Source organism: Singulisphaera sp. GP187 (assembly GCF_900129635.1).
Classification (GTDB): domain Bacteria; phylum Planctomycetota; class Planctomycetia; order Isosphaerales; family Isosphaeraceae; genus Singulisphaera.
The window spans coordinates 712,843-828,185 of record NZ_FSRB01000001.1 but is presented as its reverse complement, the minus strand read 5'-3'; the positions used below and the strand labels follow the sequence as shown (position 1 = coordinate 828,185).

Annotated in this window: 95 protein-coding genes, 1 tRNA gene and 1 pseudogene (2 of these 97 only partly in view); 53 read left to right on the top strand and 44 right to left on the bottom strand. The window is 63.6% G+C overall.

The annotated features are described in order from the left end of the window. Window positions 1-55, top strand: the 3' end of a protein-coding gene (locus tag BUS42_RS03320; protein ID WP_074305240.1) for a ribonuclease H family protein. 899 nt of this gene lie to the left of the window's left edge; the window shows 55 of its 954 coding nt (coding positions 900-954); its start codon lies off the left edge, out of view; the stop codon is at window positions 53-55. 117 nt (window positions 56-172) lie between these two features. On the opposite strand, the gene BUS42_RS44700 is transcribed toward BUS42_RS03320, so the two are convergent. Continuing rightward, window positions 173-1,057 (bottom strand): polymorphic toxin-type HINT domain-containing protein, encoded by an 885-nt coding sequence (locus tag BUS42_RS44700; RefSeq protein ID WP_254053276.1) that lies wholly within the window; start codon window positions 1,055-1,057, stop codon window positions 173-175. A gap of 1 nt (window position 1,058) precedes the next feature. Between BUS42_RS44700 and BUS42_RS44695 the strand changes: the two genes are divergently transcribed. Further along, window positions 1,059-1,214, top strand: coding sequence for a hypothetical protein (locus BUS42_RS44695; RefSeq protein WP_254053275.1), 156 nt, complete (start codon window positions 1,059-1,061; stop codon window positions 1,212-1,214). A gap of 60 nt (window positions 1,215-1,274) precedes the next feature. On the opposite strand, the gene BUS42_RS44690 is transcribed toward BUS42_RS44695, so the two are convergent. Then, window positions 1,275-2,333 (bottom strand): HEAT repeat domain-containing protein, encoded by a 1,059-nt coding sequence (locus BUS42_RS44690; RefSeq protein ID WP_254053274.1) that lies wholly within the window; start codon window positions 2,331-2,333, stop codon window positions 1,275-1,277. Between the two features lie 764 nt (window positions 2,334-3,097). Here BUS42_RS44690 and BUS42_RS42480 point away from each other — a divergent pair. The 3 genes from BUS42_RS42480 to BUS42_RS03300 all read left to right on the top strand — a co-directional run bounded on the left by BUS42_RS42480 (window position 3,098) and on the right by BUS42_RS03300 (window position 7,460). After that, the gene (locus tag BUS42_RS42480; RefSeq protein ID WP_074310630.1) at window positions 3,098-3,901 is read left to right on the top strand and encodes a hypothetical protein; all 804 of its coding nucleotides are present in this window, start codon (window positions 3,098-3,100) and stop codon (window positions 3,899-3,901) included. 457 nt (window positions 3,902-4,358) lie between these two features. After that, window positions 4,359-6,557, top strand: coding sequence for a sigma-70 family RNA polymerase sigma factor (locus BUS42_RS03305; protein WP_074305238.1), 2,199 nt, complete (start codon window positions 4,359-4,361; stop codon window positions 6,555-6,557). A 204-nt stretch (window positions 6,558-6,761) separates the two neighbouring features. Then, window positions 6,762-7,460: a hypothetical protein gene (locus BUS42_RS03300; protein ID WP_143206227.1), complete on the top strand. Its 699-nt coding sequence runs from the start codon at window positions 6,762-6,764 to the stop codon at window positions 7,458-7,460. Between the two features lie 151 nt (window positions 7,461-7,611). Here the strand turns inward: BUS42_RS03300 and BUS42_RS03295 are convergent, their stop codons facing one another. Both BUS42_RS03295 and BUS42_RS03285 read right to left on the bottom strand, forming a co-directional pair. Next, on the bottom strand, window positions 7,612-8,124 hold the full coding sequence (locus tag BUS42_RS03295) for a GNAT family N-acetyltransferase (RefSeq protein ID WP_074305233.1): 513 nt from the start codon (window positions 8,122-8,124) through the stop codon (window positions 7,612-7,614). A 653-nt stretch (window positions 8,125-8,777) separates the two neighbouring features. Further along, window positions 8,778-10,538, bottom strand: a complete 1,761-nt coding sequence (locus BUS42_RS03285) for a DUF4091 domain-containing protein (RefSeq protein WP_074305231.1) — start codon at window positions 10,536-10,538, stop codon at window positions 8,778-8,780. Window positions 10,539-11,284: 746 nt separating this feature from the next. Between BUS42_RS03285 and BUS42_RS03280 the strand changes: the two genes are divergently transcribed. After that, entirely contained in the window at window positions 11,285-12,478 is a 1,194-nt protein-coding gene (locus BUS42_RS03280) for an Ig-like domain-containing protein (RefSeq protein WP_074305230.1), read from the top strand. A gap of 188 nt (window positions 12,479-12,666) precedes the next feature. On the opposite strand, the gene BUS42_RS03275 is transcribed toward BUS42_RS03280, so the two are convergent. The 3 genes from BUS42_RS03275 to BUS42_RS42475 form a co-directional block, all read right to left on the bottom strand. After that, complete coding sequence (locus tag BUS42_RS03275; protein ID WP_074310628.1) at window positions 12,667-13,893, bottom strand: ISAzo13 family transposase; 1,227 nt, start codon at window positions 13,891-13,893, stop codon at window positions 12,667-12,669. 507 nt (window positions 13,894-14,400) lie between these two features. Then, complete coding sequence (locus tag BUS42_RS03270; RefSeq protein ID WP_143206226.1) at window positions 14,401-14,772, bottom strand: hypothetical protein; 372 nt, start codon at window positions 14,770-14,772, stop codon at window positions 14,401-14,403. A 144-nt stretch (window positions 14,773-14,916) separates the two neighbouring features. After that, entirely contained in the window at window positions 14,917-15,855 is a 939-nt protein-coding gene (locus tag BUS42_RS42475; protein WP_159452156.1) for an IS630 family transposase, read from the bottom strand. Between BUS42_RS42475 and BUS42_RS46275 the strand changes: the two genes are divergently transcribed. Beyond that, window positions 15,809-16,231 (top strand): transposase, encoded by a 423-nt coding sequence (locus BUS42_RS46275; RefSeq protein ID WP_143206224.1) that lies wholly within the window; start codon window positions 15,809-15,811, stop codon window positions 16,229-16,231. The two genes, BUS42_RS42475 and BUS42_RS46275, sit on opposite strands and share 47 nt — an antisense overlap. 383 nt (window positions 16,232-16,614) lie before the next feature. Here BUS42_RS46275 and BUS42_RS03250 read toward each other — a convergent pair whose 3' ends face one another. Further along, window positions 16,615-17,151: a hypothetical protein gene (locus BUS42_RS03250; protein WP_074305225.1), complete on the bottom strand. Its 537-nt coding sequence runs from the start codon at window positions 17,149-17,151 to the stop codon at window positions 16,615-16,617. A gap of 343 nt (window positions 17,152-17,494) precedes the next feature. Here BUS42_RS03250 and BUS42_RS03245 point away from each other — a divergent pair, with 343 nt between their 5' ends. The 4 genes from BUS42_RS03245 (at window position 17,495) to BUS42_RS03230 (ending at window position 20,998) form a co-directional block, all read left to right on the top strand. Then, window positions 17,495-17,734 carry a type II toxin-antitoxin system Phd/YefM family antitoxin gene (locus BUS42_RS03245; protein ID WP_074305223.1) on the top strand — a complete coding sequence of 80 codons (240 nt, stop codon included), beginning with the start codon at window positions 17,495-17,497 and terminating at the stop codon, window positions 17,732-17,734. Then, window positions 17,731-18,108 carry a type II toxin-antitoxin system VapC family toxin gene (locus BUS42_RS03240; RefSeq protein ID WP_074305221.1) on the top strand — a complete coding sequence of 126 codons (378 nt, stop codon included), beginning with the start codon at window positions 17,731-17,733 and terminating at the stop codon, window positions 18,106-18,108. The genes BUS42_RS03245 and BUS42_RS03240 overlap by 4 nt, the downstream gene beginning before the upstream one ends. 151 nt (window positions 18,109-18,259) lie before the next feature. Then, window positions 18,260-19,291, top strand: a complete 1,032-nt coding sequence (locus BUS42_RS03235) for an AbiJ-related protein (protein ID WP_083670043.1) — start codon at window positions 18,260-18,262, stop codon at window positions 19,289-19,291. A 516-nt stretch (window positions 19,292-19,807) separates the two neighbouring features. Next, window positions 19,808-20,998: an SGNH/GDSL hydrolase family protein gene (locus BUS42_RS03230; RefSeq protein WP_159452155.1), complete on the top strand. Its 1,191-nt coding sequence runs from the start codon at window positions 19,808-19,810 to the stop codon at window positions 20,996-20,998. 266 nt (window positions 20,999-21,264) lie between these two features. Here BUS42_RS03230 and BUS42_RS03225 read toward each other — a convergent pair whose 3' ends face one another. From BUS42_RS03225 to BUS42_RS03195, 7 genes are all read right to left on the bottom strand, one after another. Further along, the gene (locus tag BUS42_RS03225; RefSeq protein WP_074305216.1) at window positions 21,265-22,197 is read right to left on the bottom strand and encodes a UDP-glucuronic acid decarboxylase family protein; all 933 of its coding nucleotides are present in this window, start codon (window positions 22,195-22,197) and stop codon (window positions 21,265-21,267) included. Between the two features lie 121 nt (window positions 22,198-22,318). Further along, a complete protein-coding gene (locus BUS42_RS03220; RefSeq protein WP_254053273.1) occupies window positions 22,319-22,846 on the bottom strand; it encodes a cyclic-phosphate processing receiver domain-containing protein in 528 nt (175 codons plus the stop codon). 5 nt (window positions 22,847-22,851) lie between these two features. Beyond that, window positions 22,852-23,331: a hypothetical protein gene (locus BUS42_RS03215; RefSeq protein WP_074305212.1), complete on the bottom strand. Its 480-nt coding sequence runs from the start codon at window positions 23,329-23,331 to the stop codon at window positions 22,852-22,854. 38 nt (window positions 23,332-23,369) lie between these two features. Continuing rightward, entirely contained in the window at window positions 23,370-24,161 is a 792-nt protein-coding gene (gene dapB / locus BUS42_RS03210; protein WP_074305210.1) for a 4-hydroxy-tetrahydrodipicolinate reductase, read from the bottom strand. 225 nt (window positions 24,162-24,386) lie between these two features. Next, entirely contained in the window at window positions 24,387-24,920 is a 534-nt protein-coding gene (locus BUS42_RS03205; protein ID WP_074305208.1) for a VOC family protein, read from the bottom strand. After that, entirely contained in the window at window positions 24,917-25,339 is a 423-nt protein-coding gene (locus tag BUS42_RS03200) for an alpha/beta hydrolase (protein WP_074305206.1), read from the bottom strand. The genes BUS42_RS03205 and BUS42_RS03200 overlap by 4 nt, the downstream gene beginning before the upstream one ends. Window position 25,340: 1 nt before the next feature. Then, window positions 25,341-25,769 (bottom strand): alpha/beta fold hydrolase, encoded by a 429-nt coding sequence (locus BUS42_RS03195; RefSeq protein WP_074305204.1) that lies wholly within the window; start codon window positions 25,767-25,769, stop codon window positions 25,341-25,343. A 256-nt stretch (window positions 25,770-26,025) separates the two neighbouring features. Between BUS42_RS03195 and BUS42_RS03190 the strand changes: the two genes are divergently transcribed. From BUS42_RS03190 to BUS42_RS03120, 15 genes are all read left to right on the top strand, one after another. Next, on the top strand, window positions 26,026-26,481 hold the full coding sequence (locus BUS42_RS03190; RefSeq protein WP_074305202.1) for a hypothetical protein: 456 nt from the start codon (window positions 26,026-26,028) through the stop codon (window positions 26,479-26,481). 314 nt (window positions 26,482-26,795) lie between these two features. After that, window positions 26,796-27,398, top strand: a complete 603-nt coding sequence (locus tag BUS42_RS03185; RefSeq protein ID WP_216820999.1) for a response regulator — start codon at window positions 26,796-26,798, stop codon at window positions 27,396-27,398. Between the two features lie 242 nt (window positions 27,399-27,640). Beyond that, window positions 27,641-28,345: a hydrolase gene (locus BUS42_RS03180; RefSeq protein ID WP_074305198.1), complete on the top strand. Its 705-nt coding sequence runs from the start codon at window positions 27,641-27,643 to the stop codon at window positions 28,343-28,345. A gap of 507 nt (window positions 28,346-28,852) precedes the next feature. Then, entirely contained in the window at window positions 28,853-30,682 is a 1,830-nt protein-coding gene (locus tag BUS42_RS03175) for an amidohydrolase (RefSeq protein ID WP_074305196.1), read from the top strand. 118 nt (window positions 30,683-30,800) lie between these two features. After that, window positions 30,801-32,363 carry an alginate export family protein gene (locus tag BUS42_RS03170; RefSeq protein ID WP_083670040.1) on the top strand — a complete coding sequence of 521 codons (1,563 nt, stop codon included), beginning with the start codon at window positions 30,801-30,803 and terminating at the stop codon, window positions 32,361-32,363. A gap of 46 nt (window positions 32,364-32,409) precedes the next feature. Beyond that, complete coding sequence (locus BUS42_RS03165) at window positions 32,410-33,150, top strand: M17 family peptidase N-terminal domain-containing protein (RefSeq protein WP_074305193.1); 741 nt, start codon at window positions 32,410-32,412, stop codon at window positions 33,148-33,150. 73 nt (window positions 33,151-33,223) lie between these two features. Further along, the gene (locus BUS42_RS03160) at window positions 33,224-34,894 is read left to right on the top strand and encodes an MFS transporter (protein WP_083670039.1); all 1,671 of its coding nucleotides are present in this window, start codon (window positions 33,224-33,226) and stop codon (window positions 34,892-34,894) included. A 971-nt stretch (window positions 34,895-35,865) separates the two neighbouring features. After that, window positions 35,866-37,149, top strand: coding sequence for an urea ABC transporter substrate-binding protein (locus tag BUS42_RS03155; protein ID WP_074305191.1), 1,284 nt, complete (start codon window positions 35,866-35,868; stop codon window positions 37,147-37,149). Between the two features lie 127 nt (window positions 37,150-37,276). After that, a complete protein-coding gene (locus BUS42_RS03150; RefSeq protein ID WP_074305188.1) occupies window positions 37,277-39,328 on the top strand; it encodes a methyl-accepting chemotaxis protein in 2,052 nt (683 codons plus the stop codon). Window positions 39,329-39,389: 61 nt separating this feature from the next. Next, on the top strand, window positions 39,390-39,851 hold the full coding sequence (locus tag BUS42_RS03145; RefSeq protein WP_074305185.1) for a chemotaxis protein CheW: 462 nt from the start codon (window positions 39,390-39,392) through the stop codon (window positions 39,849-39,851). Further along, entirely contained in the window at window positions 39,848-41,134 is a 1,287-nt protein-coding gene (locus BUS42_RS03140; RefSeq protein WP_074305183.1) for a CheR family methyltransferase, read from the top strand. The genes BUS42_RS03145 and BUS42_RS03140 overlap by 4 nt, the downstream gene beginning before the upstream one ends. Next, complete coding sequence (locus tag BUS42_RS03135) at window positions 41,131-41,826, top strand: chemotaxis protein CheW (RefSeq protein WP_074305181.1); 696 nt, start codon at window positions 41,131-41,133, stop codon at window positions 41,824-41,826. Before BUS42_RS03140 ends, BUS42_RS03135 begins: the two co-directional genes overlap by 4 nt. After that, window positions 41,823-44,657, top strand: a complete 2,835-nt coding sequence (locus tag BUS42_RS03130) for a hybrid sensor histidine kinase/response regulator (RefSeq protein WP_083670038.1) — start codon at window positions 41,823-41,825, stop codon at window positions 44,655-44,657. Before BUS42_RS03135 ends, BUS42_RS03130 begins: the two co-directional genes overlap by 4 nt. Then, window positions 44,654-45,676, top strand: coding sequence for a chemotaxis-specific protein-glutamate methyltransferase CheB (cheB, locus tag BUS42_RS03125; protein WP_074305179.1), 1,023 nt, complete (start codon window positions 44,654-44,656; stop codon window positions 45,674-45,676). The genes BUS42_RS03130 and cheB overlap by 4 nt, the downstream gene beginning before the upstream one ends. Window positions 45,677-45,737: 61 nt before the next feature. Beyond that, window positions 45,738-46,937: a SpoIIE family protein phosphatase gene (locus tag BUS42_RS03120; protein ID WP_074305177.1), complete on the top strand. Its 1,200-nt coding sequence runs from the start codon at window positions 45,738-45,740 to the stop codon at window positions 46,935-46,937. Window positions 46,938-47,558: 621 nt separating this feature from the next. Here BUS42_RS03120 and BUS42_RS03115 read toward each other — a convergent pair. From BUS42_RS03115 to BUS42_RS03060, 12 genes and pseudogenes are all read right to left on the bottom strand, one after another. Further along, a complete protein-coding gene (locus BUS42_RS03115) occupies window positions 47,559-49,001 on the bottom strand; it encodes a HEAT repeat domain-containing protein (RefSeq protein WP_159452154.1) in 1,443 nt (480 codons plus the stop codon). A gap of 242 nt (window positions 49,002-49,243) precedes the next feature. Next, window positions 49,244-49,825 carry an SMI1/KNR4 family protein gene (locus tag BUS42_RS03110; RefSeq protein WP_074305172.1) on the bottom strand — a complete coding sequence of 194 codons (582 nt, stop codon included), beginning with the start codon at window positions 49,823-49,825 and terminating at the stop codon, window positions 49,244-49,246. 113 nt (window positions 49,826-49,938) lie between these two features. Next, window positions 49,939-51,534 carry a hypothetical protein gene (locus BUS42_RS03105; protein ID WP_074305170.1) on the bottom strand — a complete coding sequence of 532 codons (1,596 nt, stop codon included), beginning with the start codon at window positions 51,532-51,534 and terminating at the stop codon, window positions 49,939-49,941. Between the two features lie 1,186 nt (window positions 51,535-52,720). Then, the gene (locus tag BUS42_RS03100; protein ID WP_074305168.1) at window positions 52,721-53,248 is read right to left on the bottom strand and encodes a hypothetical protein; all 528 of its coding nucleotides are present in this window, start codon (window positions 53,246-53,248) and stop codon (window positions 52,721-52,723) included. Continuing rightward, window positions 53,245-53,748 (bottom strand): RNA polymerase sigma factor, encoded by a 504-nt coding sequence (locus BUS42_RS03095; protein WP_074305166.1) that lies wholly within the window; start codon window positions 53,746-53,748, stop codon window positions 53,245-53,247. The genes BUS42_RS03100 and BUS42_RS03095 overlap by 4 nt, the downstream gene beginning before the upstream one ends. A gap of 411 nt (window positions 53,749-54,159) precedes the next feature. After that, window positions 54,160-54,521 (bottom strand): annotated as a pseudogene (locus BUS42_RS46270) (threonine synthase); the annotation flags it as partial. Window positions 54,522-54,689: 168 nt separating this feature from the next. After that, window positions 54,690-55,364 carry an SDR family oxidoreductase gene (locus BUS42_RS03085; protein ID WP_083670036.1) on the bottom strand — a complete coding sequence of 225 codons (675 nt, stop codon included), beginning with the start codon at window positions 55,362-55,364 and terminating at the stop codon, window positions 54,690-54,692. Window positions 55,365-55,579: 215 nt separating this feature from the next. After that, a complete protein-coding gene (locus BUS42_RS03080) occupies window positions 55,580-56,320 on the bottom strand; it encodes a M17 family peptidase N-terminal domain-containing protein (protein ID WP_074305162.1) in 741 nt (246 codons plus the stop codon). 23 nt (window positions 56,321-56,343) lie between these two features. Then, window positions 56,344-57,924, bottom strand: a complete 1,581-nt coding sequence (locus BUS42_RS03075) for an alginate export family protein (RefSeq protein WP_254053270.1) — start codon at window positions 57,922-57,924, stop codon at window positions 56,344-56,346. 26 nt (window positions 57,925-57,950) lie between these two features. After that, window positions 57,951-59,807, bottom strand: coding sequence for an amidohydrolase (locus BUS42_RS03070; RefSeq protein WP_074305160.1), 1,857 nt, complete (start codon window positions 59,805-59,807; stop codon window positions 57,951-57,953). Continuing rightward, on the bottom strand, window positions 59,807-60,400 hold the full coding sequence (locus BUS42_RS03065) for an antibiotic biosynthesis monooxygenase (protein ID WP_074305158.1): 594 nt from the start codon (window positions 60,398-60,400) through the stop codon (window positions 59,807-59,809). The genes BUS42_RS03070 and BUS42_RS03065 overlap by 1 nt, the downstream gene beginning before the upstream one ends. Beyond that, a complete protein-coding gene (locus tag BUS42_RS03060; protein ID WP_074305156.1) occupies window positions 60,397-61,062 on the bottom strand; it encodes a hydrolase in 666 nt (221 codons plus the stop codon). Before BUS42_RS03060 ends, BUS42_RS03065 begins: the two co-directional genes overlap by 4 nt. Before the next feature lie 121 nt (window positions 61,063-61,183). On the opposite strand from BUS42_RS03060, the gene BUS42_RS03055 reads away from it, so the two are divergent. Further along, window positions 61,184-61,840, top strand: coding sequence for a sigma-70 family RNA polymerase sigma factor (locus tag BUS42_RS03055; protein WP_074305154.1), 657 nt, complete (start codon window positions 61,184-61,186; stop codon window positions 61,838-61,840). Between the two features lie 37 nt (window positions 61,841-61,877). Continuing rightward, window positions 61,878-64,772, top strand: coding sequence for a serine/threonine-protein kinase (locus tag BUS42_RS03050; protein ID WP_074305152.1), 2,895 nt, complete (start codon window positions 61,878-61,880; stop codon window positions 64,770-64,772). A 254-nt stretch (window positions 64,773-65,026) separates the two neighbouring features. On the opposite strand, the gene thrC is transcribed toward BUS42_RS03050, so the two are convergent. Then, complete coding sequence (gene thrC / locus BUS42_RS03045) at window positions 65,027-66,478, bottom strand: threonine synthase (protein WP_074305150.1); 1,452 nt, start codon at window positions 66,476-66,478, stop codon at window positions 65,027-65,029. 398 nt (window positions 66,479-66,876) lie between these two features. Between thrC and BUS42_RS03040 the strand changes: the two genes are divergently transcribed. Continuing rightward, on the top strand, window positions 66,877-67,230 hold the full coding sequence (locus BUS42_RS03040) for an ArsR/SmtB family transcription factor (RefSeq protein ID WP_074305148.1): 354 nt from the start codon (window positions 66,877-66,879) through the stop codon (window positions 67,228-67,230). Window positions 67,231-67,364: 134 nt separating this feature from the next. On the opposite strand, the gene BUS42_RS03035 is transcribed toward BUS42_RS03040, so the two are convergent. Then, the gene (locus BUS42_RS03035) at window positions 67,365-67,847 is read right to left on the bottom strand and encodes a BON domain-containing protein (RefSeq protein ID WP_074305146.1); all 483 of its coding nucleotides are present in this window, start codon (window positions 67,845-67,847) and stop codon (window positions 67,365-67,367) included. A gap of 127 nt (window positions 67,848-67,974) precedes the next feature. Further along, on the bottom strand, window positions 67,975-68,832 hold the full coding sequence (locus BUS42_RS03030; protein ID WP_254053268.1) for a sugar phosphate isomerase/epimerase family protein: 858 nt from the start codon (window positions 68,830-68,832) through the stop codon (window positions 67,975-67,977). 187 nt (window positions 68,833-69,019) lie between these two features. On the opposite strand from BUS42_RS03030, the gene BUS42_RS03025 reads away from it, so the two are divergent. After that, on the top strand, window positions 69,020-69,388 hold the full coding sequence (locus tag BUS42_RS03025; RefSeq protein WP_074305141.1) for an HNH endonuclease: 369 nt from the start codon (window positions 69,020-69,022) through the stop codon (window positions 69,386-69,388). Between the two features lie 94 nt (window positions 69,389-69,482). After that, window positions 69,483-70,187 carry a hypothetical protein gene (locus BUS42_RS03020; protein ID WP_074305139.1) on the top strand — a complete coding sequence of 235 codons (705 nt, stop codon included), beginning with the start codon at window positions 69,483-69,485 and terminating at the stop codon, window positions 70,185-70,187. A gap of 108 nt (window positions 70,188-70,295) precedes the next feature. Here the strand turns inward: BUS42_RS03020 and BUS42_RS03015 are convergent, their stop codons facing one another. After that, window positions 70,296-71,366, bottom strand: coding sequence for a YHS domain-containing protein (locus tag BUS42_RS03015; RefSeq protein ID WP_254053267.1), 1,071 nt, complete (start codon window positions 71,364-71,366; stop codon window positions 70,296-70,298). 251 nt (window positions 71,367-71,617) lie between these two features. Beyond that, entirely contained in the window at window positions 71,618-73,579 is a 1,962-nt protein-coding gene (locus tag BUS42_RS03010) for a redoxin domain-containing protein (protein WP_074305137.1), read from the bottom strand. Between the two features lie 360 nt (window positions 73,580-73,939). Here BUS42_RS03010 and BUS42_RS03005 point away from each other — a divergent pair, with 360 nt between their 5' ends. The 8 genes from BUS42_RS03005 (at window position 73,940) to holB (ending at window position 79,204) form a co-directional block, all read left to right on the top strand. Continuing rightward, a complete protein-coding gene (locus tag BUS42_RS03005) occupies window positions 73,940-74,254 on the top strand; it encodes a biotin/lipoyl-containing protein (protein ID WP_074305135.1) in 315 nt (104 codons plus the stop codon). Beyond that, complete coding sequence (locus BUS42_RS03000) at window positions 74,251-74,754, top strand: NUDIX domain-containing protein (RefSeq protein WP_074305133.1); 504 nt, start codon at window positions 74,251-74,253, stop codon at window positions 74,752-74,754. The genes BUS42_RS03005 and BUS42_RS03000 overlap by 4 nt, the downstream gene beginning before the upstream one ends. Window positions 74,755-75,261: 507 nt before the next feature. After that, window positions 75,262-75,693 (top strand): SRPBCC family protein, encoded by a 432-nt coding sequence (locus tag BUS42_RS02995; RefSeq protein WP_074305132.1) that lies wholly within the window; start codon window positions 75,262-75,264, stop codon window positions 75,691-75,693. Window positions 75,694-75,749: 56 nt separating this feature from the next. Further along, entirely contained in the window at window positions 75,750-76,115 is a 366-nt protein-coding gene (locus BUS42_RS02990) for an ArsR/SmtB family transcription factor (RefSeq protein WP_074305131.1), read from the top strand. 94 nt (window positions 76,116-76,209) lie between these two features. Beyond that, window positions 76,210-76,989 carry a DUF899 domain-containing protein gene (locus BUS42_RS02985; protein ID WP_074305129.1) on the top strand — a complete coding sequence of 260 codons (780 nt, stop codon included), beginning with the start codon at window positions 76,210-76,212 and terminating at the stop codon, window positions 76,987-76,989. Continuing rightward, complete coding sequence (locus BUS42_RS02980) at window positions 76,986-77,282, top strand: hypothetical protein (RefSeq protein ID WP_074305127.1); 297 nt, start codon at window positions 76,986-76,988, stop codon at window positions 77,280-77,282. The genes BUS42_RS02985 and BUS42_RS02980 overlap by 4 nt, the downstream gene beginning before the upstream one ends. A gap of 229 nt (window positions 77,283-77,511) precedes the next feature. Continuing rightward, complete coding sequence (gene tmk / locus BUS42_RS02975; protein ID WP_074305125.1) at window positions 77,512-78,204, top strand: dTMP kinase; 693 nt, start codon at window positions 77,512-77,514, stop codon at window positions 78,202-78,204. After that, the gene (holB, locus tag BUS42_RS02970; RefSeq protein ID WP_074305122.1) at window positions 78,176-79,204 is read left to right on the top strand and encodes a DNA polymerase III subunit delta'; all 1,029 of its coding nucleotides are present in this window, start codon (window positions 78,176-78,178) and stop codon (window positions 79,202-79,204) included. The genes tmk and holB overlap by 29 nt, the downstream gene beginning before the upstream one ends. Window positions 79,205-79,314: 110 nt before the next feature. Here the strand turns inward: holB and BUS42_RS02965 are convergent, their stop codons facing one another. Next, entirely contained in the window at window positions 79,315-80,688 is a 1,374-nt protein-coding gene (locus BUS42_RS02965) for an Ig-like domain-containing protein (RefSeq protein ID WP_074305120.1), read from the bottom strand. Window positions 80,689-81,359: 671 nt separating this feature from the next. Between BUS42_RS02965 and BUS42_RS02955 the strand changes: the two genes are divergently transcribed. Further along, window positions 81,360-81,746 (top strand): gamma-glutamylcyclotransferase family protein, encoded by a 387-nt coding sequence (locus BUS42_RS02955; RefSeq protein ID WP_074305117.1) that lies wholly within the window; start codon window positions 81,360-81,362, stop codon window positions 81,744-81,746. A 24-nt stretch (window positions 81,747-81,770) separates the two neighbouring features. Next, window positions 81,771-83,453, top strand: coding sequence for an alpha-keto acid decarboxylase family protein (locus BUS42_RS02950; protein ID WP_074305114.1), 1,683 nt, complete (start codon window positions 81,771-81,773; stop codon window positions 83,451-83,453). A 502-nt stretch (window positions 83,454-83,955) separates the two neighbouring features. On the opposite strand, the gene BUS42_RS02945 is transcribed toward BUS42_RS02950, so the two are convergent. Then, window positions 83,956-85,227, bottom strand: a complete 1,272-nt coding sequence (locus BUS42_RS02945) for an efflux RND transporter periplasmic adaptor subunit (protein WP_083670035.1) — start codon at window positions 85,225-85,227, stop codon at window positions 83,956-83,958. Next, window positions 85,227-88,568, bottom strand: coding sequence for an efflux RND transporter permease subunit (locus BUS42_RS02940; protein WP_083670034.1), 3,342 nt, complete (start codon window positions 88,566-88,568; stop codon window positions 85,227-85,229). Before BUS42_RS02940 ends, BUS42_RS02945 begins: the two co-directional genes overlap by 1 nt. Window positions 88,569-88,934: 366 nt before the next feature. On the opposite strand from BUS42_RS02940, the gene BUS42_RS45955 reads away from it, so the two are divergent. Continuing rightward, on the top strand, window positions 88,935-89,066 hold the full coding sequence (locus BUS42_RS45955) for a hypothetical protein (RefSeq protein WP_256386119.1): 132 nt from the start codon (window positions 88,935-88,937) through the stop codon (window positions 89,064-89,066). 45 nt (window positions 89,067-89,111) lie between these two features. Here the strand turns inward: BUS42_RS45955 and BUS42_RS02935 are convergent, their stop codons facing one another. The 3 genes from BUS42_RS02935 to BUS42_RS02925 form a co-directional block, all read right to left on the bottom strand. Then, complete coding sequence (locus BUS42_RS02935) at window positions 89,112-89,876, bottom strand: hypothetical protein (protein WP_083670033.1); 765 nt, start codon at window positions 89,874-89,876, stop codon at window positions 89,112-89,114. A 113-nt stretch (window positions 89,877-89,989) separates the two neighbouring features. After that, window positions 89,990-91,591: a TolC family protein gene (locus BUS42_RS02930; RefSeq protein ID WP_083670032.1), complete on the bottom strand. Its 1,602-nt coding sequence runs from the start codon at window positions 91,589-91,591 to the stop codon at window positions 89,990-89,992. A gap of 479 nt (window positions 91,592-92,070) precedes the next feature. Continuing rightward, window positions 92,071-94,659 (bottom strand): beta strand repeat-containing protein, encoded by a 2,589-nt coding sequence (locus tag BUS42_RS02925; protein ID WP_159452153.1) that lies wholly within the window; start codon window positions 94,657-94,659, stop codon window positions 92,071-92,073. A 524-nt stretch (window positions 94,660-95,183) separates the two neighbouring features. On the opposite strand from BUS42_RS02925, the gene BUS42_RS02920 reads away from it, so the two are divergent. The 5 genes from BUS42_RS02920 (at window position 95,184) to greA (ending at window position 103,033) form a co-directional block, all read left to right on the top strand. Further along, complete coding sequence (locus BUS42_RS02920) at window positions 95,184-97,946, top strand: TolC family protein (protein WP_074305110.1); 2,763 nt, start codon at window positions 95,184-95,186, stop codon at window positions 97,944-97,946. After that, window positions 97,843-99,735: an efflux RND transporter periplasmic adaptor subunit gene (locus BUS42_RS02915; protein WP_074305108.1), complete on the top strand. Its 1,893-nt coding sequence runs from the start codon at window positions 97,843-97,845 to the stop codon at window positions 99,733-99,735. The genes BUS42_RS02920 and BUS42_RS02915 overlap by 104 nt, the downstream gene beginning before the upstream one ends. 414 nt (window positions 99,736-100,149) lie before the next feature. Then, on the top strand, window positions 100,150-100,887 hold the full coding sequence (locus tag BUS42_RS02910) for an ABC transporter ATP-binding protein (RefSeq protein ID WP_410001692.1): 738 nt from the start codon (window positions 100,150-100,152) through the stop codon (window positions 100,885-100,887). A 93-nt stretch (window positions 100,888-100,980) separates the two neighbouring features. Then, on the top strand, window positions 100,981-102,258 hold the full coding sequence (locus tag BUS42_RS02905; protein ID WP_074305104.1) for an ABC transporter permease: 1,278 nt from the start codon (window positions 100,981-100,983) through the stop codon (window positions 102,256-102,258). 295 nt (window positions 102,259-102,553) lie between these two features. Beyond that, window positions 102,554-103,033 (top strand): transcription elongation factor GreA, encoded by a 480-nt coding sequence (greA, locus tag BUS42_RS02900; protein WP_074305102.1) that lies wholly within the window; start codon window positions 102,554-102,556, stop codon window positions 103,031-103,033. A 61-nt stretch (window positions 103,034-103,094) separates the two neighbouring features. On the opposite strand, the gene BUS42_RS02895 is transcribed toward greA, so the two are convergent. After that, window positions 103,095-103,817, bottom strand: coding sequence for an RluA family pseudouridine synthase (locus BUS42_RS02895; RefSeq protein WP_074305101.1), 723 nt, complete (start codon window positions 103,815-103,817; stop codon window positions 103,095-103,097). A 29-nt stretch (window positions 103,818-103,846) separates the two neighbouring features. Between BUS42_RS02895 and BUS42_RS44680 the strand changes: the two genes are divergently transcribed. Beyond that, window positions 103,847-104,026, top strand: a complete 180-nt coding sequence (locus BUS42_RS44680; RefSeq protein WP_074305099.1) for a hypothetical protein — start codon at window positions 103,847-103,849, stop codon at window positions 104,024-104,026. Here the strand turns inward: BUS42_RS44680 and BUS42_RS02885 are convergent. The 3 genes from BUS42_RS02885 to BUS42_RS02875 all read right to left on the bottom strand — a co-directional run bounded on the left by BUS42_RS02885 (window position 104,020) and on the right by BUS42_RS02875 (window position 107,142). After that, on the bottom strand, window positions 104,020-104,481 hold the full coding sequence (locus BUS42_RS02885; RefSeq protein WP_074305097.1) for a hypothetical protein: 462 nt from the start codon (window positions 104,479-104,481) through the stop codon (window positions 104,020-104,022). The genes BUS42_RS44680 and BUS42_RS02885 overlap by 7 nt on opposite strands. A gap of 290 nt (window positions 104,482-104,771) precedes the next feature. Continuing rightward, on the bottom strand, window positions 104,772-105,392 hold the full coding sequence (locus BUS42_RS02880) for a superoxide dismutase (RefSeq protein ID WP_074305095.1): 621 nt from the start codon (window positions 105,390-105,392) through the stop codon (window positions 104,772-104,774). A 145-nt stretch (window positions 105,393-105,537) separates the two neighbouring features. Next, window positions 105,538-107,142: a matrixin family metalloprotease gene (locus tag BUS42_RS02875; protein ID WP_074305093.1), complete on the bottom strand. Its 1,605-nt coding sequence runs from the start codon at window positions 107,140-107,142 to the stop codon at window positions 105,538-105,540. 483 nt (window positions 107,143-107,625) lie between these two features. On the opposite strand from BUS42_RS02875, the gene BUS42_RS02870 reads away from it, so the two are divergent. After that, window positions 107,626-109,560 (top strand): efflux RND transporter periplasmic adaptor subunit, encoded by a 1,935-nt coding sequence (locus BUS42_RS02870; RefSeq protein ID WP_254053266.1) that lies wholly within the window; start codon window positions 107,626-107,628, stop codon window positions 109,558-109,560. Window positions 109,561-109,861: 301 nt separating this feature from the next. Here the strand turns inward: BUS42_RS02870 and BUS42_RS02865 are convergent, their stop codons facing one another. Further along, window positions 109,862-110,449 (bottom strand): glutathione peroxidase, encoded by a 588-nt coding sequence (locus BUS42_RS02865; protein WP_074305091.1) that lies wholly within the window; start codon window positions 110,447-110,449, stop codon window positions 109,862-109,864. 116 nt (window positions 110,450-110,565) lie between these two features. Here BUS42_RS02865 and BUS42_RS02860 point away from each other — a divergent pair, with 116 nt between their 5' ends. The 3 genes from BUS42_RS02860 to BUS42_RS02850 all read left to right on the top strand — a co-directional run bounded on the left by BUS42_RS02860 (window position 110,566) and on the right by BUS42_RS02850 (window position 113,404). Continuing rightward, window positions 110,566-112,341: a thiamine phosphate synthase gene (locus BUS42_RS02860; protein ID WP_254053265.1), complete on the top strand. Its 1,776-nt coding sequence runs from the start codon at window positions 110,566-110,568 to the stop codon at window positions 112,339-112,341. A gap of 267 nt (window positions 112,342-112,608) precedes the next feature. Beyond that, window positions 112,609-112,944, top strand: coding sequence for a hypothetical protein (locus tag BUS42_RS43460; protein WP_159452152.1), 336 nt, complete (start codon window positions 112,609-112,611; stop codon window positions 112,942-112,944). Window positions 112,945-113,333: 389 nt separating this feature from the next. Continuing rightward, window positions 113,334-113,404: transfer RNA gene (locus BUS42_RS02850), tRNA-Gln, on the top strand. 499 nt (window positions 113,405-113,903) lie between these two features. Here BUS42_RS02850 and BUS42_RS02845 read toward each other — a convergent pair. Continuing rightward, window positions 113,904-115,055, bottom strand: a complete 1,152-nt coding sequence (locus BUS42_RS02845; protein ID WP_074310608.1) for an FAD-dependent oxidoreductase — start codon at window positions 115,053-115,055, stop codon at window positions 113,904-113,906. 101 nt (window positions 115,056-115,156) lie between these two features. Here BUS42_RS02845 and BUS42_RS02840 point away from each other — a divergent pair, with 101 nt between their 5' ends. Further along, window positions 115,157-115,343 carry the beginning of a MarR family winged helix-turn-helix transcriptional regulator gene (locus BUS42_RS02840; protein WP_074310606.1) on the top strand. Its footprint extends 290 nt past the window's final position, so 187 of the gene's 477 nt are visible here — the first part of the coding sequence; it begins with the start codon at window positions 115,157-115,159; its stop codon lies beyond the right edge, outside the window.

Genomic DNA, 115,343 nt, shown 5'->3' with positions numbered 1-115,343 from the left:
GCCCGCTTGCCAGGCACGCGGCCTGCCTCCCGCGCTTTGGTGGCGGGCCAAATAGACCGGGCGCTTACCGCGTCTCACAACACCCTGCGAGGGGGGGGCGTCCGTAGTTTCAAGGAGCAAAAATTCTCGGCTTTGCACGGGAGACGCTCTCAACCCAGCGGCCCCGACGGGCTCAATTCCTGACAGTGGCGTCCGGCTCGTCGGCAGGCTCGTTCCGCCCTCGGAGGCTCGCGTCAAACGGCTCGGCGACGGGCCGAACCAGGCTGTTGTCGTGAACGAGGGCCCCGAGCATCCCGACGAAGAAGCTCTGGCCCCCCGCAACCTCCAAGTTGTAGACGGGCTCGACCGTCCCTTCCTCCACCGATCCGACCGTCGCCGTGTTCCCGAGCGTGCGGAGCACGTCGCCGGGCTTGAGGTCGCGGACCATCGTCCAGCCCAGTCCCGCTTTCCAGAACCGGTGGATGCCCGTGGCCCAGATCGTCTCGTCCCCGAGCTCGATCCGGTAGAGCCGAGCCGGCCGGTTGTGAAAGACCGCCAACGTCGCCTGGTAACTCAGGGCCCCCGTCGCCGTGTCCTCGACCAGCACCCGGTCGCCCACCGCGATCGACTCGATCGGCCGCGCCCCGGTAAGCGTCCGGACCACGGTCCCGGCGCGGAAGCAACTGTGATTCGACGCTGTCACCGAGTTCGTGGTGGTGGTCGGCCCACTCTGCACAACCTGGGGGTTGATCGGGGCAAGTTGAGGAATGTAGACGAGCGGCACGTCCTGGACGATCGTCGGCTTCGGATCCGACGTGGGAGACTTGTAAGCGTATCCCTGTTGATCGGTCCACCACGCGGCCCATGCCTGTGAGTCGGCCCTTTCTTCGTGCCCGGTAATGTCGGTGAGCACCCCGAGGACCCGCTCGTTCGACCGGCCGACTTCGGCATTGAATCGCTCGATCGCCTGAACATCCATGTCTTCCTGCCGCTGTGCGACCAAGGCCGCCGTCCGGTACTGGAGCAAGATCTGGCCGATCGGGATCTGGAACACGGTATCCTGAGGCGTGGAGCTCACTTTGCTCTCCACAACGGTCACGGTCCTCCTACCATTCGGACGGAAGGAACTCTGGGGATTCTGCCGTGCCTTCGCGATCAGCCCGGCGGTCTCCGAATCGGTCGGCGCCCAGCCTAAGTACTGGTCGATCGTGACCCGAGCCTCCTGGATCAGTTGAGGACCATCCTCCCTCACCGAGGATCCCAGGAACCGCGAGACGACCGGCAGTCCCGCCGCGTCATAAAGTCACCGGCTCGCCGGGAAAAAGTGGGATGTTGGGCAAGGGAGGCGGAGCGTACACCCGCTGAACATTGAATCGCTCCCCTTCGACGAACAGGACGCCTGGGGAACCCGGGCCGGCGACCAGTCGGACCTCGAACTTCATCGGCTTGCGGATCAGGGCGATCAGCCAGCCGACCACGTCGCGCAGGTCGCGATGGCGGAGCGTCTCGGTCGCGACCCGACGCACCTCGGCGGAGGGAGAGAACACGCTCAGGACCGCCAGAGCCCGCGACGCATTCGGCCCGTCGATCTGGCCAAGGATTCGCACCGCCCGTGCCTGGGCGCTCGCGTCACCGGAAGCGAAAACCGACCAGACCGCCGACACGGCGCGGGGGTCGTTAACCTGTTCGAGGGCCGCCTCGGCATGCTGCCGCTTCGCCTTGTCCTGGCCCCCGAGCCAGCCGCGATACTTCGCGAGCACGTTCTTCCACCGTGCGCCCGCCTCCTTCTGGGTCGCGGCCTCGGCCTTCTCGGCCGCGAGTTGCTCGGCGCTGACCCACCGGCCGCCGACCTTTTTGCACCCGAGTCGTTTCCAGGCCGCCGCGTGCCCGGGGTCGAGCCGCACCACAGTCGTCAAGTGAGCCTCCGCCTCGGCGTCGAGGCCATGCTCCTGGCACCAGAGAGCCAGCCGCCACTGGGCGTCGGCCGTCATCGCCACGCGGGCGCGTCGGGCGTTGTACTCGGCCAGCGCGGCCGACAGGTCGGCATCGGCGAGCACGCGATCAGGAACCGCCTCGGGCCGCTGCCATTGCCCTTGGTAGGCGACCTGGCCCATGAGACCTCGAGCCGTGAGGTTCTTCGGATCGGTGAGCACGGCGATTGCAAGGTGCGTCATCCGTTCGGCGTTCAGACCGTGGGCCTCGCACCAGAGCGCAAGCTTGACGTGGGCGTGAGTGTCGCGCCCGGCGCGAGCCCGAGCGGCCTCGTACTCCGCGAGCACCGCGGGCGTGGGCGATCTCGACTCATCCGAGGACAGCGACAGGAATCCGGCAACGACCACGATGACAGCAAACATGGCTCTCGGCTCCCAAGCATCAGGCACCCCACAGGCCGCCAAGACTGCGACCGATCCGCAAACGGGATTCGGCTCGACACGTGCCAACCACCGCCCGAGCTCGTCAGGCCCGGTCGCACAAGGCTACTTCTAGGAGAGTCAGCCCGAAACCGTCAAACCTAACGCCGAAAATCCAGATTCGCGCCAGTTCGTCCCGCGCCGGGCCACGGTCCTCGATCCCTCGGCTCCGCGCGGCCCGTCACCGTGAACGACGAGCCTTGATCGCGAACAGACACATGGATTGCCGCACCAATGTCCTGATCCTCCCGATTCTGAGTATCGTCGCCAGGAAAAACGCACACTCAAATCGCATCATTTACATCCATACATAATCATGCCACACTTGCTGACCTGGCGGGCCAATTCAGCCTTTCGGTTGACACGCTTTTTCTGCTACCCACGCCTCGGCCATCCACTCCGGCAAGATTTCTCACGCAGACAAAAGGGGGCAAAGCTTCGAGAAACTTTGCCTTGTCCATGCGTTTTTCACACTTGAAAAACCGGGCCACAGTCCCAAAAAACACATTTATCCAAACTCACTCATTCTTCAAAGACAGAGCAACGTGGGCCGAGAGAATTCGATGGCACGAAGGATCTGGGGATGCGAGGATATTGCGTCCGAACCAGTCCAGGCGACTCGACGGATCGACCGCCCTCTTCCCGGGTGGGCCGCGGACCACCGACTCGCCGTTTCCGATCCCGCGGTTTGCAGAAAGCTGAGCCCCATGCGACGCCCCAGGTTGACGACCAAGAGCTTGCTGATCGCGGCATGGCTATGCTCCAGCACACTGCCGGCGTTCGTCGTCGCGCAAACGCCATGGGAGAAGGCAAGCGAATGGCCAGCCCCGGAAGCGAGGCAAGCCGCGGCGGCCGACGAGCGGTTCCTCTACGCCATCACGAACACGCTCGTCGCCAAATATGATCGGGGGACCGGACAGCGAGTGGCCGTCAGCACCGGCAAGGCCGAGCATCTCAATAGCGGCTTCCTCTGGGAGGGTCGCGTCTACTGCGCCCATTCCAATTTCCCGAAGCTTCCCGAGCAGAGCAAAATCATGGTCCTCGACCCCGAGACCATGCAACTCTCGACCTACAAGGACTTCGGCAGCGCCGGCGGCAGCCTGACCTGGTCCGTGCGCCACGAGGGGAACTGGTGGTGCAACTTCGCACGCTACGGCGCCGAGAACGCCAAAACCTTCCTCGTCAAATACGACGACTCATGGCACGAGCAGGGCCGCTGGACTTATCCCCCCGAAATCTTTCATGAGCTCCATGAATACAGCTTCTCCGGGGGAGTGTGGCGTGACGGCTCCCTGCTGGTCACCGGCCACGACGACCCGGTGCTCTTCCGATTCCAGTTGCGCAACGGTCAGTTTCAACTCGTCGAAAAGCAGGCGGTCCCGTTCACCGGCCAGGGAATCGCCGATGATCCCAGCACGGGCGGCCTGGTGGGAATCGATCGGGCGCGGAGGAAATTAGTGCTGGCACAACCGGGCAAACGAACGGAGTCGCCCGCCGGACAACGCCCATGACAAGGCAAACAGTGACCGCACGAACGCCGGACGGGTCACAATCTGGCACGAGGCGGCGAAGCCACGGCATAACACTCGCAATTACACAAAAAAATAACAATAATTTTAATTCATAATTCCATTTGACTCCGCCGGCCGCGCGCAACGGCTGGGGTGCTGAGAGTCTGTCCCGCAAGGTCAATCCCACCTGAGTCACTGATGATCTGCCGGGTGCCATGGGTTCCGTACTCGGAACCCATGCGCGAATGCCTTGGCCTGGCGCGCACGGGGTCCGAGTACGGACCCCGTGGCACCCAAACGTCCTTCATCTCCCGGTTTACCCTGACCTTCCGAGACAGACTCTGAGTCCATTCTAGCCGAATCGATCCGGTCTTCCAGAAAGTGGGAACCACCGGCCCCCGCCGTTACATTACTCGTAGCGACTGGAGACCGGGATCGAGTTGGAGAATCAAGACCTGTGGCGATCGGCCGAGATAAGAGTTACCTCAGAGAGCTTCGCGCGCTCTTTGACGTCGGGGCGCTCGGAGAGCTGACCGACGGTCAACTTCTCGAACGGTTCGTGACCGTGCGAGGGGAGGCCGCGGAGCTTGCCTTCGAGCTCTTGGTCGAACGCCATGGCCCGATGGTGCTGCGGGTTTGCCGGGGCGTACTCGCCGACTCGCATGAGGCGCAGGATGCGTTCCAGGCCACGTTCTTGGTCCTGGTCGGGAAAGCCCGAACGCTCTGGGTGCGCGACTCGATTGGCCCCTGGCTCCATCAAGTGGCGTACCGCACGGCCGCATGTGCCCGGTCGGCCGCACTGCGTCGGCGTCGGCACGAACGGGCCGCAGCGGAACGAAAGAAGGAGGAGCAAGTCGAGACACGGGACGAACTCGGGCAGGTACTCCACGAGGAGATCAACCGACTTCCCGAACGATTCCGGGCTCCCTTGGTGCTTTGTGACCTCGAAGGGGGCACCCACGAGCAGGCCGCGCGACACCTGGGCTGGCCGGTCGGGACGGTCAAGAGCCGGCTGTCCCGGGGGCGAGACCGGCTTCGCGATCAACTCTTCCGCCGTGGTCTCGCTCCCAGCGTTTGGCCGCTGGCTCCCGCCTTGAAGCTCGAGGGCGTCGAGGCCCTGGTTTTCCCCGCACTGGTGCAGTCGACCATCCGTGTGGCTTCTCAGTTCGTGATCGCTCGGACCGTGCTCCGAGAATCGGCGGCGATCCTTGCCCAGGAGGTTCTTAGAACAATGACGCTCATCCGAACATTGAAGGCGGCGTCGGTCCTCCTCGTTGTGGCCGCGACGGCGTCCGGGGTGGACTTACTTGCCCAAAAAGAGGAGCCGGTGGTTCCGGCTCGCCCCGCGGGGGTTGCCGACGCGTTGTCGACGATCGAGGTCAAGCGGGGCCCACTCAAAAGGACATTGAACGAGCGAGGGGTGATCGAGGCGACCCACACTCCCACTCTGATCAACAAGGTTGCGGAGCCGACCTCCATCGTCTCGATCGTTCCCGACGGCAGCTTGGTCAAGAAGGGGGACCTCGTCTGCGAACTCGATTCGGCGGTCCTGAGGGACCAGTTGACCAACCAACGGCTCGTGGTGTCAGGGGCCGAGCGGGCGTATCAGAAGGGCAAGCTTGGGCGTGAGCTCGCCGAGTCCGCGCTCGACGAGTATGCCCAGGGGATCTACGTCCAAGAGCGCGAGGCCTTGTTGGGGGTGATCGAAATCGGCCAGTCGGCGATTCAGAAAGCCAAGGGTCGACTCGAACGAACCCGCCAAGCCCGGGAACGGCTCAACAACGCGAAGCCCGAGACCAAGACGTCCGCCGATCTCGTGACCGAGGTCGAGCTTGACAACCGCATTGATGAGAGCGAACAGACCCTCTTGCGAGAGAGGAAGGGAGTTGAACTGGCCAAAGCCAAGCTCGAGGTACTCGAAAGGTTCACCCGGGATAAGACGATCCGCTTACTCAAGATCGACATCGAGACAGCGCAAGACACCGAACTTACCAAGCACCAGTTTCTGGACAAGGAGAAGAAAAAGCAGGAGTACCTCGAGGCCCAAATCGATTTCTGCAAGCTCTACGCCCCAACCGACGGACTCCTCGTCCACGCCAACTTGCCCGGGGGAATCGAGCAGGGAACCTCAATCATGGGGCGGCAAAACTTCGTGCGGGTGGACGATCTCGACCAGCCGTTTCGGCTGCACGCCAAGGCAAAAGAAGCCTACGTCCACCAACTCCGGCCGGGGTTGCGGGTCCGCATCAAGGTCGACGCATTTCCAGATCAGGTCATGACCGGCCTGATCGAATCGGTTGCTCCACGTCCCGCTCCCAGAACCGCCGGACAACAATCCGACACCAAGGTCTATGACACAATCGTCATCATCGAGAATCGACCGCGTGGCCTCCGGCCCGGTATGACAGCCCTGGCCGAAATCTTCGTCCTCGACCTCGACGACGTGCTCAGCGTCCCCCTTCAGGCGGTGCGCCGTGACGAAGAGAACGACTACGTCGCGGTCAAGAAACCCGACGGCGACGTTGACTGGCGTGAGGTGACCCTGGGGGAATCCGACGGCTGGGTCGTCGAAATCAAGCGTGGACTCAAGAGCGGCGAGCGCGTGGCCGATCGCGCGATCGACGTGAACTGGAAAAAGCCGAACCCACTTCCTTAGCGGCCGATGATGACGATGAGTGGCAATAGAGTGACTGAGCGATAAGAATTATGTCAAGATCTCGCCCCACCATTGCCATAAGAGACTTGGAATGCCTTGCTGGTCGCCGATCCCGCCGAAATCGGCATCGTCCCGGTTGCCGGCCAATTCGTGTGATAAACTCACATTCGGAGATTTCGAAGGGACTCGATGGCGGAGGAATGGATGTCCAGGCTTCAATACCGAGGCTCGATCGCGTTGGCGGCCGTGGTGGTCGCCCTACTCTCGTCGAGGCCCGCCGACGCGCAAGTCATCGTCGACCAGGGCCCGCCCCGCCAACCCGTCGGCTTGTTGAATTCCTTGGTCACCGGGTCTTGGTTCGAGATTAAGGACGAGGCGAAGGCCGAACATCGCCTCCAACATCTCCAGGCGAAGCTCAGCCGCGATGGCTCGAGGGGCGATTTAGCCGCCGTGAACCGCGACGTCCGACGGATCGACAACGTCAAGTTTCGCCTCGCGGTCGACGATTGGTTGATCCGCAAGAACTCGCTCCAATGCTTCGGCTACTACCCGATCCGGGTCGAACCCTTGCCGTGCGCCGCATCGTGCCCCCGCCCGCCGCAAGCTCCCGTCTATTCATTGCCAGTCCCAACACCGGGGCCGATGGCCGCCGCACCGACGATCCCGATTACGATCCTTAATGCCGACCCAGCAGGAGCCGGTGTCGCCTTCGCCATCAATGGCGTCACCCATCAGGCCGCTGGCGGCTCGCGCCAGGACTTGGCCGTAGCCCCCGGCTCGAACATCACCTACGACGGTGGCGGATCGCTCGGCCAGCGTCAGTATCTGATCTCGCCGGGTCTCTACGAGTTCCGATCGACCGCCGAGGGCCGGGCGCTCTATAAGCTTCCGGGCACGCGCTGAATCGGTGGTGAGGTCCACCATCTTGACCTCCATCTTGGCCAGGAGATCGAGATGGTGGGCCGTGCCCACCCTACGGAAAAAATCCCATCCTGACCGCTGACCAATCGTCAATCGTCCATAAATTCATAACGGGTTCACCGAAGCTTTACGATCATTGAGCACCCGTCGTTGGCGGGATGCGTAAGGCCGAAATGACCAAGCCCCGCTTGTGCCCCTGGACCACTGCGATCTCGGTCAAATGACCCAGTTGCTGGAACCCCAAACTTTCGTTGATCCGGCGGGTGGCCTCGTTGTGATCGAAATGCATGCTCAACAGGGTTGTCACGCCCAGCCGTGGACACTGCTCGATCACCCACTGCTTGAGCTGCCGCCCGATGCCCCGGCGCTGATAGGCCGTGGCGATATAGAGGCTGACCTCGGCCGTGGCGTCGTAAGCCGGGCGGCCGCCGTAGAACGAAGAGAGATAGGTGATCGCGGCGACTTGCCCGTCCACTTCGGCAACCCAAATCGGCCGCTTTGACGGTTCGAATTTCCGGAACCACTCGAGACGATCGTCCACCGTGATGGGTTTGGTATCCGCTGTCGACCAACCGGCGGGGATGGACTGGTTGTAAATCTCGACGATCGTTGGTAGGTCGGCTTGGGTCGCATCTCGGATGAACATGTCCACGGATTTTCCTCTCGCTTTATCCAGGCTATCCCCTGCTCTCTCATGCGGACAGGGAAAATCCATAATAATCAGTCCCGAAGCTCCTCAGCGACTGGCTCACGCATTGTTTTCGCCCCCCTTGGATTACCAAGGCGATCACACGATCGGGACCGATTCGATCCAAGAGACAACGCTCGCCCACTCCGCCACCAGTTCGTTCGCCTTGGTCAGCGCCGCTTGGAGACTGAACTCCTCGGAGCAGCTCGAGCACACACATAGGCTCGGAGGTCGTTCAAGTCGAGCGTCATCGACTCGCGGACCAGGCACTACGGGCAGGCGACTTTCAAACTTCGGAGCGTTTTGGTTGCGACGGCCAGCGCCCCCAATCTCACCAAAATCGCATACCATCAATACATCCAAGTTCGTAAAATTTCCACGCAGGCGTCACGAAGCGAGGTTGGGCCTTCCTCTCTCTTGATGCAATCCCCAAAAACTGAACCAGGTTACTCCTCGAACGCTCCATTTTCTTTATTGATTACGCCTTCAGAATCAAGACACCAGCGTATTCCCAATCATATTTATCTCCGATGCGTTACATCCCTGGATCGAGTGATCACCCAGGAATGCACCGCATCGAGAACGCCCGGTCAAGCCCCGTCGGTCTCACTTCACGGCGAGGCGGCCGAGAGGACTTTGAGGCGGGCCGCCGCGAGCCAGTCGATCGACTTGGGGAAGGTGGCGTAATCCTTGATCGGATCGAGGAGGGGGTCGTCGGGCGGAATGCCGGCCGATTGCAGGAGTGCGTAGTCTTGCAGGCTTTCGGCAAAGACCTCCCAGCGAATCGAATCGATCGGGCCGTCGGTCCCCGGGTAGACGACGAAGGCGTCGCCGTAGGGCATACCGGGCCAGGCCCCGACGGAGGCGTCCTGGAACGGGTTGCCGATCTGGCTCGTGCAGAAGACGAACCAGTAATTGTGCCCCCAATGCAGGAATCCCTTGGCACCGAGCTTGTAGAAGAGCCAGCCGGACATCCGGATCTTCGCCAGCGGCGTATCGAGCAGGCGCTGAACGAAGCGATCGCGGGGCCCGCAGCAGAAGTAGGCCCAGGCCGGACAGCCGGCCGCGGTGAACGCAGGCGCGGTGGCGATGCTCGGGATCGGCATGTCCGAGAGCTTCTCGGTCGCGAACCGTGGGTCGCTCATCGCATCCATCAGCTTCATCCACGGGGCCAGCTCCAAGAGCAGGCCGCGGGCCTTTCGGTAGTCCGCCATCTGGACGTCGCCGTCGGGCTCGTCCGCGCAATGGAAGAACGAGCGATCGAGGACCTTCTCCTCCTCAAGGAACGCCTTGAACGCGGGGAGGAACTGCTCGAGGAACTTGCGGTAGGTGTCCGACGTCGCGCTGATCTCGGGCGGCCAGAGCAACGCGCCGATCTTTTCGGAATCGCGTTCGAAGATGCGTTGCGGATATTTCGCGCTGGTCGGCGCCGGCGTAAAGAAATGGGACCACTCGAGATGCTCAGCACCCGCGGCCACCGCGATCTTCACCCAACGCCGCACGTCCGTAAAATCAAACGTATAGACATCAGGATGCGTACGATGGACCCGCAGCAACTGCGCGGGGCGGTTGAGGATCTCATGGCGGATGTTGAAGAGGGGCGAATAGACGACGTTGACGCCGTGCTCCACCAGGTTCCGCACGTACGCCTCGGCGAGTTGCCAGAACCGTTCGCCGCAAGGCTCGATCTTGTACCATTCCCAGATCGAGTCGGCGGAGAGCCAGTTGGTCGCCGGGAAGTTCTTGCGAGGGCGGACGACCAGGGGGCGGACGTCAATGCGCACCGGAAGCTCGACCGACCAGGGCTTGGGACGAACGAAGTCGGTGTAGCCGTACTCATTCTCCAGGGTAAGCTTGATGCGAAGCTCATGGACTCCGGGTCGCTCGGCCTCCGGGATCGTCAGCGAGATCCAGAAGACGCCGTTGGATTCCGGCCCGACGTGAGCGGTCGGCTCCGGATAGAGCGGGTCCGGGCAAAGGCCGGGGATGAATCCGATGCCTTCGATCTCGTCCTTCGGGACGTAGGTGTCAAGCTGCGCCATGGGCACGAAGCCAACCCGACGGACGCGTGCCTGCCAGTTGTCGGCGCCGACGACCTCGCAACGTACGACGGCCGAATTCGTCTTCAGGTTCCGGAAACAGGCCTGGAGCGAGATCTTCTCGTTGCGAGCGGCCGGGAATGCGAGCGCAACCGCATCGCCCGGCGGCGAGGTCGGATAGACGCGTCGGAGCGAGGTCTCGAGCCAGAAGCGGAGGCCTTCGCGCTCGAGGCGGGCCGGTTCTTCCGCCTTGATCGTTGACGGCAACTCGAGTTCCAAGGCCCCGATCGCCCCTGCGCTGGCGAGGCTTTTGATGACGTCTCTTCGATTCATGATGGTGGGGTGGGCTTTCGAGGTGGGAGGATCGCTGGTGAGGGGGGGGATAATCTGAGCGAATCCTTCGCTTCGCACCGATCTTACAAGCGTGAAACAGTCCCGCCAAGCCGACGACGGACGGGACCACCCACAAGGCGCTCACACTCCGGGCGACTCCCGCCCGAGCTACCAGGCAACGACGGGACCGAAACCAAATTCCAGGCTGAGCCCTGACTGAATTGGGCGACGCAGCCATCGTGTCCTCGAAAGGTGGAAGTCAACCAGTTCGTCAGAGGCCACGGGCCAATCGGGTTGCTCCCGTGCCCAGGTTGGCGCCACCCGTTCCGGATCTTGACGAACAGCCCCAGGGCTCCCAAATCTCCAAGCCTACGCCAACAACCGATCGCGCCCTGATTCCCACGGGATTCTGTCACCGTGAAGGCGAGCATGAAACGGTCCTGCTGGGAGCTGCCGGCTTCCTCACTGGTATGCCACCATGCACTAACCTAATTGATTCGTCGTTCTTCGCTCCCATTCGCTTGATGATTTTAAGCACTCCTCTCAATTCACGTGTCAATTCCCCAACGTTTCGATTCGTATTTTAAGAGGAGACTTACCCACCGGATGTGTGAGCTCTGGAAGTCCGTCGAACCGGGGGTGGGGGTCGCGGCCACCCCTTGGGTGTCGGGCGGTACGTCGTAGGTTTCCTTGAGGAAGCCGCGGCAACGGATATCGCAACAAGAACCACAGCTACAGGTAACATCATGAACAACCACAAAAGCGAGAGACGGCGGGCGCGGGGGCGAGTCTTTCACGCGGAGGTTCTCGAGGGGCGGGCGCTCCTGACGGCGGCAACCGAGTCGTTCACCGGGCCGGCGCTGAGTGGTTTGATCGCGGAGGCCTGGAGGGGGAAAAACACATCCGCGGCGGCGATCAACCTGATGGTCGGATCGCTCCAGACCCAGCTCACCAAGGGGCCGCTCGCCGACCTGACGTCGGGAGCCGTGGACGGCAACGGCTTCATCCAGGAGGTTCAGAACCTGGAGGCGAGCTTCGAGCAGGACGTCGACCGGCAACTCCTCCCCCACTTCGCCAACGTCGACACGATGATCAAACTCCAGGGGCAACGGGTCGTCGCCGACCTGATCGCCTTGAACCAGCAGGACAGCGTCGGACTGCTCCTCAACACCGACCTCGCGGCGTCGGCCAAGACGACGATCGCGAGCCTGACGGACGGCCCGATCCACGCGCTCGGCACGCCGGCCGGTGTATACAGCTCGACCACCCAGCGCTTCGAGTCCAACCTAAAAAGTCTAGTCCAGGCCCTGGGCACTTCAGCGACCACCCCCTTGACGGTCGCACAGGTGGCCGCCACGCTCACGGCCGAGGCGGAAGCCTATCGCGCCGAGATCCACGCCGCGGCCCAGGTGACACACCCTCAAATCTCCGCCGCGGTCGACAAGGCGGTCACGAACCTGGAGAACACCGCCGCCTCAATCGCTGCGAGTGGAACGACTGACGCACAGGCGAAATTCACGACCGCCATCACCACGTTCGACACGGCAATCCTCGACAACAACGGCCTCTTCGGGCCGCGAGGGGCCGTCAGCCGAGTTGTGGCGCAGCGTGGTTTTCTCCCGGCGAACCCGACGGCCCACCGGCCTTCGACAACGCTCAGCAAGGTGTCGGGGACGGCGGAGAGCGGAGGCAATGCCACCCTGACCGCGACCCTGACCTCGGCTGCCAGTGGCACTGGAGTCGCAGGTTCGACCGTTGAATTCACGCTCGACGGCGCTTACGCCGGCATCGCCGTGACCGACGCCAACGGGGTCGCGACCCTCACCAACGTCGCGACCACGGCCTCAGCGGGCACCGACGTCGGGAGCGTCTACGCCCGCTTCGCAGGCAACATCGGTTTCAAGCCCAGCATCGGCAGTGGCGATTTGACCGTCAGCTAACCGGAACTGGCAACCGCGCTGAGCACGGTCTCGGGCACGGCGACAACAGGGACGCAGCTCGTTTTGCCAACCCCCATTCCGACTTCAAAACGAGTTGCATCCCTGTGTCATACCCCTCTGTCTCAATCATCGAAATACACTTCCGCTAAGTGGGTCTTCCGCAGAATCAGGAGCTGCACGACAATAAACTACCGAATTGACGGTTTAGGTCGGGGGTGGACTTCATAGTTCCATTCGCCATGAAATTTGTTTCGCTTGATGTGCACTTCCGAAAGTTCCTGGTCGCTGACTTTGCGACCTTTTTCATAGGCTTCGGAATCCAGCCACGCATGGACTTCCAGCCCCTCTTGCGTTGTCGTGGAGCCGATCAGACTCACCACGATCTCCAGTGTCTCCAGCGGAATGCCCTGCCAATTGCGGGTGATGTGGCAGAACAGTCGGTGCTCGATCTTGTTCCATTTGCTGGTGCCTGGGGGGAAATGACAGACCTCGATAATCATCTGCAACTCATCAGCCAGGCGTTGAAGTTCCGTCAGCCACAGGCGGGTGCGCGGACTGTTGCTGCCACCGCTGTCGGCTGTGATCAGCAGTCGCCGCGGCGATCGATACCGCCGGCTGCCCAAACGCCGCCACCAGCGACGGATGGCCGCCGTCGCGAACTCAGCCGTGTCGTGACTGATTCCGATGGAAACACCAGCCTCGTTGTGTTTCAAATCATACACGCCGTACGGCACCGCCTTGCCCAAACTCTTGTCGGGAAAATCGTGCGTCTTCACTTGGACCGGCTGACCTTTGCGCCGATACGTTTTTCCGGAATTCTTGAGGTTTCCCAGCGTTTCCTTCTTCTTCGTGTCGATGGAAATCGCCGGCTCGCCACGGCGCTGCTGGGCCTTGACGCGGCGTGCGATCTGCTCAAACTGGGCGTTGCGATCGGGATGCTGCGTCCCTTCCAGCGTCTTGCGGTTGGACTGCAGACTGTAGCCCCGCGACTTCAGCAGTTCGCCGACCTTCGTGCTGCCGATTTGGAAACCCTGAGCCGTCAATTCCCGTTCCAGAACCCGCGTGCTTTTGCACGTCCATCTCAGCGGCGACATGGGGTCGCCGCGCGTCACGGGTTCGACCAGAGCTTCCAACGCTCGTGTCAGTTCCGGCTGCGAGTCCTCACGCGAGCGGCGTCCGCCTCCCGGCTTTCGCTGACGGCCAAAGGAAAGTGCCTCTGGATCGTCCAACTCTCGAATCCCATTGCGCACAGTCCGATCCGAGATGCCAGTGGCCACCGCCACCGCCGTCACGCCTCCGCGACCAAGCGACCGCGCTTCGGCCGCGGCCCATCTCCGTCGCCCGCGTTCGTCAAGGTCGGTGACGATGGCGAGATACTTGTGACGAATCCATTCGATCAGGTTGGTGTCCGGCATCCCCGCACCATTGCCGTGCATCACATTTTCTACAAGACTACTTTCGGTAGTTTATTGTCGTGCAACTCCTCAGTGGGTGCTTGAGAGGAAGAGGAAGCGGTAGGGGTCACGGGCAGGATGGGGCGTCGGGTTCAGCGCCTCCCGATCAAGAACGAGATGTGTATTGGAGAATCTGGAGCGGAGCGGTTTCGACTGAGGTGGAAAAGAAATGGACGCCTTGATCGACACGTTCGAGCGATAGCCGTACGGGACCGATGCGTTGGAGGATGGTCTCGATTCGACCCCCGGAAGGGGGGGACACGGGTACTGGCACCAGGCGAGCCGGATGCAACATCGATGTGTTCATCAAGGACGGTGCAATGTCCGAAGAGCAAGCCCTACGTCCCGGGATCTCCCCGACCGGCCGCGGCAGCTGCGTGGTCATGCAAGCAGATCGTGGCCAGGAGCTCTTGCAGCGCTCGCCGGACTGCCCTGTCGGCTTGTTCGCTCGGCGCCATTCGCCACGGCTCACCTTTTCCCACCGCGCGGGATGGCGGCAACCTGATGCTCGTCTTTATACACAATGAGCCCAGCGAAATTTGTCTTGATAAGTTCGATTGAAAAATTATATTCTTTGAGGATGTTTGCGAGCGCCCACATTGGCCTGACAAGTGGAGAGTCTTGGTAATACCAGAAGATTGCCTGACTCGGAATCTCATCGGCCGGAGGGGCATAAAGATATTCAGAGAACCATGAAAGCGTCCTATCGAGCCGCGCTCGATCACGTGGGTCGAGTTCGCCTTGGTCCCGCAGATAGCCCGCCGCGGAGAACAGGCCCACCTGCCGGGAAAACCCCGGGAGCTTCTGATGAACGACAAACCGAATAAGACATGCTTGCATGTTGATCAATCGCAGGGATTTCCGAACTAGGGGTTTTCCGCAGAGGCTGTGGATGCATGAGCGGAAGAGAAATCCGCCTTGAGAGAAAGGACCACATCCTGGGGCACCGCTCGGTCAAGATGGAGTAACCACGCTTCATCATGACTAAGCGGCCGGACGGAATCTTTTTGGAGTTTTTGATGGAAGGTGCTCGCCGTAGTTGGAGAACCCAGTCTCCACGGCGTTCCGCAATTCACAGCGTGTCGGAAAGCTCCGTTGAGGGATCTCCTGATGCTTCACCTGTCGGAACACCGACTCGATCAGGTTCAACTCCGGACTATACGGCGGCAGGTAGTAGAGATAGATTCCCGATGCCGCCAACTCCTGACGGGCCTGTCGGATCACCGCGCTCGTGTGGAAGCTGGCATTGTCCAGTACCACGACACGCGGGCGACTCGACCATGGCAACGCCTTCAAGAATCCAAGCAGGTCATACGAATCCCAGGTCCGCTCGGCCGTGAACACCTCCAGCCGTGGCGTGCGGCCATAGGGCCGATAGGCGGCCATCGCGTTGACCCGGCGCCGTTGCGAAGCCTCGTAGCGGATGAACTTGCGCTGCTTGGGTAACGACCAGCTATAGCCGACCGGCAGGGTGGGAGCGAAGCCGCACTCGTCGAGGAAGTAGAGCGTCAAATCCCCGTTGTCCGCCTTCGCCTTGAGGTTGTCCAGGATGTGGCCGGCTCGCTCCACTTTGACCGGATCCTGCTTATGCTTCAGGGTCCAGGCCGTGCGGTGGTAACTGGCCTGGATTCGCTTGAGGTGGCGGCGGACCTGCTTGGAACCCAGGACGATCCCCTGCTCGGCGAGAGCTTGACTGAGTTGCCGACTGGTCCAGGTTCGCTCCTCGGCAAGCAACCGCCTCAACTCGTCGGCCACCCGGTCGCGATTGGCGAGGTTGGGGGCGGGTCCCGAGCGGAAGGGATACAGCGCCTCGAGGCCGCGGGCGAGGAACGCCCGGAGGACGTCGCGAACGGTCTGGCCACAGACCCCCAGGTGGATGGCAATGCGAGGGGCCGACCAGCCCGCGTCGGAGAGGAGGATCATTTCGACACGATCACGGACCCGCGGCGGAATCGGGTTCCGGCGCAAGGCTTGGAGTTCATCACGGGTTGCGTCGTCAATTGGTGTGCGAATCATACTGAATTATAGGGGGACCGAGTCCACCCGCTTAGGAAGGACCCAGGATGCGTATCCGGACGATCCTCAATCGCGTCGAGAAGTTCAAATCGTTCTCCTATACGGCCGGGCGTGCCTGGAGCAACGGGACGACGGCCCGGCCCTGGTCGTCCAGGCCCCGCCCCGGAAGAGTGCCCGGGGCGCGGTTTCCTCGGGCGCCGTGGAGGCGCTCAACAACAAGGTGAAACTGGTGACAAGGAAGTCGTACGGCTTCCGAACCTCGGGAGTGGCTAAACTGGCTTGACTTCACAACCTCGGCCGACTTCCCGAACCGGAACGCACCCACAGATTCTGCTGACGAGGCTCAAAACCAAGCCCTGATACAATCGGGCCTTCCCCAAACCCCAACAGGAGCCTCCCATGAAGCGATTCGCTGCGTTCGCCTTGGTTATCCTCTCCTGCGCCCCGGGCAAACGCCCAGTTCGGAGGCATGGGCGGACGCCCCGCGACACAGGCCCCGAGCATAGACAGCGCTGAGCATCGGCGGGTTCGGCGGCGGAATGGGCGGGATCGGCAGCGGTGGGCTCAGGTAATGCGCTGTCGAGTGAGTCCGATGGTGCTCGTCTGAAACACGTCGGGCGCTCACGCTGTTCGCTCGCCAAACCCTCCTCACGCCCCGATCCATGCTCAGCGACCTGCCTTTTCTCTCGCCAGACGGGCCTCAGCCTCTAACCGGAAGTAGCGGGCGACATCCCGATAGCGGCTCGCGGCGGCGGGGTTGATCTCTCGCAAAGCTTCGACACCAGCATCGACGAATCCCTTCCTGAACTTGTCTATCTCTTTTAACAGTGGGTGATCCGCCAATTCCTTGCGGGCCATCTTGCCCGACTCGACCGCCATCATCCGGTCAAGGTGTGTCTGAGCCGCGACCACGCGACCGGCCTGGTCGACCGCAGCGTCGCATTCGGCCTCCATCCAGCGGACGGACCACTTATGCAGTTCCTCGGCCATCACCTCGTTGAGGAGAGGGTCTTCCGACGTATTGTTGAGCTCGACCTGAGGAGGAGCGAAGCGCAGCTCGAGACCCTTGACGATTCGCCCCTTGTAGATCCGTTTCGCCAGCTCAACACGCTCCCGGGCCCCATCTGACGGTTTGTCCTCGCCCCTTGCGTGCGACAGTCCGAGAATCGCAAAACTGGCCGTGATTAAGACAAGGCTCTTCACAGCAACTGCCCCTTTCCGAACTCGACCTCAACCGATTCCCCCTTGTCAACACAGAAGATCGTCAACGTTGAGCGGGAGCACTGCAAGCGGATTCCTTACACTTCCCAAGTCCGAACTCATCATCCACCCGCTGCTTTTCGTCCTCGACAGGTCCGTCTTCCGCACTGCATGAATGCCCCGGCAGGGGCGGGTTTGAGTAACCAGAGTTTGAGCAGCCAAGCACCTCAACTGGGAGACTTGGCAAATCTTAAAAAGAGGTGAACCCCATTTGCACACACGATTGCAACTTTCCCTTGGCAAAAGAGGTATAATCAGCTAAGCTTAGCTAAATCAGGAGGACATCATGGAAATCGCCAACATCCACGAAGCCAAGTCCCAGCTCTCCAAGCTGGTCGAACATGCCATGAACGGCGAAGAGGTCATCATCGCCAAGGCCGGTCAGCCGATGGTCCGCCTGGTGCCCATCCACGCCGACGATTCACCCCGCGTCGGCGGGCAGTGGAAAGGCCGCGTCCGCATCGCCGACGATTTCGACGCCTTGCCCGACGACATCGCCGCCGCCTTCGGCATCGAACCGCAATGACGCTGCTGCTCGACACCCATGCGTTTCTCTGGTGGCTCGACGATCCCCAGCTCCTTTCCAAAGCCGCCAGGAAGGCGATTGGCGACGGCAAGAACACCGTCTACGTTTCCGCCGCCGTCGTCTGGGAAATCGCCATCAAGCGGGCCCTGGGCAAGCTTGACGCTCCTCATGACCTGGAAGCGGCCATGACGGCTAATCGCTTTCTCCCGTTGCCTGTCACCGTGCCGCACGCTTTGGCCGTCGAAACCCTGCCCAATCACCACCGCGACCCGTTCGACCGCTTGCTGATCGCCCAGGCCCGCCACGAGGGGTTCAAATTCGTCAGCCGCGATCGCCATGTCGCACGCTACGGTGTGCCCCACATCATCGCCTGATAGGCTAAAATGGTAACCGAGTCGGGTGTGGCCAGTAGATCGCTAACCACGAAAGCCCAAAAACCACCAAGCTCTATGATCGTAGCCAGCGACCAGAATACGCTCGGTGCAGTCGTGCGGAGCGAAAACTAAACAGAGCAGAAGGCTTCAAATGGACGAAGGACCGGAATATGCAATCAGTTATTCTACACGTCGCGATATTTTTGATGCACTAAAATTTGATAACCATTGCTGGTCGGGCCAACTACCAGACGCAGCATTCCTTTCGCGTATTTACAATCTTAATCTACTACCATCAAGCGATCACCGTCATCCCACAGCAGCAGGCGACATTGTTCGCCATCGTGAGTGGAATGACGATTGGCCAGATGACTGGATTCTTACCGATGACAGGTTCGATCTGCTCAACGTTTCGGACGCGACTTTTTTACGTTTTCTTACCGAAATGGTCCATCCCCTTGTCCAGCCAGACCCAAAAGTCTCGACAGCTATCGTGGAAATTCTCAATGGCTATTTGCATGATTCTGGCTGGGCCTTCATCCGGAAACGCGAGATAGCGGGAAAGCCGATTTTTGAGGCTCAGCGATTTCCCGATTCCGTGCTTCCAACGAATATCCCCCCACCTAGCCCTAGCCAGGAACAACGGGCGACGTTCATTCCTACCGCCACGTTTACCCCCTCCCTCCAGCCAGCTGAGCCAGTGCCGACACCGTCCGCACCCACTCAGTCACGCACCAAAGTATTTGTCAGCTACAGCCATCAAGATATCGATTGGATGAAGCGTTTGCGTGTTCATTTAGCTCCGCTTGAACGCGATGGCAAGGTAGATCGCTGGGACGATACCAGAATCAGAACCAGCCAGCTCTGGCGGGAGGAAATCCATAAGGCCATCGACGCGACCAAAGTGGCGGTTTTGCTGGTCAGTGCCGATTTTCTTGCATCAACCTTCATTGCCGACAACGAACTGCCGCCTTTGCTCGCGGCCGCCAAATATGATGGTGCGTTCATCATGCCGGTGATCGTCAGTCCTTGCCGCTTCTCAGCGACACCCGTCCTGTCCGATTTTCAGGCGGTCAATAGCCCATCCCAGCCACTTGTTGCGTTGCGTAGGGCTAGACGCGAAGCGTTATGGGTCAAGTTGACCAACGATATCGAAGATGCCTTGTCAGGGAAGCTTCACTGATTCCCGCTCAATCCGCCGCTACGGCGTTTCGCATATCGTTGTGTAGCAGTAAGATAGGGTGAATATCCACTGGCTGTAGGAGAGCTTGAATGTCGACGGCGATTCTGGTCCTTCAGGTTATCACGCTCCTAGGAGGGATCGCTGCCGGATTACTCCTCAAGAATTACCTTCCTTCGACATGACCGAGAAAGGCAAAAATCTAGCGACCAAAGAAGACGTCGCAGATATTACACATAAAATTGGAAGCAGGTTTGAGTGGCCAGACACCTCAGTTGGGAGACTTGGCGGATTTTGGAAGAATAGGCAGATTGTTGCCGGCCCGTTGAATTCACCAGGTTTCCCGTCATGCCCGCTTTGAGAGCCTGGCTGCCGAAGTCTGGAAGGCGGCAAACCTCTCGCGGAGTTGGTCGGTTGACGCGCCAGTCTCATCCCATGTGTTCGACTTCCCTCCGCCAACGTGAAAGACCCCCGATGACATGCAGCCAGAACTCAAGTCAGGTCAGACCCCGCTCCCCGATGCTGTCCAGGCTGCGCGCCTCGTTGCCACTCGCCAAGGCTTGGGCCGGGGTCTGGCTCGGAATGCTGTCGATCCTTGCCCTGGGAACCACGGTGACCGTGTACGCGCAGGATTCCGCGAAGCCGGCCTGGAAGTATTCGGCGGACCTGATGCGACCGTTCTGGCAAGGCACGGTCATGGAAGGGGAGTCGGTCCTGTTCATCCGGGATGACAAGACCGGTGAAGCGCGGGCCTCGGTGCTCTTCCCGATCCAGCAAGTGCAGGCCGTCCGTAATTCCGCCGGCGACGTCATGTACAAGGAAGGCCAGGATTATCTCTGGAAGCCGGGATCCCGCGAGATCGTCCTTCCACCCGGCTCCCGGATCGTTGCGTCGACCGCCGCGGCACTACGGCGACCTGCGAAGACTCAGCAATACGAACTGACGCACCGCGACGGTGACGGTGAAATCCTCTTCGGCGCGCGGCTCGAGTATCACGAGTTGCAGTCGTGCATCACCTATTCCCACGCCCCGGATCTCTGGACCGCGCCCGTGCCGACACCCAACCCGAAGGCGCTGCCGCGCACCGTCCACAAGCTGGCGACCAAGCAACCCGTGCGGATCGTGATATTGGGCGACAGTATCTCGACCGGCTGCAACGCTTCGGGTTGGGCCGAGGGGGCCCCGTTCCAGCCCGCCTATCCCGACCTCTTGCGCCTCCATCTCGAGAAGCTTTATCAGAGCCAGGTGCAGGTCACGAACCTCTCGGTCGGTGGAATGGACACGGCCTGGGCGTTGACGATGGTCGACAAGGTCGTCGAGCCCCGCCCCGACCTCGTCATCGTGGCCTTCGGGATGAACGACGCCGCGGGACGACCGGCGCGGGAGTATCAGGCTAACATCGAAGGGGTCATCTCCAAAGTCCGTGAACGACTCCCCGACACCGAGTTCATCCTCGTGGCCACAATGCTCGGCAACCGAGGCTGGACCCGGCTCCGGCACGAACTCTTCCCCGAATACCGTGACGCCCTGGCGAAACTCCGCGGTCCCGGCATCGCCCTGGCGGATCTGACCTCGGTCTGGACCCGTTTCCTGGAGCTCAAGCAAGACTGGGACCAGACCGGAAACGGCGTGAACCACCCGAACGACTTCGGCCACCGCGTCTATGCCCAGGTGATCGCAACACTCCTGGCTCCGAACGTGGAGCCATGAATCTCGTGGAACTGAGCCGAGGTAGGTGGGAACACAGTACTCGCGATGAAACCAGAATGCGGGCGGGGCGCCCGCGGTCCCAGGGAATTCAACCGAGACGGAACACGCTGGCGAGGTCGCGCCGGGGAGGCGCGACCCCGTCCAAGGTGTGCAGGGATCGTCAGCGTCTTGTCTGCTGAGGGAGGGGAACGGGGAGCGATCCGCTCCCCGCTCGCCTTTGGGGAATTCTCAGGTGGGACGATCCAGGCCAAGGGGCAATGGGCGGCTCAGACCACGGTCCGGAAGTACTCCAGGGTCCGCTTCAAGCCTTCGGCCCGGTCGATGGTGGGGTTCCAGCCGAGCAATTGCTGGGCCCGGGTGATGTCGGGGCGGCGGCGTTTGGGGTCATCCTGGGGCAGCGGGTTGTAGATGATCGTGCTCTTGGTCGTCGGGACCATGGCGATGATCTCTTTCGCGAGTTCGAGCACGGTCAATTCCGACGGGTTGCCGATGTTGACCGGCTCGGAAAAATCGGCGTGGAGCAGCCGATAGATGCCGTCGACGAGGTCGGTGACGTAGCAGAAGCTGCGGGTCTGGTCCCCTTGACCGAAGACGGTGAGCGACTCGTCCCGGAGCACCTGGCCCATGAAGGCGGGGAGGACCCGGCCGTCGTTGAGTCGCATCCGAGGGCCGTAGGTGTTGAAGATCCGGACGATCCGGGTCTTCACGCCGTGGTAACGGTGGTAGGCCATCGTGATCGCCTCGGCGAACCGCTTGGCCTCGTCGTAGCAACCGCGCGGGCCGATCGGGTTGACGTTGCCCCAGTAATCCTCGCGCTGGGGGTGGATCTCGGGGTCGCCGTAGACCTCCGACGTGCTCGCCAGCAAGAACCGGGCGTCTTTCGCTTTGGCCAGGCCGAGGGCGTTGTGCGTGCCCAAGGCGCCGACTTTGAGGGTCGGGATGGGATGGGCCAGGTAGTCGGCCGGGCTCGCCGGGCTGGCGAAGTGGAGCACATTGTCCACCGCTCCGTCGACCTGGAGCGGCTCGGAGATGTTGTGCTCGATGAACTGGAACTTGGGGTCGTTCATCAGATGAACGATATTGCGGCGATGCCCTGTCAGAAGGTTATCGACACAGAGGACCTCGTCCCCTTCGGCCAAGAACCGCTCGCAGAGATGCGAGCCCACGAAACCCGCGCCGCCGGTGATTACCGTTCTCATCGCACTCTTCCATCCGCTTTGGCGTCCGAAGACGTAGGAGGTAAGTCTTATGTTGTCACGATCCGGGGCGCCACCATACAGTTTGCCCCCCTGCCTTGACAATCCAGGGTGAGGTCCGGCATCAGCCGGAAGACCGGGACGACCCGAACAGGTAACGGCCGAGTTCGCGCAGCCAGAGCGAGAAACCGCGCGGTCGGGAAGGAAATCCCACGATCGTTGGGTGCGAGTGGGCTGGCAACGGCGCGTAATGGCCGAACGGCCGGCCTTCCACTTGATACCCAGCGACCCGCAGCTGCATCACCATCAAGTCGGCCGCCCCGGTGTTATGGCTGTGAACGTAAAACTGGGTGGGGGTCAGGTGAGGATGCGCCTCGAGGCAGAGCCAGCGCACGACTTCCATCCCACAATCGTCCCGGCCGCAATCGACGAACGTTTCTCCCCCAAGATCGTGATCGAGGTGGACCTCGTCCCACTCCTCCTCGAGCCGCAGAAGGCACTCTTCCACCGTGGAGACCCAGACGGCGTGGGGGACCTCCGCAAGAAAGATCGCGGCCCGGCCCGGGTCATCGTCGAGGAACAGGACGCGACTCCGTGATGACTGCGCAGGGGACTGACCCATCGGCAACCGATACAAATGATCAGGGGGCATAAAATTCATCTCCGAGACATCTCATCGGTGTCTCGACCTGAACGGTTCGGCGGCTCGGTCCCAACCGTGGCGGCCCCCTCCCCTTCCCTATCCTTATCGCTTTCGCTTTCCGCTTCCCCGTCGGCAAGGCCTTGCCATCGGGTCCGGAATTCGGGCAGCGGATATTCGACGATCGGTAAGTCGACGGACATGAGTTCAAGGAGCCGGAGATAGCCGCGCGTGACACGCGCTTCCTCGGCCGCCACGAAATCCGGGTCGAGTTCCGACTTCGCGAAGAATCCCTCGACCGTGACGGCGGGGAAACTGTCCGCCACGATGAACTGGGCCAGCGACGGGTTGCACGCCAGATGCCGTTCCGGCCTGACGTGGAGGGTCTCGGGGTCAACCTCACCGAGGACATAACGCAGGTAGAGGTCGGACTGCGTGAGATCCTCGACATCCTGGCCACAGACTTCGCAACGATAGCCTTCATCACAGAGGGCCATGACCGACAGCCTCCTTCAGTCAAGGGGAAGGCGAGCGATCAACCGAGCAGGTCGGCCATCGTATAGAGTCGCGGCGGTTTGCCGGCCAGGTACTTGGCGGCGTCGAGTGCGCCCAGGGCAAACCCATCGCGATTCAAGGCGCGATGCGAGAGTTCCAGGCACTCCCCCATCAGTCCGAAGACGATCGTGTGCTCACCCGGATTGTCCCCCGTCCGAAGCGCATGAATTCCGATCTCACCGCGCGGACGCTCGCCAACCTCGCCCTGCCTGCCATGAACGAACTGCGACGAACCGACCGCGTCCCCGACGATCTCGGCCAGACGGAGGGCGGTCCCGCTCGGGGCGTCCTTCTTAAAATGATGGTGCCGTTCGAAGATCTCGATGTCGGCCGAGTCTCCCAGGGCACGAGCGGCCTCGCCCGCGAGTCGCATCAGCAAGTTGACCGCTCGGCTCAGGTTGGGCGAGATCAACAAGGCGATCTTGGCACTCGCCTGCTCCAAGGCCTTCCGTTGCTCCGGTTCGAATCCGGTGGTGCCGATGACCATCGGCACGCCCAGTTCCGCGCAAACCTTGGCCATCGCCAGCGTTCCGGCGGGCAACGAAAAATCGATCACGACATCCACGGGGCCGTTTAGCGACCCCGAGAGCGGCACGCCCAGGGGACCGAGACCAGCGAGCGTTCCGGCGTCCTCGCCGAGCTTGGGATGGTCGGGCCGATCCACGGCCGCGGCCAGGCGAAGTCCAGGATCCGCCTGGATCAACTGGATGAGTCGAACGCCCATCCGTCCCGTAGCCCCGTTGATGGCAACGTTCAGCGCAGGTGAACCCACAGTGCAAACGCCTCTTCTCAGCCCACGGAATAACGCACGAGCCACATCAAACATGATAAAGAGCGGCGCCGATCGCCGCTACCTCGGATCCGCTCCATTCATGATCCCCGCCGATCGCGTTGGGGGGGATCACCGAAAGTCGTAGCCGGGTAGGTGATCCAGATGCTCAGGATCAACGCGGAACGCATGGTCCAACGACCTCCCCAGACTGCCCATCGTGATCTGTCAGTCTGTACGCGCCGTCCCAGCGTCGTCTGGTGCTCGACGCCGTTCGGGCACATACTGGATGAACTCGATCGTCACCCCGTCCGGCCCGCGCACGTAGATCAGGCGCATGCCGTCTCGCTCGCCACCTTGGACCGTTTGTGGTTCCGCGACCGGCATCCAGCCGGCCTCCGCCACACGAACCAGCGCGACGTCGAGGTCATCGACGTAGAGCCCGATATGGACCGAGCCGATGTCACACGACCGAGGCCTGATGAGCTTGCGGTCCGCCGGGGCCAGATATTCGAGCAACTCGACCCTGTGTCCGTAGCCTTCGACCATGGCCACGGACATCGCGGCACCTTTCACTCCTACGAGATTCTCGATGAAAGGAGTGTTCTCGAACTTCCAGGTATAGCGCTGCTGGAATCCCAGAACGTCGACCCAGAAATCGAGCGCATCCTTGAGCGACGACACCGTGATGCCGGTATGATCGACCTTCGAGATCGCGACCGGCGACTTTGCGCCCGGGGCGTTGGAGATGGGGGCGGTCATTTTGACTCCCCGTGACGCGGCCAGAAGCTCGCGAGCTGCTCGCAAATGAAGTCGGACTTTTCTTCGAACACCCAATGACCGCATTCCTCGATCACGCCGCCTTCCGCGCTGACCGAGATCGCCTTCGCGCTGTCGATGCAATGCGACCCGAAAGAACGCACGCCGCCCCAGGCGAGCATCGGCACCTGCAGCGTCTCCCGCGTCAGTTCCGCCGTCTGCTCCGCCATCTGCGGGATGTAGCCGTAATGGTTGAGGCTGGCGCGCAGATTGCCCGGCTGGCGCATTTGAATGACATAACGCTCGACCTCTTCCTCGGGTACCGCGTCGGGGTTGTAGGCGAAATCGCGGAAGAAATGCCTCAAATACCGATCCTCACGTCCCTCGACGAGGAAGGCCGTGACCCCAATATTCATATGCATATCACGATATCAATATGGCACGCGGGGATCGACATAGCCGGGGAAATCGAGCCCGAAGAACGACGTTTCGATCGTGGAGAGCGAGCGCGCGATCGCCCGCCATGTAGGCCAGCGCGACAGAGGGCGGGCCACCCAGATCATGGCTCAGGATGTGAAACGTGTTGACGCCTTCGGCCGCAAGAAGCTCCAGCATATCCTGGGCGATCGTCTTCGGCTCGTAGCCCGAAAACGGCTTGTCGCTGTCGGCGAAACCCCGCAGATCAGGTACGATAAATTGATACTGGCCTGCAAGCTTGTCGATCAGTGGCAAAAATTCGCGATAGTTCTGAGGCCAACCGTGCATGCCGAGCACGACCGGTCCGTCGCCGGCGACGATGTAGTGAAGATGGACGCCGTTCACGACCGCGCGCTTGCTGACGTGCTTGGTCATGGCTTGTCCTTTTCGTGCGAGCTGTTGCCCGTCGAGGAACTCGGGGCGTGTTCCGTCGAGGCCGGTCTCCGTAGGCCCAATCTGGTTGAAGTTCTTCGTGTATGCTCGAAGGAAACAGGCGGTGACGCCCTAGGTTTCACAAATTTTGGGCTTTAGCCCGCGGAAGGCACGCCACATTAGTGGCAGTGGAGGATGCGATCCGCGGCTTTAGCCGCTCCTAAGTGTGTGCGACAGATTCATGTGATAGGAACAGGTCATGGAAACCACCCGAACGGTGGTTTGCAAACTGGCCCCGAGACCCGAGCAAGCCTCGGAGATCGACGCCACGCTCAAGGCGTTTGCGCTGGCTTGCGACTTCGCTGCCGAGTCGGCCCGGTCGATCGGATCCACCAACAAGGTCAAAGTTCAGCACGCCTGCTACGAAGGAATCCGAAGCCAGTTCGGTCTTTCGGCTAACCTCGCTATCCGAGCCACCGCCCGTGCGTGGCGTGGGAAATCACCCATGACGCAACCAGCCTCGCTCAGTCTCTTGCGCCGACCGGATGAGCAAACCGACAGTCGCCCGGCGTTCCCAGCGGGTTCGATCATTCGTCTACCGCCTGGAAGTCTACGGGTTCGACGTGGACTCGACAAAGTCGTCGCCCTTGGCCCGGTCTCCAAGCCCGACGCCCGCCGTGCCCGATCGTTGGAGGATCGCGCGATCGGTCGCTGATCCCTCTCAACGATCCGGGAAGAGGCTGAGCACCGTCACGGCACGCAGGGCGTACCGACGTCACCCTCGACCCGCGGCGGTCCGGCACTTCGCGTCGATGATTTGAGTGGCCGTCGAGCGGTGCCGCCCCGGTTCGAGGGGTGAGCCGCTTTGGACCGGCATCGGCCGCATCGACCCATTCTTTCGTTGGGATCTGGCCTTCGGATGATCCAGCAATTACTCTGAATGGACTGTCCAGAGAACCTGGGGCGGTACAAGAGCAACGGCCCCCTCGTCGAATTATCATGGTCGCTAAAGACAGGCCGATCCGCGTCATGATCGCCGACGACCAGCACCTCGTCCGGCAGGGTTTTCGGTCAATGCTCGACCGCCTGCCCTCCATGGAGGTCGTGGCCGAGGCCGGCACCGCCGGGGAGGCGGTCGTGCAATACGCCCGGCATCGGCCCGACATCCTGCTCATGGATTTGCGGTTTCCGGACCGTTGCGGCGTAGAAGCCATCCGGGCCATCCGGGAGCAATTCCTCATCGCACGGATCATCGTGCTGACCACCTACGACGGCGACGAGGACGTCTATCAGGCGCTCCAGGCCGGGGCCAAGGCTTACCTCCTCAAGGACGTGACCCTGGAGGAGCTGGTGGACTGCATCGAGAAGGTCCACCGGGGCCAGACCTTCGTGCCGCCCCTCATCGCCGCCAAGCTGGCCGAGCGGACGGCCAGCCCCCAGTTGACCGACCGGGAACTGGAAGTGCTGCGTCGGATCGTCGCTGGACGCAGCAACAAGGAGATCGCCGCGGACCTGAACATCACCGAGGGGACGGTGAAATCCCATGTCAACCGCGTCCTCGAGAAACTGGGCGTCCACGACCGTACCCAGGCCGCGACGACGGCCCTGAAGCGGGGACTGGTCAGGGAATAGGTCCTTCCGGGTATCGACAGCACCGGCCCCACTTTCCCACTTCCTCTATCGAAAGATAGACCTCGCAATCTATCCAATTGCAGTCGCTCCCTGCTCGGCTAATACGCGACAGTGGCTTTCGCTTGTTCTCGGTCTGTCTCAATTTTTTTTAAACGGCCCGACATTCCAATCTCGTCGCCCTCTTGATCGCAATGTCACGGTCTCATTCTCATCCGTCACTTACTCCCGAACAGGAGGAAGTCATGTCTCAAGATCCGGTCCGGCCGAAGCTCAGCGAGAAGGGGTTGCTGACCCCGGACAACTGCGTCCTCACGCTCATCGACCTCCAGCCCCAGATGCTGTTCGGCGTGGCCAACTTCGACCGGCAATCGATCATCAACAACAACGTTGCGCTCTCGAAGGCTGCGCGGGTTTTCGGCGTCCCCGTGGTCCTCTCGACAGTCGAGACCAAGAGCTTCAGCGGCAATATGTGGCCCCAGGTCCAGGCCATCTTCCCGGGTCAGGCGCCGATCGAGCGGACGTCCATGAACTCGTGGGACGACACGAACTTCGTCGCCGCGATCGAGAAGAGCGGCCGGAAGAAGATCGTCTTGACGGGCCTCTGGACGGAGACCTGCGTCGCGCTGCCGACCGTGCAGGCCCTCCACGACGGCTATGAGGTCTACGTGGTGGAGGACTGCTGCGGCGACGTGAGTCAGCTCTCCCACGACAACGCGATGAAGCGCGTGGTCCAGGCCGGGGCGAAGCCGGTGACCGCCCTCTCAGTGATGCTCGAGTGGCAGCGCGACTGGGCCGCGACCGGCACGTACGACGCCGTCATGGACATCGTGAAGACCCACTTCGGGGCTTACGGCATGGGCGTCGAGTACGCGTACACGATGGTGCACGGGGCCCCGGCGACGAAGTTCCCCGAGTACGTCGTCCCGTCGGCGGTTTCGCACAAGTAAGCGACCCCATCCTTGAAAGGAGGGGCTTTCCGGATCGGTGCTGGCCCGCTGGCCCGGCCACCTCCTTGGGGCCCACCGTCCAGTTCAGGCCGGCTTACTGCGATCCCTCTACGGCCTGTACCCGGTCTTGCGACCGGATGGCTTGGAGGTTCGTAGCCGGTGCTCCGGGAGGAGTGCCTTGTGAACCTTCTTGCCTTGTCCTTCAGGCTGGCTTTTTACGGAGGGCCTATCCCTCCAACCCGGCGTCCACCTTGCCGAAGCCAGTTCCAAACGATCTATGGTACAAATCAGTGCCCGTGTGTCAACTGAGTTGTCCGAATCTAACCAATCCGGAGGCGGGCTTACCTCCCCATGCCTGAAGGCAGGGGCTTCACGCCCGCAAAGTGGTGAAGCCACGGTGGAAGGAAGCGAGCCTGAGAGGAATAGGCGTACACCTCACGGCGTTCGCTCTCACTCCAGGGTACCCAGCGGACGGCCGGGCCGATCCAGTACGGGGAGACAAAGCCGATGAGCACCGCGGAACTGATCCTTCATAACGGCAAGATCACCACGAACGACGCCGCGTCGGAAGCGGCGGCCGTCGCGATCGCCGGCGGACGAGTGGCCGCGGTCGGCACCGACGGCGACGCCCTCGAGCTCCGCGGCCCCGCGACGACGGTCATCGACCTAGCCGGGCGTCGGGTGGTGCCGGGGCTGAACGACTCGCACCTGCACCTGATCCGAGGCGGGCTGAACTACAACCTCGAGCTCCGCTGGGACGGCGTCCCGTCGCTTGCCGACGCCCTCCGGATGCTCATGGAGCAGGCAAAGCGGACTCCGCCGCCGCAGTGGGTGCGGGTGGTCGGCGGGTGGAGCGAGTTCCAGTTCGCCGAGCGGCGGATGCCGACCCTGGCCGAGGTCAATGCCGCCGCGCCCGAGACGCCGGTCTTCATCCTCCACCTGTACGACCGGGCGATCCTGAACGCGGCCGCTTTGCGCGCCGTCGGGTACACGAAGGACACGCCCGACCCTCCGGGGGGAGAAATCCAGCGGGACAAGCAGGGGAACCCGACCGGCATCCTCATCGCCCGGCCGAACGCGATGATCCTGTATGCCACCCTCGCCCAGGGGCCGAAGCTCCCGCCCGCCGACCAGTTGAACTCCAGCCGCCACTTCATGCGCGAGCTGAACCGGCTCGGGGTGACCAGTGCGATCGACGCCGGCGGCGGATATCAGAACTACCCGGATGACTATGCGATCGTCGAGGACCTCCACCGTCGGGGCGAGATGACGGTGCGGGTGGCCTACAACCTGTTCACCCAGAGGCCGAAGGGTGAGCTGGAAGACTTCGCGAAGTGGGTCGAGATGACCAAGCCGGGGGCGGGGAGCGACTACTACCGGATGAACGGGGCCGGAGAGATGCTGGTCTTCTCGGCCGCCGACTTCGAGGACTTCCTCGAGCCCCGACCGGACCTCGCCCCGGAGTTGGAGGGGGAACTCCACCGAGTGGTGAAGCTCCTCGCCGAACACCGTTGGCCGTTCCGCCTCCACGCCACCTACGACGAGTCGATCGCCCGCTTCCTCGACGTCTTCGAGGCGGTCGATCGCGAAGTGCCGTTCGACGGCCTGCGATGGTTCTTCGACCACGCCGAGACCGTGACCGAGCGGAACCTCGAGCGCATCCGGGCGCTCGGCGGGGGCATCGCGGTCCAGCACCGGATGGCGTTCCAGGGCGAGTATTTCGTCGACCGATACGGGGCCGACGCGGCCGGGCGGACGCCACCGCTGGCGAAGATGCTCGCGATGGGAATTCCGGTCGGCGCGGGGACCGACGCGACCCGGGTGGCGAGCTACAACCCGTGGGTGTCGCTGTCCTGGATGGTGACCGGGAAGACCGTCGGCGGCCTCGCCCTCTACCCCGAGGCGAACCGGCTCGACCGGGCGACGGCGCTGCGGCTCTACACCCAGGGCTCCGCCTGGATGTCGGGCGAGGAGGCCGGCAAGGGCGCTCTCTCCGTCGGCCAGTTGGGCGACCTGGCCGTCCTCTCGGCCGACTATTTCCGGGTCCCGGATGAGGAGATCCGGGCCATCGAGTCGGTGCTGACGGTGGTCGGCGGGAAGGTCGTCCACGGGTCGGGGCCCTTCGCCTCGCACGCCCCCCCCGCACTCCCGGTTTCGCCCGACTGGTCCCCGGTCGCCGCATACGGGGGGTACCACGCGGGCGGGGCGCACCACCACTCGAGCCTGTGCGCCCAGGGCTCGGGCCTCGGCGGGTTGCTCGACCGGCCCCTCGCCCCGGCACGTTCACCGGGCAAAGACAGGCTTTGGGGGACCGGTTGCGCGTGCTGGGCGTTTTGAGCGAGTACGGGCCGGGTTGCGGCGGTTCTGCGTTTTGAAAGAGTTAGGGCGTCTCGGCCGACGATAACCACTGAAGAATCGTGGCGGTCTCACTTCCACCGGCTCGAGGAGATCGGGTATGCGTTCGGGCAGGACACACCTCGGGGCCTGCATTCTCCTCGCGGCGACGACGAGTCTGGGTGTCCTGCCGGTCCCCCGCTCGTTCGCGCAGGTGCCGCCCCTTGTCCGCTCATCGTCGGTCCCGGAACCGGTGGCAAGGCCCGAAGGCTCGACCGACGCACCCGCCCCATCGGCCCCGCCCGGACGCATGGGGCCGGGCAGTCAGGCGATCGAGGGCTCCAACCTCGAGACCTACAAGCTGCTCCGCTACGACGAGGATTACAGCGCCCTCAAGGACCCCAGCCGGCGAACCGATCCTCTCGACGTCCTGAAGTACATCCCTCTGGGCGATCGGGACGACCGCTACTTGTCGCTCGGCGGAACGGCTCGTCCCCGCTTCGAGTTCAATCAGAACCCATTTTTTGGAAGCGCGCCCTCGAATAGTCATGGGAACAACAACGACCTCGTTCAGCGTTACATGCTGCATGGAGACCTGCACCTCGGACCGAACCTCCGCTTTTTCGGCCAACTCCAGAGCGGCTTCGAGACCGGCCTGATCGGCGGCCCGCGCCCGGACGTCGACGTCGATCGCTTCGACGCCCATCAAGCATTCCTGGATCTCGTGCGGCGTTGGGGCGAAGAGGGATCGAATTCCTTGACCCTCCGACCCGGTCGCCAGGAGATGTCCTACGGCTCCGGGCGACTCGTCGACGTGCGCGAGGGTGCGAACCTCCGTCGCTCGTTCGACGCGGCGCGGATGCTACTGAAGGCCGGGGACTGGCAGGTGGACGGCTTCTGGTCGAAGCCGGTCCGCAACCGTCCCGACGTCTTCGATAACGATCCAAACCCCCACGTCTCGCTCTGGGGGGTCTATGCGGTCCACCCGCTCGCCGTGCTGCCGGACGGGCATACCGATCTCTACTACCTCGGCTTCGAGAACAAGCAGGCGACCTACAACCAGGGCAAGGGCGGTGAGCTCCGGCATTCGCTCGGGACCCGCATCTGGGGAAGGCCGATGCCCTGGGAGTACAACCTCGAATACGTCGCGCAGTTCGGCCGCTTCGGGAGCGGCGACATCCAGGCGTGGACCGCCGCGAACGCCGTGCGCTACAACTTCGACAAGCTGCCTCTCCGCCCCCGGTTCGGCGTGCGATTCGACGTCGCGAGCGGTGACCGTAACCCTCGCTCGCCGAACCTCCAGACGTTCAATCCCCTCTTCCCCTCCGGCGCCTACTTCAACCTCGCGAACCCGATCGGCCCCCAGAACATCATCGACCTGCACCCCGTCCTCGACCTCCGCTTCGGCGAGAAGGTGACGACCACTGCCGACTGGAATTTCTTCTGGCGGGAGAGCCTGGAAGACGGCATCTACAGCCTCTCCGGTGCGCCGATCCGGCCGGGAACTCCGAGCCGGGCGCGATATGTCGGAAGCTCTCCCTCGTTCACCGCGGCCTGGAAGGCCACGCGTCACATCACGGTCCTGGCGAGCTACGTCCATTTCTTCACCGGCCAGTACCTGGAGGAGAACCCGCCGGCGAAGGACATCGATTACGTCACAGTGTGGCTTGACTACATGTTTTAATTCAAATTCCAAAGTCAGCATCCCACGCTTTACGACCGGAGGCACCATGAGACAGCTTCACCCGTCGCCATTCGCGGCTCTCGCCCTGTTCGCGAGCCTGACGCTTCCGGGCGTTCATCCGAAGGCGGTGGCCCAGGACGTCAAGCAGCAGTCGATCGAGGCCCCTCATGGGGTGGCGATCAAGGTTCGCATGGAGGGCCCGTACACCGCGGAAACTCCGCTCCAGGTCGTCTGCTACTTCAAATATACCGCGGAAGGCGCGAAGCGGATGACCGGGGCGCCGGTCGAGCTCGACAAGGAGTTCCGCGGGGCCATCTCCACGCTCCGGGAGCGGGGCGAGTTCGAAGGAGCCGAGCTTGAGACGCTCCTCCTCATCCCGCCGAAGGGCTCGATCAAGGCAAGGGCCCTCCTCCTCGTCGGCCTCGGCGAGGAGGACTCGCTCTCGCTCGCCCGATTGGAACGGGTCGGGCGGGTGGCGCTACGTGAGGCGTCCCGGCTGGGCGTGCGCCGGGTGGCCTTCGCCCCGCTCATCCGGGACCAGGGCAACACGAAGCTCGGCACCGGCGACGTCGAGTCGGCCGTCGTGAAGGGCATGCTCCTCGCCTACGACACGGAGCGACGCCTCCAGAAGGAAGGGCTCGCCAGGGAGTGGACGCTCGAGGAGTGGGAGGTCGAGGCGGGCCCCGCTTACTTCGACGATACGGTGATTGGCGTAAAACGAGGGAGTTCCGAGGCGGCCACGATGGCCGCGACCCGAAAGTCGGATCCCCATATGCGAAAGCAATGAAGCTCGCCGGCAGGCCGAGGTCAGACTCAGCTTCAGGGCGAAGTCTCCGGAACTTCGGAGGGATTGACCGGCCATGACCGATCGGGAAGCGGGCGACGAAAAGGCCGGGGAGGTTGGTCCCGTCTCGGAGACCGCGGCGATCGCCGTCGGCCCGTCGCCGTTCGTCCCGCTCGCCCGGCCGCTGTTCCGCTGGCTCTGGATCGCCTCCTTTGGGTCGAACGTCGGCACCTGGATGCAGAACGTCGCGGCGGCCTGGCTGATGACGGAGCTCTCCGCCTCGGCGCTGATGGTGGCCCTCGTCCAGGCGGCGACCAACCTCCCGATGTTCGTCCTCGCGCTCCCCGCCGGGGCGCTCGCCGACATCGTCGACCGCCGCCGGCTCCTCCTCGCGGCCCAGTGCTGGATGCTCCTGGTCACCGCCGCCCTCGCCGCCCTCACGTTCACCGGCTCCATTACGTCATGGGGCCTCCTGGCGATGACCTTTCTCCTGGGCCTGGGTTCGGCGCTCAACGCCCCGGCCTGGCAGGCGACCACTCCGGAGCTCGTCCCTCGCGAGGAAGTCCCGGCGGCGGTCGCCCTGAACGGGGTCTCGATGAACGTAGCGCGAGCGATCGGTCCGGCCTTGGGCGGGCTGCTCGTGGCCGCGGCGGGCGCCGCGGCCGCGTTCCTGCTCAACGCACTCACGTTCCTGGGCGTCCTTTTCGTCCTGGGGCGGTGGCGCCGCCCCCGAGAGACGAGCACCCTGCCCGCCGAGCGTCTTGTCGGCGCCATGCGGGCCGGGATCCGGTTCGTCCTCCATGCCCCGGCCTTCCAAGCCGTCCTCGTCCGTGCGGCAGCCTTCGTCGTCGGGGGCAGCAGCCTCCTCGCGCTGCTCCCGGTCCTGTTAAAACAAGACCCAAGCCTGGGTGCTGGACACTACGGCATACTCCTCGGATGCTTCGGCGTCGGGGCGGTCATCTCGGCCTTGCTGATCTCCGGCCCGTTTCGGCGACTGAACGCGGACGCCACAGTGACGGGCGGGACGATCGGCCTCGCCGCTTCGACGCTCGCCGTCGCCTGGGTCCCCTATTACCCGGCCCGGTGCGTCCTCCTGGTGCTCGCGGGCGCGGCATGGCTCGCCCCCCTGACTCGCCTGAACGCCGCGGCACAGGCGGAGGTCCCGCGCTGGGTCCGTGCGCGGGCGCTTGCGCTCTATCTCGTCGTCTTCTACGGCGGGATGGCGGCGGGCAGCATCCTCTGGGGCTTCGCCGCGGACCGTGCCGGCCCGTCGCTCGCGCTCACGGCCGCCGCAACGTGGATGCTCCTCGGGCTGCTGGCGGCGTTACGTTTTCACCTGCCCGAGGGCGAAGGGCCGGACCTCGATCCGTCGCGGCACTGGCCTGAGATGGCGGCCGTGCCGGGGTTGGAATTGGATCAGGGGCCGGTGCTCGTCACGGTGGAGTATCGCATCGATCCGGCCCGGGCGGGTGAGTTCCAGGATGCCCTCCGGCCGCTCGGCCGCACCCGACTCCGAGACGGTGCCCTGCGCTGGGACGTGTTCCAGGACGTCGCCGATCCGGGGAGTACGATCGAGGTCTTCCTGGTTGAGTCGCTCGTCGAGCACTTGCGCCAGCACGAGCGGGTGACGGAGGCGGACCGGATCGTCCAGGTGCGGGTGCGTGCCTTCCACGTCGGGGACGAGGAGCCCGTAGTAAGGCATCTCGTGGCCGGGCAGTGGAGAGAGGAAAGGCCGCCAGGCCAGTAACGATGACCGAGTTGGGTCAGGCAAACGGAATTCGCTGAGGCCTCCTACCCCCTCGGTGAGGCATCCGACCAATGCTGGACCGCCTCCTCACGTGAATGCGTAAGCGACCCCATCCTTGAAAGGAGGGGCTTTCCGGATCGGTGTTGGCCCGCTGGCCCGGCCACTTCCTTGGGGCCCACCGTCCAGTTCAGGCCGGCTTACCGCGATCCCTCTACGGCCTGTACCCGGTCTTGCGACCGGATGGCTTGGAGGTTCGTAGCCGGTGCTCCGGAGAGGAGTGCCTAATGAACCTTCTTGCCTTGTCCTTCAGGCTGGCTTTTTACGGAGGGCCTATCCCTCCAACCCGGCGTCCACCTTGCCGAAGCCAGTTCCTACAAATCCATGGTACGAATCGGTGTCCGTGCGTCAACTGGGTTGTCCGAATCCCACCAATCCGGAGGCGGGCTTACCTCCCCATGCCTGAAGGCAGGGGCTTCACGCCCGCAAATTGGTGAAGTTTCGGAAAGTCCAGTAATTTCCAAACACAAGTCTTGCAGAGACCCCTCGCTTTGGGGAACTCAGGGCCACATGTCGACCCAACGGACGTCCTGAGAGCGTGAGTGAGATGGCCTTATCGGGTGGGCACGGCCCACGAGGCCTTTCGCCAAGTGGCTTGGAAAGGAGTGGAGAACTCTTCCTGATTCAGAGCAAAACCTGGTGGGCCGTGCCCACCCGACAAGAATCAGGCTGACTTCTTACACACGCCCTGAATTGCATTCCGCACGCGAACCACTCCTGCAAAGGCGGGCGAGCCATGCCCGTCCGAGAAAGATAGCCAAGCTGCGCCGAGAATTCCGATCGCGTCACATTTTCTCAGCTATACTCCTGGAATAGAGTGGCGATTGAGCGAGCACCCTCGAATCGGTTCCAGGCGGTTTTGCCGTCAAGGGTGCCATCGCGATTCGGTAAGACCGTATTGTAGGGGATGGCCGATGAGACGCGGTCTGATCGTGGGTGCCGTCTTGCTGGTGACCGTCGCCGCAATTGCCGGAATCACCTGGGCGTTCACCGAGGGGAACAGGCTGCCGATCCGGGTCGGGCTGCTCCATTCCCAGACCGGGCCGATGGCGATCAGCGAGCAATCGATGATCGACGCGGAACAACTCGCGATCGAGGAAATCAATGCAGCGGGCGGGCTCCTGGGCCGGCCCGTGATCGGGGTGGTCGCCGACGGCAAGTCCGACCCCACGACCTTCGCGCAGCAGGCGGAGCGGCTGATCAGCAGCGAGAAGGTCGACATCATCGTGGGCTGCTGGACCTCGGCGAGCCGCAAGAGCGTGCTGCCGGTGGTGGAGCGGACCGATCACCTGATGATCTACCCGATGGCCTACGAGGGGCTGGAGATCTCGCCCAACATCATCTACACGGGGTCGGTGGCGACTCAGCAAGTCTTGCCGGCCTTGCGGTGGAGCTACGACACCTTGAAGGCCCGGAAATACTTTCTGATCGGATCGGACTACGTTTGGCCGCACACGGTCAACGCGATCGCTAAGGACGCGTTGAAAGGGATGGGGGCCGAGACGGTCGGCGAGGAATACTGCGCCTTCGGCACCTCCGACGTCAAAGCGATGGTGGCAAAGATCCAGCAGGTCAAGCCCGACGTGGTGCTCAGCACGATCGCTGGAGAGACGAACCTCGCGTTCTACAGCACGCTCCGCCAGGCTGGGGTCACTCCTGACCAAATCCCGGTGATCTCGTGCAGCGTCGGCGAAAACGAGCTTCGCAAGATGGACCCCAAGGATCTGGCCGGCCACTACTCGGCCTGGGGCTACTTCCAGTCGGTCGACCGGCCGGAGAACAAGGAGTTCGTGCGGAAGTTCCAGGCGAAGTACGGCGCCGACCGGGTGATGAACGACGTGACGGCGGCGTCGTACAACAGTGTGCGACTCTGGGCGCAGGCCGTCGTGGAAGGAAATTCGATCGACCTCAAGACGGTCAAGCTGTTCCTGCTCCGGCAAAGCCTCGACGCCCCCGAGGGGATCATCTCGGTCGATCCCGAGACGCAACACACCTGGCGTCCCTTCTATCTTGCCAAGGCACGGATGGACGGCCAGTTCGAGATCGTCTGGTCGGTGGACAAGCCGATCCGGCCCTCGCCTTATCCGATCACGCGGAGTGTGGCGGAGTGGGACGCCTTCCTCCAAGAGATGTACATGCGATGGGGGGGGAGCTGGGTCAACTCCAACGCGATGGTCCGTCCGTCCTCACCTGACTGACCGAAGTGCTCCCGAGCTACCAACCGACCGATCGACCCCAGGGAGGCGAGAACCGGCACGGAGGCTTCCGGAATCGAACCCTCAAAGCCCCGATCTCGGCCACCCCGACACACAGGTCCACCCGCGCATGAACCTTCGACTCCCCTCGCTCGCCAACGCCAGCATCGCGAGCCGCCTACTCTTCTGGTTCCTCGTGATCGCGCTCGTCCCGAGCATCATCCTGACCGCGGTCACGTCCTACCTGTCGCGGCGGTCGGTGGAGATCTCGGTTCGTGATCGGCTGATGGTGATCGCGGACGCCAAGACCACCCAGCTCGAAAACTTCCTCCGCGAGCGGCGGGGAGACGTCGCCGTGCTCGGCCAAGCCCCTGCCGTGGTCACGGCCGTCGCGCATCTCGGACAACTCGCCAAAGAGGGGAAACGCGAGTCGGACGAGTTCCGGCGCGAAGCCGGTTCGATTCGTTCCGGACTGGGAGTCTTTGCACACGCTTACGGGTATCCCAATATTTACATTTTTGATATTGATGGAGTTCCCCTGGCCGCGTATCAGCGCGGATTCGATACGGGAACGAACCTCTTGACGGGTCCGATGAAGGGGACGGAGTTCGCCGATACGTTTGTGCGGGCCCGGACCTTGCTCCAGGCCGTGATGTCGGACTTCCAGCTTTATCCGGGCCGAACCCAGCCCGCCGCCTTCGTGGCCGGTCCGGTGATGCAAAACGGCGTCTCCGTGGGCGTCGCGATCGTCGAGTTGGGCAACTCGCATGTGTTCCGGGTGTTCGAGGATTACTCCGGGCTGGGCGAATCCGGGGAAACCGTGGTCGCGATGCGGATTGGCGACGAGATGACCTTTGTTGCCCCCACCCGGTTCGACCGCACGTCGGCCTTCCGCCTCAAACTCCCGATGGGAGGAGCGGCGTCGGAAGGTATGCAATACGCGCTCAGGGGGAAGCGGGGATACGGTGAGGGACTCGACTATCGTGGCCAGCGCGTGATCGCCGCCTGGTCCTACCTCCCTTCCTACCGTTGGGGAATGGTCGTCAAGCAGAATGTGGGTGAGGCGTTCGAACTCATCCGCCAGCAACGAATCGTCGTGGTGATCCTGCTCAGCTTGACCGTGGTGGCCGTCGGGTTGGTGGCGATTCTCGTGGCCCGCTCGCTCTCAAGACCGATCCGTGAGGCGGCCGACGTGGCCGATCGGGTGGCGTCCGGCGACCTCAGCGTTCAGATCAAGTCGCGAGCCACGGGAGAGGCCGGGCAACTGCTCAACGCGGTGAAGAAAATGACCCGCGACCTCAAAACGCTGATCGGCAAGATCCAGAAGTCGAGCGTCGCGTTGATGTCGACGGCCACCGAAATCGCCGCGACCTCGCGACAACAGCAAGAGACGGTCAACGAGTATGGCGCCTCGACCAGCGAGGCGGCCGCGGCGGCCAAGCAGATCTCGGCGACCAGCCAGGAACTGCTCCGGACCATGAACGAGGTGAACGAGGTCGCCGCCCAGACCGCTCAAATGGCCACCGAGGGACAGGGAAGCCTGTCGAATATGGGCCGATCGATGCGGAGCCTGGCCGACTCCACCGGGTCGATCAGCTCCAAACTCTCGGTGATCAGCGAGCGGGCCGCCAATATCAACCTGGTCGTCACCACGATCACCAAGGTCGCCGACCAAACGAACCTGCTCTCGATCAATGCGGCGATTGAAGCCGAGAAGGCTGGCGAGTACGGCCTCGGCTTCCTTGTCGTGGCCCGCGAGATCCGTCGGCTCGCCGACATGACCGCCGTGGCCACCCTCGACATCGAGCGGATGGTCAAGGAGATGCAGTACAGCGTCTCTGCCGGCGTCATGGAGATGGACAAGTTCACCGACCAGGTCCGCCAAGGGGTCGGCGAGGTGGCCCACATCGGCGAGCAACTCGGCTCGATTATCTCCGACGTCCAAGGCCTGACCGGCCGCTTCGAGCAGGTGACCGAAGGCATGAGAGTCCAGTCGCAAGGGGCCGACCAGATCCGCGAAGCCGTGGTCCGGCTCAGCGACGGAGCCCACCAGACCTCGATCTCGCTCCGCGAGTTCAACAAGGCGACCGACCACCTCCGTGAAGCGATCTCCGAACTCAAGGAAGAAGTCTCCCGGTTCACCATCGATCAATCCGACCCGCCCGCCATCCCAGGCCTATGATTCTTAGAGTCGTCCCAGGCCAGGTGGAACGAAACGGAACGATGCTCACGAGGCGGTTCTTATGCTACTCTTGACGTTCCGGGTCGCTCACGACCTCTACGCCGTGGCCGCCGAGCGCGTCGTCGAAGTCGTGCCGAGAATCGAGCTTCGGTCGATTCCTCATGCCCCGGAATCCTTGGCCGGCTTGTTCAACTACCGCGGCAAGGCCGTACCCGTGATCGACCTCGGAATTCTCCTCGGTTCCACCGCCTGTCTCGAGCGACTCCATACCCGTGTGATCCTGGTCGACGAACCAGGCGGGCAGGGCGAACGACTCATTGGTCTGGTCGCCGAAAACGTGAGCGATGTGATGGAGGTCAAGCAAGACCAGGTCGTCCTGGCCGCCATGAACCTGGAGCAAGCCCCCTATCTCGGGACGGTCGTACGGACCGAGATGGGCCTCGTCCAGGTCATCTCGGTCGACAAGGTCTTGCCGAAGTCGCTCCGTGAGGGAATCTTCGGCCTGCCCGCGGAGGCCCCATGAGCGGGTCGCGGCGCGTCGTTGAACTGCTGACCGAGCGGATCGGACTCGATCCCGGGTCGGTCGGATCCAGCCTGGTCGACCGCGGGCTCGAGGCGCGGATGTCGGCGCTCGGCCTGAGCGACCCGCAAGATTATGAACGTTACCTGAGTGGTTCGGGCGCCGAGTTCCAGGCCCTGATTGAAGAGGTGGTCGTCCCCGAGAGCTGGTTCTTTCGAGACGACCGCCCGTTCACGTTCCTTCAAGACCAGGCCCGCGCCAAGTGGCTGATCGACCCCGGTCGCCCGCCGCTCCGAGTTCTGAGCCTCCCCTGCGCGGGGGGGGAAGAACCGTACTCGATCGCCATCGCCCTCCGCGATGCCGGCCTGCCTTCGTCGCGATTCCGGGTCGACGCCGTCGACCTGAGCGCCCGCTCGCTCGCTCGGGCCCGCCAGGCGATCTACGGTCGAAACGCATTTCGCGGGTCCGACCTGGCGTTCCGTGCCCGCTATTTCCAGGAGCGGAACGGCCGCTACGAGCTCGACGCTTCGGTGCGTAATTCGGTCCGCTTGATCCAAGGGAACATTCTCAATCCCGCGCTGCTCGCGAACGATCCGGCCTACGACATCGTCTTCTGCCGGAATCTCCTGATCTACTTCACCGAGGAGGCGCGCACTCAAGCGTGGGCGAATCTGCTCCGGCTCCTGGCCGATTCCGGCATGCTTTTCTTGGGACATGCCGATCGCCTGGACCTCGCCGGGGTGCGGCTTACCGCCACCGGCGACAAAGGGAGCTTCGCCTACCAGCGGGCCCCGGCAAAACCACCGCAAGCCGCGGCGAGCCTGCCTCCGCCGGTCCGGCTGAAAGCCATCGAGCCTCCCGCTCGCGCCAAGCTGGCGCTTCCCCCCATCGGCGTCAATCGGCCCGTGGCCGATCGCTCCCCGCCTCAGGCGGTCGAGAACCGGCCGGCGCTCGACAACGGTTCGGCCACGTCGACGCTCCTGAACCAGGCCGCCGAGCGGGCCGATCAGGGCCGGTACGACGAGGCGGTTGGGCTCTGCGAGCAAGCGATCCGCGAGTCCGGCCCATCCGCCCGGGCCTATTTTCTCCTCGGAATCGTCCGGCAGGCCGCCGGCGATCGGAGCGCGGCCGAGACCTCGTTCCAGAAGGCGGTCTATCTCGACACTCAGCATGACGAAGCCCTGCTCGCACTGGCGCTGCTCGCCCAGCGCCGCGGCGATGACGCCTCGGCGCTCGGTTACCGTCGCCGGGCCGAACGGGCCCGCGCCCGGAAGGGGGTCGGATGAGCCTCAGCCTGCCCGTCATCCCGACGGTCGACGATTGCTGGAACCGGATCGGCGTCTCCGGCGACCGGACCTGTCCGGAGCTCGAGACCCACATTCATTGCCGGAACTGCCCGGTCTTCTCCGCGGCCGCGCGGAGTTTCTTCGACCGCCCCGCTCCGTCCGGTTACTTGACCGAGTGGACGAAGATCCTCGCCGAACCGACGGTGCAGACCGGCACGGACGACGTCAGCCTCTTGATCTTTCGGCTCCATGGCGAATGGTTGGCGCTCGGCACCAGGGCCGTCGCGGAGGTCACCACCCCCCGCCCGGTGCATCGAATCCCCCATCGCTCGAACCGGGTCATCGATGGGCTGGTGAACCTCCGGGGCCAGCTTCAAATCTGCGTCTCGCTCCACGAGTTGCTCGGAGTCGATCCCCGGCCCGATGACGGCCACCACCGTGCCCAGGACGGCGGGGCGGGCGCGCAGCCGAGGCTCATCGTCATCCAGAAGGATTCCGAAACCTGGGCCTTTCCGGCCGACGAGGTTCCGGGGATCCATCGCCTTCCCCGCGGCGGCTTGCGCAACGTCCCCGCGACCCTGGCCAACCCGACCACCAGCTTCAGCCAGGCCTTGTTCACCTGGCGCGGCCATAGCATTGGCTACCTCGACGATCAACGCGTCTTCGCGGCGCTACGGAGCCAGGGGAAGTGAGCGACGACCTCAGCGGCTTCTCAATGATGGAGCTGTTCCGCACTGAAGCGGAGAGCCAGACGGCCATCCTCTCGGAAGGACTCCTCACTGTCGAAACCTCCGACGGTTCTTCCGCCGTCTTCGAACCCCTGATGCGCGCGGCCCACTCGCTCAAAGGCGCCGCGCGGATCGTCGGCGTCAACGCGGCCGTGCGAGTCGCCCACGCCATGGAGGATTGCCTCGTCGCCGCCCAGCACGGCAAGGTCCAAATCCTCCCTCATCATATCGACATCCTCCTCCGTGCCGTCGACCTCCTCAGCCAGACCGCGCTCGTCGCTGAGGATCAGCTCAACGATTGGGAGACGGCCCACGAAGCGTCGATCGCCGGGATGGAACTCGAGCTTGCCGCCATCCTCTCCGGAGAGGTGGCTCCCGCCCCAGCTCCTCAGGTTGCGCCCGCTCCTGATCCCGTCAGCGAACAGCTGGCCCCCAAGCCGCAAGCGGTGAACGACGACCTCAGCGGGTTCTCGATGATGGAGCTGTTCCGCACCGAGGCGGAGAGCCAGACTGCACTCCTCGCGGAAGGGCTACTTGCCGTCGAAACCTCCGACGGCTCCCCGGCCTTCTTCGAACCCTTGATGCGCGCGGCCCACTCGCTCAAAGGCGCCGCGCGGATCGTCGGTGTCAACGCCGCGGTGCGAATCGCCCATGCCATGGAGGACGTCCTCGTTGCGGCCCAGCATGGCAAGGTCATCGTCCTCCCTCATCATATTGACATCCTGCTCCGCGCCGTCGACCTCCTCAGCCAGACTGCGCTCGTCTCCGAAGATCAACTCGACGATTGGGAGACGGCCCACGAAGCGACGATCGCCGGGATCGTCGTCGAGCTCGGTGCGATCCTTTCCGGAGCGGCACTCCCGGCGCCCCCTGTCGCCGCCGTGGCGCCGGCCGTTGTGGCCGTCGCGGCTCCAGTCGCCAGCCCCCCCGTCCCGCCCCCAACGGCTCCGGCAGCAGTTGCCAAACCCGTGGCGGCCCCACCGCCGAAATCCGCGTCACCGGTGGCGGCGGAGCGAACCAGCTCCGCCGCGCCCGAGCAGGCGGAGCGTGTGGTCCGCGTAACCGCGGAGAGCCTGACCCGGCTGATGGGCCTGGCGGGAGAATCGCTGGTCCAGACGCGTCAACTGCGCCCGTTCGTCACGTCGCTGCTGACGCTCAAGGGGCGTCAGACTGCCCTGCTCGAGACGATCCAGACCCTGGAAGACCGGCGGGAATCGGGACGGGGCCTCGATCCGGCCGTGCTCGCCGAAGTGCTGGCGAAGGCCAAGGCGCAAGCCAACGAGTGCCTCCAAGGGCTCGGCAAGAAGATGGAGGAGTTCGAGGAGATCGCGCGACGGAGCGAGGATCTTTCGGGCCGACTGCACCACGAAGTCCTCACCAGCCGAATGCGCCCGATGGCCGACGGCGTGCGCGGATTTCCCCGGATGGTCCGCGACGTGGCCAGGCAACTCGGGAAGTCGGTCCGGTTCGAAGTCCTCGGCGAGACCACGGGGGTCGACCGCGACATCCTCGACAAGCTCGAGGCCCCGCTCAATCACTTGATCCGCAACGCCCTGGATCACGCGATCGAGCTCCCCGACCAGCGGCTGGCCGCCGGCAAGGACCAGACCGGGACGATCCGGATGGAGGCCCGACACCGCGCGGGGATGCTCCAAATCACCCTGACTGACGACGGCCATGGCATCGACCCCGAGCGCCTGCGCATCAAAGTGGTCGAGCGGGGACTCGTCGGCGCCCGGATGGCCGAGCAACTGACCGAGGCGGAGCTGCTCGAGTTCCTCTTCCTCCCCGGCTTCTCGACCAAGGACGCCGTGACCGAGCTCTCCGGGCGCGGGGTCGGCCTCGACGTCGTGCAGAACATGGTCAAGGCGGTCGGCGGAATTGTTCGGGTCAGCTCGCAGGTCGGCAAAGGGACCCGCTTCTCACTTCAGCTCCCGATCACGATGTCGGTCATCCGCGCCCTCCTGGTGCGGATCGCCGGCGAACCTTACGCGTTCCCGCTCAATCGGATCGACCGCATTTTGAGGGTTCCCCGCTCCGACGTTCAGATCCTCGAGGGTCGCCAGCATTTCAGCCTGGACGACCAGCCGGTCGGCCTGGTCGAAGCCACGCAAGTGCTTGAATTCGACCCCGTGGATTCGGCTGAAGACTATCTCTCGGTCGTGGTTGCCAGCGATCGAAGCCATCGGTTTGGCGTGGTCGTCGATGAGTTCCTCGGCGAACGCGACCTCGAAGTTCGCCCGCTCGACCCGCGGCTGGGCCGCGTCCCCAACATCAACAGCGCCTCGGTTCTCGAAGATGGCTGGCCGGTCCTGATCGTCGACGTCGAGGACATGGTGCGCTCGATCGACAACCTGCTCGGCGGCCGCCGGCTGAACCGAGTCGCCGAGGCGGCGGAGCAAGCGTCGAGGCGCGGGCCGAAGCGGATCCTCGTCGTCGACGACTCGATCACCGTCCGCGAACTGGAGCGGCAGCTCCTCGAGAGCCGAGGTTACGTCGTGGATGTCGCCGTCGACGGCGTTGATGGCTGGAACACAGTGCGTGGGGGAGATTATCATCTGGTCATCAGCGACGTGGACATGCCCCGGATGGATGGGATCCAACTCGTCCAGCACATCAAGTCCGATGCGCGGCTCCAGGGGATCCCCGTCGTGATCGTTTCCTATAAAGATCGCGAGGAAGACCGGATGCGCGGTCTGGACGCCGGGGCGAACTGCTATCTGACCAAGAGCAGCTTTCACGACCGGACGTTCCTCGACACGGTGGTCGACCTGATTGGCGAGGCCGTTGAATGAGGATCGGGATTGTCAACGACCTGGGGATCGCCCGCGAGGCGCTTCGGCGCGCCGTGCTCTCGGTGCCGGGACACCAAGTCGTCTGGATGGCCGGCGACGGCTCCGAAGCGATCGAGAAAACCCGACTCGACCTTCCCGACCTGATCCTGATGGACCTGGTCATGCCCGGGATCGACGGGGTCGAGGCGACCCGCCGGATCATGGCCGAGACCCCCTGCCCGATCCTCGTGGTCACGGCGACGGTCAGCGGCCACATGGGCCGGGTCTTCGACGCCATGGGGTATGGGGCCCTCGACACGGTCGACACGCCCACGCTCGGTCCGCATGGCGAGGTTGCGGGGGCGACCCCCTTGATCGAGAAGATCGCCATCATCGCCAAATTGATCGGCAAGTCGGGGGAATCCGGCTCCTCGACCGACATTCCGATCCCGCCGTTGGTCTGGACCGGCCCGCTCGTGCTCATCGGCTCGTCCACCGGCGGCCCCAACGCCTTGGCCCAGATCCTCGCCGACCTCCCGTTGCAGCGGGACGCCTGCACGATCATCGTCCAGCACGTTGATGCAGCCTTCGCCCCCGGCCTGGCGACCTGGCTCGGCGAAAAGACCGGCCGGCGCGTCGACCTGATCAAGCCCGGCGATCGCCCCGGCAAGGGGCAAATCCTCCTGGCGGCGACCAACGACCACCTCACCATGGATTCGAGTCATCGGCTCCGTTACAGTCCGGAGCCGATCGCGCTCAGCTATCGGCCCTCCGTTGACGTCTTCTTCAACTGCGTCGCCACCCACTGGCCCAGGCCGGGGATCGCGGCCGTCCTGACCGGCATGGGGCGCGACGGCGCCAAGGGCTTGCTGAAGCTCCGCCAATCCAAGTGGTTCACCCTCGCGCAAGATCAGGCCACCAGCATCGTCTGGGGGATGCCCCGTGCGGCCGCCGAGGTGGGTGCGGCCGTCGAAGTGCTACCGATCGAACGCATCGGTAAGGGAATCGTCGAACACCTGCGCCGCACACAGCCTTCCTGAACCGTCCGACCCGACATACCGTAAAACTAACAAGTCCTGATTATTATCCAAGGGGAATCGCGTGGAACCCGGCCTGACGCAACACCAGATCACGGTCCTCTTGATCGACGACCAACCCATGATAGGCGAGGCCGTGCGCCGGATGCTCGCCAGCGAGCAGGATATCGTCTTCCATTACTGTAAGGATGCGACCCGAGCCGTTGAGGAAGCGATCAAGGTTTCACCGACCGTGATCCTTCAAGACCTGGTCATGCCCGAGATCGACGGCCTGACGCTCGTCAAGAAGTTCCGCGAAACCGAGGCGACCCGCGAAACCCCGATGATCGTGCTCTCGACCAAGGAAGAGCCAACGATCAAGGCCGAGGCGTTCGCGCTCGGGGCCAACGACTACATCGTCAAGCTGCCGGACCGATTGGAACTGCTCGCCCGGATCCGCTACCACTCGAAGGGTTACATCAACCTCCTTCAACGTAACGAAGCGTATAAAGCGCTTCAAGAGAGCCAGCGGGTCATGGCCAAGGATGTGGCCGAGGCCGCCAAGTACGTCCAGTCACTCCTCCCGGAAAAGCTCAAAAAAGGGGTGATCCGGGCCGACTGGCGATTCATCCCCTCCGCCGACCTGGGGGGCGACACGTTCGGTTACGACTGGCTCGACGACGAGCACTTCGCCTTCTACCTGCTCGACGTCAGCGGCCACGGCGTCGGCGCGGCGTTGTTATCGGTTTCCGCCCTCAATGCCTTGCGCTCGCAATCGTTGCCGCAAACCGATTTCCGCAACCCGGGGCAGGTCCTCACCGCGCTCAACCGCGCCTTCCAGATGGACCAGCAAAACGGCCTCTTTTTCACTATCTGGTACGGCATCTATCATAAGTCGACCCGTCAGATCGAGTACTCCGGCGGCGGCCACCCGGCAGTGTTGCTCCGCACCGGTCCCACGGTCGAAGAAGCCAAACTCCTCCTGCTCGAATCCGAAGGCCCGATGGTGGGCGCGGTCCCCGACCTCGAGTACCGGACCTCCACCTGCCAGGTCGAAGCCTATGGCATGCTCTCGCTCTACAGCGACGGCGTGTTCGAGGTCGAACGCTCCGACGGCTCCACCTGGCCCTACAACGACTTCATCAAGTTCATGGGCGAAGCGCCTCTCACAGGCGATCAAACCAGCATGGATCGGTTGATCGAATACACCAAGGTCCTCGGCGGCTCGGACGAGTACATGGACGACTTCTCGATCGCCGAGTTGCTATTCTTGCCGCCGGAGTGAGCCTTTCGTCAGTCCGCGAGCGCGCTCCTGGTGGACCGAGCGGGGTAAGCTGTCCATGACCGACAGTTCTGTACTGACAGGCGATCGACGGATCTGAGGAGCGGACGACGAAGCCGGCTGTCGTGCATGGGAGAGGTGACCATGTCGGATGAAGCGTCGAACACTGACGAAGGGTTTGACGCGGATTTCGATCACAGATGGGCGTTGAGGGAAACACCCGGTAAGTGGGCACCGCTCTTCCGCCTGATTCACGGAATCGGTGCCGTCGACCTCATTGAACACATCCTATGAGGATCTCCCGCTTCATCGCCAGAATATCCTGCTCCCGCTCATGCTCGTCGTGAAAGATCGTGGTTCGGAGATTCGCTTCTAAGCACGTGGACCAGGTTTCTCTCAATATTTTCCCATCTACGAGCGTTAGATTTCGAGAGGTCCGGGCTATGGACCATTGATGCGACTTCAGGTGAGTCGCTCATCGGCCAGCCGATAAGATCAAAGAAATTCTGACTCAGGGACCCGTGAATCATCTACAACCCGTGCTTCGAATCCGGTCAATGCGGCGCCGGGAGCCAGGCGCCTCTCCCCGACAACACCCGCCGTTGACTTCCCTCATCTCGCGTACTATTCACGCACGGCTTGGCCACGCCTGGATCGAGGAAATCGCACGCGTCGTATCTCTGAACGAGTGCCGTCGGCTGGCAGCTGATTGAGTTCCGGTACGACCTGTCCCGACTTCGGGCCGAGGTTCCGGAGGGCCCGGGCGAGGACGATTCTCTGCTTACGGGGCATGGTCTTCCAGGCTCTCGCCAGGCACGCGATGACGCAATCTTCGTCCCGCGTCCCCCGGGCGATCTCGACAAGGGCCTCGGCGATCAAGTCGCGGAGCGACTCGGACTCTTTCGGAGTTGCCTCTAGCGTCGAGATCAGCACTGGGACGGCGGACGCCGCGGACCGGCCGAGGATTCCCAGAGACCAGGCAGCCTCGCTGAGAGTGAAATTAACCTGAGTGGACTCGTTGCGTGTCAATTCCATAGGAGAAGGAGGAGGAGAATCCGCTGGCGAGCCAGCAGGATGATCGGGAGCCGGCACGCCCTTTGTTCGATTCCAACGCGTCAGAACCTCACGGAGGAGTTCGACGGATTCAGGTAGGAGCTCCGTCCCTCGCGAGATCTCACCGATAGCCCCAGCAGCCATACCGAGGATCCTCAAACTGGACGAATCCGGATCGACCTGGTCAGTCGGGTGTGGATTATCAATTTCCTTGCGGAGCAACGCAAGGATGGCAGGCAGCGCCGGCGCGGCGTCGAGTCCCATGTGGTTAATCGCCGCCGTGCAAACGAGACAAATCTCTGTGCTCTCACTCGACAACCCCGTAATCAGGAGCGGTAGGACCGAAGGTTGTAGGCGAATGTGCCAGAAGACCGACGAGAATCCCTGGCGAACGCGCGGACTCTCGTTGGGGAGACGTCGGAGCGCAATGGGGACGATCGACTCGGGCCCTTGGCCATACTCGGTCAAGGCGTTAGTCGCTTCAATTCGAACCGTATCGTCTTCGTCATCCAGGCACGCGACCAACTGGGCTGGCGGGGCGTCGCGTTTCCCGAGTACGGCCACATATCCCAGAGATTTCGCCGCGTTGGAGCGGAGTGTCGGCGAAGACTCGTTGAGTAGAACGGCAAGAGCCTCCTCGGCCTTGGGGCAAAGCGCCACGATCGTCGGCTCGCGTTCATCCGATACAGGCTTTGGCTTACCAATACGAAGGATCAGTCCACCGACGACCGAAGCCGCAGCTTCCCGAACCATCGGAGATTCGTCCTTCATGGCCTGGATGAGATAAGGGAATGCCGTCGCGAATTCAACCGGTCTCGTCAACTCCATGAAGAGGCCACGTATGGTAGCGATTCTCTCGATTTCATCGCCATGTTCGATCTGGCTGACCATGACCCGGAGTTGCTGCTCTCGCACCGTCGCCCTCTGAATCAGAATCGCCAGGACGAGAACCGTCAGGGACAGCAAGGCGATTACGAGCAGAAGCGTTCGCTTTCGGAATTGAGGCAAGCGCATCGCCGACTCCTCGAAAGGCATGATTTGAAGGAAGGCCTCGACTTCATCGATGTTAAGCCGAAACTTGAATATCGATCATAACAGAATTAATGAGAAACAGCGGGGGAAGCAAATGGCCAGGCACTTTACTGGGAAGGGCCGAACGGTTTAGGGAAGCTGGATACCTGAGTGCAGACACCGTCTAACCAGGCCCCCCGATCTACCCCCCTTTTGGTGTCTGGCCACTGACTCGGGTTCCAACCTTACCACCAGAGGAACGGTTTCCTTCGGTGCGGGTATTCTTTGAGGTGATATCGAATGGTATCGGTGAACCGGCCCGCAGGTTGCGGGGGATCGATGTTGCCCGCCTCGTAATCAAAGATTTCCGGGTCAGCTTCACGGCGGTCGCAGAGGAAGAAGGAAAACTGTGATCCGCCGTAGTCTGAGAAGACAAATGCTTCTGGTTTAAGGCGTGGCGGGGAGCCAAGTCCGGCCGCGTAGTCTCGCGCATCGTGCTGGAGAGCGAGCAACGGCCCGGGGCCGTCAAAAGTCATGGTCACGTCCCCGAATAGCGCTCCGGCGGAGCGGCCCATCGTTTGGAGGAATGCGCGGTAGGCCGCCGGGAGTCGAAGGCGAAGAGCCTCCTCAATGGCGTGAATCTCACGGTCTTTGAGGCCCCGAACGCCGACCAGCGGCCAGGCCGCCCCGATCCTCATGGTCTCCCTGGCGAAATCATTCATTAACGCTCGGTAATCATTCACGCACTCACCCTCAACGACCGCATCGGTGAAATTCGTCCTTCCCGACAGTCCACTGCCGTAGAGGGTCCTGAACGTCTTGGCCATGTCACGGACCTCAACCGGCGAATTGACGTGATATTTAATTTCCACAGCATCTATCACCACTTAATACCAGCAAGCAATGCTGCAACATTATCACGCGGGCATTCACATCACGATTATTTCACGATCGCCCTGTTCAGTTCAGGCAGCGCGACGGTAACCGTACCCGCCCGACTGATCACGTCGACCCCCGGCGACCGCGGCCGACCGTACATGGCGTCGGCCACACGGCGGAATCGCTCAAACGGCTCCTCACGATCGCGTGTCTCCCGAGCGCCCTTCGGACCGGGGCGACGGGACCACGATGTCCACGAGCGCCGGACGGTGTCGCCGTCGGCGGTCTGAAAGTTCGCCGCCTCGAACCAGGCATTCAGCGCTTTCTCGACATCGTTCCCCCGCCGCAGGCTCCCACATTCAGTGAACATCTCGACCTTCAAGGCCCCGGACGCTTTGGCTCCGAGGCGCACCATGACGGATCCGCTCTGCGAGACAACCCGGTGGTCAACCTGCTGGGCAAGTTCGCGATCGCTCTGCCAGACGGTGTCGCCGAAGTCGTTTTCGACATCGACACGGCCACCGACGTCACCAATCGTAAGGTTCGCCCGGCAGAACCGGGCGCGGAGATTGCCCTCAATGTTCCGATAGACCGTCTCCTTGGGATCGTCGGCGCGGGCGGTCACACCATCCGGTCCGTAGCCGGAGCTCTTGTTTTCCGTGTACGCCATGGCCGTGACCGAGACATCCCCCTTCACGCCGTCGATGCGATGGATCGGGATGGTGTCGGATTCGAGCGACCCACTGATTTTCGCCACCTCGTACAGAGCATGGTAGTCGCGGTTGCCCTGGCCGAGTACGGAGAGCCCCGCGTTCAAGTCGTGGACCTTGAGCCGCCCGAGCCCGCCTCGGATGCCGACCCGCTGGCACCTCGGGACCAGCAGGGTGAGCGTGGCGTGACGCCGCCACTGGCTTGCACTGAAGCCGTCGCCCCGCTCGCTCCGAACGGTCACGTCGATCTGGCGGTTCCCTTCTTGATGGACCAGCCCCTTAACGGTGACATAAGGGAATTCACGCTCGAGAAAGTCCGAGAACAAAAAGCGACGTAATTCGTTCTGCATCTCTTCATTCTTCTTGAACTGCGGCTGGTCCCTGACGTTGAGGTAGAATCCGAAGAACTCCTTGCCCGAGCCCTTGCGGACGACGAGTTCGATCCCGGCAAAGTCGTCGGCGACCTTGCCTCCGTCATCATCGAGCACGGTCTTCTCTAGAACGCACTGGACATCGGGGCCATCCCAGCCGCGGACTTCGACGTTCTCGCAGTCAACCAGCAGGAGGTCGTCAGGTTGGATCGGGACGTGGATCGTCTCGGTCCGCTTGTGGACCGTTGCGCCGGGGATGTAGAGCTTCACGTGGTCGATCGTCTCCAAGAGCTTGTTCAACTCCGCCTGGAGTGTCTCGACTTCAACGCGGGCCTTGGCGGAGTCGATCCGTGCGCCATCGATCTCGGCGCGGACGCCCGCGACCCGCTTCCGCAAGGCGTCGTACTGCTCCATCAGAGGCCGTGCGATGAAGTAAGCCCCAGCCCGATCCTGTTCGAAGATCCGGTAGTCCTCCGGCGCCTGAGGGCGCGGATCCTTCGTCGACTTCGGCTCGTCACCCAAGGCCGGCACAAGGCCGGAGATCAGGACCAATGTCAGAGTAAGCGATGATCGCATCGGACCTCCAAGAAAAGAGAAACTGTCGAGTATCGGTTTTGCCCACTTGCCAATCGAGGGACAGCGGGCGATTTTCCTGATTCCACCCCGAGGAGAATGAGCGACAGCGGTTTACCGTCGGCTGACGCACATGTTTTGAGTCGGTCGCAAGGAAACCGGTCCGTCGGTCTGACCCGGAGGCCGAGATTCGCGGGAGAAACGCGTACCCAGGCTCTGAGTGGGAAGGCCGTTCGGGCCGCTCTGCGGCTCCACTCGCCGGGGAAGACGACGCGGAGCGTCGCAGACGGCATTCCCACGCGGAGCGTGGGAACGAGATCCCGGCATCCTTGCAACAGTGCTCAAGTTCGTTAATTCCAATTATCGTAGAGTCGAGGAGTGACGCGGTGGCTGACGCTCCGTTTCCACTCCCCGCTCATCGAACCGGACAGGCGGTTTTCCCGCATCCGGCTCTCGGACAAGAAAGCACATGGGTCGATCGGATGACCGCGCGACTCATGTGGGATGACGCCTTCGGATCAGGCGCGTTGTGAGGAGGTTATAGGCTTGCACCACTCTCCCCGTCCGTTTCCCCGGCGATCATCCTTCTTGAACTCGGGCCCCTTTCCTCCACCGGAGTTACCCGGCTTCCACGGTACTACGAGCCCGTCCGCCACCCCATTCGGCCCGGCCTGTCCCTCGCGGGCGTCCGGTCGGGATCTCACTCCCCGCTGGATGGGGCTTCCCGTGTTGCAGCAGCTTCCCGTGTGTCGACATGCCGTCACCATTACCCCGGTGGGACCGCTGGATCAGATCGTTCGAGATGAGGGGCTCTCAACCCCTCGGCATTCACCAGCGACGGCGGCCTTCCCCGATAAATAGGCGGGTCGGCTCCCACGTTAAAACTTTCGAGGCCTGCTCGGTGTTCACTCGCGTTACGGCCTGTCGACTCGCCGCACCGCCATGCGGTACGTGTGTCTCGAAGGCTCCGACGGCTTCGTTACCTCCACCGCCGCTCCGATAGCTTCCGGCTGGAGCGATCAAACTTGGCCGGGTGGGACTTGCACCCACTGGGACGCTGTGCCTTACCACGGCGCACTATTCATTATTTTTTACAATCCAACGCCTTTTCACTTATAATAATATCGCCGATCATCATGATCCGTAGTACAGAAGTAATGGAGCAGATCGAGCCGCGAGACCCGGCGTCTCAAAGTCCGCTCGACCCGCCCCGCGGGACAAGCCGGGCCATCAGCGCGTCGACTTCCTTGCGAGCGTCAAGCAGGTCGGCGCGGCGGTGAAGGTCATCGAGTTCCTGGGTGAGGGCCACAACGCGGCCTCGCAGCCCCTCCACCACACGGAGTCTCTCCTCTCTGACGGCGGGGTGGGCGACGCCCACAACAGCCGGCGGCCCTGGCGGGGGATCCTCCTCTAGACGGAAGGCCCACCAGCCCCCGACAGCACCAAGGACCGCCATGGCCAACGCCGGTTGGGTCCACCACGCCCGCGACGGCTCCGCCTTGACCGGGTGGTCGGCGGCGGCCGCGTGCCAGCGCCGGCGCTGGACGACGGGAAGCGGAGGGACGGCAGCGAGCTCCTCGGCAATCTGCCGCAACTCATCCCGGACTGTCGAGCAGCGTGGACAGCGGTCGGCGTGCCGCCTCGCCCACCAGCGGCGGATCAGCCCCCCGGTGGCCAGCGTGCTCAGAATCTCCTTGCAGCCAGTGCTAGTTCTCATGGCACGCGTCTCCGCAGTTGTTCCAGCCCAGCGTTGAGCCGGCTCTTGATCGTGCCGATCGAGGCCCCCGTCGCGGCGGCAACCTGCCGCAACGAGAGTCCCCCGGTGTAGTGCAGTACGACGACCTCGCGGAGCCGCGGCGAAAGCCGGTCCACCGCCTCATTGACCTGCTGGGCGAGTTCGGCCCGCTCGGCGACCGCGACGGGATCGCGGTCGGTCCCTGGACGAACGAGCGCCTCGGCGTCGTCGAACAGCGGCACGTGTGCGGGAGGGCGGCGGTCTTGGTGATCGAGGTAGGCTCGATAGGCAATCGTCAGCAACCAGGCCCGGTCGTCCCGTAGCCGCGGGCGCTCCCCCAAGTGCCTCCAGACCCGGACGGCGACGTCCTGGAAGATGTCCTCCGCATCGTGCCCGTTACCACAGAGCCGCCGCAACATTCCCAAGGCCACCGCCCCGTGCCGGTCGACTAGCGCCATGAAGGTCTCGTGGTCCGTGGCCATATCGCCCTCGTTGCCCACCCGCGCCGAGACCCGCCCCGCGAGGAGTCACCACCGCCCGGCCGTGACTCCTCGATAGGTAAGACCTGACTTTGACGCAAGGTGTTCGATCGCCCGAGACGGATTTTGGCCCAGTTGGCGACCCGTGCCATTCCTTCCGCTCGAGGACCCACAATCGAAAGACTCTGCCTGGCCGCGAACATTCGAAATGGTGTGCAGGGAATGGTGGCCCGTTGCTGGCCTGCGTCCGGAATCGGGAGATCGGCCACGGGTCATCATCGCTCGAGATAGCTTCATCCTCGCTCGAGCGATTTCCACCGGCGGCGCACAGGCACAGGGCGAAGGGAAGGCGAGGCCCGACGCCGGTTCCAGCTCAACGGCACGCGAAGCCAGTCGCTCGCAGCGCTTTCGCGGTTACTTCGCCGGTTCGCCGGCCGGTCCTGAGTCGGAGTAGAGCGCGATCGTCCGGATGATGTTGTCGAGGTCGTGGGGACCACGACCGGGCGATTGGCGAACCCGGCGCGGTGGACGCCGCGGCCGCCGAGCACCTTCTCGAAGTTCTCTTGGTCGGTGCCGAGTTAGGCGACCGTCGCCGTCGGATCCTTGAGCTGGTGGCCGGTGAGGATGCAGACGACCCGGTCGGACGGGGCGATGATCCCCTCTTCGCGGAGCTTCTTGGCCCCCGCCACACTCGCGGCGCTGGCGGGCTCGCAGCCGAGGCCCCCCGAGCCGACCCGGGCCTTGGCGTCCATGATCTCCTGGTCGCTCACCTGGCGCGGGGTAGTGGCCACGCCCTCTTGGAGGAGGGTGGCGCGAAGATCGACGGTCAGGTCGCGCGGCTCCCCGTTCACGGTGAGATGCACGGCCACCTCACCGCTCGGCGCGGGCTCACTCCAGATTCGATCTCGCTCCCGATCCTGGTGCACAACAATCCCGCCCTTTGTTCATTGCGCACAGACGCCACCGTCGACCGGGAGCGTGTGTCCGGTGACGTAGCGGGCGGCGTCCGAGAGCAGCCAGACCACGGCGTCGGCGATCTCCTCCGGCTGGCCGATCCGTCCCATCGGCACGAACCCGGCGTAGCGATGGGGATCGCCGCCGGTCCCCTTCGCAAGGAGCGGGGTTTCCACCGGACCTGGGCCGACCGCGTTCACCCGGATCCCAAGCTTGGCGTAATCCAGGGCAGCCGCCTTGGTCATGCCGGTAACGGCGTGCTTCGAGGCCACGTACAGCGACCAGCCCGGGTAGCCGTTGAGCCCGAAGATCGACGAGGTATTGACGATCGCCCCGCCGCCGGAGCGCAGCATCTCCTCGATCTCGAACTTCATGCAATAAAAAACGCCTTTGATGTTCACGTCGAAGAGCGTCGAAGCAATCGCGATGTCTTGCTGATGGAGGGGGACCTGCTCGCCGTCGACCCCGGCGTTGTTGAAGGCGACGTCCAACCGGCCGAACTCCGAGACGGCCCTCGCCACGAGTGCCTTGGCGTCCTCCGGCCGGCCCACGTCGGTTTTCAGGAAGCAGGCCTTCCCCCCTCGATCTTTGATGAGGTCCACGACCGCCTCGCCCTTGGAGGCGTCCCGATTGCCGATGACGACGGCCGCGCCAGCCTGGGACATCGCCAGCGCCGTCGCCCGGCCGATGCCCGAGCCCCCCCTGTGATCAACCCAACCTTGCCGGCTAGATCCGCCATGCCACTCTCTCCCTGATCGCTCGACGCTTCGATGTGCCGTCGGCACATCGGGCAACTCCGAGCTTGGTTTCGGTCATGTCACGATCATTTGATTTCGGGGATCGGCAGACAAGAGGAGTACGCCGCAGCCCTGCCGATCACTCATTTGCTCCGCAACGAGTAGGGCTTCGATCCTCGGGCCTCGATCGCCACCTTCGCCTCGTCGACCGCCTTCCGCACGCCTGCGACCGTCTCGTCGTAGTACTTCGGACCGGCCTCGATGATCCATTCCTCGAGGCGGTATGCCCTGGCGAATCCTTGCTTCTGGAGCCGCTTCTCGGTGTCGTAAGCGAGTAGCACGCCGCGGGTCACCGCGTTCTCGACGTCCCCCGTCCCGATCTTCGTGTTCCCCTGATCGCGGATCAGGGGCGCGAAGGCCACCTTCGTCGCGCCGATCTTGACGGCCTCGCGCAGGGCGACCCGGCCGACCCGCTCCATCCTGTCGAGCGACAAGGATGACTCGTCGCCCAGCCCGATGAGCAGGAGCCGCTTGGGCTTGATCGTCCCCTCCGGGACGTCGAAGAGGATGGTTTCCAGCTCGTCGCCGCCGAATTCCCCGCGAGAACGGAGCGAGGCGATGAGGCCGCCGAGATGATTGTCGAGTTCGACCGGGGCGCCGGCCATCCGCGAGTCGGAGTTCGGCGTTCTCTTGAAGTAGCACACCACCTGGAGCGGGACCTCTGCGTCGTAGGGCCCCTGCATCCGGACGATCTCGATCGCCCCCTCCGGCCCCTCGATCCGCGTCTCGGCCGGCGGCTTCGGCGCGTCCTGGGCGCGGGATGGGGGAGCCGAAGATGCCAGGAGGGCGATTGCGATTGCTGCTGTCGCGATGGGTCTGTTCATGGAATCCCTCCTGAATTTGATTCTCAGAATTTGCAGGTCAGCCAGGTTGTGAAGTAGTCGACGCTCCTGCCGGGCGTCGTCTCCTGGATGAATTCGCCGGGGAAGATGTGGACATAGCTCGCGAGCAACGTCACGTGAGGATTGACGGTCCACACCGCGGTCAACGCGGGGCTCGAGCCGACGTAGCGGGCCCGGCTTTCCCTCCCACTCGCGATGAGCGACCCGGAGAGTCTGTACACGCCGTCGTCCAGGCTCTCGCGCCAGAAGAAGGTCCAGTCGGCGGAGAGCGTCAGGTCGTCGCGGAGGTGGAGGTCCAGAGTCGGGTGGAGGTCGATCATGTTCTGCGGCCCGAACGGTCCGGTCAGGTTGAAGTAGGCCCCGGACGGGAAGAGCGGGTTGAACGTCTGGAGGTTGGCGGAATTCGCGTTGCGGTCGCCGCTCGCAACGTCGAATCTCAGGCCGAGGGCCGGCTTGAACGTCAGGCGATCGAAGTTGTAGCGGGCCGCGTTCGCCGCGGTCCAGGCGTTGATCCTGCCCGCTCCGAAGTCGCCGAACTGATAGACGTACTCGAGGTTGTATTCCCACGGCAGAGGTCGGCCCCAGAGCCTCGTCCCGACCGAGTGCCTCAACTCGCGCCCCGAATTCTGGTCGAACTGCGCCTCGCGATTCGCGAACCCGAGGTAATAAAGGTCGACGTTCGCGAGTGAACCGTCGCCGATCGGTCGAACGCCGTAGAGGCCCCAGAACGAGACGTCGGGATCGGGATCGTCGTCGAAGACACCGGGATTGTTCAGGACCGGCTTCGCCCACCATCCGTCGAGCGACCATCCCCCGAGTTTCGCCAACGCCCGCGCACCATCGAACGACCGTCGCAGGTTCGGCCCCTCGCGCACGTCGATCAGCCTCCCGCTCCCGTATCGGAATTCCTGACGGCCGAGCCGCCAGGTCACCGATGAGTCCGACACGCTCGCACGCCAGGTCCAGTCGACGAATCCCTGGTGGGCGTCGAAACAGTTGACGTCGATGTCCGGCCGAGGCCCGCCGATCCGGCCGTTCTCGAATCCGCTGATGGATTGGATGAAGACTCGCCAATTGCTCCCAAGATGGAGGTCGGCGTGGAGCATGTAGCGCTGGAGGTAGTAGGTGTTGTACCCCCGGGAATTGCCGGGGCCCTCCCCGAAGGAGTCGTTGTGATACGACTCGAACCACTCGCGGACATCGCCGCCCAAGGTCAGGTAGGCGTCCGTTCGGCCGAACAGCGGGATGTATTTGATCGGGTCGAAGAAATCGGTACGTTTCGAGGGGTCGGCGAGAAATCCGAAGTCTTCCTCGTATCGGAGCAATTTATAAGGTGACCCCGAGCCCGTCACGCCGGGGACCGACGCAGAAATGGCCGATTGACCAGGCCCGAGGCGAGGGATCTCGCTGCCACCCGAGAGTGGCCGACTCGCCGACTGGGCGCCGTCGGCCGGCGCGGGCACCGCGAGATTCGAGTCCTCAGGCTGCTGGGCGAGGACCGTCGACTCGGCGAGGAGTAAGGCGAAGACAAGGAGAATGCCACCATGAGTTCGCTTGATTCGCGGTCCGAGAGGGGTGTGAATCATCGTGCTCCTCGCCGTCTGCCTCCCGTTTAAAAGGCCCAACATGCGCACCCCTCGCCCCAGAAGGGGTCTCGCACCTTGGCCTTCAACGGGTCGACGAGCTTGTGCAGCAGCGAGTGGCTCGTCGCCCCTTGGCCGCACCGGTGGGCATGGTCCCTCTTCTCGGACGAGGTCCGCCGCGCCGCATCGTGGTATCCTCCATAGAATCCGACCGGCGACCAGTCGGGCGTGACCGGGAGTGGCTTCGGTCCGATCGACTCGAACGACCCGCCGCCGAAGACGACCTTGCCGCCGACCACGGTCAACACCGACTGGATGTCCTGGATCTCGCGCTCCGGCACCGTGAAGTAATCGGCCGACAATACCGCGAGGTCGGCGAGTTGTCCGACGGCGATCGCTCCCTTGGAGGCTTCCTCCCCGGACATCCAGGCGGAGCCCTGCGTGTAGAGGCGAAGCGCGGTGGCGCGGTCGAGCCGGTTCGCCTCGGGGTAGAGGGCCAGCCCGCCCACGGTCCGGCCGCTCACCAGCCAGGCGAGCGAGATCCAAGGGTTGAAACTCGCCACCCGGGTCGCGTCCGTCCCCGCGCCGACGGGGATGCCCATCGCGAGCATCTTCGCGACCGGGGGCGTCTGCTCGGCCGCCTTTGCCCCGTAGCGATCGACGAAGTATTCGCCCTGGAACGCCATCCGATGCTGGACCGCGATCCCGCCGCCGAGCGCCTTGATCCGCTCCAGATTCCGCTCGGTCACCGTCTCGGCATGGTCGAAGAACCATCGGAGCCCGGCGAAGGGGACGTCTCGATCGACAGATTCAAACACATCCAGGAATCGGTCGATCGACTCGTCATAGGTGGCGTGGAGCCGGAACGGCCAGCGGTGCTCGGACAGGAGCGTCACGACCCGGCGGAGCTCGCCCTCCATGCTGGGGGCGAGGTCGGGGCGGGGCTCGAGGAAGTCCTCAAAGTCGGCGGCCGAGAAAGCGAGCATCTCACCGGCGCCATTCATCCGGTAGTAATCGCTGCCCGCCCCCGGCTTCGTCATCCCGATCCACTTCGAGAAGTCTTCGAATTCTCCCTTGGGTCGCTGGGTGAAGAGGTTGTAAGCGACCCTCACCGTCATCTCGCCGCGACGATGCAGATCCTCGATGATCGCGTAGTCGTCGGGATAATTCTGGTATCCGCCCCCGGCGTCGATCACGCTCGTCACGCCCAGCCGGTTCAGCTCGCGCATGAAATGCCGGGTCGAGTTCGATTGATACTCGATCGGCAGTTTTGGACCCTTGGCGAGCGTGGAATAGAGGATCATCGCGTTGGGCCGGGCGATCAGAGCCCCGGTCGGGTTGCCCCGCTTGTCGCGTTGGATCTCGCCACCGGGCGGGTCGGGCGTGTGCTTCGAGTAGCCGACCGCACGCAGGGCGGCCGCGTTCAGGAGGGCGCGATCGTAGAGGTGGAGGATGAAGACCGGAGTATCGGGGGCCGCCGCATTGATCTCGGCCAAGGTCGGCATCCGTCGCTCGTCGAACTGGAATTCGCTCCAGCCCCCCACCACCCGCACCCACTGCGGCGCGGGCGTCCGGATCGCCTGCTCGCGGAGCATCCGCAGCGCATCGGTCAGGGACGGCACCCCATCCCAGCGGAGTTCGAGGTTGTAGTTCAGGCCGCCTCGGATCAGGTGGAGGTGCGAGTCGTTGAGGCCCGGGATGGCCCGGCGGCCGCCGAGATCGATGACCTGAGTGGCAGGTCCCCGCGTTGCCATCACCTCGGCGTCGGTGCCGACGGTGAGGACCTTGCCGTCGCGGATCGCGACGGCGGCCGCCTCCGGTTTTGCCGGGTCTAGGGTCGCGATCGCCCCGTTGTGCAAGATGAGCTCAGCCGATTGGGATAACATCATGCCTCCTCAAGTCGAGGGCGTCGGAGCCAGCCGCGGGTCGCCCGCGACAGCACCGGCATTACGACCCAGGTCAGTGCCGCGACGACGACCGCGTTGAACCCGAGCAGGTTCGCCCACCAGGGCCAGCCGGCGATCCAGGCCCGAAGGACGGCGTTGAGGACCCCGACCGTGAGGCAGACGCCGACCCAGGTCACGACCGCCATCTTCCAACGCGGCGGTGGTACGATGGCGGCCTCGCCCGGCATCCGGAACCAGGTTTCCAGCCCGGACACCTCTTCGACGGACGGGTCGTCGGCCAAGAGGGGGCGAATGCCATCGACCCACGATCGATAGCGCTCCCACTCCTGGAACTCCCGCCACGCCCGGTCCGAGGCGAATCTGAGGATCACGACGTATTCCCGGTCCCCGTCCGGCGGCGGGACGACGTGGACGCCGAGGTGGCCGGGAAACGTGAGCGACACGGGCGAGAAGGCCCGCACCGCCGCCTCGAACTCGGCCTGGCGGCCCGCCCGCGCGACCCGGCGGATGATGACGCTGATCGCCCTCTCGGACGCCGAGGGGGCCAAGACGCCCACCGTGGTTTCCGTCATTTGTGGCCCTTGTGGCGGGCGTTGAAGGGCGGCTGCTTGTGGACCATCGTGTAGGCATACTCGACGCCCTGGCCGTAGGCCCCGCAGTGCTCCAGCACGAGGCCCATCACCGCATCGTAGGTCTCGCGGCGAGCCCAGTCACGCTGAAGTTCCAGCAGGACCTGAATCGCCGTCACCGGGACGGCCCCCGCCTGCACCACGCGGTCCATGGCCGCGCGGTGGGCGACCTCGCTGGTCCCGCCGCTCGCGTCCTCGACCGCGTAGACCTCGAAACCGGCCTCCATCGCCTGGATCGCGGGGAAGGCCAGGCAGACCTCGGTCCAGAGCGCGGCGATGACCAGCTTCTTCCGACCCGTCGCCTTGACCGCCGCGAGGAAGCCTTCATCCTCCCACGAGTTCATGCTCGTGCGTTCGATCGGCTTGTTCCCGGGAAAGATCTCCAGGAGCTGGGGCCACATGTAGCCCGAGAAGCTCTCCGTCTCCACGGTCGTGAGGATGGTCGGGACGTTGAAGATCTTCGACGCTTTGGCCAGCACAAGGACGTTATTCACCAGCGTCTGGCGGTCGATGCTAGTCACACCGAAGGTCATCTGCGGTTGGTGGTCGATGAAGATGACCGTACAATTCTCGGGCGTAAGCAGGCTACGGATCGCGTGTGACAATTTCGGTGCTCCGGAAGGACGATGCCACCCCACTGGGTCGTTACTCTTGCTAAGCGTGGCAGGGGTTCACGCAACCTGATATAATCCCTTGTCTCGCCGCAAGTCTTGGCCGGAATTGATTATGAGCCATGAGCCCACCACCATCGTCGTTCAGCGCTATCTTGACGAGCTCGCCGCAGACGCGCCCTCCGAGCCCGTTGTCCGGGCCCTGCTGGACCGATCCGCCTGCCGCCTGCGACGCCTCTGCGTCCTACTCCTGACGAGGAGCTATCCTCGCCTCATGAAGCCGCCGCTGAACTTGGAGGCGGAGGAGTTGCTCGGGGCCGTGGTGGAGCGCCTGATGAAGGCCCTCCGCGAGGCTCGCCCCGCGAGCATGCGGCAGTATTTTTCCCTGGCCGGCCAGCACATGCGTTGGGAGCTAAATGACCTGGCCCGACGCTTGGATGAGCAACCGGCTACGGTCGAACTCCGCGACGAGCTCACCCTCGCCCCGGGCGAGAGCAATTCCGGGCTGACGTCGGACGGACGTCGGATGCTCCTGGCAATCGATGCCCTGCCCGAGGAAGAGCGTGAGGTGTTCGACCTGATCCGCATCCAGGGGCTGACCATTCCGGAATCGGCTGAGGTGCTCGGGGTTTCGGAATCGACGGTGAAGCGGCGACTACGCAAAGGGCTGGCTAGCCTCGCGGAGACGCTGGAAGACCTGCGGCCGCAGGGCAGCGTCCCCGACTCGCTCAGGGCTGATGCAACGGTGGCGGGGAATCCGCCCCCGTCGTGACTGCGATCCGTGCCGTAAGTAACCGGGGGAAGGCGTCGTGGCGATCGACTTACGGATCAGCGAGCTGCTCGAGGAATTGCACGACTCGGGCCGGACTCCAGAGGAAGTCTGCGGCGATTTCCCGGAATTGCTACCGGAGCTGCGCGAGCGGTGGCGGCGGGTCTGTCGCCTCGAAGCCGAGCTCGACTCGATCTTCCCGCCGGAACGAAAAAAGGGCCCGGAGCCTGTGTCGGAATCGTCCCTGGGTGCTGCGTACCTTCCGCGAATCCCGGGATATGAAGTGGAGAGCCTGCTCGGTCGCGGAGGGATGGGCGTCATCTTCCGGGCGCGGCACCTGCGGCTGAATCGGATCGTCGCAATCAAGCTGGCCATCGCCGGGGCCTACGCGGTGCCCCGCGAGCGTGAGCGGTTCCAGCGCGAGGCCGAGGCGGTGGCGGCCCTTCGCCACGCGAACGTGGTGCAGATCTATGACGTCGGCGAATCGGAGGGGCGCCCCTACTTCACGATGGAGTTCATCGCGGGCGGGAGCCTCGCCGAAGCAGCGAAGCCCACCACGCCCCGCCAAGCCGCGTCGCTCCTGCTGTCTCTGTCCGGGGCGCTCCACGCAGCCCATAGCGCCGGGATCATCCACCGCGACCTGAAACCTGCGAACGTCCTGCTCGACGAGGACGGCACCCCAAAAATCAGCGACTTCGGCCTTTCCCGCCGGATCGACGAGGCGACGAGCCTCACCTTGAACGGGGCCGTGATCGGAACCCCCAGCTACATGGCCCCGGAGCAGGCCGCCGGGGATCAGGCCGCTGTCGGGGCGGCCGTCGACATCTATGCCTTGGGCGCGATCCTCTTCGAACTCCTGACGGGCCGACCGCCGTTCCGCGGCGAGACGACCTCCGAGACGATCCGACAGGTCATCGACTCGGATCCGACGCCGCCGTCGCTGTTGAACGCCAAGATCCCACGCGACCTCGAGATCATCTGCCTGAAATGCCTGAGCAAGGCCCCGGCGCGGCGGTATCACTCGGCCGCGTCGTTAGGAGGAGATCTCCGCCGTTTTCTGGACGGCGAGGCGATCGAGGCGAGGCCGGAGGGACGACTTGAGCGACTGGCCAGGCAGATCCGTCAGAGGCCGGGATTTGCAGCATTTGTCGCGTGTGGCGTCGCGCTCGCCATGGCCCTGATCGGTGGAGGACTCTGGCTGACCAACGAGTGGTCGACGGCCAGTCGACGCATCGAGGCCGACAACGCCGCGACCGAGCGGGAGGCGGCCAACGACCTGCGAGACATGGCCCATTGGCTGGAGAAGCAATCTTGGAATCAGGCCGTCGCGGCATTGGAACGTGCAAAGGGGCGTCTGGGCGACGGGGGATCTCCAGGACTTCGGCGCGCCCTCGACCAGGGAATTCGCGATCTGGCCATGGTGGAGAAGCTCGACGCCATCCGCATCGATCGGGCCAAGACGATCGGCGGCGTCATCAACCATTCCGCCACCCAAGACGCCTACATTGCGGCCCTCATCTGGTACGGGGTGGGAAATCCCGACGATGCCCCTGAGAATGTTTCAACCCGAATCCGGACGTCGAACATTCGGTGGGCTCTGATCGACGCCATCGACGATTGGTCTTCCCCATTGGATGACTTGTCCCGCAAGGAGTGGTTGCTGCAAGTGGCAAGACTGTCCGACCGGAATGCGGTGGGATGGATGGCGGACGCCCGTGACCCCGAGGTCCGCAACAACCGTGCGGACCTGGAAAAATTGAGCCGATTCGCCTCGGTGGATGACGCGCGTGTGCCGCTCCTCCTGGCCATCGCAGGAGACTTACTTGAGAGGGGCGGAGACCCGGTCCCACTCCTGACCAGGGTTCAGCAATCGGATCCCTCCGACTTCTGGGTAAATCTCCGGTTATGCGCCTCCCTGGTAACAGCGAATCGGCATGCCGACGCAATACGATTCGCGCAGGCTGCGGTGTCGATTCGACCGGACGTCTCACTCGGTTACAACTATCTGGGCAATGCGCTCACTTCCTCCGGGAAGATGGCCGACGCCATCGAGCCTCATCGATGTGCACTGAGGCTTGATTCATCGACTCCTATTTCTCACTACAATCTTGGATTCGCCCTGAGAGGCGCCGGCCAGATTGACGAGTCGGTCGTCGTACTCAAGGCGGCCCTGCAATTGCACCCACAGTCGGCGATGCTACGGGCCGGCCTGGGCGATAGCCTTGCTTCAAGCGCCAAGCACGTCGAAGCCACCGCCGCGTATCGGGAAGCGGTCTCCATCGACCCGAAGTGCACGCCCGCTCAGAAAGGTCTGAGGTCCATGCTTCTTCGACTCGGGAGACTTGAGGAGGCGAAGGATGCCTGGCGGTCAGCGATCGAGGCGGATCCGCAAAACCTCGAGATCTGGGACGAATATCCCGAGCTTTGCTTGTTTTACGGCCACGAGAACGATTATCTCGATGCACGTCGCAAGCTGCTCGATCGATTCGGAGAGCTTAGCGATCCACGTCCCGCCGAGCGTGTCGGACGTGCCTGCCTACTCCTGCCCGCGTCACCTGAAGAGGCCGGCAAGGCCGCCATCCTGATCGATCGCGCGATCACCGATGCAAGGACGAAGCCCCTAACCTGGACATACCCCTATTTCATGCTCGCCAGAGGCCTGGCCGAGTATCGATTGGAACAGTTCGAGAACACCATCGCGATCATGCAAGGCGAAGCAGCAACGGTGATGGGGCCTTGTCCCCGCCTGGTGACGGCGATGGCGCAGTATCGTCTGGGACGCAAAGGGGAGGCCCAGAGGACGCTCGCGTCCGCCATCAATTCTTTCGATTGGCACGAAACGAAAGCCGACAACCGCGAGACCTGGATTTACCACATCCTACGCCGGGAGGCTGAAAAGGTCGTTGGATCGGGCAAGGTCGCTGAACAGGAATAGTTGACGGCCGCCCTTTCAGGACTTCAACATTTAACCATATCAAGCACGTCCAAGAACCTTCACCCCTGGCTATATACGGTCGCCCCGCTGAGGCTACAAAGCTCCCGCCGGTCGAGGATAGAGCGGCAAATCGGGAGCCCCGAACGCTTGTTATCCGTGTTGGCGAATCGACGCAAAACTCTCCGGAACCCCACACCAGCGTGGGTTCCGCATCGTCGGCGGCCAATGAAATCGCATGATCGCGGCCACCAAGGTCAATTCTTCGCTTCGCCGGCCGGTCCTGAGTCGGAGTAAAGCGCAATCGTCCGGATGATGTCGTCGAGGTCGTTGGGAACCACGACCGGCCGATTGGCGAACCCGGCGCGGTGGACGCCGCGGCTGCCGAGCACCTTCTCGAAGTTCTCCTGATCGGTGCCGTGGTAGGCAACCGTCGCCGTCGGATCCTTGAGCTGGTGGCCGGTGAGGATGCAGACAACCCGGTCGGACGGGGCGATGATCCCCTCTTCGCGGAGCTTCTTGGCCCCCGCCACGCTCGCGGCGCTGGCGGGCTCGCAGCCGAGGCCCCCCGAGCCGACCCGGGCCTTGGCGTCCATGATCTCCTGGTCGCTCACCTGGCGGACGACCCCCTGGCAGAAGTCGAGCGCCCGCAGGCACTTCTTGAGATTGACCGGGCGATTGATCTCGATGGCCGAGGCGATGGTCGAGGCTTTCAAGTGCTTGGCATCGAGCTCGTCGTAATAGGCCTGGCTCTGGGCCATGTCGGGAAGACCGTCGCACCAGGACAGGTTGTGCTCGCTGACCAGGTACTCCAAGGTCCGCGCCCCCGCGGCGTTGATCACGGCCAGGCGCGGGACGCGGTCGATCAGTCCGAGGTGCTTCAACTCGATGAACGCCTTGCCGAAGGCGCTCGAGTTGCCCAGGTTCCCCCCCGGAACCACGATCCAGTCGGGGACTTCCCAGCCGAGTCCCTCAAGGACCCGGTACATGATCGTCTTCTGGCCTTCGAGCCGGAACGGGTTGACCGAATTCATCAGGTAGATGCCCAGCCGGTCGGAAACTTGGCGGACGCGATGCATCGCGTCGTCGAAGTCGCCGACGATCTGGATGGTCAAGGCGCCATGGTCGAGCGCCTGGGCCAGCTTGCCGTAGGCGATCTTGCCCGAGCCGATGAAGATGATCGCCTTGAAGCCGAAGTCGGTCGCCGAGCAGTAGACGGCCAGGGCCGCCGAGGTGTTGCCCGTCGAGGCGCAGGCCACGCGGCGGGCACCGACCATCCGGGCATGCGTGAAGGCCGCGGTCATACCGTTGTCTTTGAAGCTCCCGGAGGGGTTCATCCCCTCATACTGAAGCTTCAAGTTGCCGGGCGCCATCCCTACGTACTGGGCGACCTTGTCGGCCGACTGCAACAGCGTCTGCCCCTCGCCGACGGTCACGACCATCTCGCGAGGCGCGAACGGGAGCAATTCGCGGAACCGCCAGACCCCCGAGAAGTTGAGCGGATCGAGCCGGGTCGACCACTTGGCCTCGAACTCGTTCAACCGGCTCGGCACCGGCAACCGGTCCCAATCGTAAACGACGTCGAGCAAGTCGCCGCACGTCGGGCAGGCGAAAATCGTCTGGTCAACCGCATAAGTCGCCCGGCACGCCGGGTTGATGCACTGTTGATAAGCCAGGTCGGTCTGCGTCATGGTGGTGGGCACGGACATCAGACGGAACTCTCAGCGCAAGATGAACGCCGCCCGACCCGGCCCCGGCGACCGTAACGGGAAACTGGACCAAAATCAATCAGACCACTCTAACGGCTGACGCGCCCATGCGGCAAGCGTAAATCCCCAACCCCGCTCCCGAATGACGCCGCACCGAGGCCCCTGCCAGAGCAAGCCTCACGGCGCACAATCAGGTCGGCAATCTAAATATTTACAAACCAAGAACGGCGATGAATTCTCAAGGGGAGGGGTTGACGCCATGAGGCGTACTCCTAAATATACCAAACAGCGAAATAACATCCCTTTGAGTTGCGGCCTCTTCACGAGATTGCGTACTGGCGACTTCACGCCAAGCTAGCTCGATATCTTACTTTTCACGAACGACTCAGAGGAGTGACATGCCCCCCACTTCGTCCAAGGCTTCCGCGGCTCCGAAAGCCCCGAAGGCTTCCTCAAAAGCATCGCCTCCCCCGCGGCCTTCCGCCGAGATCAGGCGTGTTGCCGACCTCCTCAAGCAGGTCTCCGACCCCACTCGGCTGCAAGTGCTGATGCTTTTGAGCGAGAACGAGCGGAACGTCTCTGAACTTTGTACGGAGCTGGGAACCCAGAGCCAGCCCGCGGTCAGCCACCATCTCTCGCTGCTTCGCCACGGTCGCCTGATTGAGCCGAGACGCAGTGGGAAGCACAATTTCTATGGGCTGACCGAGGCCGGGCGCGAACTCGCCGCAGTCGTCCATACCGTGATTGGCTGAGCGTTCTCAGCATCGTACGGAACGGGCCGCCAATCCTTCGGACGGATTGGCGGCCCGTGGTTTCTTTCCCGCAACCAGGCGCAACCGATGGGCTGGCGGATCGTTCCGCGGGGTCATCCCGCGGTCGGATCAAATCAAGGCTTCGCGGGTTTCACCCGGGCCGCCGGAACGGCCCCGGTGGAGGTGGTCAGGACCACGAGTTGGTCGACGACCTTGGTCACTCCGACCGTGTCCTGAGTCAATTCGACCGCCTTGGCGCGGGCCACGGCGTCGGCCACCGAGCCGGTCAGGACGGCCACGCCCCCCTTCTGGACATCGATCTCAACCTTGGAATTCGTGAGCGCCTTGTCCCAGTGCAAGCGACCGTAAACACGGGCCGCCACACTCATGTTGTGGACACCGGCACGGGCCTTCTCGTACTGGTCGCGGATCGCTTCGCCCGCGTTACTCACCCCCTTCTTGAGGCTTTCGACAGCGCTATCCACCTTCTCGCCCACGCGCTCACCCACCGGAGGGGTCACTTTTTCTCCCGTGGCCGGCACTTGCGCAAAACAGGTCGAAACGGCCAGTGCGCAGCTTACGAACGGGACCGCCAAACACCATTGCTTGAGCGACATGAATTCTCTCCTCAATTTAGGTTGCCGACCAAAGCGTCGAGGACTTCGACTGCTCCTCGCCTCCACCAGGAATCCTCGTGCAAATCATGGGCCATCGAATGCCCCATTGACGCAAGCGAAGTCCTGATCAGCCGGCCAGGCATTCACGGAGCAGCGCCAGGCCCTGGGCCACGTCGCGAATCCGGCCGCTCTGATCGCCCACCTCACGCTCAACGACGAGGGGGCCGGTGTAGCCGACCGCCTTCAACGTCTTGACGAACCGAGGGATGTCGACTTCGCCCTGGCCCAGGGGAACTTCCTCGCCCCATTGGCCACGGACCTTGGGCCGCCTGGCATCTTTGACGTGGACGCTGCGGATGTCGGGACCGAGGAGCTCGACGGCCTGGATCGGATCGCCCATGTCGTAGAGGAGCATGTTGGCGGGGTCGAAGTTGACCTTGAGGTTGGGCGCCTTCAGGTCGTCCAGAGTCCGGCGCAAGAGTGTAGCGGTCTCCTGTCCGGTCTCGAACGCCAGCGTGATTCCCTTGTCGGCCGCGAGTTGGCCCGCCTGGCTCAGGGTGTCGAGCATCGCCGAGCGGCCCGGATCATCGACCTCGGGCAAGAATCCGGCGTGGAGCATCAGGTCGGTCAACCCCAGCTCCAAGGTCCGATCGAGCGCCCAGCGGAGCCTCTCGAGGCGTGCCGGACGATCGGCCGGGTTGCCGAAGCCACCGGTTTCCTTGATGGTCTGAGGCGTGGTGTAATCTTCGCCCGGGAATCCGAGCATCGCGCCGGTCATCACGATCCCCGAGGCTTTCGCCGCCGCGGGCATGGCGTCCCCCTCGTCCCAATTGGCGTGGTGGGGGTCGCCGCAAGCCACCTGGGCCAGGTTGACGCCCAGGTCGTCGAGCAGTTTTTTCAATTCGGCGATGCTCTGAACCTGCAAACTCCAACTGCAAACCCCAAGCGCCAGGGGAGGAAACGCGAGCTGGGACGATGGCGACACGGCGGCACCTTTTCGGGCTCAAGGACGATCGATCGCGGCCTCGGCGGCGACGGTTTCGCCGAGGCAGGCCCGATCATAGCCCGAAGCTCTCGCCTCTGGCGACTCAATTTTTGGAGACCCCGACCGGCGCTCTTACTAGAATGAAACGGGTGAATTCCCGTGACTTCCCGAGGGCGATCGCCGACCGATGACGACCGCCGAAAAGTTGGCAAGGGTGGCCGAAACCGACACCTCGTTCGCGCGGCGCGGGGCAAACTGGGTCGGCAAATGCTTGATCTGTAACGGCCCGATCGCCTTCGACGCCGTCACGGGGGAAGGAGCGACGTTGGAGCATATTCGCGCCCGAACCCGTGGCGGGACCGAGGAACCGGAAAACCTCGCCGTGGTCCACGACCGTTGCAACGGGGAGAAAGGCCGACGCTGGGACCCCAAGCGACGGCGGCCGGACACCGAATATGACGCCTTCATCACGCGACTCCTCGAGCGCCGGCGGCAACGTTGGCGGGCGGCTGCTCCCTCAGCTCCGCCCGCAATCCGAGGCCGCGATTCGGACTGATCCGTGAGGTGGTCGTCGCGTTCCCAACATCAGGCTATGATGTCCGCGGTTGTCTTTGTCTTTTTACGCACGAGCCCGATTTCGGAGTCGTCGCATGCCCTCGCAGCCTCCGCCCAAGGAACCGAAACGGCCTTCCCCCCCTGCACCGACCGCGGCCCCGACTCAGCCGACCAATCGCCGAGTCACCGCCGCGGTGCCGCTTCCGTCGGTTCCATCGGACCTGGGGCTGGGCGTGGCCGTCGACGGGGGGAGTGGCGGGACCGTCACCGCGCGTCGCGCGGGGGGACTCCGCGACCTCTCGCTCCAGGTCGACCCCGACATCATCGGGGTCAAAGGCGCTCTGCAGCATCTGGCCAAGGCGGTCAACATCGCCTTTCAGACCGACTATGGCGAGAACTATCTCGAGTCGGTCTACCAGGCCGCCGTCGTCCGTAACGGCGAGATCAACATCATCCACAAGGACTACTTCGGGTTCCGTGACACCTGGTTCGGCCAGTTCGGCCGGCTGCTTCGTTCGATGCAGTTGACCTTGGATGGGCCCGACCCCGTCTCCCCCGAGGGACAAAAACGGATCGCGGAGAAAGGCCCGGCGACGATTCGAGGCCTCCTCAGCCTACTCGGCCGGAAGCTCGACCTGGTGGCCGAGTACGAGGATCGCGTCCCCGCCTACGTCGAGCAGATGTTCGACCGCCTCGAAGCCTCGGGGATTATCGAGGGCTGGGACCGCGACGACTGGGAGATCCGAACCACCCGGGTCGGACTCGACATCCGGATCTCCCCACGCACGGCCAAGGCTTGACATAACATCGCTTGAATTGACTTGACGCCGTTTCCGCACGAATTCGGCGGTCTCGCCCCTTCGGCCCGCGTCCTATTCTGTCCTGTTGGCGTGGCGGGAGACAAGTCGTCAATCGCCCGCCAAGGCCTTGATCCGCGTCGCGGCGGTCTTCGCCTCGGGAGTTCCGGCGTAGTCCTTCACAAGGTCGCGATAGTACTGCAATGCCGCGGCCGTCTTCCCGGACTTTTCGAGGTTCTGAGCGAGGCGAAGCTGCGACGCCGCCTTCGTCGAGGCCTTGGCGGCGGGCTTCGATGGGGCCGGCTCGTCGTCGGGCTTGTCCTTGTCCGCGGAAGAGCTGGCCTTCTCGGACGACTTGCCCTTGGCTTTCGCTTTAGGTTTGACTTCTTCGTCGAGGCCATCGAAGGAACCGTCATCCCGGCCGACCTTGGAGGCAGGCTTGGCGACGGACTTGCCCGCGCCCGGCTGCGTCATGAGCGCCGCTTTTTTGACATACTTCTCGGGGTCGTCGTTGAACTCGTCGCGGCAACCGGAGCAGCAGATCGGGTAGGACTTGCCTTGGTAGGTGACCGCCATGGTGGCGGCTCCGCCGGTGAGGATGCACTTGGGCAGGTCGGCGGACTCTCCCCCGGCGGCGAACGAGACTCCCGCTTTGGTCAGCCCCACCTCGACCACCTTCGCGAACTGCGGAGCGCCCGTCTCTTGATGGGTGAAGTCGATCGTGTACCGGATCAGGTTGGTGTTGGGGCGAATCGAAATGCGGTCCTTCCCTTGGCCAGGCGGCCCGACGCGGTCGAGCACCAAGGCACGCCCCGCCTTGTCCATCGCCCCGACGTACTCGATCGCCTTGCCTTCAGGGTCCGTCCCTTCGAGTCGGTATTGCTTGGTGTCGGCGGCATAACTGAGTTGGGCTTTGGCCAGCGCCTTGTCGCCCGTGAATTCCAAGGTCATCCCGACCGGCTGGCCCTTGGCGAACTTCCAGGCCCACATGTGCGTTTCCGACCACCCCTTCAACCGATTCACGGCCGGGACGGCCGTACCTTTCCAACTCCCAATCATATGCTCGAACGGCACGAACGGTGCGGGGATCTCTCGCGCGGGCGAGTCCGCCGCCACCACCCACGACCCACCGAACACGAGTCCCACAACCCCGACCAGCAACGACATCCGCTTCATGTCCATGGCTTGCCCCTCACCCAGGCCGACGCAGTTCGCAGACGGGTCCGCACTCCCCCCAATATTGTTTCACTATAGTCGCAAGTCGAATGAATGACAGCAGTCGTGCATCGTTGGGGAACGACCCGATCGAGAATCCAGTCGCCCCGGGGGGTTGCACTCGCCCGATTCGCTCGCCCCAAAAGGCGAGCGGGGAGCTGATCGCTCCCCGCTCGCCTTTTGGCTTGCGATCAGGATCGGGTTTCGCTCGCCACAGCTTAGTTCCCCGTCACCGAGGCGGAATTCAAGGCGCGGAGGACTCGAACGAGTCGCGACACGGGCGAGGGCGACGGCCGGGGAACCGCGGCGGCCTTCTCGGGCTTCTCGACCGGCGGCTTCTCGTCGATCGGCCCATCGTCGACGCAGTCGAGGTAGCCGATCATCATCTCCTCGAACGTCTGCTCGCCCCAGGTGACCGCCTTGGTCGAGTCGGGATTGGCCGGGTTGGCCTTGGAATTGTCATAGACGGCCAGGCAGTCGATCCGGGTTCCCTGGGGCATGGCGACCGGTTCCGCCAGGTTGTAGGACGTCTGCCAGCCGAAGTCATAGGCCGGCACGGAGAGCAACGTCTGCTTGCGACCGTCGGGGAACGTGGCCTCGTACCGGAAGCTCTTGCCTCGCAAGTGCATGTGCGGCATGAAGCTGATCAGGTGCGCATCCCTGGGAAACTTATAGGAAGCACGCACCGGGTGATTGTCCGCTTCGGCGGGGATGATGAACCGAGTCTGGGCAATTCCGACGGTGCGTGCCTGATGTTCCACCGGTGCCTTGGCGAATGTCAGCCCCACCTTGGATCGGTCGACGCGCGCCTTGCCGCTGGGTGTGTAGTGGAGTTGGAACACGAGGTCGGATCCGGCCGGGATTTTCTTGGCCGTGCCGGGAGGAAAGACCGAAGGCATGTCGCCCGGGGCGAACCCACAGAGGTGCGCATCGCGCTCCCGGCCACTTTCCTTGGAGTGGTCGTCGACGTAGACGATGATGTGGTGGACCACCGAGCGGTCCCCGGGCATGGCCTCGGCCACTTGCACCCATTTGTCTTCGGTAAAGTGGGTTGGGACCCGCACCTTGACGTAGTCGAGTACCCCTTGGGCGGCAACGACATAGGGCTCGGGGATCTCGAAGACGACGTCGGGCGTACCGACCGTCCACTCTTCCGGAAACGACTTGGCGGCGGGGATCTCGGCGGGATCCCCCAGCGGGGCTCCCTGATCGACCCAGGCCAGGAGCGTCGCGCGTTCCCGGTCCGAAAGTGTGCGGTCGTTCCGGAAGTGACCGTATCGGGGGTCGGCGTGCCAGGGGGGCATGCGGCGGTCGTCGACCACCTCGCTGATCATCGCGGCCCGGCGCCGGGCATCGTCATAGGTCAACAGCGGGAACGGCCCGACCTGGCCGGGGCGATGGCACGACTGGCAACGATCGCGGAGGATGGCGGCAACCTCGCCTGCGTAGGTCACCTGCCCCACGTCCACCGGGGTCGCCGGCTCCTTTTCCTTGAGAGCGGCCACGATCTCCGGGGCGGCCGGGCGGATCTTGCGGACTTTGCTCGAGGCCACCGGCTTCGGCTCGAGACGGTCGAGCAAGCAGCCGACCACCGCGGTCGCCGGCACGGCGACCGGCTTCCCGGCCAGCACCTGATCGAGGGCGTCGCGGAGATACGCGTTCGCCGCCGCGGGCTTCCGCTTGCCGAGCGCGTACTGGTCATCGATCGCCCCGCGATAGCGGAGCACCGCGCGCCCGTCGAGCACGAGCACTTCGCAGGTCCGCTCGGCCAGAGCCAGGTCGGCCACCAAGTTGACCGTGTCTTTCAGGACAGGAAAATCGAGGCCGTAGGTCTTGGCGTGCTCCGCGACCTGGTCGACGGTCTCCTGGGCGTTGGAGTTGATCCCGAGGAAGACGACGCCCTTGTCCTGGTAGGCCTTGCTGAGCTCGGCCAGGCGAGGCGCATACAAATTACCGAGGGGACAATCCGTTCCCAAGAAGGCGAGGACAACGGCCTTCTTGCCGGCAAAGCCGTAAAGCGAGACCGGCTGCCCCGAGACGTCTTTGAGCGTGAAGTTGGCCACGCGCTGGCCAATGCCCCGGTCAAGGGGGAGTCCGGCCCCCTGCGACTCAACCGCCAACACCAACAGCAGGCCCCCAACGAGCCCCAGACGTCGGCGCAGGTTACAGCAACTCGCCATGCCCTGATTCCTCTTTGGGTTGATTGCCCGATGCCCTCCGGCTCGATCCCGAAGACCGGACGAAGCGCCGAAGCGGGTGGGACTCAAGGACCCAGTGTGCTCCCCTCGTCGTTCCCTGCCGCTTCAAGCTAGATACCACGGGTGCCGGTGTAAGTTTCGTAAAACTACTGGAAGGCGCGTCATTTCCCCAGGTCGAATGCGGACCGGGCGCACGTCCGGAACGATCGCCCGGGGCGGATTCGGTCCCGAGCCCGGGATCGCGTTCCAATCGCTCTGGCCAAGGAGTGACTCCGGGGATAAGCTGAGATGGTATACGATCGGGGAACGTCAGTGGACGTTTCACCGAATCGAGATTGATGCGTGAACGACGAGACGGGGTTCGCCATGCGCTTGGAGGCAGTGATCCTGCCCGACCTGGGGACCGGTCCGGACGTACCGATTGTCGTGAGCCACTGGTTCGCCGCGCGGGGAGACGAAGTCTGGGAGGGGGATCGGCTCGTCGAGGTGCTGGTCGGCCCCGCGACATTCGACGTGCCCGCGCCCACGACCGGTCGGCTGGCGGAAATCCGTGGGTGGGAAGACGATCAGGTAACGCCGGGGACGGTGCTCGGTCTGGTGGCGGCCCTTGAGGACGGCGACGGTATGGACCGGCCGTCGGAGCGACCGCCGTCATGACCACGATCCACGAGCGCTCCGCCGGCGTGATTCCGTATCAGGTGAATGGGGAACACGGTCTCGTGTTCCTGGTTCTCCACTCGGCCACGGTGCGCAACCCTCGCGCCAAGTGGGAGTTCCCCAAAGGGGGAATGGAAGCCGGGGAGTCGAGCCGAGAGACCGCCGCTCGTGAGTTCCACGAGGAAACCGGACTGGTCGAATGGTCGTTCCGCGAGGGGTTCGAGAAGAGCCTCTCTTACACCTACATTCGCCGCGGCCGTAAGGTCATCAAAACGGTGACCTATTACGTCGTCGAGGTCCACGACGTCGCGACCTTGGCCCCCTCGGCCGAACACGTCGAAGATCCGGCCGGCCACTGGCACCACTGGGGCTCGTTCGACCAGATCACGCGCCTGCTCTACCACGCCAAAATCCGCCAGGTCTTCGCCGAGGCCAACGCCTGGCTCGCAAGCGGGGCCGAGTCCATCCCGTCGGAAGTCCCCCCCCTCGACCAACCCTGACGCCCCGCCCTCCTCATCCCCGCGGCACCCAGCAGGCATACCGGCTCGATTCTTTCCACGAATCGGCTTGCATTCCTGCTGGACCGCATGGCCTACCACTCAAGAATTCAACCACGAGCGGCACGAATAATCAAAAATCAAAATTAACGATTTCAAAATACTTATAATTACAATTATTTTCCTACTGAATCTATTCGTGTTATTCGTGGTTAAATTCTGCGATTTTCGATCTCTTTTTGCCAATGAGATCGAGATGGTGGGCCGCGCCCACCCCACGGGAGGAATTCGATCCTCACCGCAAATCGATCGTGAATCGTTCATGACGTCGCCAACAGGTTCGCCAACGCGTTTCCGGCCTCGGCCCCGGAATCCCACCCCGCTTTTTTCGTCGGCCAACTTGACGTGACAAAAAAGTCACGTTACTATTCAGTCACCCAATGCGGGTGGTGGGGATCGCGGGCGGACGATCCGCGATCAGAACGGATTCCTGGACGGGAGTGCGGAGAGATGAATCTGGACGACCTGACGCTGGACGTTTCGCAGGAAATTCAAATCAAGGCCGCCCCGGGCGATGTGTTTCGGAGCCTGCTGAAGCGTCTCGCCGAGGAAAACGCCACGCACGACGGCAAGTCGTTGGCGATGGTGCTCGAGGCTTGGCCCGGTGGGCGTTGGTTCCGTGACCTTGGGGACCAGCAAGGGCACTTGTGGGGGTTCGTGCAGGTGTTCAAGCCGCCCACGCTGCTGGAGATCCACGGCCCGATGTTCATGTCCTATCCGGCCACCGGTCACCTCCAGTTCCGAATCAATCAGGTCAGCGGTGGGGCCACCCTGAGCTTGCGACACCGCGTGCTCGGCCTCATCGACCCCGAGCATCGCAAGGGGGTCGGTGCCGGCTGGGCCTTGTTGCTCGAAAAAGTGAAAGAACGCTCCGAAGAATGATCGCTTGCCCCTCACGATTCACCTCCAGAGTCCGCCGCGATTGATCGAGGCCGAGCATGCCTGAGGACTTGGACCGCGTCTGGAAAGCCCTCGGCGACGAGACGCGGCGCTCGATCCTCGATTTCTTGCGGGACGGCCCGCGAACCACCACGGAAATCGTGGCGCAGTTCCCGCAGCTTTCGCGGTTCGGCGTGATGAAACATATCGACGTGCTCCGCGAGGCGTCGTTGATCCTCACCCGAGAGCAAGGCCGACAACGCATCAACACCTTGAATGCGGTTCCCATTCAGCAAATCTACGAACGTTGGGTCAGTCGATACGAAGGTTTTTGGGCGAGCACGCTGCTGCGGATCAGGGACGACGCAGAACCAGCAAGCGCTCCTGAGGACCCACCCCGCTCTACCGATCCCGAGGATCCGTAGAGGCGGGCGCGGACCGGAATCAAATCATCGAACGTCCCGCAACCCCACGGCTGCATCAATCAAGCCGTCCAAAGTTGGCATTGGAGAACTTCGGATGACGGACCACGCAATCGTTTCGCCCGAACAGTGGCTGATCGCTCGCAAGGAACTGCTCAAGAAGGAGAAGGAGTTGACCCGGCTGAGCGATGAGCTAAGCCGGCAACGCCGCCAACTCCCCTGGGTCAAGGTCGAGAAGTCGTATCGATTCGAAGGGCCGGCTGGCACGGAAACGCTTGCCGACCTTTTCGACGGACGTAGCCAACTGATCGTTTATCACTTTATGTTTGCTCCGGGTTGGACCGAGGGGTGTACCGGCTGTTCCTTCATCTCCGACCATATCGACGGCGCCAACTTGCACCTCGCGCATCACGATGTGACGTTGATCGCGGTCTCGCGTGCCCCCTTGGCCGAGTTCGAAGCGTTCAAGAAGCGCATGGGCTGGCAATTCAAGTGGGTGTCCTCCGCGGGCAGTGACTTCAACTACGACTACCACGTGTCGTTCACCAAGGAGCAAGTCGCCCAGGGCCAGGTCAACTACAACTACGGAATGAGCGATCACGCGGCCGAGGACCTGCACGGGGTCAGCGTGTTCTCCAAAAACGCGGCGGGCGACGTCTTCCACACCTATTCGTCCTACGCTCGCGGGGGCGACATCCTGCTCGGCGCGCACCACTATCTCGACCTCACCCCGAAGGGCCGCAACGAAACCAAGACCATGAACTGGGTCCGGCACCACGACCGGTATGACGTGGGTCCCTTGGTCAGCCTGACCGTGAATTCCGACGCTCCGGAAGCTTCGAACACCTGCTGCCATTCCACGGAGGAGCACGCGTGAACGCTCACGGTTGCTGCGAGCTGGGTTCCCACGGCAGCGTCCGCAAAACACTGGCGCAGCGATGTCTCGCCAGCATCGGATGGATCGTTCCGGGGGCGATCCTGGCGTTCTTGCCAAAGTGCCCGGCATGCCTGGCGGCCTACGTGGCGATTGGGACTGGAGTCGGCCTTTCGGTCTCGACCGCGACGTCCCTGCGGATGGTGCTTCTGATCGTCTGTGTGGGGTCGTTGACGTACCACCTGGCCAGTCGCCTGTGGCGGTCGGTCCGGTTTCAATCGAGGCCGACGGCTTAACAAAAAGCGAGGGAACTCCCGTTCTCGAAGCTGATTCCTCCCTCCGAGGCGAGCGGGGAGTGTAAGCTCCCTGTCTTCTGGGCCAATCCCACGCACACGCCCCAAGACAGGGAGCTCACGCCCCCCGCTCGCCTTAGGAACGCTCGCTCACTCAGGCCGATTCCGATCGCTCGTGGAGATCCTCGGCGCTGAGCTTTCGTCGGGGGGCGTTCCCGGCTAAGATGGCCCGATGTCCTGGCACGATCCTTCACCTTCAAAGCCCGATTCTGCGCGGGGCCTGTTCTTGGCCTTGGACGGCCCCGATGGTGGGGGCAAGTCGACCCAAGCGGCTGCGCTGGCCACCTGGCTCCGGTCACGCGGGTTGGACGTGGTGACTTGCCGCGACCCGGGGGGCACCTCGCTCGGCGACCGGCTACGCCAGATCCTCCTCGATCGCGGCACCGTGAATCTCTCGCTTCGGGCGGAGATGCTCCTCTACATGGCCAGCCGAGCCCAACTCGTCGAAGAGATCATTCGTCCGGCGCTGGCGAGTGGCCGCACCGTGGTTTCCGACCGCTATCTTCTGGCCAATCTCGTCTATCAAGGCTATGCCGGCGGCCTGCCACTCGAGGAGATTGGGCGCGTCGGCCTGGCGGCGACCGGCCAGTTGTTGCCCGACCTGACCCTGATCCTTGACGTCCCCCCCGACCTGGCGCGCCGCCGGGTCGGCGAATCGCGAGATCGGATCGAAGACCGGCCCCTGGCCTACCATGCCAAGGTCCGTGAGGGTTTCCTGGAAGCCGCGCGTGATTCGGCCAGGGACCTGTGTTCGTACTACCCCGCACCCATCGTTGTGGTCGATGCCTCGGCCGAGCCCGAGGTCGTCTCATCCCGAATTCAAAGTGAGGTGGAGCGTGGCCTGGCACTCGGTCCGCGGTCATGACCGGGTCGTCGAGAGCTTGCGGCGCAGCCTGGCGCAAGGTCGGTTCCCGCACGCGTTCCTCTTTGTCGGCCCTGAGGGGATCGGCAAGCGCACGTTCGCGCTGACCTTAGCCCAGGCCCTGCTCTGCGAGCGGGCCGACGCCACGGCACTCGACCCCTGCCAGAAGTGCCCGTCCTGTATTCAGGTCAAGGCGGGGAACCACCCCGACGTCTTGCAGGTCGCTCGCCCCGAGGACAAGCACGAGCTCCCGATCCGAGTGATCCGCGGCCTCTGCATGGACCTCGGCCTCAAGCCGGCCCGGGGCGGGCGAAAGCTCGCGATCGTCGACGACGCCGACGACATGAACGACGAAGCGGCGAACGCCTTCCTCAAGACGCTCGAAGAGCCGCCGGACAAGTCGGTCCTGATCCTGATCGGCACCTCGGCCGAACTCCAGCTCGAGACGATTCTCTCGCGCTGCCGGATCGTCCGCTTCGACCCGCTCCCCGAGGCGGAGCTGGCCGCCCTGCTCCTCGAACAGAACGTGGCGCACGACCCCGTCGAGGCCACGCGACTCGCCAAGCTCGGCGAAGGGAGCGTCGCCCGCGCCCGAGGACTGGCCGACCCCGAGCTCGACCACTTCCGGCGCGGCATGATCGACGAACTGGCGTCCTCGCGCGGGTTCGATGCCCCGGCCTCGGCGGCGCGGCTCGCCGCCTTCGTCAAGGAACCGAAGGAGTCGGTCGACCAGCGCGCCCGCGCCAGCCTGCTCATCGGCGAGCTCGCCCTCTTCTTCCGGGGGATCCTCTGGCAGACCGCTGGGCTGGCTCCCCCCTGCCCCGACCCGAGCGACCGAGGCGCGGTGGAGTCGCTGGCCAACCGGCTCGATCCCGAAGCCGTCCTCGTCCTGGCCGACCGCTGCATCGAGGCGGACTACCACATCCGCCGCAAGGTCAATCTGAGCTTGATCTTCGACTCCCTGATGCACGACCTCGACGCGCTGATCAACCCGCGCGGCTGAGGTTCACCACCACCCGCGCGAGCCGAATCGTCGCCCGTCAGGTACGTCCTGCCCGGGTGGCCGGTGGCCACCCGGGGGTCGTTGCGGATCCGACCATTCACTGGCGGCAATCAGGGAGCGTGCCGGAGTGCTCGTCGCGACGCCAGCAGCCCGGACGAACCGGGAAAGGAACGCTGGCTCGCACGGTGGATCGGGTGAGTCGTGGCTGCCTGGAGCGGCCGAGGCGCTGTGGCTTGCCTCCGGGCGACCTGGAAGGTCGCGGCGAAGTCGCCGCCCGGCTGGCCGTTGCCGGTCGCGAACCCACCGTTGAACTCACCATCGAGCGCATTGCCCGCCAGGTCGCGCACGCCCGAGGCGAGGATTCGGAACGCGTAGCGGCCATTCCCCAACGGTCGGCTCAGACCGAGGAGCACCGAGTTGACGCCGTCAGCGACCGCGAGTGGCCAGACGGCGATCGAGTTCGCTCGCGAACGCACGAGCCGCTGGAGGCTCACCACGTTCGAGGCCACGGCTCCACGCGGATCCAGGCCCGACAGGTTGTCGCCGAAGCTCACCCGAATCTGTGAGCTGAGCGCGTCGACGGTCAGACCGACGATGCGAGGTCCCGTCGTGTCGACAACCAGCGGTCCGCCGGCATTGCCCGCGGCCAGCGCGACCGTCGGGAGGATGCGACCGTCGGCGGTGCTGCCACTCGCCTTGATCGTGTAGGTTCCCTCGGCCAGGGGGATCGAGGTGATCAACCACCGACCTTGCCCGTCCGCCAGGCTCTGGCCGATCGCAATCGGAACCGAGCCGTCGTTGCGGGTGGCGAACAGCCGCACGGTGGCGCCAGGGGTCGCACTCCCCTGAAACAGCGGCTGCGTGGCCGAGGTGATCCCGTCGCTGTTCGAGGCCCCGGTATCGCTGGCCGGGTCCAGCGCTCCGCTCAGCGTCAAGGAGGGCAAGGCCACGACCGTGCTCGTGACCGTGGTCGAGTCACCGCCAGCCGCCACGATCGTCGTCCGGACGACAAAGGTTCCCGGGGTCGAATAGACGTGATCGCCCGTGACACGGACACCTGTCTGATTTCCCGTCGCGCCGAGGACGTAGTCGATCGCGTAGGTGGCCGTGGACCCAGGAGTCGTAACGCCGTCTCCCCAGTCGATCGTGGCCGTGGCCTGACCCACCGATTGGTTGGTCGTCGCGACGGCGACCTTGAGGTGCGTCAGCTCCCCTTGAACCACACTCAAACGGGTGCCTTCCGGGGTCCAGATCCTGGTCCCGGCAGGGGCCGCGTTTGCCTCGAAGGCCGCAATGGCAACCGCTTGGTCCGCTCCGCCTCCCCCGACTCCCGGGAGGGTGCCGTTGATCCCGGTGGCTAGAAGTTGACGTCCTTCCAGGGCTTCAGGCGCGAGCTGACACCGCCTGAAGTGCGGTCCTTTCGACCCCGCTCGCACCGGACTCTTGCGGTTGGTCAACGCTCTCGTAACCGACAGACTGAACATCAGCGGACTCCGTTTTGCTGACTCAGCCAATCGGCGCGGTCGCTCCTCGTTCCATCGGCAAATCGTCTCGCCATGGTCAAGTCTGTCCCTCGGCTTTAGGGAAATCGCCGCGCCGAATGACCCTCCTTGGTGCATCTCTGAAGGACGACATCATCCCTCGGATCGAGCTGGCCCTCGGCTTTAGCCTCTTGAGGCTGAGCGACGTCCATCTCGTCCTCGGAATCACGCTCGGGTCGTTCCGGGCGGGGGCCCGAAACGACCACGAGCGGGATGATCCCTCGACTCCAGCGAGCCGAGGCGGGGGCGATCATCCCGTTCCCCCTAAACCTTCCACCCACCGTAGACGTCAGATAAGCCAGTCGCCCCGGAAATTGTCAACCCATGCTCTGCCGAATGAGTCGAAATCGCCCAAAAAAACACGACAAACCCGGCCCCGCTCCGCGAACACTGCGGCTTCGTGCGGAAACGTTCATTTGAAACTGAGTCATGGCATCCGGCGATTGGCCAGGCCTGCCGAGAGCGGGAGCGGGAGCCCGTCGGAGGAAAACCGCAGGCGGCCTGGTCCGATCCCCCGTGTCATGGCGGCAAGATTGGTTAGAATGGGCCGAACGGGCAGACTCGCCGGTGGCTCCGGCCGCGCAGAATGGCTCTGTTGGGGTCGATCCGAACGCATGATTCCTTCACTCCTGTTTGCCTATGGGACGCTGGGCCCCGCCGGACTCCACGGGGCGGGCGCTTTTGCCTGGGTCGAGGACGAGGTGCGCGGGAGGTTGTACGACCTCGGTGCCTACCCGGCCCTCGTTGACCACGACGACGCGACGGCAGGTTGGGTCGCCGGATTTGTGCGTCCCGTCGATCCGATCGAACTAAGTCGCGACTTCGACCCGTATGAAGGAGTGGACGAGGGACTCTACCAACGCGTTGCCCTGACCACTCGGGGAGGCCGCTTGGTCTGGGTCTATCTCTATGCGCGGCCGCTGCCGCGTCAGGCACGCGGGCCGTTGACGCGTTGGAAGGGTCCGACGGCCCTCCCGGTCCCCGAGCCCGATTCGTATTGACTCCTCCAAGCCAGGAGACGACCGATGGTAACCTCGACGGCTCTGGACACGGCACGCGATGGAACCACGAATCCGGGCGTGCCGACAGTCGGCCAGTACCTGATCGATCGGCTCCACGCGCTGGGACTCAAGCACATCTTCGGGATTCCGGGCGACTACGTCCTGACGCTCTACAAGATGATCGAGGCCAGCCCGATCGAGTTGGTCGGGGTGACTCGCGAAGACAACGCGGGGTTCGCCGCCGACGCCTACGCGCGTGTTAGCGGGCTCGGCTGTGTGTGCGTGACGTACTGCGCGGGGGGATTGAGCCTCTGCAACAGCATCGCGGGGGCCTACGCCGAGAAGTCACCGGTGATCGTACTGAGTGGCTCGCCGGGGCTCTCCGAGCGCGTCCACAACCCGCTGCTGCACCACAAGGTCAAGGGATTCGAGACCCAGTTCGAGGTCTTCGAGAAGATCACGGTCGCTTCGGCGGTGCTCTCCGACCCGATCACCGCGTTCGGGGAGATCGACCGGGTGCTTGAGGCGGCCTTACGGTACAAGCGGCCGGTCTACCTCGAGATCCCGCGCGACATGGTTCTGGCGAAGCAGGTTGCGCCGCACCGGCTGCCCGCCGGCCTGCCGCCGAGCGACCCGGACGCGCTGCGCGAAGCGCTGGACGAGACGGCGGCGATGCTGACGGCCGCCAAGCGGCCGATGATCCTGGCCGACGTCGAAATCCACCGATTCGGGCTGCAGGACGAGCTCCTCGCCCTGGCCGAGCAAACCGGAATGCCAATCGCCACCACCATCCTGGGCAAGAGCGTAATCTCGGAAGGGCACCCGCTGTTCGCCGGAGTCTATGAAGGGGCGATGGGCCGCGCGGAGGTCGCCGAGTACGTCGAGCAGGCGGATTGCCTCTTGATGCTGGGCTGCTTCATGACCGACATCAACCTCGGGATCTTCACGGCCAAGCTCGACCCCGCACGCTGCATCGACGCCACGAGCGAAGACCTCCGGATCCGCTACCACCACTACAGCGACGTCCGGCTCGAGGATTTCCTCCGCGGCCTGACCGCGCGGGCACTCACGCTCGCCCAGGGCCCGCCCCCCCCGCGATCCAACCAATTCGACTCCACCTGGGTCGCCGATCAGGATGCGCCGGTGACGACGGGACGGCTCTTCGCCCGGTTGAATCGGCTGCTCGACAAGTCGATGACGGTGATCGCGGACATCGGCGACTCACTGTTCGGAGCGGCCGACCTGTCGATGGGCCGGGAAACCGAGTTCATCAGTCCCGCCTACTACACGTCGATGGGGTTTGCCGTCCCGGCGGCCCTCGGCGCGGGGATGGCCAATCCGGGCTCACGGACCCTGGTCGTCGTCGGCGACGGCGCGTTCCAGATGACCGGCATGGAGCTCTCGACGATCGTCCGCCAGCGTCTGAACCCGATCATCGTCGTCTTGAACAACCATGGGTACACCACCGAGCGGTTCCTGCTCGAAGGGCCGTTCAACGACATTCAGGAATGGGCCTTTCACAAGATTCCCGAAGTGTTCGGCACCGGCCTGGGCCTGGAAGTGCGGACCGAAGGGGAACTCGACGCGGCCCTCAAGCAAGCTGTGGCCAACACGTCGAGCTTCAGCCTGCTCAACGTCCATCTCGACAAATACGACCGCAGCCCGGCCCTCGAACGGCTGGCGTACCGGCTCTCCCAGATCGTTTAGGGCCATTTTCATCCGAGTGGATCACCAACCGAAGCCCTCGGTGGGGACCACTCAACGGTAAACCGCACGAGTGCCTCGTCACGGCTTGATTTTAGGGTTGCCGAGGCGGATTCGGCCATTCTTTCGTGGCCGAACCCTCACCTACGACCCCAAATTCTAGCGTTGACGCAGCACTTGGGTCTGTTTGAGAAATTCATTTTGGGTGGCCTAAATTGCATCGGCAAAGGCGATTGGGCAGAAAATTCTTCGTGTCTTGCACCTTCGGTCGTTTCTCAAACACAGGTTAGTGGGCCTCCGTGTCCCTGGTGATGCGTGTAATACAACGAGGGGGCCGAGTCGTTCGGCTTTTCTTGGGAATCTTCAAGAAGCGGCAGATAGTGGACACTTGTCCCGGCATACCCTCCAACATCGTATCGGCATCTCGCGGCCCAACTTCACGTTGGGTGATAGAGAGAATCGTCATATTACGACGGCACCCATCCAAACAAGTGCGGCTGGAGAACTAGAGGAGGGTTCCGTCTTCGACCATAAGGCGATCTTCGTACATCTGCTCCAGGATCAGGCATCCGACGGTCACAACCTCCTCTCCCGGTCGGATTCCGTGGTTCTCCGGTCCGGGCGCGGCGACGATCACCTGGTCGTTGCTCTCCTTGGCCACGACGATCGTCCTCCGTTCGAATTGGTCGGTCGTCCCCGGCCTGCGGACGAAGACGTAGTCGTGGCGATCCACCGAGACCATCGCCACGCGCGGGATGACCGTCTGGCCCGGCACCGGCGGGATGTCGACGAGCACGCGAACGTAGCCGCCGGCCTTCAAGAGACGGTCGGGGTTAAGCACCGACGTCCGAAACTTCGCGGCGCGGGTGTCCGGGTCGATCGCCTTATCGATGTACTCGACCTTCGCCGGGATCGTCCGGTGCGCGTAGGGGAACACGACCTTCAGCGCCAGCCCGACCTGCACCTTATCGGCGTCGATCTCGCTGACGTTGCCCCGAACCCAGAGGTGGTCCAGGGGTGCGATGGTCATCAGGTCGTCCTTGGGATCGTAGAAGTTGCCCGGGACCACGCCGCGTTTGATGACGATGCCATCGGCGATCGCGCGGACGGTCATCCGAGCCTTGCTGACCCCCTCCTCGGTCATAGCCGCCTGGATCTCCTTCTCGGTCAGGCCGAAGACGGAGAGCTTGTCCTTGGCCAGCTTCATTGACTCACGGCTCTTGGCCTCGTCGTTCTCGATCTCGATCAGCTCCTTACCCGGCAGGGTCCCCGCCTTGGCCAGCGGGGACTTGTAGTCGAGGATCTTCTTGTCGCGCCTCCACTGGTTGACCGCCATTTCGTAGTCGCTCTTGGCCTGGGCCAGGGTGTTGCTGAACAACTCGAGGATCGCGTCCCCTTTCTTGACCACGCTACCGAGGTCCATGTGCACCCGATCCACGCGGCTTTCGAACTGGGTGCGGACGATCGTCAGCGTTGCCGGGTCGTAGTCGGTGGTCCCGCTGAGCCGAAGCTCGACGGGGCCCGCCTGCTCCTTGGCCGGTTGTACGCGGAGCCCGAGCGCCTCCTGGCGGGACGAGGTGACCGTCAGTATGCCGTCCCAGACACCGACGCTCGACGTCCGACTCGGGGGCCGCGTCTCCTCGGCGTGGGCGGTGTTTGAGGCCAAGTGATGCCAGGCAGCTAAGGCCCGTCCCCGGGCCGTCCGGTCGAAATACATCCAGGCCGCGAAGCCGGCAGTTGCCGCGATGGCCAGCACCAGCGTCCATTTCATCTTCATCACCGCGTCCCTCCACGATCCCCGTTGGTGGAGACCGAACTTTCAACCACCTGGTCCGCATGCCGAGGCGGTCCGTCCCGCCCTTCACGGCGCGAGTTTTCGAGGAACCGGTCCGTGTAATGGGAGCCGGCGATCAGCTCGTGGTCGCACTCGCCGTGGCCCGCCTTCGCTGGGAAGAACGAGTAGAGGACCGGCATCAGGTATCGCGTGAGGAATAGCGTGCAGAGCATCGCGCCAACGACCACAATCGCCAACGGCTTCTGCGCCTGCGAGCCGATCGACGTGGCGATGGCCGCCGGGAACAGCCCTAATGCCGCCGTCAGCGACGTCATGACCACCGGGCGGACTCGGAGTTCGGCCCCGCGCATGACGGCCTCGCGGACCGGCAGGCCCGCAGCTCGCAACTGGTTGAAGTAGGAGATCAGCAGCACGCCGTCTTGCACCGCCACGCCGAAGACCGAGATGAACCCCACCGCCGCCGAGATCGAAAACGGCGTGCCGGTGATCCAAAGCGCCAGGACGCCGCCCATCGCGGCTTCGATCACATTGACCATCACCAAGAGCGCATCCTTCACCGAGTGGAACGCGGTGTAGAGCAGCATCAGGATCAGGCCGACTGAGACCGGGACGATCCACATGAGTCGCTTGTTCGCTTGCTGCATCTGCTCGAATTCGCCGGACCACTCGATCCGATATCCTTTCGGGACGACTTTCGCCGCGTCCACCTTTGCCTGGGCCTCGGCGATCGTCGAAGCCAGATCCCGGCCCCGCACGCCAAACTTGATCGGGATGAACCGGCGGTTATTCTCGCGATAGATATAAGTAGCGCCAGGCTTGTGCGGGGTGATCTCGACGAGCTGGCTAAGGGGGATCCGCACACCCGGCTTGCCGTCGGAGGAGGGCGGAGCATCGACCGGGATGCGGCCGATCATGTCGGGGTCATCGCGCTGGTCTTTGGGCAGCCGCAGGACGATGTCGAACTTCTTCTCTCCCTCGATCATCTCGGTGAACGCCCGGCCGCCGATGGCGACCTGCACGACCGCCTCGACGTCGGCGACGTTGATCCCGTAGCGGGCGCACTCGTGGCGGTCGACGCGAATCTCCAGGTTCGGCTGTCCGATGAGGTGGAAAAGTCCCGGATTCTGAACCCCCGGGACGCCGCCCAGGATCTTGGCGACCTTCTGGCCCACGTCCTCAAGGGTCGCCAGATCATTGCCAAAGAACTTGATCGAGTTGGCCCCCTTGACGCCCGAGAGCGCCTCCTCGACGTTGTCGCGGATCAACTGCGAGAAGTTGAAGTTGATCGCCGGGAACTCCGCGAATCGCTCGGACAGCTCGTCCTGGATCTCCTCACGGGTGATCGCCCGGTTCCAGAGGTGGACGCCCAGGACGCTGACCGGCTTCTTGCGCCACCGCTCCATCGGGGTCAAGGGGGCGTTGAACTCGATGTTGAAGTAGCTGGTCACGTCCGTGCCGTCGTCGGGGCGGGCGACGTGCGACATCACGCCCCGGACCTCGGGCACCGAGGCAATCGCTTCTCGGAGCCGGGGCGCCATCCGCGCCGCCTCTTCCAGTGTTACCGTGCGCGGCAGAAGGGCCCGAATCCAGAGGTTGCCCTCCTCCAGTTGCGGCATGAACTCGCCGCCGATCTTGGGGAGCAGGGAGACAGTGAAAACCAAGAGCGACCCCATCGCGGCCAGAAGCAGGACGCGGTGGTTCAGGACCCGGTTCAGCATCGTCAGATAACGAAGTTTCATCAGCCGGTCGACGAATGTTTCCTTCTCCTCCTTCTTGTTGTGAAACAGGAACGAGCAGAGGACCGGTGTGAGCGTGACCGCCAAGAGCAGCGCCCCCCCGAGCGCAAAGGCGTAAGTGTTGGCCATCGGGCCGAACAGGGCGCCCTCCGGCCCGGACATCGAAAACAGGGGGATGAAAGCGCAAAGGATGATCAGTGTCGAAAAGAATAAAGCCCGCTCAATCTCATGCGATGCATCCGCGATCCGGTCGATCAGCGGCCGTGACTGGTCCCGGCCGCGGGCTGTGATGTGGCGGAAGATGTTCTCGACGATGATGACCGAGCTGTCGACGATGATGCCGAAGTCGACCGCACCGATCGAGAGCAGGTTGGCCGACTTGCCCTGGTAAAAGAGGACTGAGACCGAGAAAAGCAAAGCCAGCGGGATCATCAGCGCCACGATCATCGCGCTCGTGATATCGCCTAGGAAGATGAACAAGATCAAGATCACCAGGCCCATGCCAACGGCCAGGTTGTGGATGACATTCTCGGTCGTGACATGAACGAGATCGGTCCGCTGGTTGAACGGGACAATCTTCATCCCCTTGGGCAGCAGGCCGCTGCCGTTGATCTCCTCGATCTTGGCCTTCACGGCCTCGGAGGTCGGCAGCGACTTCTCGTACTTGCGCATCAGGACGATGCCTTCGATCACGTCGTTCTCGTCCCCCCGGCCGACGATCCCCAGCCTCGGGCGGTGGCCGACGATCACCTTGGCGAGTTGCCTGATATAGACCGGGACGCTGTCGTAGGAGGCGACGACAACGTCCTGGATGTCCTCGAGCTTCTCGACCTCCAGGGCGTAAGCCCGCCCGGCGTTGGCCGGGTCGAGCGTGTCGATCCCCTCGCCCAGCAGGCCCAGCGAACGGACGTTGTGCGCCTGGGTCCCCAACGCCAGGACGTCGCCGCCGACGTTGGCGTTGGACTTGTTGATCGCATCCTCGACCATCTGGAGGGTCACGCCATAACGCCTCATGAGCCCGGTGTCGACCAGGACCTGGTACTGCTTCACCGTACCGCCGAAGCCGGTCACGTCGATCACGCCGGGAACCTGCTTGAGCTGCCGATTGAGAACCCAGTCCTGGACGGCCTTGAGCTGGTTGGTCGTGTAGCCCGACCCCTCCAGCACGTAGCGGACGATCTCCCCGGTCGGACTCCAGGGGGACAACACGGGAGTGACCCCCGGCGGCAGATCGGCGACGGCCCCGATCCTGTTGATGACCTCCTGGCGGGCCGCCCAGTAGTCGGTGCCGTAGGCGAACTGGCACTTGACGTCGTTCAGGCCGGCGAGCGAGGTGCTTCGCAAGTCCTGCAGCCCTGGCATGCCGTTGAGCGCCGTCTCGATCGGGATGCCAACGAGCCGCTCCATCTCCTCGGGGCTGGCGCCGGGATTCTGTGTGATCACCTCGACCAGCGGCGGGGTCGGGTCGGGGTAGGCTTCCACGTTAAGGTTCAGCGCCGCGTGGATGCCAACGGCAATCAGGGCGAACGCGCCCAGAAGGACGATTAGCCTGTTGTGGAGGCTCCACGAAATGAGAGCGCGCACCATGGCGTTGTTCCAAGTCCTTGGGCGACGACAAAAGGCACAAGGGGGGGAGGGGGCGGGAGGTGACCCTTGTCGGAAAGGAGTAGGTCAGTCGCGGTTCCCATACAAATGGGCAAGCCTGCCCGAATGCACGAGGCACGCAAACCAACCGCCTCCTAAACTATTCTTGACGATCCCCCCCGAAAGGGAAAGCGGAGTTGTCGGCTTCGACCACCTTCCACGGACACGCAGACTGTTTTTCAACGGCGCGAGGAATGTATTCCCGACCTCGACCTGATGCATTTCGGCGAGGAACGGGATGGCATGCGAGACATCATTGTTACATCGTCACTGCCGGTGCTCGTCGATGCGGACGACGACTAGAGCGACGTGCCCGACCTGGACTTCAACACGCCCAACCGACGCTACGCGGGATGGGGCAAGGCCGAGCCCTTCGACATGCTCCGCCACGAAGAGGCCGACTCCAAGCTCTTCCAGTTGGATCAGTGCATTCTTTGTTGATGCAAGAGCCCGTTGAAGGGTTACGACAAAGGGCCGACTGAGAACTCAGGGATTAATGTCCGCGTTGCGGAGGATGAAATCGGTCCCGGTCGTGTAGATCTGAGCTCGGATCGTGACGACCGCCGTCCCCTGGTCGATGACGCGTCGGCCGCGCTGGCCGTTGGGCTTGTAGCGGATGGTGATTGTTCCCTGGGAGAACGCCTCGTCGTAGACGCCGGAGCTCTCGTTGGCGTCGATGGTGACGTGATCCAAGTGGTTCGGCCGCCCGGCGCTGTCGACATTCTGGTGCGCGCCGTCGGCATCGAAACCGAGGACCGTATTGGAATTGAGGTTGCGGTCGAAGATCGCCGCGACGGCGCCGAGCGGGGCGTTCGGGTCCTTGGGCGTGATGATGCTGAGCTGGATGTCGCCGTGGAGGATGGTGTTGGCGGAGCCGACGCCCCGAATGAACGTCTGGATCGCCTCAGTATCGGTCCGTCCGGGTCCGATGATATAGGGCCCCTCGAAGCGGGCGACGAACCGCTGCCGTTTCTGCTCGTGGGGCGTGAGGTTCCCGGTCTGGAAGACGGCCTGGTTCGTTGGCGACGCCCCCTGATTGGCGGGCACGGCGATCGACGACTTCGAGGGGGTAAAGGGGGGGAATTGCGTTGTGCCGGCTCCGACACGATGGGTCCCCGCTCTCAAATCCTGGTGAAGAACGTAGGGTTGGAAGGCCCTCCGCTGGTTATCGATCATGAGAACTGACAACAGGGAGAGGAGTTCTCGCCGTTCGATCTCCTCCAGGTACGGTCGTCGGTCGCGTCGTCCCATAACTCTCCTCCTCGCAATGACTGCCCGCCTTCAACGCTGTCGGCGGATGGCAAACGGAACGGCGGCTCTCTCCACCAGGCGTTGCTACGAGTGGGAGTCGGTGACCAACCGGGTTACGGCAGGATGCGCCGGCCGATGGCCGTGTTCAGGGCGAGCATGCTCCGCCGGTGGCGAATGGCCGTGTCGAGATATTGTTTGACGACCTGGTTGAAGTCGATCTGGGCGGCGATGTAGTCGGTAATCCCCGTCGAGCCGGCGATGTAGAGCTTGTGCGCGTCGTCCCGGATCTGCCGGGCCGTGGGAAGGATTTCGGCCTGGATCTCCTCGACCTCCTGACGCGTCACCGTATATTCGCGCACCGCCCGCTCGACGTCGATGAGCACGGAACGCTCCAGGTCCTCGAGTTGAATCTGGGACTGCGTGACGTTCAGGTTGGCACGCTGGATTGCGCCCTGGTTCCGGTTGTACAGTGGCAGGGGGACCGTCGCCCCCAGCGCCCACGAGTACTGGCTGGGAAGGCCGTAGGGGGCATTGTTCTGAAAGGTAAACGGCTGCGCCAAGATGTAGATGTCGGTCAGCCGGTTGGCCCGGGCGAGACGCACATCCGACTCGGCGCGGCGAATTCCCAGCCGGAAGGAGGCGATGTCGGGACGGGAGTCGAGGGCGATCCTGGCCAGTTCTTCCGTCGGGGCCGGCGGCGGAGCCCGGTCCTGAATCGACCCGTAGAGTTCGAGTTTCATGGCTTCAGCGGGAGTGATCGCCAGGACCGACGCGAGGCCGAGCTTCGCCTTGCGTTCGGACTCCTCGGCGTCGAGCTGGCCGAGCCGGGAGGTCCTGAGCTGGTTTTTCACGCGGTTGAGGTCGGACTGGGAGATCTGGCGATGGTCGAGGAGTTCTTGTGTCCGCCCCAGGAGTCCGTTCAGGACGCGAACGCTCTCGCGGGTGTAGCGGACGGTCTGCCGGGCCGCGAGGGAGTCCACGTAGGCGGAATAGACGTCGTCAATCTTCTGACGGACGGCGTCCTGGTACTGCGCCTCCAAGACCTTTTTCGCTCGGATCGCCACCTGCGTCCGCGCCTGCCGTTTGCGGCTGATGTCGATGGGATAGGAGATGTTGAGATCGTACTGGCTCGGACCGCCGGGGACGGCCCGACTGAACTTGCTCCCGTTGAACTGGAGGAGCTGGCCGTCGAAGTAGAGGATTGGGTTGGCCCGGAGGTTGGCTTGAAGGATGTCCGCCTGCGCCTGGGGGATCTCCATGAACTTGGCGCGGAGGTCGCGGTTGCGATCCAGGGAGAGGCCGATGGCCTGGTCGAGGGTCAGGCCGCCGGGCGGGCCATCGTCGTCGGCACCGAGCGGGATGTCCAGCGTCCCGTAGAGCGGAATCGGGGAGGCCGAGATCGGCTCGGGGCTCGGGGCAGCGATCCCGACCTGCCCCTCGGTGGGCCCCGCCGCGGCGCCGGGGTTGGAGACGGCTGTCGGAATGCCGTGGGGCGTCGCCCCTCCGGCACGGCTTCCCAGGATGCCGCCGGCGCCCGGTGGGTTGCTCAGCGTCCCGCCCCCCGCACCGGGGGCTTGGCCCATCATGGACGTCGCCGAGCCGGGCAAGGGCGGAACACTCGTATCGATCGTCGCCGTCTGGCCTTTGGCTCGGCCGGCGGCGAACAGGCAGGCGAGAACCAGTATCAGGGCCCCTCGAAATAAGGATCGGCTCATCGGACCGGGCGCCTTCCTTGGCTGTGTGGTCGTGGACGGGCATCCTGCCGTCTGACGCGACCCGGGGCGAAAGGCCGCCGTGGGGTCGCTCCTCGAAAGCCGGGGGTAGGCGTCGGGGCACCCCCGCTCATCCATCCGAGTGGCCCACCGCAAACCGGCCCGACTATCGGGCGGTACGTGGAGCTCGAACGCATTGAGGCGACTGGCACCATCAGTTTCGGCCGGAGAAGGACACAGCCTGAACCCGGCTGTACCAGAGTTCTCAGACGCCCTGACGGATGTGCGGATCGCACGGAAAGCGCAAGCGAGCAGTATGCCGGATTGACCGATCGTGCCGCTGTTCCTAGTGCCCCGGGCATGGGCCCTAAGTCAGGGCCGAGCCCGGCCTGCGCACGAAAACCGGCCGGCCCCTCGCGTGAAGAGGGACCGGCCGATTGATGGATTGATGAGGATCCGAGCGTGATCGAGCCGATCGTCACTTATCGGGACTTGGGATGCTTCCGCGGCCTGCCCAGATTCAGCTCCGTCTGGCGATTGGTCGGGATGACAGGATTCTTGTGAGTGAACTCGATCGACTTGGCCTTCTTGTACTTGCTCCGGGTGAAGACGCTCTCGTCGAGCGTGAGCGGAAGCCTGCCCGCCAGGCTGTTTTGCTTGCCGGACGGCACCCTCGTCAGGTTCTTGGGATGGGCGAAGTTAAAGAGCCGAAGCGCCCAGCCACGGCCCGGCATGTATTGCTGGTAGGCCACGGCCCGAGGGATGGCCTTGTAGTTGAGCCGCGAAAGTGCCGAGGTGGGCGGCACATAGTGGTCCGCGCCGAACTGGGGCGTGAAGCTCGTTTTGGGAATCGATCCGATGAGCACCCCGGTACCGCCCGTGCTCACCGTGGGAGGATTCGGGTTGATGCCACCGCTGACGACGATTTGCGCGGTGCCGAGGAATCCGGTGTTGGGGTTCCCGGCGGTGGGCAACGTGTTCCCAGTAAGGTTAAACGTCGTGTCCGTGGACTTCAGGCCGATCCGGGAACGCGGCGTGATCGTGACGATCGCGTCTGGAATGCCGTCGTTGTTGACGTCGGCGATCGACTTGATCGTGGCGTTCGGAAACGGAACGCCATTCACGGCAATCGTGGTGGGGTCGATATCCGTGGCCGGCTGGAACGCCGGCGAGATCGTGTTGTTGCTCAAGACCCAAATGTCCAGGCTGGGCGGGGACGTCGCATTGATGCTGAACGTCCCGAACGGCGGCAACCCGACCGGCGCCTGACCGACCGAAATATTGGTGGAAATCCGGTTGCTCACAGGCGTTTGGACCGGGAGGAACTTCCCTTCGATCACGAACGCACCACCGGCTCCGGTCCGACCGGTCGTGGTCACATTGTAGCTTGAGGCACCGATGATGATATCGGCCAGAGTATCGTTATCAGCCGTCTTCGTTTGGGTACGGCTGACCAGTCGACCCGAGACCGAGGCTCCCAGGAACGCCGGGGCGCCGTTCGGGGTCGTCGAGATCTGGATCAGGGTCGCCGCCAGCGGTGACCCTTCGGCGGAGATCAACTGCTGTGTACCCGTCAGAAAGAAGGGATTGGCGGGGATATAGTAAACCCCACCCTGGTTGCCGTTGAGCCCCGGCGCCCCGACCATGAAGTCATTGCCGACCGAGTTGTTGGGATTGATCTGGCCGGAGAGCGACAACGAGTAGCCGGCGAACGAGTTGGGGGCACCGATGAGCGTCAACGCGGGAACACCCGCCGGCTTGCTGAAGACGGGAATCGACCCAATCAGCGTCGTGCCACTGGCGGACTGACCGTAGTAGATGTCGGCCCGGCCGTTGCCACTGGCGGCCATCGGAGAACCGATCGCGATATCGGCAAAGCCATTGCCGTTGTAGTCGCCGATCCCGGCGACAGCATAGCCGGTCCGCGAACCACCCGCACCTTGGAAGTGCGCCCCGAAGATATCGGTGGTGCCCGTACCGATCCCGATCCGGTTGGTCTGGATCACGTTCAGACCGTTGACGACCCTCCCCGCCGCGGGCAGGGCGTTGCCTCCATAGATCAGGAACGCTTCGCCCGCGTTTCCATTGGCGCTAGGCGCACCGATCAGGAAGTCGTCGATCCCGATGTTCGCCGCGGAAAGTTGGCCGTCGACGTTACCGGCTCCCGCGATCGACAACCCGATCGCCTCATTGTTGGCGGAGCCGGCGAAGATGGCCCCCCCCAGCCCGTTGCCGATCGCATTGAGGTTCACAGGCGCCACGCTTGGCGCGGCGAGCAATGACCCCGGGATCACGTACACGGCCCCGTTGAAGCTCAGCCCGGCGACCGAGGCGTTGGGAGCGGATATCGCGATGTCGGGGGATGTCGAGTTACTGGCAAAGAAGTTGCCGATCCGCGCGCCCGCCCGCCCCACCCGCGAGTTCGCCAGGGTGCTTCCAAAGGTCGTGACCGAAACCCCGGTGGCGGCGCCGAGGTTGTCGAGGTCGACCGTCCCCGTCGGGACCGTGTTCAGGCCCTTGCCACCGTAGACGATGTAGGCGCGCCCCGTGCCCGGATTGAGGTTGTTGAGGTCGTTCGCCCCCGGGGCACCGATCATGAAGTCGGCGAACCCGTCATTGTTGACGTCGCCAAGCGCTGTCACTGAGGCACCGAGCTGCGACGCGTTGGTCGATCCCGTCAGGAACGTGACCCCCGCATAGTCATTCCCTTTCGTGCCGCTGATCGGATTGGTCTGGTTGGCGTTGTTCAACTGACCAAGGTCGCCCACACGCTGACCGAGTTTGTCGAGCGTGAGCCAGTCAATGGTGCCCGCGTTAATCGTGGCCGAGCCGAACACCAGGTAGGCCCGGCTGTTATTGCCGGTGCCCGGCTGGACCTGCCCGTTAATGGTTTGTCCCGTCGGCGCCCCGATCACGAAATCGTCGAAGCCGTCGCCGTTGGTATCCCCCACATCGGCCACGCTGAAGCCCGCGGCGCCCAGGGTCTCGTTCCCCGCTAAAGCCACACCAAACGGGGCGGTGGCGATATTGGGTTGGCCTGGGGGGAGCACCCCACCCAGGTCGATCGACAACAATTGTCGCTCTTCGAGCGACTGAATTTTGGGTTGGAAACCCCCGCTCCGCCGTGCGGCCAATGACCGAGGTCCGCGATTGCCAAACAGCATCGGAGACTCCCTCCTCCAAGCCCTGTGTCGTCGCGCGTCCGCCGGGTGTCCATGCCCTGCGTCTCGAGCGCCCCTCGGGAATCCGGCTCGAAGCTCTCGCTTCATTTGAGACCGGCTCGGCGCGACGCCGCGGCCGCCAAGGGTAGCCAACTACCACTGCAATTTCGGCCCTTCGATGTGCTTGGCTTCATCCAAACCCTTCACTACGGACCATGATGCGGTATCCAACCTTCGCATTTTCGGCTCAACCCGCACGACCCCTACTTCCGATAAAGTTCGTAGTCAGGGAGAGCCACTCCTCCTCCCTTGCCGTGGATCGGGGTCATCCCGCCCCTTCAATGGCCTCTGGTCGTCCCGTTCACGGACGACCAACGGGTCCGGAGCGGGCATTCATTCGTGCCTATCGAACGTCGCCCGAGGCGAAGAAGCCCATGACACTCAAAGCCCAACCGACGAACCCATCACGTCGTTCCCGGAGCCGGGTCCCACTCCTGGTCGCCCTCGTTCTGGGTACACAGTCTGGATGTACCCGCGAATTCTTCCGGGAATGGGCCAACCAGGACGTCACCGAGGCTGTCTTCGAGAAGAGTCGTGATCCCCGCTGGCGGATCGACCTCTTCTCAGTGGAACCCCCCGCGCTGTCGCGATTCGCGAGTCCCTACGACCCCGATACCCCCCCCGCCCCGCCGGACGACTATGCCGCGGAGGCGACCTCGCCCGTGCCCCAGTGGCCCGACAACCGCCTGATCGTCCCCCTGGAAGGGACCGGCTACCTCGATATGCTCGATGGCTGGCAGCGTGAGAGCATGAACAACGGCGACGAGGACAAGGCGAAAGCCCCGCGTCGCAACCCGCTCACGGCTCCCGGGGCCGCGGCTCCGGCCGCCGCGCCCACGGCGATCGAGCCAGCGCCCCCCGTGCCCCCCACGTCGAATCCGTCGCCGTTCGGCACCGGAGGAAATTCCGGGCCATCGCTCGAGGCAATGCCGCCTAATTCTCTACCGGAGCCCCCACCTGCGAATCCACCCGGCGGCAATCCCAATGCTCCCCAGGCCCGCGTGAAGTCACGGGACCCGGGCCTTCGGCTCGCCGCCTTCCAGCAGACAGGGATCCAAGAACCGACTCTCACACCCTCGCCGACCACTCCGCCCGGCTTGGAGGGTCCCCGTCGTCCCGAGGTTCAGCCACCGCCGATCGGCATGGACCCCGCTCCGATCCAGTCCGACCTGTCGGCACCGCTGAACCCAAGGCCCGACCTCACGCCTGAGCAATACCGTGACTCCGAGGAAAAAGGGGACGCGATTGCCGGGATGCTGATTCCCGACGAGATCAACTTCAATGAAGCGGAGGCCGCGGGCTTGCCCAGAAACAGCCGCCCGTACAAATTGACGATGGAGCAGTCGTTCCGGCTCGGCCTGATCAACGCCCGCGTCTACCAGACTCAGTTGGAGAACGTCTACACGACGAGCCTGGCCGTGACGCTTCAGCGGTTCGCGTTCCAGCCCCAGTTCTACGCCGGCCTCTCGCCCCTGACCGGCACCAGCGCCGGGGGCATTCCCGCGCCCAACCCGTTTAACCAGTTCCTCTACCGGACCCGGGAAACGGGGACGCCCATCTCCAGCATGAACATCGGCACCGTCGCGGGAGTCGGCAAGGTCTTCAACTCCGGCGGCAAGCTGCTGATGGGCTTCGCCAACCAGGTCGTCTTCAACTTCCTCGGCCAGAACTCGCGCCAGCCCAGCGTCCAGTCATTCCTCCCGCTCACCTTCGTCCAGCCGTTCCTCAAGGGAGGCGGCCGCGCGGTGACGCTCGAGGCCTTGACTCAGGCCGAGCGCAACTTGCTGTACGCCGTCCGAAGCTTCGCCAAGTTCCGTCAGGAATTCGTGGTGGCCACCCTCGTGGGCGGAACCCCGATCACCAACTTCGGGTCGACCGTCCAGACCCCCGGGTTCTCCGGCGGTGGCAACTCCGACCCGACCGTCGGCTTCCTCAACGTCATCCAGGACATTCAGCTCCTCGAGAACGACCGCAAGAACATCGCGGCCCTCGAACGGCTCTACATGATCTACTCCGAGCTCATCAAGGGCGAAGCCTCGGGCCTCACCCAACTTCAGGTCGACCAGGTCGACCAGAGCTACCAGCAAGCGTTGCAGCAATTAGTGAATGATCGCACTCAATTCCGCAGCCAGCTCGACCAGTTCAAGATCCAGCTCGGCATGCCGCCGGACGTGCCCTTGATCCTCGATCGGACCCTCGCCTGGAAATTCAAGGAGGTCTTCGACGGGATTGACGACTGGCAGCGCGATCCCAAGCGGAATCTCACCGACCTTCCCCAGTACGCCGCGAACCTTCCCGACTTGGCAGACGTGAATATTGATGGCAGGTCGGTGCTTTCTGTGTACAATACCGGGAAAGATAACGAAGATGACCTGGAAGAACTGCTCCTGGCCGCCGAGCGGGTGACGCTTGAGCATCGCCTGGATTTGATGAACCAACGTGCGATGCTCTACGACGCTTGGCGACAGATTCGCGTCTCGGCCAACGCGTTGAAGGGGATCTTCAACGTCACGCTCACCAACCAGTTCATCACTCCCCCCGCGACCTCGAACCCGTTTGCTTTCGTCGATCAAGCCAAACAGTTTTCGCTCGTGCTCAACGCAGAGCTTCCCCTGGTCCGCCTGAACGAGCGGAACCAGTTTCGAGCGACCCTGATCGGCTATGAGCGCCAGCGGAGGGCGCTGCAATCCTTCGAGGACAACCTGAAATATCAGATCCGAATCGACGTCAGGAATCTTCACCAGCAGTACCTGACCTATGAGATCAACCGCAAAAACTTCACTCTAGCCATCCGCCTGAAAGACCAGGCCTTCGAACAGATCATCGCGCCGCCGCAAGGGGCCGCGGCAGGGGGCGGTGGAACCGCCCAGGCGGCCAACGCGGCCACCCAAACGACCAACCTGATTAACTTCCAGCGCCAGTTGCTCACCCAGGAAAACACCCTGATTACGAACTGGCTCGGCTACGAAACCGCCCGGCTCACACTTTACCGCGACCTCGGCACCTTGCCCTACGACGAATGGGAGGCTTACCGTGAACTTTTCCCTGCAGACTACGGAAGCGCCGGCACCGGCGGCGGGAGCCGAGCCATCCGCCCACCGGGAGCTCCCCGACCTGAAGAAGCCGGCAAGCCGTAAATCCCGCCGCGGCAAGACGCTCCTGGTCGGCCTCCTGGTCGTCCTGGGCGTCGCCGCCGGGGTCGTGATCGGGGTCCCCGGGATCTCGAAGTCGCTGACCGGCCTGTTCGCCTCGAGCACCCGCGACATCATCACCTATGAGGTCCGCCAGGCGAACCTGCCCGTCGTGGCCACCGTCCGCGGCACCTTGGAAAGCTCCAATAACAAAGACGTCTTCTGCCAGGTGGAGGGATCCACGACGATCATCTCGATCGTGCCGGAAGGCAAGCGGGTCACCAAGGGCGAGCTCGTCTGCGAGCTCGACTCGGCGGCCTTGAAAGACCAGTTAACCAACCAGTACATCGCAACCTCGGGAGCGGAGGCGGCCCACCAGAACGCCAAGCTGACCCGGGAAGTGGCCGAGATCGCCGTCACCGAGTACAAGGAAGGCGTCTACCTCCAGGAGTTGCAGACGGTCAAAGGGGAAATCGCCCTGGCCGAGGCCGAACGAAAACGCGCCGAGGACCGGCTCGAATGGTCCAAGCGGATGTACGACAAAGGCTACGTGTCCTTAGCGCAGAATATCGCCGATAAGGTCTCGCTCGACCAGAAGGTCTTCGCCTTCGAACAGGCGACGACGAAGAAGGCCGTGCTCGAGAAGTTCACCTACGACAAGACGCTCAAAGAGCTCAAGAGCGACGTCGAAAAGGCCCGCTCCGACGAGCTCGCCAAGGAGCAGACCTGGGACCTGGAGAAGAAGAAGCAGACGAAGCTTGAGACCCAGATCAAGAATTGTCAGCTCCTGGCCCCCGGCGACGGCCTGGTGGTCTATGCCAACGACCCGAGCCGGTTCGGCGGCAGCAGCCAGCCCCAGGTTGAAGAAGGGGCGGTCGTTCGCGAGCGGCAGAAGATCTTCAGCCTCCCCGATACCGGGCACATGCGGGTCAACACCAAGGTCCACGAGTCGATGATCGACCGCCTGACCCCCGGCCTCCAGGCGCGGATCCGCGTCGACGCCTTCGCCGACCAGACGCTCAGGGGCACGGTCCTGGATGTCGCCCCGCTGCCCGACCCGAACAGCATGTTCAGCTCGGACGTGAAGGTCTACACCACCCATGTGACCATCGACAACGGCCTGCCGGGACTCCGGCCGGGAATGACGGCCCAGGTGGATATCCTGGTCGCCCAGATCGATAACGTCCTGAGCGTCCCCGTGGTGGCGATCCTCGAGTATCAGGGCAAGGACCACGTCGCCGTGAAGCGGGGCGACGGCACCTACGACTGGCGGACCGTCGCCGTGGGCACCTCCAACGACAAGCTCGTCGAAATCCGCGAGGGCCTCAAGTCGGGCGATCGAGTCGCACTCAGCCCGCTCCTGCTCATGTCCGAGGAGGAGAAGCGCGAGGCGTTCGGAGAGTCGGGCAAGGACGGCGAGGCCGCGAAGAAGGATTGGGGCGCCGGCGCCAAGGGCAAGGCCGGTGTCGGGCCGGTCGGCCCCGGCGGGCCTGACGGCAAAGCGACCGCCGACCCCGACGCCAAGGGCAAGGCCAAAGCCAAGGCCAAAGGGAAGCGCGGCGCCGGCGGCGGCTTCATGAGCAAGATGGATCCGGCCGCCCGGGCGAAGTTTCAGAGCGCCAGCCCCGAAGAGAAGAAACAGATGCTGATCGAAGCCGGCGTTCCGGCAGAACGCGTCGATGCGATCCTCCAAGGCGGCGGTGGTGGTGGCTTCGGAGGCGGCGCCGGCGGTGAGGGTGCGGGTCGTGGCGCCGGTGGAGGTTTCGGGGGCGGCCGTGGGGGTCCGAATCCGTAAACGACCGTCGCCTGAAGGCGACGGCTTTCCGGTCGACCGTTGCATGATTGCTGGCCGCTTCCTTGTGACCCGGTCTCCAGTCCAGGGCGGCTTACAACGCCCTGCCCTGATCCTCGCGGGTCAGGAGTTCTCGAGATGCCTCGCGGCGTGTCTCAACGTCGATCGTTTTACGCGGCAGACGGTTGGTTGCCGCAACCCGATACGACCACTCGATGTCAAAGAGCTGGGAGTGCCTTGAACAACCGTTGCTCCCCACGCTAACATCGCATCAACGCGTTTACGCGCCAAGCATGTGGCGAAAACCCGCAACGGCTTCCTCTGTCGACTGAAGGCGGCAGCCTCCGCCTCGAGGTATTTGTGAACATCGCGTCAAAGGTGATCGTCCGGCTGGTTGACGTTCGCAAGACCTACGTGATGGGCCACGTCGCGGAGGGGGGCTTCTTCAGCCGCCGCCGCGGGCCGACCCAAGCCGTGACGGTCCATGCCCTGACGGGAGTCTCGGTCGACTTCCACCAGGGCGAATACATCGCCATCATGGGTGCCTCGGGGTCGGGCAAGAGCACCATGCTCAACCTGCTCGGCTGCCTCGATCGCCCCACCAGCGGTCAGTACATCCTGGGCGACAAGGACGTCGCCCAACTCAGCGACGACGAGCTGTCGGAAGTCCGGAGCCGCTACATCGGCTTCATCTTCCAGTCGTATAACCTGATCCAGCAGTACACCGTCACGGAGAATATCCAGCTCCCCCTGACGTACCAAGGGAGTGGCGAGATCACCGAGGAAGTCCAGCGCAGGACCCACGAGCTCGCGCGAATGGTCGGCCTCCACGAACGTCTCGACCATCGCCCCAACCAACTCTCCGGCGGTCAGCAACAGCGAGTCGCGATCGCCCGCTCACTGATCAACGACCCCTACATCATCCTGGCCGACGAAGCGACCGGTAACCTCGACACCAAGACCAGCCACGAGATCATGGAGATGCTCGGCAAGCTCAACGACGGGGGCAAGACCATCATCATGGTCACCCACGAAGACGATATCGCCGAACACGCCAAGCGAATCATCCGGATGCGTGACGGCCAGATCATCGACGATGGCCCGAGCCCCCGAATGCAGGCGCTCGCGGCAGCCAACGGCGCCAGTCACGCTTGAAACCAACCCCGGCGTGGGCCCCAGGGCCCACTCCTTTTTTTTATTCCTTCCCAAAGGCCTGTGGGCCAGCCCCACCGAACCGAAGAAGTCATCATGGGACGCATCCTACGGGGAATTCGACTCGGGCTCAAAAGCCTGCTCCTCCATAAGTTGCGCTCAGGGCTCACCGTCCTGGGTATCGTCTTCGGCGTCGCCGCGGTGATCTCGATGCTGGCCATCGGCGAAGGGTCGAGCCGCGACGCCCAGAAGCGTTTCGAGCAGCTTGGAGCCACCAACATCATCGTCCGCTCGGTCAAGCCGACCGACGAGTCACAGTCGTCCGGCGGCCGCCCGGCGCGGATCCTCGCCTACGGCCTGAAATTCGCCGACTTCGACCGGATCATGGCCACCGTGCCCACGATCAGGAAAGCCTTGCCGATCCGCGAGCTCCGCAAACAGATCCGCCACCTCAACCTGGAGATCGACGGGCGGGTCGTCGGCACCACGAGCGACTACGACAAGTTCAACCACCTCGAGATCGAGCGGGGCCGATTCCTCACCGAGAGCGACAACAATCGCTATGAGAACGTCGCCGTGCTCGCCGCGGAGACCGCCAAGACCCTCTTCCCCTACGAAGACCCGCTCCACCAGACCGTGAAACTGGGCGCGGACTATTACAAGGTCGTCGGCGTCACCAGGGAACGCGCGAGTACCGCCGGGATCGGTGGCAGCCTGGCCGCGCAGGAGTTCAACAAGGACGTCTATATCCCGCTGAACACCTGCAAGCTCCGGTTCGGCGAACGGATCATGAATAGCCGGGCCGGCTCGATGGAGTTCGAGGAGACCCAACTCTCGCAAGTCACGCTCCAGGTGGGAAGCCTCGCGGAGGTAGGCCCCACCCATCCGATCGTCGAGGCCGCCGTCAAGCCGTACCACCCCAAGAAGGACGTCGATATCATCGTTCCGCTCGACCTGCTCAACGAGGCCAAACGCACGGCTCGGCAGTTCAGCATCATCCTCGGAACCATTGCCTCGATCTCGCTCCTGGTCGGTGGCATCGGGATCATGAATATCATGCTCGCCACCGTGACCGAACGAACCCGGGAAATCGGGATCCGGCGCGCCCTGGGAGCGAAACGACGCGACATCACCCAGCAGTTCCTCATCGAAACCGTCGTCCTCTCCGGAGTCGGCGGCCTGCTCGGTGTCACCCTCGGAATCTCCATCCCCCAGTTGATCGTCTACTTTATTCCGGAACAGAAGGCCGTCGTGACCGGCTTCTCGGTCCTCCTCTCCTTCGGGATCTCCGTGGCCATCGGGATCCTCTTCGGGCTCTACCCAGCCCAGCGAGCCGCCATGATGGATCCAATCGACGCACTACGACATGAATAATCGCTCGCGCACCGGCCCCGCACTCACGCCTCGGGACGTTCGCTCACAGCCCATTACCTCATCCACGCGTGTCGGGCTTGGGGTTGCGTCCAGCGATCGTGAAGACTAGTCTAAATTGCGATATTGACCGCGGCACCGGGTTCACTCGGGCGCCGCGGTGTTTGCTTCTAGACTTCCAAGGGACTTCCCCACACCATTCCAAAGACCACTGATGCGTTCCCGAGCGGCGTCCAATATTAAGCTTTATGCCCTAATAAGCGCGACGCGGCCGCAGGACGATTGGGAGCAGATAGGCATGTCCACGGATCGAATTCCGATGTCGAAGGAAGGCTATGACCGACTCAAAGCCCAGCTCGACAAGATGAAAAATGAGGACATGCCCCGGATCGCCGAGCAAATTGCCACGGCACGGGACTTCGGCGACCTTTCCGAAAACGCCGAATTCGACGCAGCCTGCGAGGCGCAGGGCATGCTTCAGGCGCGGATCAACGAGCTACAGGACAAGCTCGGCCGGGGGATGATCGTCGACAAGTCGACACTGCCCACCGACCGGGTGGTGTTCGGTTCTCGGGTTCGCGTCCTCGACCTGGATATGAACGACGAGGAGGACTTCATTCTGGTCGGGCCCGGCGACGAAGACTACGACCAGAATAAGATTCTGCTGACCAGCCCGATCGGGCAAGCGCTGGTGGGCAAGAAACTCGATGAGGAGGTCGAAGTGCCCATTCCCGCGGGAACGTTGCGACTCCGGATCATCAAGATCGCCATTGAATAACGCGGAGGCGGCAGGGGCAGCGGGAGCGACGGTCATCGCCGGCGATCGAGGAGGAATCCGGCTATTCGAACTCGGGGCTCGCCGATTCGGGCAAGACGATCCCCTGCTCTCGCCAGGTGTCCGGCACCGGCGCGAGCAGGTCGATCGGCGTGCCCAGGATCGGGTGCCGAACCCGAAGCGCCCGGGCGTGGAGGGCGATCCCTTGAGGAAAGGGGCGGCCGGAGCCATAGGCCAGATCCCCCAAAATCGCCATCCCGCGGTGGGCCGCTTGGGCCCGGAGTTGATGGGTCCTGCCCGTCTCCGGCCAGAGGCGGAGCCAATTCGTGGCCACCGGCAGGCTCAAGGCGGGACTCGTTCGGAAGCGGGTGATCGCCTGGCGGGTCCCCGGCGCCTGGGTCTCGACCGAATGAACGACCCCTGAGCCGTCAGGGTCGGTCAGCCAGTCGACCCACTGCCCTTCGTCACCCACACCAAGCAGGCTGGTCGTCGCTTCGACGATCGCCCAGTACTCCTTGCGCACCTGACGGGCGGCGAACTGGGCCGCCAGCCGACGAGCCGCCTTCAGTGTCTTGGCCCAGAGAATCACCCCCGAGACCGGTCGATCCAGCCGATGCACCGTGCCGAGGTAGACCGCGCCCGGATCGTCGGGACGAAGGTAGCGGCGGACCCTCGCCTCGAGCGTCGTCTCCCGCCCTCCGCTCGTCCCCTGCGTCAACTCGCCCCCCGGCTTAACCGTCGCCAGGCAATGCGCATCCTCAAAGAGGATTGTCAGAGACTCGTCCATGGCGAAGTCAGACCCACTGGGGTGGTGACATGGGCAACAGACTCGGGCGAGTCTTCGCCGAATGCCACGAGCTCATTCCAACCCGCGGCGCCCGGAACCTCACCGCTGGGCTGGCGATCCCGACCGAAGAACCTCGACAATACGCGGCCTCGATGATCCTCGAGCCTGATCCGCCCACCCATCGGGAACTGCGCCAATCGGCTTATTGAGGTGCGGGGGCCGACCCCGGCAGACCCGTCCCGAATGAGTCCGGGACCGCGGGCGCCCCCGAAGGCGGAGCCGACCGAGCCGACGGATCGGTTCCAATCGACGGCGGAGGAGCGAGCGCGGAGGTCCCGGGAGGCCCATAGGCGTTGTCCGTCGGCGCCCCATACTTGTCGGACGCACCGGGCGGCGGAGTGCCAAACTGGCCGGCTGAATCTTGCGGCAAGCCTGGCCCCATGCCGGGACCGCCTGGCAGATTCCCGGAGCCGGCGCCAGCGCCCGCCCCAAGGCCGAGACCGGTGTTGGGATGAGGGTCGGAGCTGAACCCGACCGAGGGCTGGCTGGCTGGGCTGCCGAACGGTCGCCCCGGGGGAACCTCGGAGCGGAGGTTACGACAACCCGAAACCGTCAGAACCGCCGCAAGGCCACAACCGGCCAGAGTCAATTTGAGCCGATCCATCGGCGAGTCTCCTCGTTCTTTGGAAAAAGGACGCGCTCCGCGACCGGCCCAGAGCGGGCGATCGCGTCGCATGCATCGTGCCGAGGCGTCGAGATGTTCCACCGAACGAGGTGTCTGGCAAAGTGGCTAACGGAAACCGGACGCCGCCAAAGAGAGTGTTTCCCCCCTCAGCGCGTCCGGATCATACCGAAATCCCGGTATTGGTCAATGGCTCCACAACGGGCCGGGAAGGCGCGGTCTGGCGCGTCTTGACCCGAGAACCCGCGGGAGCCGCGCGGGCCTTGATTCGGTTACTTGGCTTTGGCCGCGTCGTACCGTCGCCCGATCTCTTCCCAGTTGAGCGTATTCCACCAGGAGGTGAGGTAGTCGGGCCGGCGATTCTGGTAGTCGAGGTAGTAGGCGTGTTCCCAGACGTCGACGCCCATGAGCGGGGTCTGCCCTTCCATGATGGGGCTGTCCTGGTTGGCGGTCGAGGTCACGGCAAGCTTGCCGTCCTTGCCCACGACGAGCCATCCCCAACCCGAGCCGAACCGGGTGGTGCCGGCCTTGTTGAGGGCCTCTTTGAACGCGGCAAACCCACCGAGTTCACTGGTGATCGCCTGCGCCAACGCGCCGGTCGGCTCGCCGCCACCACCTGGCTTCATGATCAGCCAGAACAAGGAGTGGTTGGCATGACCGCCACCATTGTTGCGGACCGCGGTGCGGATCGCTTCCGGTAGCGCGTTGAGATTGGCGATCAGCTCCTCGATCGGCTTCCCCTGGTGTTCGGGATGATCCTTGAGAGCGGCGTTGACGTTATTGACGTACGCCTGATGGTGCTTGTCGTGGTGGAACTGCATGGTCTTGGCACTGATGTGCGGCTCCAAGCCATCGTAGTCATAAGGCAGGGGCGGCAGAGAGTATTCAGCCATGACGTCGCTCCTTTGGTTGTGTCTGGCCCGAGGCGCTTGCGCCTGCTCGATCCGAAAAAAAAGCAAAGGGTGGGCGCACCGGGGGTTCCGGTGCGCCCACCCTACCATACGCCCGACGACCGCTTCAATGGACCTGGCGCCATGGTCAAACCAGGCGGTGCGCGCCCTGCCGAAGGACGGGGCGCCGGACCTTGACCGGAGGCGTGACCGCTCCCTTCCCCTTCTGTGCGGAAACGATCAATGAATAATTCTCATTTCCCGTTCCGGTTGCCGAACTGATCTGAACATAGAGCGGCGTCCGAGGCTTGAAAACCCGGATCGACAGCTCCCCGACGTCCGACGCGAGCGGATTCCCGAACCGGTCGAAGACGCGAATCGCCGCCCCTCCCGCGAGAATCCGGTAAATCCCCGCCTTGCCATTCCGCAGGACGAAGGTATCCACGTCGCCTGCCGTGTCGAGCGTCAAATTTCCGACCGTGACGGAATTGACGACGATTCCGAGGTTGGTCGCCAAGGCGGAGGTGTTGTTCGGCTCGAACCGATCCGGGCCCACCGTGCTCACGGGCCCGGTCGTCGGAGGCGCAATGATCGTTCCCGAGGGAGGAGAGACCGTTCCCGAGGGAGGGGTAACCTGGCTAGGCGGGTTGCCGCCCGTGAACGCGACCTGAAGCTGATAGGCTCCGACCGCAAGGGCATCGCGGGTCGCCCCCGTCACGGTAATGTAATAGCGCTGGCCGGGCACGAGCTGGGCGGTATTCACCGAGACATTATTGCTCCAGGCCGACGGATTCGCCGCCGCCCCGAGCAGGTTCCCGGAGGCGTCGAAAACACTGAGCTTGGGGCTGAGCAGGCTCACGTTGCCGGCGGCCGCCGTGACTTGCAGGGTGGCGCCCGGAGTATTCGGGGCGATCACGGTGAAGTATTCGGTCGCGCCGATCGTCGCCAGCGAGACATTCCCCACCGTCGTTTGCCGCGCACTCCCCAGGCCGGCCGTCACGTCGATCGCGCTGGTCCAGCCTTGGCCGAGCCCCTGCGCTTGGTACGGATCCGCGACCCGAGCCCCGTAGATCGCTTGGATCCCGGCGATGTCCTCGGGCTGAAGCCCGGCTTGAACGCCCTGATACGAGGCGTACATCACGGCCTTGGGGTTGAGCGAATGGTCCAGTCCAAGGGCATGGCCGGTCTCGTGGAGCAACACGCTATAGAGGTCGTAGCTCCCCCCCGCCCCTCCGATCGTGAAGTTCTTCGTCGTGTTGACTTCGACGTCCCCCGCCTCGGTCGTCCCCTGGGGAGGCGGGTAGTAGCCGATGGCAAGCGTGGGGGTGTCTCGGTTGTAAAAGCTCGACCCGCTCACCCGGATATCACCGAACCGGGGGTCCCCCTGCGGCTTGCCATAGATTCCGAACCCCAAGGCCGAGTCGGCAACCTGGGCAATATTGATGTTGGCGACCGACTCCCAGGTTGCCAAGGCCAAGGCGATCTGCCGCTGCCAGACCCCGTTGCCGAACTTGGCGTTGAAGGTGGCATTCAGGTTGCTCGGGCCGTGATCCCAGAGTACGCCGTCAGGAGCGACACTATACGTGATGTGGCTCGGGTCGGCCCAACGCGTTCCGTTCAGGACGTAGTCGTACCCCGCCGTCGCCAGGAGCATGCGCTCCTCCAGGCAGTCCCACTCCAACCGCCTGCGGCGCGACGATTTTCCGCGGCCGCCTTCCTCGTGACTCTTCGACCAATGACGCAACTGCAACATGGTGCCGACTCCAAGATCCCAGAGGCTCGTCAAGAGGCAGGCCGCTCGGCGTGCGGTCCAACAGGAACACCGAGGACCTTTCCAATCACAACCCCAGCTCACTCCTTGGCTTAGGTTCTTAACCCAAGGACCGCGCGACGTGTCTGCAAGGCTCACTTGAAGGCGTCGACTTCAACGTGGCCGATTCGCAAACACGGCATGAATACAGCGTGACCACAATCCGAAGGTGGCCAGGCCGCGTCCGTTCGTCGCTATTTCTAACGTAGAACGACTTTTTCGATTTTTCCCAAGGGTCCCAATATGCCACCATGGCAAGACGAACCCAAACGCTTATGGGGCCCGGAGATGGCTTCATTTGACGACTTTGGGAAATGATTGACCCCCAGCCGAATCGGTCGATAATAGAGGTGACTTGTCGTGAGTGGCGCACCGGGTCGCTGGGTTGGTTTCGTCCCTTGCGTGTGAGTTTGCGAGGAAATTTTCATGTCATCGGATGAGCTTGCTTCCCCTCCTACGCTCGTCATCCCTGAGGAGCGTAGGCCATCCTGGCGGCGTTGGGCGTTTGCCGCGGTCGTCGCCGGCATCGTGGTTTCCGGAGTATTCGCGACGGTCGTACGGCCCTCGCGCGTCTGGTCGAGAACAGCCCCGCTCGTGGAAACCGTCGTCGTCGATCGGGGGGACGTGGCCCTGGTCGTCACCGAGAACGGCACGCTCGAAAGCGCCAACAACGCGACGGTTCGTTGCGAGGTCGAAGCCCTGATCGGCATGACCGGAGGCGCGGCGGGCAAAGGCCAGGGTGGTGGCCGAGGCGGGGCGAACGGCCAAGCCGCCGGCGCCGCCGCCCCGCAAGCGACGCCCGCCGCGGCGGCAGCGCCCAAGGCGGCCATGCAAGGCAAAGGGGCGGCGACGGCCAAAGCGGGCGGCACCAAGGCCAAGGTGACAGGCGCCGGTGTGGCCTCGAAGACTCCGGTCCCCGCGGCCACCACCGCGGCCGATGCCGGCTCCGCCGTCATGAAACGACCCGACATCCGGAGCTTTAACTACATTGTCGAGCCGCACATCCCCCTTCGTGGCGCCGCCAAGGCTCCTTCCACCCAGGGAACCACCAAGGCCCAAGGCAACGTCATGATGGGCGGAGGCGGTGGTGGTGGCGGCGGTGGCGGTGGCGGTGGCGGCCGAGGAGGAGGTTCCGGCTCGACCGAACTGCCCGGCTCAACCCGAATTATCAGTATCATCCCCGAGGGGACCCGCGTCGTCAGCGGCGACGTCGTCTGCGAGCTGGACTCGTCCGCGTTCCGTGAGGAATTCCAGGCCCAGCAAATTCGCTACCTCCAGGCCAAGTCCTGGGTCGAGCAAGCGAAATCGATCCTCGAGGTCAATGAGATCTCCCTCCGTGAGTATCAAGAGGGAATCTATCCTCAAGACGTCCAGTTGATCCTCCAGTACATCGTCGGTTGCCGGACCGAGGCGCGACGTACCCGGCTCAACCTGGAATGGTCGCGTGACGCGGCCAAGAAAGGGTTCCGCGCCAACGCCCAGGTCAGAGCCGACGAACTGGCCGACCTCCAGGCCTCGTTCGTCCTCTCCGAGGCCGAAGGCATGGAGCACCGGCTGAAAAGCTTCACGATGCCCCGCATCATGAAAGCCCGGCTGGCGAAGATCGAGGCCATCAAGGCCGACCTCTCGTCCCAAGACGCGGCGTTCGCTCTCGAGACCCAGCGACTCAAGCGACTCGAGTTGATGATCGCCAACTGCACGATGCGCGCCCCCCGCGATGGGATTATCGTCTATGCCAACCAGACGAATAGCTGGGGGCGAGTGGAGGCCCAGATCCAGGAAGGCGTCACGGTCCGTCAGACGCAACCGATTTTTTACGTCCCCGACCCACGGAACATGCGCGTGAAGGCGCGGGTCAACGAATCGAAGACGAGCCTGATCCACAAAGGCCAGCGCGTCATCATCCGGATCGACGCCTTCCCCAACCGCCCCCTCCAGGGAACCGTCGACGAAGTCACGGCCATCCCGGCGCCGGCGAGCATCTCGAACCTCGACGTTCAGGTCTACTACGCAACGGTGAACATCGATTCGGGGGGCTTCGACGAACTCCGCCCCGGCCTGAGCACCGAGGTCAACTTCCTGATCGAGTCGAACCGCCAAGTGACCCGCGTTCCCCTCCGGGCCATCCACTGGGTCGGCGACCAGGCCTACTCCGCACTCGCGAAGAAAAACGCCACGGGAGTGACCACCTGGGAGTGGAAACCGGTCACCCTCGGTGTCGCCGACTCAACCTACGTCGAGGTTCGCTCCGGACTCGAACCGGGCGATCGCGTCTCCGCCAACCCGAAAACACTACCACCGCCCCCAAAGCCGGCGATCGCCGACATTGGCAACAGCCTCCGAACATCCTCCCCTGGCTGAGCCGCAGGAAATTAACCACGAATCACACGAATGACTCGAATAGAACCAATTCCGATCATTGAACCATGATTCGAGATTTGAATTTTCAATGATTCGTGTGATTCGTGGTTAAATGATTTAGGATTTGAATTTTCAATAATTCGTGTGATTTCCCACTGACCACCGTCTTGTCAGCAACCCATCACATAAAAAGAGGGGGACCGAAGCTCAGGCTTCGGTCCCCCTCTTTTTTTTTGTGGTTTTGCGGCTCGGTCCAAGCCGCATTGGTCAGTGCGAGTCAGCGTCTGACAACGAGTTCAAGTCACTTCGGCTCGGCGAGTGCCTTCTCGATCTCGCTGGTGACGGTGGCGGACTCGGGTGCGTCCTTGGGAAGGAAGCGGGCGACGACCTCTCCCTTCCGATTGACCAGGAACTTGGCGAAGTTCCAAGAAATCGGGCCGGCGAACTTGGGGTTCGTCTCCGGTTCGGTCAGGAACTTGTAGACCGGGTGAATGCCTTTCCCGTGCACGACGATCTTGGAGAAGAGCGGGAACTTGACGTTGTACTTCGTACTGCAAAATGTTTTGATCTCGGCATTCGTCCCCGGTTCCTGACGGCCGAACTCATTGGCCGGGAAGGCGAGGACCTCGAATCCCTGGGCCTTGTACTTCTCGTAGACCGCCTCGAGCCCCTCGTATTGCGGCGTGTTTCCGCACTGGCTGGCGGTATTGACGATCAGGAGGACCTCTCCCTTGTACTTGGAGAGATCAACGGGTTTGCCGTCGATGTCGTTTACCTGAAACGAAAGCACCGAGGTGGGTTTTTTGGCGGGCTCGTCGGCGGAAACTACGCAGGTGACCGAGAGCAGGGAGAGGGCGGCCAACATCAAGGGCATCGTTCGGTCGAACACGGTGGGTTCCTGAAGTTTGAAGAAGGAAGGGGTGGGACCGAGTGGCAGAGCGGTGGAGAGTCCGCAATCGCCCGCGCATTGTCTTGGGTTGGAACTCTCAGGACAATGTCCTTATCATGGCAAGAGCCAAAGCGGAAATCAAGCGAGGGGACGGCCCGAACCAGGCCGTTGCTCCCCTGGTCAAGGAAGCCCCGTCCCTGATGGGCCCTGACTTGCCGCAAACCGCGTGGGCCCCCCGCCGACCTGAAGTCGTCGGGCGCTTCGGCGAACCACCAAGGCACGTCGCGATCGGTGTGGCGCGATACGAACGGATAGGATCAGGTCTCATGCAGGAAACGTTCACCGAGGGGGCGATTCGGGCCCTGGAACGGGCCGAGAACCGGGCTCGTCATCGAGGCGCCGAGGCCGTGGAACCGACGGATCTGCTCGCCGCCCTGGTCGATGAACCCGAGAGTCGCGCCGCCGAGATCCTGCTCCAATTCGGCCTCGATCCCGCGCAAGTCTGGTCAGCGCTCGGCCTCGCCGCGCCCGATTCCGAGCCCGTGGAATCGGAACAGGGCGCCCCCCTGCCTCAGTCGCCGGCCTTCCGCAACGCACTGAGCGACGCGAAGCACGAGGCGCGCGCCTACGATCGGACCCGACTCGTGGGCACCGAACACCTGCTGGCGGGCCTCGTCTCCAACGCGGGGCCGGCCGCCGACATCGTGGCGGGGGCCGGGATCGAACTGGCGAGCCTGCTCCGTCACCTCGCGCCCGAGTTGACCGTCGAGGCCGCGCCACTTCCCTTGGACGCGGAGATTCCCCCCCTCGAGCTGACCGAGCCGGGTCAGGGCGTCGACCTGGGACGAATCCTCGACGCCTCCGCGAACCGGGCCCGCGAGGGCCTTCGGGTCGTCGAGGACTACGTCCGATTCGCCCTGGATGACTCGAGCCTCACCCGACGGATCAAGGATGTCCGGCACCGCCTGGCCGCGGCCGTCCAGGGCCTGGACCCCGACACCTTGATCGGCTCGCGGGACACGCGCGGGGACGTCGGGACCCACATCATGACGGCCTCCGAGCAGGCCCGCGAAAACCCCCGCGCCGTCCTGACCGCCAACTTCAAACGCACCGGCGAAGCCCTGCGCACCCTGGAAGAATACACCAAGCTCATCGACGTCTGGCTCTCGGGCCGGTTCGAAGTCCTCCGGTACGACGTCTATACCCTGGAAAAACTGACCCTCACCGCCGTCGGCGCCAGGCGAGCGTTGGGCGAGGCCCGCCTGATGGTCCTGGTCGGCGGCCTGCCGACGCTGGGCGACCTCACCTGGGTCGTCGGCGAGGCCCTGGCGGGGGGTGCCGACCTGATCCAACTCCGCGAAAAGAACCTCCCCGACCGCGAGTGGCTCCAACGCGCCCGCGAAGTCCGGATCCTGACCGCCCAGGCCCGCGCCCGTTTCCTCGTCAACGACCGCCCCGACCTGGCCCGGCTCGCGGGGGCCGACGGCGTCCACCTCGGCCAGGACGACGTCACCCTCCGCGATGCGCGTCGGATCGTCGGCCCGGTCTCCCTGATCGGCGTGTCGACCCACGACCGCCCGCAACTCGAACAGGCGATCCTCGCCGGCGCCAGCTATCTGGGCGTCGGCCCCGTTTTCACCAGCGCCACCAAAGACTTCTCCGACCTCGCGGGCCTCGCCTTCGTCCGCCACGCCGCCGAGACCACGACCCTCCCTTGGTTCGCCATCGGAGGCATCCACGAAGAAAACATCGAACAAGTCCTCGAGGCGGGTGCCAGCCGAGTCGCCGTCAGCTCGGCCGTCGTCCGGGCCCCCAGTCCGCGCCGCGCCGCCGCCGCCCTTCGCGCTCGACTCGAAGCGTTCGCCCCCAAACCCGAGTCTGACCGGCCCTGACGACCTGCCCGGACTTCAAAGCCTTCGCGTCCAAGGGTGGCGAATCGTGTCTTGCCGAGTGGCTCCCGCTCGTCGAGCCACCGTTCCGCAAGGTCGGCCAGCCGAGAGAAGGTATCGCCCCCTGCCCCGTTGGCGATCGCCCCCACGTGACCGTCCTCATCAATCAACAAATGCAAAGGCAAGTTCGGAGCCGTCGCCCCGAACGCCCGGCAAGTTTCCGGCGACGCCAGGTACACCGGCAAACTCGTCTTCGCCTGACCGACCAGCGTGCGAACGCGCTGGCCCGCCTGGTCGTCAACCGCCGCGGCGACCATGGAAAACCCGCGCCTCGATCCAAGCCGGCCCCAGACCCGATCGAGCTGGGCGAACTCGCCGGGCGCATTCGCCGACCAGAAAGTGATCCAGACCACCCTGCCCCGTAACCCTACCAAGACAATCGGCTGCGCCGTGGTCGCGTCGCGCAACCGTAGCGAAGGAACGGCCGATCCCACCGTCGGCGGTTCGACAGCCGGCTCACTGCCGAACCGCAACCAGACGGTCCAAGCCAGCGCCAGGGTCGTCACCAGCGCCATCACCGCGCTCGGCCAGTCGAACCCATTTTGACCCCGTTCACTTCGCACGCAATCCTGCCCCTGCTGTGCCTCGTGCCCACCCACAACTTTGGTCGAGAGCGAGCCGTCCCAAATCGCAGCCTCCCGAGCGTACCACCGTTTCATGAATCGCGTAAGCCTTGCTCAATCCGACCGAAACCAGCATTCTCGATCCGTCGGTAAGTCTTGCCGGTGGCCCCCATCCCACAACCCAAACATGAGTTCAGTTCAATGGTGACTGAGCCAGTGGAGCCGCCCCATTAACCCGTACTCCTGATCGGCAGGCACGCCCCTCTTTGCCTCCCGAAAAATGATTTCACGAGCAATACGCCCTTGCATCGAACGCTTCGACTCGGTAGACTCATCTCTCATTCGTGAAAGGGACAACAATCCCAAACCGAATGGGGATTAGTGTAACGGTAGCACGACTGCCTCTGGAGCAGTTAGTCTAGGTTCGAATCCTAGATCCCCAGCTTTACATTTTTCACACATAACCTGAAGTCAATTAAGGGAGTTACAGCAAAAGCTGTGCTCCTTTTTGCGTTCCATGGGAAGTGGTCGAGCCTGCCGGGTTGGCTCGCAGGCGACCCAAAGCAGTGGCATGGCAATCCAACTCCCCGCGATCTGGCGTGGGTCGATCGTGTGAACGCCCCCTTTCGGCGGGCGACTTGTAGAGACTCCGGGAATCGGTGGCTCAAGAACACCCGTTTGGTGGCGAGGGATGGACCCGGCAAACGATGTAGCGACTTGGACTGGAGTCGACACTCCGGAACCGCAGTCGGCCGCGAACACGGCAAATTCGCTCCGGCCCCTGGCATGTAGTAAATCACAGAGAATAAATCTTAACTCTCATGCACATCCAGAATTGCATAGCAATTGATCGGATTCCTTTTCTTCCCCGCTGATAGCAGAACACCGACATCCCCTGAAGCAATGGCGGCCAATTCGGCCTCAAACGACGATCCGGAGTGGTCAACGTTGGACTTCATGACGGCTCCTCATATGCTTCAACAAATATTCAAACCCATCGTCCGAAAACGCGGATTCGATGGCTTCCGCCGCCCCGGCGGCGGCGACCTCCGCACGAGTGAACATCGCCTCCTCGTATTTGAGAATTGCCGACCGCCAATCCTCGGCATCGGCGATGGCGACGGCCAGGTCCGCCGCGTCGATCATGGCAAGGTTGACTCCCTCCCCTGAGAAAGGCGACATGACGTGAGCGGCATCGCCGAGGAGCGTGACTCCCGGCCGGTTCTCCCAGCGATGGCCCACGGGTAAGGCGTGGAGCGGTAGGATGGCGATCCGGTCGCCGGACTCGCGGATCATCGCGACCAGATTGGGGGACCAACCGGCGAAATACCCGGCCAGTTTCTCTCTCGCATCGGAAGGGCGATTTATGTCAATGATGCCCGACGAAACCCAATCTTCGGGCACGCGAAGCGCGACGTAGACGCCCACATGAGCGTTCGCGTCCCGGTGTGCGATCAATCCCCGGTTCTCCCCCATGGCGAACAACATCCCGTGCCTGACGAGTTGGGCGATCTCGGGATGCTGCAGATCCACGTCGTCGAAGCCCAACGATACGAACGAGATCCCGCTGTAGACCGGCACGGCATCGGAGACAAGCGGCCGGACGCGTGACCGGGTGCCGTCGGCCCCCACCACCAGGTCGAAGGTCGCGGCCTGTCCGTTCTCGAATCTCAACGCGTTGGTCCCGTCGTCATGCGGCGCGATTGCGTGCAACCGGTGTCCCCACCGCACGACGCCGGGCGGGAGGGAATCGAGGAGGATCTGCCGCAACGCGGTCCGATCGACTTCGGGGCGGTCGAAGTCGGCCGCCTCCCCCTCTTCCTCGAAATGGAGAACTCCGTCCCGATCGAAGAGGCGGGTGCCCTGGTCCTCGTACCGTGCAATGCCCAGGAATTCATCCTCCAGCCCCGCCAGCCGCAGGGCGTGCTGGCCGGTGTCGGCGTGGAGATCCAACGACCCGCCTTGCGACCTCTGGATCGACGTGGCGTCCCGCTCGAACACGGTGGCCGAGACTCCCCGTAAGTGTAAGATCCGGGCGAGCGCCAAGCCTCCGGGCCCTCCACCCACGATCGCGATACGAGGGGATTTCTTCATCCTGATCCTCCCTGGATGATCGGTCTCTCCGAGTCGGGCGGCCAGATACATAGCATCCTATGGTCTTGCGGAGCAAGGTCAAGCCTGGGACAATCCGTTCCATGGCATGGGTCCCGAAGAACACCGCTGAGAACCTGATCGGCCGCACGGCGCGGCTGCTCACCCGCGTGGGAGACGCGCGACTCAAGTCACTCGGCCTCGCCGGTGCCCATTTGCCGATCTTCGCGGCACTGCAGGACGGGTCCGGGCTCTCGCAGACCGAACTGGCTCGGATCGCCTGCGTCGAGC

Coding starts and splice junctions, on each gene's coding strand:
- BUS42_RS44690 (WP_254053274.1), bottom strand. CDS start 2,333: ATGTTTGCTGTCATCGTGGTCGTTGCCGGATTCCTGTCGCTGTCCTCG.
- BUS42_RS42480 (WP_074310630.1), top strand. CDS start 3,098: ATGCGACGCCCCAGGTTGACGACCAAGAGCTTGCTGATCGCGGCATGG.
- BUS42_RS03300 (WP_143206227.1), top strand. CDS start 6,762: ATGTCCAGGCTTCAATACCGAGGCTCGATCGCGTTGGCGGCCGTGGTG.
- BUS42_RS03295 (WP_074305233.1), bottom strand. CDS start 8,124: ATGTTCATCCGAGATGCGACCCAAGCCGACCTACCAACGATCGTCGAG.
- BUS42_RS03285 (WP_074305231.1), bottom strand. CDS start 10,538: ATGAATCGAAGAGACGTCATCAAAAGCCTCGCCAGCGCAGGGGCGATC.
- BUS42_RS03280 (WP_074305230.1), top strand. CDS start 11,285: ATGAACAACCACAAAAGCGAGAGACGGCGGGCGCGGGGGCGAGTCTTT.
- BUS42_RS03275 (WP_074310628.1), bottom strand. CDS start 13,893: ATGCCGGACACCAACCTGATCGAATGGATTCGTCACAAGTATCTCGCC.
- BUS42_RS03270 (WP_143206226.1), bottom strand. CDS start 14,772: ATGCAAGCATGTCTTATTCGGTTTGTCGTTCATCAGAAGCTCCCGGGG.
- BUS42_RS46275 (WP_143206224.1), top strand. CDS start 15,809: ATGGCAATGCGAGGGGCCGACCAGCCCGCGTCGGAGAGGAGGATCATT.
- BUS42_RS42475 (WP_159452156.1), bottom strand. CDS start 15,855: ATGATCCTCCTCTCCGACGCGGGCTGGTCGGCCCCTCGCATTGCCATC.
- BUS42_RS03245 (WP_074305223.1), top strand. CDS start 17,495: ATGGAAATCGCCAACATCCACGAAGCCAAGTCCCAGCTCTCCAAGCTG.
- BUS42_RS03240 (WP_074305221.1), top strand. CDS start 17,731: ATGACGCTGCTGCTCGACACCCATGCGTTTCTCTGGTGGCTCGACGAT.
- BUS42_RS03235 (WP_083670043.1), top strand. CDS start 18,260: ATGGACGAAGGACCGGAATATGCAATCAGTTATTCTACACGTCGCGAT.
- BUS42_RS03230 (WP_159452155.1), top strand. CDS start 19,808: ATGCTGTCCAGGCTGCGCGCCTCGTTGCCACTCGCCAAGGCTTGGGCC.
- BUS42_RS03225 (WP_074305216.1), bottom strand. CDS start 22,197: ATGAGAACGGTAATCACCGGCGGCGCGGGTTTCGTGGGCTCGCATCTC.
- BUS42_RS03220 (WP_254053273.1), bottom strand. CDS start 22,846: ATGCCCCCTGATCATTTGTATCGGTTGCCGATGGGTCAGTCCCCTGCG.
- BUS42_RS03215 (WP_074305212.1), bottom strand. CDS start 23,331: ATGGCCCTCTGTGATGAAGGCTATCGTTGCGAAGTCTGTGGCCAGGAT.
- BUS42_RS03205 (WP_074305208.1), bottom strand. CDS start 24,920: ATGACCGCCCCCATCTCCAACGCCCCGGGCGCAAAGTCGCCGGTCGCG.
- BUS42_RS03200 (WP_074305206.1), bottom strand. CDS start 25,339: ATGCATATGAATATTGGGGTCACGGCCTTCCTCGTCGAGGGACGTGAG.
- BUS42_RS03195 (WP_074305204.1), bottom strand. CDS start 25,769: ATGACCAAGCACGTCAGCAAGCGCGCGGTCGTGAACGGCGTCCATCTT.
- BUS42_RS03190 (WP_074305202.1), top strand. CDS start 26,026: ATGGAAACCACCCGAACGGTGGTTTGCAAACTGGCCCCGAGACCCGAG.
- BUS42_RS03185 (WP_216820999.1), top strand. CDS start 26,796: ATGATCGCCGACGACCAGCACCTCGTCCGGCAGGGTTTTCGGTCAATG.
- BUS42_RS03180 (WP_074305198.1), top strand. CDS start 27,641: ATGTCTCAAGATCCGGTCCGGCCGAAGCTCAGCGAGAAGGGGTTGCTG.
- BUS42_RS03175 (WP_074305196.1), top strand. CDS start 28,853: ATGAGCACCGCGGAACTGATCCTTCATAACGGCAAGATCACCACGAAC.
- BUS42_RS03170 (WP_083670040.1), top strand. CDS start 30,801: ATGCGTTCGGGCAGGACACACCTCGGGGCCTGCATTCTCCTCGCGGCG.
- BUS42_RS03165 (WP_074305193.1), top strand. CDS start 32,410: ATGAGACAGCTTCACCCGTCGCCATTCGCGGCTCTCGCCCTGTTCGCG.
- BUS42_RS03160 (WP_083670039.1), top strand. CDS start 33,224: ATGACCGATCGGGAAGCGGGCGACGAAAAGGCCGGGGAGGTTGGTCCC.
- BUS42_RS03155 (WP_074305191.1), top strand. CDS start 35,866: ATGAGACGCGGTCTGATCGTGGGTGCCGTCTTGCTGGTGACCGTCGCC.
- BUS42_RS03150 (WP_074305188.1), top strand. CDS start 37,277: ATGAACCTTCGACTCCCCTCGCTCGCCAACGCCAGCATCGCGAGCCGC.
- BUS42_RS03145 (WP_074305185.1), top strand. CDS start 39,390: ATGCTACTCTTGACGTTCCGGGTCGCTCACGACCTCTACGCCGTGGCC.
- BUS42_RS03140 (WP_074305183.1), top strand. CDS start 39,848: ATGAGCGGGTCGCGGCGCGTCGTTGAACTGCTGACCGAGCGGATCGGA.
- BUS42_RS03135 (WP_074305181.1), top strand. CDS start 41,131: ATGAGCCTCAGCCTGCCCGTCATCCCGACGGTCGACGATTGCTGGAAC.
- cheB (WP_074305179.1), top strand. CDS start 44,654: ATGAGGATCGGGATTGTCAACGACCTGGGGATCGCCCGCGAGGCGCTT.
- BUS42_RS03115 (WP_159452154.1), bottom strand. CDS start 49,001: ATGCGCTTGCCTCAATTCCGAAAGCGAACGCTTCTGCTCGTAATCGCC.
- BUS42_RS03110 (WP_074305172.1), bottom strand. CDS start 49,825: ATGGCCAAGACGTTCAGGACCCTCTACGGCAGTGGACTGTCGGGAAGG.
- BUS42_RS03105 (WP_074305170.1), bottom strand. CDS start 51,534: ATGCGATCATCGCTTACTCTGACATTGGTCCTGATCTCCGGCCTTGTG.
- BUS42_RS03100 (WP_074305168.1), bottom strand. CDS start 53,248: ATGAGAACTAGCACTGGCTGCAAGGAGATTCTGAGCACGCTGGCCACC.
- BUS42_RS03095 (WP_074305166.1), bottom strand. CDS start 53,748: ATGGCCACGGACCACGAGACCTTCATGGCGCTAGTCGACCGGCACGGG.
- BUS42_RS03085 (WP_083670036.1), bottom strand. CDS start 55,364: ATGTCCCAGGCTGGCGCGGCCGTCGTCATCGGCAATCGGGACGCCTCC.
- BUS42_RS03080 (WP_074305162.1), bottom strand. CDS start 56,320: ATGAACAGACCCATCGCGACAGCAGCAATCGCAATCGCCCTCCTGGCA.
- BUS42_RS03075 (WP_254053270.1), bottom strand. CDS start 57,924: ATGATTCACACCCCTCTCGGACCGCGAATCAAGCGAACTCATGGTGGC.
- BUS42_RS03070 (WP_074305160.1), bottom strand. CDS start 59,807: ATGTTATCCCAATCGGCTGAGCTCATCTTGCACAACGGGGCGATCGCG.
- BUS42_RS03065 (WP_074305158.1), bottom strand. CDS start 60,400: ATGACGGAAACCACGGTGGGCGTCTTGGCCCCCTCGGCGTCCGAGAGG.
- BUS42_RS03055 (WP_074305154.1), top strand. CDS start 61,184: ATGAGCCATGAGCCCACCACCATCGTCGTTCAGCGCTATCTTGACGAG.
- thrC (WP_074305150.1), bottom strand. CDS start 66,478: ATGTCCGTGCCCACCACCATGACGCAGACCGACCTGGCTTATCAACAG.
- BUS42_RS03040 (WP_074305148.1), top strand. CDS start 66,877: ATGCCCCCCACTTCGTCCAAGGCTTCCGCGGCTCCGAAAGCCCCGAAG.
- BUS42_RS03035 (WP_074305146.1), bottom strand. CDS start 67,847: ATGTCGCTCAAGCAATGGTGTTTGGCGGTCCCGTTCGTAAGCTGCGCA.
- BUS42_RS03025 (WP_074305141.1), top strand. CDS start 69,020: ATGACGACCGCCGAAAAGTTGGCAAGGGTGGCCGAAACCGACACCTCG.
- BUS42_RS03020 (WP_074305139.1), top strand. CDS start 69,483: ATGCCCTCGCAGCCTCCGCCCAAGGAACCGAAACGGCCTTCCCCCCCT.
- BUS42_RS03015 (WP_254053267.1), bottom strand. CDS start 71,366: ATGGACATGAAGCGGATGTCGTTGCTGGTCGGGGTTGTGGGACTCGTG.
- BUS42_RS03010 (WP_074305137.1), bottom strand. CDS start 73,579: ATGGCGAGTTGCTGTAACCTGCGCCGACGTCTGGGGCTCGTTGGGGGC.
- BUS42_RS03000 (WP_074305133.1), top strand. CDS start 74,251: ATGACCACGATCCACGAGCGCTCCGCCGGCGTGATTCCGTATCAGGTG.
- BUS42_RS02995 (WP_074305132.1), top strand. CDS start 75,262: ATGAATCTGGACGACCTGACGCTGGACGTTTCGCAGGAAATTCAAATC.
- BUS42_RS02990 (WP_074305131.1), top strand. CDS start 75,750: ATGCCTGAGGACTTGGACCGCGTCTGGAAAGCCCTCGGCGACGAGACG.
- BUS42_RS02985 (WP_074305129.1), top strand. CDS start 76,210: ATGACGGACCACGCAATCGTTTCGCCCGAACAGTGGCTGATCGCTCGC.
- tmk (WP_074305125.1), top strand. CDS start 77,512: ATGTCCTGGCACGATCCTTCACCTTCAAAGCCCGATTCTGCGCGGGGC.
- BUS42_RS02965 (WP_074305120.1), bottom strand. CDS start 80,688: ATGTTCAGTCTGTCGGTTACGAGAGCGTTGACCAACCGCAAGAGTCCG.
- BUS42_RS02955 (WP_074305117.1), top strand. CDS start 81,360: ATGATTCCTTCACTCCTGTTTGCCTATGGGACGCTGGGCCCCGCCGGA.
- BUS42_RS02950 (WP_074305114.1), top strand. CDS start 81,771: ATGGTAACCTCGACGGCTCTGGACACGGCACGCGATGGAACCACGAAT.
- BUS42_RS02945 (WP_083670035.1), bottom strand. CDS start 85,227: ATGAAGATGAAATGGACGCTGGTGCTGGCCATCGCGGCAACTGCCGGC.
- BUS42_RS02940 (WP_083670034.1), bottom strand. CDS start 88,568: ATGGTGCGCGCTCTCATTTCGTGGAGCCTCCACAACAGGCTAATCGTC.
- BUS42_RS02935 (WP_083670033.1), bottom strand. CDS start 89,876: ATGGGACGACGCGACCGACGACCGTACCTGGAGGAGATCGAACGGCGA.
- BUS42_RS02930 (WP_083670032.1), bottom strand. CDS start 91,591: ATGAGCCGATCCTTATTTCGAGGGGCCCTGATACTGGTTCTCGCCTGC.
- BUS42_RS02920 (WP_074305110.1), top strand. CDS start 95,184: ATGACACTCAAAGCCCAACCGACGAACCCATCACGTCGTTCCCGGAGC.
- BUS42_RS02910 (WP_410001692.1), top strand. CDS start 100,150: ATGGGCCACGTCGCGGAGGGGGGCTTCTTCAGCCGCCGCCGCGGGCCG.
- BUS42_RS02905 (WP_074305104.1), top strand. CDS start 100,981: ATGGGACGCATCCTACGGGGAATTCGACTCGGGCTCAAAAGCCTGCTC.
- greA (WP_074305102.1), top strand. CDS start 102,554: ATGTCCACGGATCGAATTCCGATGTCGAAGGAAGGCTATGACCGACTC.
- BUS42_RS02895 (WP_074305101.1), bottom strand. CDS start 103,817: ATGGACGAGTCTCTGACAATCCTCTTTGAGGATGCGCATTGCCTGGCG.
- BUS42_RS44680 (WP_074305099.1), top strand. CDS start 103,847: ATGGGCAACAGACTCGGGCGAGTCTTCGCCGAATGCCACGAGCTCATT.
- BUS42_RS02885 (WP_074305097.1), bottom strand. CDS start 104,481: ATGGATCGGCTCAAATTGACTCTGGCCGGTTGTGGCCTTGCGGCGGTT.
- BUS42_RS02880 (WP_074305095.1), bottom strand. CDS start 105,392: ATGGCTGAATACTCTCTGCCGCCCCTGCCTTATGACTACGATGGCTTG.
- BUS42_RS02875 (WP_074305093.1), bottom strand. CDS start 107,142: ATGTTGCAGTTGCGTCATTGGTCGAAGAGTCACGAGGAAGGCGGCCGC.
- BUS42_RS02870 (WP_254053266.1), top strand. CDS start 107,626: ATGTCATCGGATGAGCTTGCTTCCCCTCCTACGCTCGTCATCCCTGAG.
- BUS42_RS02860 (WP_254053265.1), top strand. CDS start 110,566: ATGGCAAGAGCCAAAGCGGAAATCAAGCGAGGGGACGGCCCGAACCAG.
- BUS42_RS02845 (WP_074310608.1), bottom strand. CDS start 115,055: ATGAAGAAATCCCCTCGTATCGCGATCGTGGGTGGAGGGCCCGGAGGC.